At 61.9% G+C, this 115,343-nt stretch carries 101 protein-coding genes and 1 pseudogene (2 of these 102 only partly in view); 41 read left to right on the top strand and 61 right to left on the bottom strand.

Annotated elements, in window-relative coordinates; translation table 11 throughout:
• The 5 genes from RA302_RS27835 to RA302_RS27815 form a co-directional block, all read right to left on the bottom strand.
• Positions 1-260, bottom strand: the 5' end (the start) of a protein-coding gene (locus RA302_RS27835; RefSeq protein WP_230587535.1) for a cellulase family glycosylhydrolase. It extends 1,096 nt beyond the left edge of the window; 260 of the gene's 1,356 nt are visible here — the first part of the coding sequence; it begins with the start codon at positions 258-260; its stop codon lies beyond the left edge, outside the window.
• Positions 261-455: 195 nt separating this feature from the next.
• Positions 456-2,579: a phospholipase C, phosphocholine-specific gene (locus tag RA302_RS27830; RefSeq protein WP_030536193.1), complete on the bottom strand. Its 2,124-nt coding sequence runs from the start codon at positions 2,577-2,579 to the stop codon at positions 456-458.
• A gap of 104 nt (positions 2,580-2,683) precedes the next feature.
• The gene (locus RA302_RS27825; RefSeq protein ID WP_230587533.1) at positions 2,684-4,429 is read right to left on the bottom strand and encodes an Ig-like domain-containing protein; all 1,746 of its coding nucleotides are present in this window, start codon (positions 4,427-4,429) and stop codon (positions 2,684-2,686) included.
• A gap of 29 nt (positions 4,430-4,458) precedes the next feature.
• Entirely contained in the window at positions 4,459-5,601 is a 1,143-nt protein-coding gene (locus tag RA302_RS27820) for an Ig-like domain-containing protein (protein WP_030536192.1), read from the bottom strand.
• Between the two features lie 269 nt (positions 5,602-5,870).
• Positions 5,871-7,808 carry an O-acetyl-ADP-ribose deacetylase gene (locus RA302_RS27815; RefSeq protein WP_030536191.1) on the bottom strand — a complete coding sequence of 646 codons (1,938 nt, stop codon included), beginning with the start codon at positions 7,806-7,808 and terminating at the stop codon, positions 5,871-5,873.
• A 78-nt stretch (positions 7,809-7,886) separates the two neighbouring features.
• Between RA302_RS27815 and RA302_RS27810 the strand changes: the two genes are divergently transcribed.
• From RA302_RS27810 to RA302_RS27800, 3 genes are all read left to right on the top strand, one after another.
• Positions 7,887-8,567 (top strand): NUDIX hydrolase, encoded by a 681-nt coding sequence (locus RA302_RS27810; RefSeq protein WP_030536190.1) that lies wholly within the window; start codon positions 7,887-7,889, stop codon positions 8,565-8,567.
• Between the two features lie 61 nt (positions 8,568-8,628).
• The gene (locus tag RA302_RS27805; protein ID WP_030536189.1) at positions 8,629-9,753 is read left to right on the top strand and encodes a dihydrodipicolinate reductase; all 1,125 of its coding nucleotides are present in this window, start codon (positions 8,629-8,631) and stop codon (positions 9,751-9,753) included.
• Complete coding sequence (locus RA302_RS27800; protein ID WP_003943220.1) at positions 9,750-10,229, top strand: carboxymuconolactone decarboxylase family protein; 480 nt, start codon at positions 9,750-9,752, stop codon at positions 10,227-10,229. Before RA302_RS27805 ends, RA302_RS27800 begins: the two co-directional genes overlap by 4 nt.
• Before the next feature lies 1 nt (position 10,230).
• Here the strand turns inward: RA302_RS27800 and RA302_RS27795 are convergent, their stop codons facing one another.
• From RA302_RS27795 to RA302_RS27770, 6 genes are read right to left on the bottom strand one after another with little or no spacing between them, the layout of a single operon-like run.
• Positions 10,231-11,019 carry an SDR family NAD(P)-dependent oxidoreductase gene (locus tag RA302_RS27795; protein WP_030536188.1) on the bottom strand — a complete coding sequence of 263 codons (789 nt, stop codon included), beginning with the start codon at positions 11,017-11,019 and terminating at the stop codon, positions 10,231-10,233.
• Positions 11,009-12,754, bottom strand: coding sequence for a hypothetical protein (locus RA302_RS27790; protein ID WP_030536187.1), 1,746 nt, complete (start codon positions 12,752-12,754; stop codon positions 11,009-11,011). Before RA302_RS27790 ends, RA302_RS27795 begins: the two co-directional genes overlap by 11 nt.
• Positions 12,751-14,412, bottom strand: a complete 1,662-nt coding sequence (locus RA302_RS27785; protein WP_007730286.1) for a class I adenylate-forming enzyme family protein — start codon at positions 14,410-14,412, stop codon at positions 12,751-12,753. Before RA302_RS27785 ends, RA302_RS27790 begins: the two co-directional genes overlap by 4 nt.
• Before the next feature lie 19 nt (positions 14,413-14,431).
• Positions 14,432-15,472 carry an NAD(P)-dependent alcohol dehydrogenase gene (locus RA302_RS27780; RefSeq protein ID WP_030536186.1) on the bottom strand — a complete coding sequence of 347 codons (1,041 nt, stop codon included), beginning with the start codon at positions 15,470-15,472 and terminating at the stop codon, positions 14,432-14,434.
• The gene (locus RA302_RS27775) at positions 15,469-16,623 is read right to left on the bottom strand and encodes an EstA family serine hydrolase (RefSeq protein WP_030536185.1); all 1,155 of its coding nucleotides are present in this window, start codon (positions 16,621-16,623) and stop codon (positions 15,469-15,471) included. Before RA302_RS27775 ends, RA302_RS27780 begins: the two co-directional genes overlap by 4 nt.
• Positions 16,620-18,008: an NAD(P)-binding domain-containing protein gene (locus tag RA302_RS27770; protein WP_176742032.1), complete on the bottom strand. Its 1,389-nt coding sequence runs from the start codon at positions 18,006-18,008 to the stop codon at positions 16,620-16,622. The genes RA302_RS27775 and RA302_RS27770 overlap by 4 nt, the downstream gene beginning before the upstream one ends.
• Positions 18,009-18,175: 167 nt before the next feature.
• Between RA302_RS27770 and RA302_RS27765 the strand changes: the two genes are divergently transcribed.
• Positions 18,176-18,832, top strand: a complete 657-nt coding sequence (locus RA302_RS27765; RefSeq protein ID WP_030536183.1) for a TetR/AcrR family transcriptional regulator — start codon at positions 18,176-18,178, stop codon at positions 18,830-18,832.
• Positions 18,833-18,835: 3 nt separating this feature from the next.
• Here RA302_RS27765 and RA302_RS27760 read toward each other — a convergent pair whose 3' ends face one another.
• From RA302_RS27760 to RA302_RS27750, 3 genes are all read right to left on the bottom strand, one after another.
• Positions 18,836-19,408 (bottom strand): TetR/AcrR family transcriptional regulator, encoded by a 573-nt coding sequence (locus RA302_RS27760; protein ID WP_007730294.1) that lies wholly within the window; start codon positions 19,406-19,408, stop codon positions 18,836-18,838.
• 36 nt (positions 19,409-19,444) lie between these two features.
• Entirely contained in the window at positions 19,445-20,542 is a 1,098-nt protein-coding gene (locus RA302_RS27755) for an agmatine deiminase family protein (RefSeq protein WP_037126300.1), read from the bottom strand.
• Between the two features lie 175 nt (positions 20,543-20,717).
• On the bottom strand, positions 20,718-22,301 hold the full coding sequence (locus RA302_RS27750; RefSeq protein ID WP_030536181.1) for a helix-turn-helix domain-containing protein: 1,584 nt from the start codon (positions 22,299-22,301) through the stop codon (positions 20,718-20,720).
• Between the two features lie 172 nt (positions 22,302-22,473).
• Here RA302_RS27750 and RA302_RS27745 point away from each other — a divergent pair, with 172 nt between their 5' ends.
• The gene (locus RA302_RS27745) at positions 22,474-23,304 is read left to right on the top strand and encodes a siderophore-interacting protein (protein WP_030536180.1); all 831 of its coding nucleotides are present in this window, start codon (positions 22,474-22,476) and stop codon (positions 23,302-23,304) included.
• 54 nt (positions 23,305-23,358) lie between these two features.
• Complete coding sequence (locus tag RA302_RS27740; RefSeq protein WP_030536179.1) at positions 23,359-24,444, top strand: ABC transporter substrate-binding protein; 1,086 nt, start codon at positions 23,359-23,361, stop codon at positions 24,442-24,444.
• Positions 24,445-24,540: 96 nt separating this feature from the next.
• On the opposite strand, the gene RA302_RS27735 is transcribed toward RA302_RS27740, so the two are convergent.
• A complete protein-coding gene (locus tag RA302_RS27735; protein WP_003943006.1) occupies positions 24,541-24,921 on the bottom strand; it encodes a hypothetical protein in 381 nt (126 codons plus the stop codon).
• Positions 24,922-25,575: 654 nt separating this feature from the next.
• Here RA302_RS27735 and RA302_RS27730 point away from each other — a divergent pair.
• Together RA302_RS27730 and RA302_RS27725 are read left to right on the top strand one after the other, a co-directional pair.
• Positions 25,576-26,733 (top strand): acetyl-CoA C-acetyltransferase, encoded by a 1,158-nt coding sequence (locus RA302_RS27730; RefSeq protein WP_030536178.1) that lies wholly within the window; start codon positions 25,576-25,578, stop codon positions 26,731-26,733.
• A gap of 102 nt (positions 26,734-26,835) precedes the next feature.
• Positions 26,836-27,423, top strand: a complete 588-nt coding sequence (locus RA302_RS27725; RefSeq protein WP_037126297.1) for a sugar O-acetyltransferase — start codon at positions 26,836-26,838, stop codon at positions 27,421-27,423.
• A gap of 11 nt (positions 27,424-27,434) precedes the next feature.
• On the opposite strand, the gene RA302_RS27720 is transcribed toward RA302_RS27725, so the two are convergent.
• From RA302_RS27720 to RA302_RS27675, 10 genes are all read right to left on the bottom strand, one after another.
• Positions 27,435-28,982, bottom strand: a complete 1,548-nt coding sequence (locus tag RA302_RS27720) for an ABC transporter ATP-binding protein (RefSeq protein ID WP_030536176.1) — start codon at positions 28,980-28,982, stop codon at positions 27,435-27,437.
• Positions 28,982-30,613, bottom strand: a complete 1,632-nt coding sequence (locus tag RA302_RS27715) for an ABC transporter ATP-binding protein (RefSeq protein ID WP_030536175.1) — start codon at positions 30,611-30,613, stop codon at positions 28,982-28,984. The genes RA302_RS27720 and RA302_RS27715 overlap by 1 nt, the downstream gene beginning before the upstream one ends.
• A gap of 129 nt (positions 30,614-30,742) precedes the next feature.
• A complete protein-coding gene (locus tag RA302_RS27710; RefSeq protein ID WP_030536174.1) occupies positions 30,743-31,636 on the bottom strand; it encodes a hypothetical protein in 894 nt (297 codons plus the stop codon).
• 46 nt (positions 31,637-31,682) lie between these two features.
• The gene (locus RA302_RS27705; RefSeq protein ID WP_030536173.1) at positions 31,683-33,455 is read right to left on the bottom strand and encodes a sulfite reductase subunit alpha; all 1,773 of its coding nucleotides are present in this window, start codon (positions 33,453-33,455) and stop codon (positions 31,683-31,685) included.
• 31 nt (positions 33,456-33,486) lie between these two features.
• On the bottom strand, positions 33,487-38,955 hold the full coding sequence (locus tag RA302_RS27700; RefSeq protein WP_030536172.1) for a glutamate synthase-related protein: 5,469 nt from the start codon (positions 38,953-38,955) through the stop codon (positions 33,487-33,489).
• 182 nt (positions 38,956-39,137) lie between these two features.
• Entirely contained in the window at positions 39,138-40,181 is a 1,044-nt protein-coding gene (locus RA302_RS27695) for a ParB/Srx family N-terminal domain-containing protein (RefSeq protein ID WP_030536171.1), read from the bottom strand.
• 183 nt (positions 40,182-40,364) lie between these two features.
• Entirely contained in the window at positions 40,365-41,225 is an 861-nt protein-coding gene (locus RA302_RS27690) for a 3-hydroxyacyl-CoA dehydrogenase (RefSeq protein WP_030536170.1), read from the bottom strand.
• A gap of 15 nt (positions 41,226-41,240) precedes the next feature.
• The gene (locus RA302_RS27685; RefSeq protein ID WP_030536169.1) at positions 41,241-41,855 is read right to left on the bottom strand and encodes a TetR/AcrR family transcriptional regulator; all 615 of its coding nucleotides are present in this window, start codon (positions 41,853-41,855) and stop codon (positions 41,241-41,243) included.
• Positions 41,856-41,939: 84 nt separating this feature from the next.
• Positions 41,940-42,536 carry a hypothetical protein gene (locus tag RA302_RS27680; protein ID WP_007730333.1) on the bottom strand — a complete coding sequence of 199 codons (597 nt, stop codon included), beginning with the start codon at positions 42,534-42,536 and terminating at the stop codon, positions 41,940-41,942.
• Between the two features lie 4 nt (positions 42,537-42,540).
• The gene (locus RA302_RS27675) at positions 42,541-42,999 is read right to left on the bottom strand and encodes a hypothetical protein (protein ID WP_003942982.1); all 459 of its coding nucleotides are present in this window, start codon (positions 42,997-42,999) and stop codon (positions 42,541-42,543) included.
• 101 nt (positions 43,000-43,100) lie between these two features.
• On the opposite strand from RA302_RS27675, the gene pip reads away from it, so the two are divergent.
• On the top strand, positions 43,101-44,060 hold the full coding sequence (gene pip / locus RA302_RS27670; protein ID WP_007730337.1) for a prolyl aminopeptidase: 960 nt from the start codon (positions 43,101-43,103) through the stop codon (positions 44,058-44,060).
• Here pip and RA302_RS27665 read toward each other — a convergent pair.
• Positions 44,048-44,650, bottom strand: coding sequence for a TetR/AcrR family transcriptional regulator (locus RA302_RS27665; protein ID WP_051720834.1), 603 nt, complete (start codon positions 44,648-44,650; stop codon positions 44,048-44,050). The two genes, pip and RA302_RS27665, sit on opposite strands and share 13 nt — an antisense overlap.
• Before the next feature lie 106 nt (positions 44,651-44,756).
• Here RA302_RS27665 and RA302_RS27660 point away from each other — a divergent pair, with 106 nt between their 5' ends.
• Entirely contained in the window at positions 44,757-45,836 is a 1,080-nt protein-coding gene (locus RA302_RS27660; RefSeq protein WP_030536167.1) for an alpha/beta fold hydrolase, read from the top strand.
• Here the strand turns inward: RA302_RS27660 and RA302_RS27655 are convergent.
• Entirely contained in the window at positions 45,807-46,928 is a 1,122-nt protein-coding gene (locus tag RA302_RS27655) for an endonuclease/exonuclease/phosphatase family protein (RefSeq protein WP_030536166.1), read from the bottom strand. The genes RA302_RS27660 and RA302_RS27655 overlap by 30 nt on opposite strands.
• Before the next feature lie 132 nt (positions 46,929-47,060).
• Here RA302_RS27655 and RA302_RS27650 point away from each other — a divergent pair, with 132 nt between their 5' ends.
• Entirely contained in the window at positions 47,061-48,353 is a 1,293-nt protein-coding gene (locus tag RA302_RS27650; protein WP_007730351.1) for an MFS transporter, read from the top strand.
• Here RA302_RS27650 and RA302_RS27645 read toward each other — a convergent pair.
• Positions 48,328-49,341: an ABC transporter substrate-binding protein gene (locus RA302_RS27645; protein ID WP_230587531.1), complete on the bottom strand. Its 1,014-nt coding sequence runs from the start codon at positions 49,339-49,341 to the stop codon at positions 48,328-48,330. The two genes, RA302_RS27650 and RA302_RS27645, sit on opposite strands and share 26 nt — an antisense overlap.
• Positions 49,342-49,429: 88 nt before the next feature.
• Between RA302_RS27645 and RA302_RS27640 the strand changes: the two genes are divergently transcribed.
• A complete protein-coding gene (locus RA302_RS27640; RefSeq protein WP_030536164.1) occupies positions 49,430-50,257 on the top strand; it encodes a transglutaminase domain-containing protein in 828 nt (275 codons plus the stop codon).
• A 12-nt stretch (positions 50,258-50,269) separates the two neighbouring features.
• Positions 50,270-51,040, top strand: coding sequence for a 2-phosphosulfolactate phosphatase (locus RA302_RS27635; protein WP_080712725.1), 771 nt, complete (start codon positions 50,270-50,272; stop codon positions 51,038-51,040).
• Here RA302_RS27635 and RA302_RS27630 read toward each other — a convergent pair.
• From RA302_RS27630 to RA302_RS27615, 4 genes and pseudogenes are all read right to left on the bottom strand, one after another.
• Positions 51,036-51,809 (bottom strand): annotated as a pseudogene (locus RA302_RS27630) (ABC transporter permease); the annotation flags it as partial. The gene RA302_RS27635 and the pseudogene RA302_RS27630 sit on opposite strands and share 5 nt — an antisense overlap.
• Positions 51,806-52,747 (bottom strand): daunorubicin resistance protein DrrA family ABC transporter ATP-binding protein, encoded by a 942-nt coding sequence (locus RA302_RS27625; RefSeq protein WP_007730361.1) that lies wholly within the window; start codon positions 52,745-52,747, stop codon positions 51,806-51,808. The pseudogene RA302_RS27630 and the gene RA302_RS27625, both read right to left, overlap by 4 nt.
• Positions 52,748-52,761: 14 nt before the next feature.
• Positions 52,762-53,637: a DUF4097 family beta strand repeat-containing protein gene (locus RA302_RS27620; protein WP_030536162.1), complete on the bottom strand. Its 876-nt coding sequence runs from the start codon at positions 53,635-53,637 to the stop codon at positions 52,762-52,764.
• A gap of 65 nt (positions 53,638-53,702) precedes the next feature.
• Positions 53,703-54,218 (bottom strand): toxin-antitoxin system HicB family antitoxin, encoded by a 516-nt coding sequence (locus RA302_RS27615; RefSeq protein WP_007730367.1) that lies wholly within the window; start codon positions 54,216-54,218, stop codon positions 53,703-53,705.
• Positions 54,219-54,349: 131 nt separating this feature from the next.
• On the opposite strand from RA302_RS27615, the gene RA302_RS27610 reads away from it, so the two are divergent.
• Positions 54,350-54,946, top strand: coding sequence for a CHAP domain-containing protein (locus tag RA302_RS27610; protein ID WP_030536161.1), 597 nt, complete (start codon positions 54,350-54,352; stop codon positions 54,944-54,946).
• Here the strand turns inward: RA302_RS27610 and RA302_RS27605 are convergent.
• Entirely contained in the window at positions 54,937-55,707 is a 771-nt protein-coding gene (locus RA302_RS27605; protein ID WP_003943026.1) for an acyl-ACP thioesterase domain-containing protein, read from the bottom strand. The genes RA302_RS27610 and RA302_RS27605 overlap by 10 nt on opposite strands.
• 124 nt (positions 55,708-55,831) lie before the next feature.
• Between RA302_RS27605 and RA302_RS27600 the strand changes: the two genes are divergently transcribed.
• Complete coding sequence (locus RA302_RS27600) at positions 55,832-56,176, top strand: metalloregulator ArsR/SmtB family transcription factor (protein ID WP_063315505.1); 345 nt, start codon at positions 55,832-55,834, stop codon at positions 56,174-56,176.
• On the top strand, positions 56,176-56,847 hold the full coding sequence (locus RA302_RS27595) for a cation transporter (protein WP_230587528.1): 672 nt from the start codon (positions 56,176-56,178) through the stop codon (positions 56,845-56,847). The genes RA302_RS27600 and RA302_RS27595 overlap by 1 nt, the downstream gene beginning before the upstream one ends.
• Before the next feature lie 54 nt (positions 56,848-56,901).
• Here the strand turns inward: RA302_RS27595 and RA302_RS27590 are convergent, their stop codons facing one another.
• Positions 56,902-57,375 (bottom strand): SRPBCC family protein, encoded by a 474-nt coding sequence (locus RA302_RS27590; RefSeq protein ID WP_051720836.1) that lies wholly within the window; start codon positions 57,373-57,375, stop codon positions 56,902-56,904.
• A 145-nt stretch (positions 57,376-57,520) separates the two neighbouring features.
• Between RA302_RS27590 and RA302_RS27585 the strand changes: the two genes are divergently transcribed.
• Entirely contained in the window at positions 57,521-57,937 is a 417-nt protein-coding gene (locus RA302_RS27585) for a hypothetical protein (protein ID WP_003943077.1), read from the top strand.
• 95 nt (positions 57,938-58,032) lie between these two features.
• Here the strand turns inward: RA302_RS27585 and RA302_RS27580 are convergent, their stop codons facing one another.
• The gene (locus tag RA302_RS27580) at positions 58,033-58,245 is read right to left on the bottom strand and encodes a hypothetical protein (RefSeq protein WP_003943015.1); all 213 of its coding nucleotides are present in this window, start codon (positions 58,243-58,245) and stop codon (positions 58,033-58,035) included.
• 258 nt (positions 58,246-58,503) lie between these two features.
• Here RA302_RS27580 and RA302_RS27575 point away from each other — a divergent pair, with 258 nt between their 5' ends.
• Genes RA302_RS27575 through RA302_RS27565 form a run of 3 tightly spaced genes read left to right on the top strand, consistent with a single transcriptional unit; the run spans position 58,504 to position 61,589 of the window.
• Positions 58,504-59,163 carry a GAP family protein gene (locus RA302_RS27575; protein WP_007730384.1) on the top strand — a complete coding sequence of 220 codons (660 nt, stop codon included), beginning with the start codon at positions 58,504-58,506 and terminating at the stop codon, positions 59,161-59,163.
• 15 nt (positions 59,164-59,178) lie between these two features.
• Positions 59,179-59,892, top strand: coding sequence for a GAP family protein (locus RA302_RS27570; protein ID WP_030536156.1), 714 nt, complete (start codon positions 59,179-59,181; stop codon positions 59,890-59,892).
• Positions 59,889-61,589, top strand: coding sequence for a SulP family inorganic anion transporter (locus RA302_RS27565; RefSeq protein WP_030536155.1), 1,701 nt, complete (start codon positions 59,889-59,891; stop codon positions 61,587-61,589). Before RA302_RS27570 ends, RA302_RS27565 begins: the two co-directional genes overlap by 4 nt.
• Here the strand turns inward: RA302_RS27565 and RA302_RS27560 are convergent.
• From RA302_RS27560 to RA302_RS27540, 5 genes are all read right to left on the bottom strand, one after another.
• A complete protein-coding gene (locus RA302_RS27560) occupies positions 61,581-62,402 on the bottom strand; it encodes a hypothetical protein (RefSeq protein ID WP_003942972.1) in 822 nt (273 codons plus the stop codon). The genes RA302_RS27565 and RA302_RS27560 overlap by 9 nt on opposite strands.
• Before the next feature lie 14 nt (positions 62,403-62,416).
• Positions 62,417-65,116: a LuxR C-terminal-related transcriptional regulator gene (locus RA302_RS27555; protein ID WP_030536154.1), complete on the bottom strand. Its 2,700-nt coding sequence runs from the start codon at positions 65,114-65,116 to the stop codon at positions 62,417-62,419.
• Between the two features lie 175 nt (positions 65,117-65,291).
• Entirely contained in the window at positions 65,292-66,254 is a 963-nt protein-coding gene (locus RA302_RS27550) for an asparaginase (RefSeq protein ID WP_030536153.1), read from the bottom strand.
• Positions 66,255-66,269: 15 nt separating this feature from the next.
• On the bottom strand, positions 66,270-67,715 hold the full coding sequence (locus RA302_RS27545; RefSeq protein WP_030536152.1) for an amino acid permease: 1,446 nt from the start codon (positions 67,713-67,715) through the stop codon (positions 66,270-66,272).
• Positions 67,715-69,154: an aspartate ammonia-lyase gene (locus tag RA302_RS27540; RefSeq protein ID WP_030536151.1), complete on the bottom strand. Its 1,440-nt coding sequence runs from the start codon at positions 69,152-69,154 to the stop codon at positions 67,715-67,717. The genes RA302_RS27545 and RA302_RS27540 overlap by 1 nt, the downstream gene beginning before the upstream one ends.
• Positions 69,155-69,370: 216 nt before the next feature.
• On the opposite strand from RA302_RS27540, the gene RA302_RS27535 reads away from it, so the two are divergent.
• Both RA302_RS27535 and RA302_RS27530 read left to right on the top strand, forming a co-directional pair.
• Complete coding sequence (locus tag RA302_RS27535; RefSeq protein WP_030536150.1) at positions 69,371-70,081, top strand: FadR/GntR family transcriptional regulator; 711 nt, start codon at positions 69,371-69,373, stop codon at positions 70,079-70,081.
• Between the two features lie 50 nt (positions 70,082-70,131).
• Positions 70,132-70,839, top strand: coding sequence for an ankyrin repeat domain-containing protein (locus RA302_RS27530; RefSeq protein ID WP_037126258.1), 708 nt, complete (start codon positions 70,132-70,134; stop codon positions 70,837-70,839).
• On the opposite strand, the gene RA302_RS27525 is transcribed toward RA302_RS27530, so the two are convergent.
• A complete protein-coding gene (locus RA302_RS27525; RefSeq protein WP_230587526.1) occupies positions 70,824-71,840 on the bottom strand; it encodes a helix-turn-helix domain-containing protein in 1,017 nt (338 codons plus the stop codon). The genes RA302_RS27530 and RA302_RS27525 overlap by 16 nt on opposite strands.
• 99 nt (positions 71,841-71,939) lie before the next feature.
• Here RA302_RS27525 and RA302_RS27520 point away from each other — a divergent pair, with 99 nt between their 5' ends.
• Positions 71,940-72,746 carry an alpha/beta hydrolase gene (locus tag RA302_RS27520; protein ID WP_030536147.1) on the top strand — a complete coding sequence of 269 codons (807 nt, stop codon included), beginning with the start codon at positions 71,940-71,942 and terminating at the stop codon, positions 72,744-72,746.
• A gap of 30 nt (positions 72,747-72,776) precedes the next feature.
• Here RA302_RS27520 and RA302_RS27515 read toward each other — a convergent pair whose 3' ends face one another.
• The 4 genes from RA302_RS27515 to RA302_RS27500 form a co-directional block, all read right to left on the bottom strand.
• Complete coding sequence (locus RA302_RS27515; protein ID WP_030536146.1) at positions 72,777-73,967, bottom strand: lipid-transfer protein; 1,191 nt, start codon at positions 73,965-73,967, stop codon at positions 72,777-72,779.
• Positions 73,964-74,440 carry an OB-fold domain-containing protein gene (locus RA302_RS27510; protein WP_037126255.1) on the bottom strand — a complete coding sequence of 159 codons (477 nt, stop codon included), beginning with the start codon at positions 74,438-74,440 and terminating at the stop codon, positions 73,964-73,966. The genes RA302_RS27515 and RA302_RS27510 overlap by 4 nt, the downstream gene beginning before the upstream one ends.
• A 212-nt stretch (positions 74,441-74,652) precedes the next feature.
• Entirely contained in the window at positions 74,653-76,380 is a 1,728-nt protein-coding gene (locus RA302_RS27505) for an FAD-dependent oxidoreductase (RefSeq protein ID WP_030536144.1), read from the bottom strand.
• Positions 76,381-76,413: 33 nt separating this feature from the next.
• Positions 76,414-77,421: a diiron oxygenase gene (locus RA302_RS27500; RefSeq protein WP_003943163.1), complete on the bottom strand. Its 1,008-nt coding sequence runs from the start codon at positions 77,419-77,421 to the stop codon at positions 76,414-76,416.
• A 217-nt stretch (positions 77,422-77,638) separates the two neighbouring features.
• On the opposite strand from RA302_RS27500, the gene RA302_RS27495 reads away from it, so the two are divergent.
• Positions 77,639-78,541 (top strand): SDR family oxidoreductase, encoded by a 903-nt coding sequence (locus tag RA302_RS27495; RefSeq protein ID WP_003943031.1) that lies wholly within the window; start codon positions 77,639-77,641, stop codon positions 78,539-78,541.
• Between the two features lie 96 nt (positions 78,542-78,637).
• Here the strand turns inward: RA302_RS27495 and RA302_RS27490 are convergent, their stop codons facing one another.
• The gene (locus RA302_RS27490) at positions 78,638-79,876 is read right to left on the bottom strand and encodes an HNH endonuclease signature motif containing protein (protein ID WP_030536142.1); all 1,239 of its coding nucleotides are present in this window, start codon (positions 79,874-79,876) and stop codon (positions 78,638-78,640) included.
• Between the two features lie 1,103 nt (positions 79,877-80,979).
• Between RA302_RS27490 and RA302_RS27485 the strand changes: the two genes are divergently transcribed.
• Positions 80,980-81,603, top strand: coding sequence for a hypothetical protein (locus RA302_RS27485; protein WP_030536141.1), 624 nt, complete (start codon positions 80,980-80,982; stop codon positions 81,601-81,603).
• 669 nt (positions 81,604-82,272) lie between these two features.
• Here the strand turns inward: RA302_RS27485 and lanKC are convergent.
• Complete coding sequence (gene lanKC / locus RA302_RS27480) at positions 82,273-84,855, bottom strand: class III lanthionine synthetase LanKC (RefSeq protein ID WP_030536139.1); 2,583 nt, start codon at positions 84,853-84,855, stop codon at positions 82,273-82,275.
• A 368-nt stretch (positions 84,856-85,223) separates the two neighbouring features.
• Here lanKC and RA302_RS27475 point away from each other — a divergent pair, with 368 nt between their 5' ends.
• Genes RA302_RS27475 through RA302_RS27465 form a run of 3 tightly spaced genes read left to right on the top strand, consistent with a single transcriptional unit; the run spans position 85,224 to position 87,847 of the window.
• Positions 85,224-86,417, top strand: a complete 1,194-nt coding sequence (locus RA302_RS27475; RefSeq protein WP_030536138.1) for an acetyl-CoA C-acyltransferase — start codon at positions 85,224-85,226, stop codon at positions 86,415-86,417.
• Positions 86,418-86,445: 28 nt separating this feature from the next.
• On the top strand, positions 86,446-87,207 hold the full coding sequence (locus RA302_RS27470) for a 3-hydroxyacyl-CoA dehydrogenase (RefSeq protein ID WP_003942978.1): 762 nt from the start codon (positions 86,446-86,448) through the stop codon (positions 87,205-87,207).
• A gap of 13 nt (positions 87,208-87,220) precedes the next feature.
• Entirely contained in the window at positions 87,221-87,847 is a 627-nt protein-coding gene (locus RA302_RS27465) for a TetR/AcrR family transcriptional regulator (RefSeq protein WP_051720833.1), read from the top strand.
• An 86-nt stretch (positions 87,848-87,933) separates the two neighbouring features.
• On the opposite strand, the gene RA302_RS27460 is transcribed toward RA302_RS27465, so the two are convergent.
• Together RA302_RS27460 and RA302_RS27455 are read right to left on the bottom strand one after the other, a co-directional pair.
• Positions 87,934-89,556 (bottom strand): long-chain fatty acid--CoA ligase, encoded by a 1,623-nt coding sequence (locus RA302_RS27460; RefSeq protein WP_003943212.1) that lies wholly within the window; start codon positions 89,554-89,556, stop codon positions 87,934-87,936.
• A 101-nt stretch (positions 89,557-89,657) separates the two neighbouring features.
• On the bottom strand, positions 89,658-91,343 hold the full coding sequence (locus RA302_RS27455; RefSeq protein ID WP_030536136.1) for a dihydroxyacetone kinase family protein: 1,686 nt from the start codon (positions 91,341-91,343) through the stop codon (positions 89,658-89,660).
• A 54-nt stretch (positions 91,344-91,397) separates the two neighbouring features.
• On the opposite strand from RA302_RS27455, the gene RA302_RS27450 reads away from it, so the two are divergent.
• On the top strand, positions 91,398-92,261 hold the full coding sequence (locus RA302_RS27450; protein WP_030536135.1) for a patatin-like phospholipase family protein: 864 nt from the start codon (positions 91,398-91,400) through the stop codon (positions 92,259-92,261).
• Complete coding sequence (locus RA302_RS27445) at positions 92,258-93,112, top strand: LLM class flavin-dependent oxidoreductase (RefSeq protein ID WP_030536134.1); 855 nt, start codon at positions 92,258-92,260, stop codon at positions 93,110-93,112. The genes RA302_RS27450 and RA302_RS27445 overlap by 4 nt, the downstream gene beginning before the upstream one ends.
• Before the next feature lies 1 nt (position 93,113).
• On the opposite strand, the gene RA302_RS27440 is transcribed toward RA302_RS27445, so the two are convergent.
• Positions 93,114-94,124, bottom strand: a complete 1,011-nt coding sequence (locus RA302_RS27440; protein ID WP_007730456.1) for a GntG family PLP-dependent aldolase — start codon at positions 94,122-94,124, stop codon at positions 93,114-93,116.
• Between the two features lie 335 nt (positions 94,125-94,459).
• On the opposite strand from RA302_RS27440, the gene RA302_RS27435 reads away from it, so the two are divergent.
• Entirely contained in the window at positions 94,460-94,990 is a 531-nt protein-coding gene (locus RA302_RS27435; RefSeq protein WP_030536133.1) for an HNH endonuclease, read from the top strand.
• A 19-nt stretch (positions 94,991-95,009) separates the two neighbouring features.
• Positions 95,010-95,267, top strand: coding sequence for a WhiB family transcriptional regulator (locus RA302_RS27430; RefSeq protein WP_003943196.1), 258 nt, complete (start codon positions 95,010-95,012; stop codon positions 95,265-95,267).
• 4 nt (positions 95,268-95,271) lie between these two features.
• Here the strand turns inward: RA302_RS27430 and RA302_RS27425 are convergent, their stop codons facing one another.
• The 7 genes from RA302_RS27425 to RA302_RS27395 form a co-directional block, all read right to left on the bottom strand.
• The gene (locus tag RA302_RS27425; protein ID WP_030536132.1) at positions 95,272-96,693 is read right to left on the bottom strand and encodes a DUF2252 domain-containing protein; all 1,422 of its coding nucleotides are present in this window, start codon (positions 96,691-96,693) and stop codon (positions 95,272-95,274) included.
• An 80-nt stretch (positions 96,694-96,773) separates the two neighbouring features.
• On the bottom strand, positions 96,774-97,097 hold the full coding sequence (locus RA302_RS27420) for a DUF6292 family protein (protein WP_003942947.1): 324 nt from the start codon (positions 97,095-97,097) through the stop codon (positions 96,774-96,776).
• Positions 97,098-97,166: 69 nt separating this feature from the next.
• Positions 97,167-98,447, bottom strand: a complete 1,281-nt coding sequence (locus RA302_RS27415) for an NAD(P)/FAD-dependent oxidoreductase (RefSeq protein WP_030536131.1) — start codon at positions 98,445-98,447, stop codon at positions 97,167-97,169.
• 45 nt (positions 98,448-98,492) lie between these two features.
• A complete protein-coding gene (locus tag RA302_RS27410) occupies positions 98,493-99,044 on the bottom strand; it encodes an acyl-CoA thioesterase (RefSeq protein ID WP_042451572.1) in 552 nt (183 codons plus the stop codon).
• 56 nt (positions 99,045-99,100) lie between these two features.
• Positions 99,101-99,904 carry a class I SAM-dependent methyltransferase gene (locus RA302_RS27405; RefSeq protein ID WP_030536129.1) on the bottom strand — a complete coding sequence of 268 codons (804 nt, stop codon included), beginning with the start codon at positions 99,902-99,904 and terminating at the stop codon, positions 99,101-99,103.
• The gene (locus tag RA302_RS27400) at positions 99,901-100,557 is read right to left on the bottom strand and encodes a FadR/GntR family transcriptional regulator (protein WP_030536128.1); all 657 of its coding nucleotides are present in this window, start codon (positions 100,555-100,557) and stop codon (positions 99,901-99,903) included. Before RA302_RS27400 ends, RA302_RS27405 begins: the two co-directional genes overlap by 4 nt.
• A gap of 78 nt (positions 100,558-100,635) precedes the next feature.
• Positions 100,636-101,538, bottom strand: a complete 903-nt coding sequence (locus RA302_RS27395) for an Lrp/AsnC family transcriptional regulator (protein ID WP_007730473.1) — start codon at positions 101,536-101,538, stop codon at positions 100,636-100,638.
• Positions 101,539-101,762: 224 nt separating this feature from the next.
• Between RA302_RS27395 and RA302_RS27390 the strand changes: the two genes are divergently transcribed.
• Both RA302_RS27390 and RA302_RS27385 read left to right on the top strand, forming a co-directional pair.
• Positions 101,763-103,478, top strand: coding sequence for an amidohydrolase (locus RA302_RS27390; RefSeq protein WP_030536127.1), 1,716 nt, complete (start codon positions 101,763-101,765; stop codon positions 103,476-103,478).
• Positions 103,478-104,812: an MFS transporter gene (locus tag RA302_RS27385; RefSeq protein ID WP_003942898.1), complete on the top strand. Its 1,335-nt coding sequence runs from the start codon at positions 103,478-103,480 to the stop codon at positions 104,810-104,812. Before RA302_RS27390 ends, RA302_RS27385 begins: the two co-directional genes overlap by 1 nt.
• Before the next feature lie 112 nt (positions 104,813-104,924).
• Here RA302_RS27385 and RA302_RS27380 read toward each other — a convergent pair whose 3' ends face one another.
• From RA302_RS27380 to RA302_RS27370, 3 genes are all read right to left on the bottom strand, one after another.
• Positions 104,925-105,290, bottom strand: a complete 366-nt coding sequence (locus RA302_RS27380) for a hypothetical protein (protein WP_007730475.1) — start codon at positions 105,288-105,290, stop codon at positions 104,925-104,927.
• 336 nt (positions 105,291-105,626) lie between these two features.
• On the bottom strand, positions 105,627-106,493 hold the full coding sequence (locus tag RA302_RS27375; protein WP_030536126.1) for an alpha/beta fold hydrolase: 867 nt from the start codon (positions 106,491-106,493) through the stop codon (positions 105,627-105,629).
• Positions 106,494-106,583: 90 nt separating this feature from the next.
• Complete coding sequence (locus RA302_RS27370) at positions 106,584-107,630, bottom strand: LacI family DNA-binding transcriptional regulator (RefSeq protein ID WP_030536125.1); 1,047 nt, start codon at positions 107,628-107,630, stop codon at positions 106,584-106,586.
• A 248-nt stretch (positions 107,631-107,878) separates the two neighbouring features.
• On the opposite strand from RA302_RS27370, the gene RA302_RS27365 reads away from it, so the two are divergent.
• The 5 genes from RA302_RS27365 (at position 107,879) to RA302_RS27345 (ending at position 113,102) form a co-directional block, all read left to right on the top strand.
• Complete coding sequence (locus RA302_RS27365) at positions 107,879-109,333, top strand: APC family permease (protein WP_007730482.1); 1,455 nt, start codon at positions 107,879-107,881, stop codon at positions 109,331-109,333.
• On the top strand, positions 109,330-110,934 hold the full coding sequence (locus RA302_RS27360; RefSeq protein ID WP_007730498.1) for a N,N-dimethylformamidase beta subunit family domain-containing protein: 1,605 nt from the start codon (positions 109,330-109,332) through the stop codon (positions 110,932-110,934). Before RA302_RS27365 ends, RA302_RS27360 begins: the two co-directional genes overlap by 4 nt.
• A 1-nt stretch (position 110,935) precedes the next feature.
• Positions 110,936-111,298 carry a cupin domain-containing protein gene (locus tag RA302_RS27355; RefSeq protein ID WP_007730501.1) on the top strand — a complete coding sequence of 121 codons (363 nt, stop codon included), beginning with the start codon at positions 110,936-110,938 and terminating at the stop codon, positions 111,296-111,298.
• Positions 111,295-112,740, top strand: coding sequence for an aminobutyraldehyde dehydrogenase (locus RA302_RS27350; protein WP_051720832.1), 1,446 nt, complete (start codon positions 111,295-111,297; stop codon positions 112,738-112,740). The genes RA302_RS27355 and RA302_RS27350 overlap by 4 nt, the downstream gene beginning before the upstream one ends.
• A 227-nt stretch (positions 112,741-112,967) precedes the next feature.
• Positions 112,968-113,102, top strand: a complete 135-nt coding sequence (locus RA302_RS27345; RefSeq protein ID WP_003942853.1) for a hypothetical protein — start codon at positions 112,968-112,970, stop codon at positions 113,100-113,102.
• Between the two features lie 14 nt (positions 113,103-113,116).
• Here the strand turns inward: RA302_RS27345 and RA302_RS27340 are convergent, their stop codons facing one another.
• Positions 113,117-113,770, bottom strand: a complete 654-nt coding sequence (locus RA302_RS27340) for a nucleoside/nucleotide kinase family protein (protein ID WP_007730507.1) — start codon at positions 113,768-113,770, stop codon at positions 113,117-113,119.
• Between the two features lie 124 nt (positions 113,771-113,894).
• Between RA302_RS27340 and RA302_RS27335 the strand changes: the two genes are divergently transcribed.
• Both RA302_RS27335 and RA302_RS27330 read left to right on the top strand, forming a co-directional pair.
• On the top strand, positions 113,895-114,488 hold the full coding sequence (locus RA302_RS27335; protein ID WP_007730510.1) for a TetR/AcrR family transcriptional regulator: 594 nt from the start codon (positions 113,895-113,897) through the stop codon (positions 114,486-114,488).
• A gap of 45 nt (positions 114,489-114,533) precedes the next feature.
• Positions 114,534-115,343 carry the 5' portion of a crotonase/enoyl-CoA hydratase family protein gene (locus RA302_RS27330; RefSeq protein ID WP_223304467.1) on the top strand. It continues 69 nt past the right edge of the window, so only the first 810 of its 879 coding nucleotides appear in the window; the start codon lies at positions 114,534-114,536; the stop codon falls past the right edge of the window.

Below are 115,343 nucleotides of genomic sequence, written 5' to 3'. Positions count from 1 at the left end.
CCGCGCTCGGCGTACCAGCTGACCCGGTCCTCGACGCGGTCCAGATATTCCTGGTCGTACTGTCCCGGCGCTGGCTCCACCGAACGCCAGGAGATCAAGAAACGCACGAAATTTGTTCCCATGTCGGCATGTTCGCGCTCGAGATCGGCTTCGGTGAACTTCGGCATGCCGTCGGGTGCGCTCTTTGCGCTCGACGCCGTGTTGAACCCTCGCAGGATCAGGGAGCGCCCGGCGTCGTCGGTCAGGTACGACGGTGGCACCGACGTGCCATCGGCGCTCCCCCACCGTGGGCAGGCTGCCCTGAGCCGCGGCAATTCCGCCGCCCAGTATCAGTGAGCCCGCGACTATCAGTGCTGAGAGCGGGATACGACGCACGGAAACTCCTTCTGGGTGTGTGGATGGATTGACTTGTCCGAATGGGGATTCGGCCCTGGGCTTGAACGCTCGGTGTCGATTCACGTCGGTTGGCTTACACTGGTCCGCCCGTTTTCGATGTGTCCGACGAGCACGCGCTTGAATTCAGGATCTTCGTCGACCGTCACGGTGGCCTGATACCAGCCGTCCACCGACGCCACTGCCCACCGGCCGCGTGCGCCGGCAGCGAGCTTCCGTCGGTCTCCGTCGACGTCGACGGAGAGTGCACGACTTCCGGAATTGTTCGCGGTCAGTACAAGCGCGCGCGTCCCTGCGTCGATGGTTGTCGAGACGTCGAGCGAGGCTGCCGCACTGTCTGTAGCTCCACTGAACTCGCGCCTGAAACCATTGGGACCCAACAGGGTCAGGCTGTAGACGCGATCACTGAGCGCAACGGTGTCATCGACCTCGCCCAGGAGGTCGTAATGCCGTGGCTCGTCGAACTCACCTGCGTACGGGTACAAGGCCAGGTGAGTTGATGCGGCACCGGCATTGACCAGATGGACCGTCAACGAGTCGGTTTCCGGGTTCACCGTCGTGTAGGCGTCGGGCTGATAGGGAAGGGCCCGTGCTGGTCGAGTGCCGCTTTCCTGCAGGGGCATTCTCTGTTCGGTGGGTGGGGTCGGTGTCCACCGTGGTTCCAGAGGCGGAGTGGGCTGCGGGCGCGCCAAAGTCGGTCGGCTACGCGGGTTGGCGAAGTCGAACGCCGACGTCAGGTCGCCACTCACCGTGCGTCGCCATGGGTCGATTTCCGGCTGCGTGATTCCGAACCGCTTTTCCAGGAACTGCGTGACGGACGTGTGGTCGAACACTTGTGAACAAACGAAACCGCCAACAGTCCACGGCGAGATGATCGTCATCGGCACCCGCGGGCCGAGACCAAGCGGCTGATTGCCGACCCATTCGGCTTCGACCGAGCGCGGCGGTCGAGGTGGCGGTACATGGTCGAAGTACCCGTCGTTCTCGTCGAAGTTGACGATCACGGCCGTCTTCGCCCACAGATCCGGATCGGACGCGATGGCGTCGAGTACTTGATAGAGCAGTGTTGCGCTCGCCGCAGGTGACGAACCCGATGGATGCTCCGAATCCACCTCGGACGGAACGAGATAACTGACTTGCGGCAGTCGGCCCGACTCGACGTCCTTCCTGAACTCGGCGGCCAGTGTGCCGGGCCGGGATCGGTACAGTGCGCGATCGTAGAGTTGGCGATCAGCAGGCGACAGTTGGTCTGCAGCATTCTCGAGGGCCAGTGCCGCTGCGTCCTGGACCGGCGCCGGCATCGACGGCAGGGCGAGATAGAACCCGGCCAAGGTCTGGATTTCGTAGGGGAGCAGGCTTGGCCGACCAAGCAGCCCTGCCGCCACTTTCTTGAAGGCAGTGAAGTATTCGAGGTTGTTGTCTCCGAAGTTGTCCCACTCTTGGTAGGTCTTCCAGGAAATGCCGGCGGACTGCAACCGCTCGGGAACCGTCGTCCATCCGTAGCCGGCGTGCCAGGGGTTGTAGGCCGCATTGGTTACAGCTCTTCCCTCGGGGCCGGGCGGATCCGAAGGCAGGACCGACTCGGTCGGATTAGGCGAAAGTGGCTCGTATCCGGTGTATCCAGAGACCCAATAGTTCCGGTTGGGGCTCGTCGATGTCGGTACGGAGCAGTGGTAGGCGTCGCAGATCGTGAACGCGTCCGCCAGTTCGTAATGGAACGGGATGTCTTGCCGGTCGTAGTACGCCATTGTCGTACTGGTTTTTGCCGCGATCCAACCGTCGTGCCAGCCGTCGGCGAGTGCGGCATGTCCGCCCGCCCAGCTGTGGTCGAGTCCGGTCACGTTCTGGGTGTCCATGCGTTGTGCCGCAGCGGAATCGCGGATGGGGAAGGGGAGCACAGGACCGGTAGGACCGGGTTGTTCGAAGACGCTGTAGCCGCTGCGTAGACGCAACGCATTCGGATCACCGAAGCCGCGAACACCCCTCAGCGCGCCGTAGTAGTGGTCGAAAGATCGGTTCTCCTGCATGACGAGGACTACATGCTCGATCGAATCGAGCCCGCCGGAGTTTGCGGGTGTCGCCAGTACACGTTGAAGCGACGGCGGCAGAAGGGAAGTAGCGGCGACTGCAGTTGCACCGACCCCGGCGGCGAGAAACGACCGTCGAGAAAGAGAATTCCTGGACACTTGTGCTCCATCGATAAATCAATCAGTTCTATGACCACGGCCGCGACATGCTGCTGCCGCTGCTCCGAATCGGTGCAGCGGCAACAGTGTCGAGAAGAATTCGATCAGGAACCGAAGAGACCGCCCAGTGAACCGAGGCTGCCCGAACCGCCGTTCCCGCCGTCGTCAGGCGCAGCAGAAACCTTGACGACGGATTCGTCCGACGCGGACTGTGTGAATCCACTTCGCCCGGCGTATGACGCCTTGATCCGATGATCGCCCGTCGATGCGAAAGTGTGCGTCAGTCGCGCCACTCCATCGACTCCGACGACAACGGGCTGTCCGATGGGTTGGTCGCCGTCGTAGAACTGAACCGAGCCCCCGCCGGGGTTGGGGGTGACCGTCGCCGACAGTTCTGCCGCGACATTCTGCTTGGTCGTCGCGGGAGCTGCCAGTGAGGTCGAGGTGGTGACATCGGACGGTGCGGGATCAGACACGGTGACCGTTTGAGCGGGTGCCATCGACGGCATGAATCCTGTTGCACCGGAGTAGTAGGCCGAGACGGCATGAGATCCAGCCGAGGTGAAGGCATGTTCCAGAGTGGCTTTGCCGTCAGTGCCCACCGGGACCGGAGCGCCGATATCTGCAGCGCCGTCCTTGAACTGGAGAGTGCCACCGGTGGGTGTCGGCGTGACCTGCGCCCTCAGCGACACCGAAACGCCCGTCTTAGCATCGGTGGGAACGTTCACGGCCGTGTCGGTCTGCTTGACGACAGGTGCGGCAGTCACCGTGACCATTGCCTCGGTCGAGTTGGAACTCTGGAATCCGTTGACGCCCTGGAACGTTGCGGAGACCCGCGCGGTTCCGGCGGTGAAGAAGGTATGCGGTAGCCGGGCAGTGCCGTCGGCACCGGGCGTGACCGGTGTACCGACGTCGGCGCCGTCCACCCTGAACTGCACGTTTCCGTTGACCGGGGCCGGATCCACCTTTGCGACAAGCTCGGTCGGTGTGCTGGCTTGGATCGAGCCGGGCATCTGGATTGTGGTGGTTGTCGGTTGGCTGACGTAGATGGTGGTCAGGGCCTGCCCGCCGGCGTTGAGGCCGGAGTTCCTGTTGTCCCGCGGGGAGCAGTTGTAGCGCTCCCAGTAGTTGACTCCGAAGACGTCCTTTTCGCGCTGGACGAATGTGAGCGCATTTCGGTCGTCGTCGTAGTTGGCGGATCCCGGATCGGAAACTCGCAGTGAAGGCTTGATCTCGCTACCGGCCGCACCGGCTTTGACTGTGACGTCGACTGCGGGGAGTCGGAACTTGGTGTTGGCACCGACGATGATGCCGTCACTCGATCGAACTGCGGAGGACGGACCGTTTCCGATGGTCCGATTCGATCCGGAGATACGCAGGTGCGTACCGGATGCCGATGGATTACCGCCGTCGTCGATCCGTGTGACTGTCGGAGTGGCACTGTCGGATCCGAGGCCGTACGCACTGTCCGCCACAAGCTGGGAACTCACGAATTCGACGCCGGACGGGATGTCGAAGTCGTACTTGATCCGGGCCCAATGTACGACTCCACGGCTGGCATGACCGCCGCTGTTTGCCTTCATCTCGTTCGGCTGCACGCGGTAGGTGACGGTCTCACCTGGTGCCGCGGTGGTCGGCGCGGTGATGGTGACTCCCGAGCCGAGTGTCTCGTTGAACGTGATCGGGCTTGCCACACCGTCCATCTCGCGCACATGGCATGCAGTTGTGAAGGCCACGCTCTTGGTCTCGGGGGCAGCCGAGGCGATCCCGCCGCCGACGATGGAGAACAAGCCGCCGGCCAGTACCGAGACGGTTGCAATCGCAGAGCCGCGTAGGAGTTTCGAGTTCATCGTCGAATCCTGGTTTCTGTTCACAGTTTTCACGACCCGAATCCGGGGGTACCAAGGCTGCCGAGGCTACCGGTGCCAGGCTCGGGCTCGGACGGTTCGACGACGTTGATCGTCACGGCGCCCGACATCGACTCCATGAAACCGGCCGATCCCGTGTAGTACGCCGTGATGTTGTGGTCGCCCGCTGTTGTCATCGTGCGGTTGGCCTTCGCGACGCCGTTGACGACGGCCACCGGAGCGCCGAGGTCGACCCCTCCGTCACGGAACTGCACTGTTCCTCCCGACGGCCACGGAGTGACCGTTGCCGTCAGTTCCACGGAGTCACCGACGACGGCCTTACCGGGTGCGTCGATTCGCGTCTGTGTCTGAGCGAGGCTGGAGTCGACGTTGATCACGGCGAGCGGCCGGCCGCCGGCGTTCAATCCGGCCGAACGATTGTCGCGTGGTGAGCAATTGGTGGTCAGCCAGTATTTGACGCCGCCGAGCAGGGTCTCCTGCTGCAGGAAGGTCAGGTAGTTGGCGGCACTGTCGTAGGAACCCGAGTTGGAGTCGGACACGCGCAGCATGGGCTTGATCTGGGTGCCGACAGCCCCTGACGTGACGGTGACGTCGACTGCCGGGAGCTGGAACGTCTTTCCTCCACCGACCTCGATTCCGCCGCCGCCGTTGTCGTCGGTGTTGGGTCCGTTGCCCGCCGTGATGTTGTTGCCGGAGATACGAAGATGCGTCCCATTCGGATCGGGTGAACCGGCATCGTTCACCCGCGTGATCGTCGGGGCGACCCCACCCAGATTCGAGCTGGTGCCGGCCACGATCTGCGCCCCCACGTAGGAGGTGCCTGCAGGGATGTCGAAATCGAACTTGAGACGCGTCCAGTTCACGACGGACCTGAGGTCGTAACCGTCCTTGGGGACCGTCATCGGCTTGGGCGCGAGGCGGTATGTGAAGGTGGAGTTCGGCGGGACCACGGCCGGCGCACTGATCGTGACGCCGGAATCACGCGTCTCGTTGTGCGTGATCGGTCCGGGGAACTGCCACCCGTGGCACGATGCCGTGAACGGAAGGTCCACATCAGCGGCGGACGAGACTCCGGCTCCGCCGATCACGAGGGCAACGCATCCGGTCAACGACGCGGCCACCCCCACTCCTCGGCGCATCAACGTCGACACCATTCACATTCTCCTTGAGTAGCGCTCGACAAGATCGAGCTCTCGGCTTGAAGCCGGGTCCGGGAACCGGCCTCGAGCTGACAGAGAATCGAATACGTCTCGTCGTTTGCTCACTACCAGCTCAAACCCTGGAGAGGAGTAGAACACAGAGCGAGCCGCAAAATATGCGATTCGGACAAATTGTTGGACAAACGTCCAACCGGTGAAATTTCTCCACTTCTCCGACCGCTCTGCACTGCCTTAACGTGGCGTGAAGTGGGCCCGGTAAACGGTCAGGCGATCGCGCGGCGCATCAGGTCTGCCGTCTCCTTGTTGAATGCCACCAGTGTGACCGTCTCGACCTCGGTCTTCGCCGTGCGAATCGCTGAAACGGCCTGTCGGACGGCATCTTCCTTCGGCCAGCCGTAGACCCCTGCCGAGATCAACGGAAAGGCGACGGTACGGGCGCCGATCGAGTCGGCCACGGCGAGGCTGCGGGTGTACGCCGACCGAAGCAGACCGGATCGGTCCTCGGAGCGCGAATACCTCGGGCCGACGGTGTGAATCACGGCCTTGGCGTGCAGCTTTCCGGCGGTGGTGGCTACTGCCGCACCCACCGGCAGGCCGTCGGGAAGGCTGGTGTTGCGCAATACCTCGCAAGCCTTCAGGATCTCCGGTCCCCCGGCACGGTGGATCGCGCCGTCGACACCGCCGCCGCCGAGGAGCCTGGAGTTGGCCGCATTGACGATGGCGTCGACGGTCAGCGTCGTGATGTCACCTTCGACGACTGTAATAGCGGGCATGGATCCTCCTGTGTATCCGACGGCTGTGTGTCCGACGGACGCGTTTCCGACTGCCGTGTTCCAGAGTTCACGCTTCGGGCGAGCCCACGGCGTAGCCGAGCGTACGTCGTAGGGATCACGTCCGATCAACATCGAGTATCGCGCTGCAACCGACGGCGTGCGACTGTGCGCCTGAACGCAATGGAGGAGTACGCGCTTTCCCTCGGCCCGCAACGCCTGGACGGTGCGCGCTGCGTCGTCGAGAACGAACTCGAGGTTGGCGTTGGAATCGTGACCGTCGTCGACCAACCAGAACTCGACGTGATCAGGGGCGACCTGTCGTGTTCCCATGCGGCACAGGCTGACCACGGCGTCGTAGTCTGCAGTGGACACCGCATCGACGCCGCCGAGCATGACGCCGTCGTCGTGCGGGTGCGTCGTCAGGTGGTGGGTTCCGCGAAACCTCGAGTAGTCGAGTTCTGCCGTCGACGGCCATCCGTTCTTGTCGTCGGTACCGCCGCGAGCAGTCTTTATTGCCAGGCGAATCAGATCGGAGGAACGGTATCCCGGCCAGCCATGCATGATTCGGCGCCAACGGGCGGGAACCGCCGACGCTCCCCAGCGGGCGCCGAGGAGGCCACCCGCGATGGCCGCCGTCGTGTCGGTGTCCCCGCCGGCTCTTACTGCCGCTTCCAATGCGTACTGGAGGTGGCGAGCATCGCCATTGTCCGTGGAAGTGATTGCCCACCAAGCAGTCTGAAGTGCATGCACCACCCAACCGTTCTTGGAGAAGTCCTGCGGGTTCCCGGTTTCGGCCTGATCGAGCAGCGGGCCCCAGTATTCGGCGACGTCCTGATCGGCAACGGAGAGGAAGCCGCGAACACCGTCGAAGTTGCCGGAGACAACGGCATGGCGGATGGCATGGGTCCACAACTCGCACGCCTGTCCGGCACGCGGGTCGTCGTGCGTGAGTGAACTGATCCGGTGCGCTGCCGACCTGGCACCTTCTGCATCGTCCAAGTAGGAGAGGGCGACGGGAGCAGTCCGCATGAGCGAGCCGTTGCCGGCTTTGCGGCCGCTGATCGCCCGCGCACGATCCGCCATCGCCGCTGCGCTTTCGGAGCGGACGGACAACACTGCTCGCGTCTGGTTGCCGATGTCCGCGGGCTTCGAGTCGTACCACCGGATGAACTGTGCTGCAATGGCATCGAGACCGTCAGAGCTTCCGATGTCGATTCCGGTCGCGGCCACCTCGGCGATCGCAACTGCCATCGAGGTGTCGTCGGTCCATTCTCCCGGCGCCCAGTCGAACGGGCCGCCACCGATCATGTCGATCGTGACCTCGGCCTTCGGGTAGGTGAATTCGTAGCCGGCGCCGAGCGCGTCTCCTGCTGCGGTGCCGAGCAGAACGCCGGCCGCTCGATCGGACTGCTGTGCGGTGAGTTTCATAGCCACCTCTTCGGTTCGCGATGATCGTTTGATCAACTTTGCGCTAACCATAGATCATGTTTGAGATAACATGCAAGGGTGAATAAATGGACAGGCACGAGCGGCAAGGGATTGACGGACTATCCGCGTCCGTCTGTGGCAGTGGACGTCGCGGTGCTGACGTACAGCGGTGGATCTCTGAAAGTTCTGGTGGTTCTGCACCGTCTCGGTGCGCTGGCGCTACCGGGAACATTTCTGCACGAACGCGAATTGCTCACGGCCGCAGCCGATCGTGCCCTGTCGGTCAAGGCAGAGTTGGCCCAGACGAGCTTCCACCAGTTGGCGATCTTCGACCGACCGGACCGCGACGACCGTGGATGGGTTTTGTCGGTCGCACACACGGCTTGCCTACCGGAATCGGCACTGCCCGATTCGGCGCTTCTCGTCGATGTGTACGACGACGAGGCAGTGAGCGGACTCGCATTCGATCACGCCGACATGGTGCGACTCGCGGTCACGGACCTACGCACGAGGTATGCGTCGTACGTGGATCCGGACGGATTGTCGGGCGGGACGTTCACCGTCGCCGAACTTCGGGGACTCTACGAGGTGATCTTCGATCGTCCGTTCCAGAAGGACAGCTTCCGCCGGCAGGTGTTCGACGCGCTCGAAAGTACCGGCGAGATGAGCAGACCAGGTAACGGCCGACCCGCCGAGACGTACCGGAGGCGGGGTGACGGCGCACTGACTGCGCAGGCAATGGCATTTTTGACCGGATGAAGTGAAACGAATTCTTGCAGTTCTGCTGACCTGACGCGCTGAGCTGGGTAATGTCCGATTGATGGGTGCAGTTTCGAATGAAGCCGAGTCCAAGATTCCGACTGTCGTGTGGGGTACCGGCAACGTCGGGCGTGCATCGATTCGCGCTGTGACAGCCAATCCGGCCCTCGAACTTGTCGGCGTCATCGTTGCGAACCCCGAGAAGGTCGGGCGAGACGCCGGTGACCTCGCCGATCTGGGAGTGCACCTGGGCGTCGCGGCTACCGACGACGCCGATGCCGTGCTCGCAGCGTCTCCCGGCGCGGTGGTCTACGCGGCGTCCGGCGACATTCGGCCCGACGACGCGGTTGCCGACATCACGCGGGCACTGGCCGCCGGAGCTGTGGTGGTCACGCCGTCCGTATATGCGCTGTACGACCCGAAATCTGCGCCTCCCGAACTTCGTGATCCCGTCGAAGCTGCTGCCAAGGCGGGCGGCGGCGCTCTGTTCGTCTCCGGTATCGACCCAGGCTGGGGCAACGACATCCTGCCGATTCTCGTCAGCGGGCTCGCGGGGACAATCGACCAGATCCGGTGTCAGGAAATCTTCGACTACACGACCTACGAACAGCCGGATTCTGTCCGCTACCTGATCGGGATGGGTCAGCCGATGGACTACGAACCTCCCATGGTCGCGCCGACCGTACCCACCATGGTCTGGGGCGGGCAGATTCGGCTCATCGCCCGGGCACTCGGGGTGGAACTCGACGAGATCCGCGAGACCTTGCTGCGCCGCCCGCTCGAGGAAACCGTGTCGACCGAACATATGGGGGAGTTCGCGGCCGGCACCCAAGGCGCACTGCGATTCGAGGTTCAGGGAATCGTCGGCGGGGAACCACTGATCGTGATCGAACACGTCACGCGTATTCATCCGTCCTGTGCCCGCGACTGGCCGCTCCCGCCCGACGGCGGCGACGGCGCGCACAAGGTGATCGTCGAAGGACGACCACGAATCGAGATCAACGTCGAAGCCACCGATGAAGGTGGAAATCGCGCGGCCGGTGGAAATGCCACGGCCGTAGGACGTCTCGTCAACGCAATTCCCTGGCTACGTCAGGCTGAACCCGGTCTCTACGACGCGCTGGACGTTCCGCTCACACCCGGCGTCGGCAAGCTCGGTGCCCGAAACTCGGAGGTACTCACATGAATATCGACATACCCGAAGGCAAGAATCCGATCGGCTACGTGTGGGGAGAGATGGTCCCCGGCATCGGACCCGCGGCCGCCGGGTTCTCCCAAAAGGTCTACACGGACGGCACTCTCGGACTCCGCGAGTTCGAGGCGGCCAGGCTTCGGATCGCTCAGATCAACGGGTGCATCTTCTGTCAGGACTGGCGCACCGAGCGTGACGGCGAGACTGTGGAGTCGACGTTCGATCAGTCTGTCACCGACTGGCGCACCACCGATGCCTTCGACGACAGGACGCGCCTCGCTGCCGAATACGCCGAGAGATACGCCCTCGACCACCACGGACTCGACGACGAGTTCTGGGAACGCATGACCGCTCACTATTCCCAGCGAGAAATCGTCGAGTTGAGCATGTGCCTCGGATCGTGGTTGGCCTTCGGCCGGCTCAACCACGTCCTCGGCCTCGATACTCAATGTGTGTTGCCCGGTAACTGAACTAGTTGCCCAGCGTCGTCAGATCCGGGTAGTTCGAGACCTCCCAGCCGCCGTCGACGACCAGACTGGTTCCGGTGATGTACGAGGCGTCGTCGCTGGCGAGATAGAGGCAGGGGCCCGCGATCTCGTCGGGAGTTGCCGCTCGGGACATGGGGATTCGGCTGAGAAACATGTCGCGGGCGGGTTCGTAGTTCATGACCGGCGCGACCAGTGGCGTGTCGACCAGGCCGGGTAGAACGGCATTGACCCGGATCCCCGACGCAGCCAGTTCGATCGCGGCATTCTTGCTGAACATCTCGACTCCGGCTTTGCCTGTCGCGTATGCGCTCCCGTAGGGGCTCGGCACGTGCGCGTTCAATGAGGACACGTTGACTATCGCACCACCGCGACCGTGCTCTCGGATATGCCGCGCTTCATGTTTGGTGCAGAGGAAGACGCCCTTCTGCACCAGGTCGATGGTGAAGTCCCAGTCGGCCTCGTCGAGGTCGACGATCTGCCCCACCCTCGACGCACCGGCAACGTTGAAAGCCAGATCGATACCGCCGAATTCCGCCGCCGCCGCGGCAAGGGCCTCGGCAACATCGGATTCCTTGGTGACGTCAGTGGGAACGGCGAGGAAGGCCCCGCCGTGCTGGGAGGCTATCTCTTTCAAACCCTCTGCAGCGATGTCGATTCCAGCTACCTGTGCGCCTTCGTCGATAAGCCTTAGTGCGATGGCTGCACCGATACCTGATGCTGCTCCAGTGACGACTGCTGTTTTCCCGGCAAATCTGGACGTGTTAATGGGCACCTGCTTTCAAGAACTTTCCGGTTCGGCGGTTGCCGAGAACGGGTGCTGCTTCTCCGTCGCCGAAGACGTACTCGCCGCCGACGAACACTGCGGTGACGGTCTGGTCGTTGCGATTGACCATGCGGGAGAGGTTGTCGTACTCCACAACCGGGCTTTCCGCGTACGCGTCGAGCGAATCGTCGAGATGAGCGGGATCGATCACAACCAGGTCGGCGCGATCACCTAATCGAAGGTGCCCGGCATCGATGTCGTACCACTCGGCGAGTTCACCGGTGAGACGATGCACCGCTGCCTCGACGGTCATGAACGGACGGCCGACCTTTTGGGCATCGTAGACACGTCGTAGTAGGCGTAAGCCGAAGTTGTAGAACGCCATGTTGCGCAAATGCGCTCCGGCGTCGGAGAACCCGAGTTGGACGCCATTGTCCTGGGCGAACTTGTCCAAAACCTCCGGCCGGTGGTTCGAGATGGTTGTGCGCCAACGCACTTTCGTGCCGTGTTCGAGGACCAGATCCAGGAATGCATCGACAGGGTGGAGGCCGCCACGTTCGACGCCGACCTGCCCGAAGCTCTTGCCGACCAGGGATTCGTCGGGGCAGGAGACGATCTCGGCGTCGAAGAAATCGCGATGCCAAACTTTGACACCGAACTTCTGGTCGTAGTCCTTGCGGAATTGTCGACGGTAATCCTCGCTCTGCATGAGGACGTTGCGTTCCATCTCGTCGGTCAGATGCAGTGCTGCAGCGCCAGATCCGAACTCCTCGAAGACAACCAGGTCGATGCCGTCGGCATATACCTCGAAGGGAACTGGCAGGTGCTGCCAGCGCAGGTCGCCGCCGAGTTGATTGACCAAGTGTGCCAGTGGGCCGAGTATCACCACGGCCAACTTGTTGGACTTGATGTCGGCCGCCGAAAGCATGCTCGTCTTGAGTCGCTTACGCCAGATACCCGCGCTGGAGAACGCCATCGCTCCGGTACTCATCGGGTTGGAGAGGTCAGGTCCGGCCTGAAATACCCGTCCCCGACGGCGCAGGATCGCATTGAGTCGGCGTCGTTCTTTCGTGGTTGCATACGTCGACGGCAGCGTGCGTGAGCGGCAGGTCTCGCCGTCGAGTTTGTCGAACAACAATTGCTGACTGGACATCCCGACGAATCCTGCGTCGAGAGCTTCGGTCAACTGTGCTTCCATCGACGCGAGTTCGGCGTCTGTGGGATGGACGTCCTTCCTGGTAGCACGATCCAGTCCCATCTCGGCGGCCCGCATATCGGAGTGTCCGATGAAGGCTGCAACGTTGGGACCTAGCGGAAGCGCCTCTAGTGCAGCAACATACTCGCTCGCAGAGTTCCAGGTCTTGGCACGGTTGAGTGCGTCGACGACGTGCTTACGCGGAATTGCCTCTACTCTGCCGAAGAGATCACCCGCGTCGGAGGGGCTGGCGTGAATGGTGGACAGGGAACACGATCCGACAAAGATCGACGTGACCCCGTGTCTGAGCGATTCGCTCAGTGCCGGGCCTTCGAGGATCTCGACGTCGTAGTGGGTGTGGATGTCCACGATGCCCGGGATCACCCACTTGCGTCTCGCGTCGATGACACGGGGACAGTCGGTTTCGTCGAGTGGATCGAGGGAGATGGCAGTAACCAACCCATCGCGGATACCCAGATTGCGGACAGCTGGTTTGGCCCCGGTGCCGTCGAACCACAGACCGTTGTTGATCACGGCGTCGTAGGTCATGAGAGAACCACCTTTGCACGTATCGTTTTTCCGGTTGCATTGCGGGGCAGAGGAGTTGTGCTCAGTTTCCACTTCACCGGCACCTTGAAGTAAGCCAGTCGTTCGGCGACGTAGTCGCGTAGTTCTTCTTCGCCGGCGGCTCCCTCACTCCGCAAAACGACGACGGCTGCAACTTCTTGGCCGAGGTCTGCCGAATCAATGCCGATCACAGCGCATTCGAGTACGGCGGGATGCTCGTCGATGGTCTGCTCGATTTCGAGAGGGTAGACGTTCTCGCCGCCGCGCAGGATCAGATCGGACCGGCGACCCGTCAGACGGAGCCGGCCGTCCTCGAACACTCCGAAGTCGCCGGTTCGGAGCCATCGATCAGGACCGATAGCGGCTGCAGTCGCGGTCTCGTCGTTCCAGTACCCCAACATCACATAGGCGCTGCGCGCACAGATCTCACCTTCCTCGCCGTCGGGGACTGCAACACCGAAGGGGTCGCGCACCTCCACGCTCACCCCGATGATCGGCCGGCCGAGAGTTCCGGGGAACGCGGCAAGTTCCGGTGGTGTGGCAACTGAAATGCCGGTGGAGGATTCGGTGAGCCCGTAGCTGTCGACCAAGGTGTGCTGCGCAAAAGGCAGTCGTGCGCGCAGTCGGTCCTGCAAGGCCGGAGATGACGGCGCAGACGCGAGCGCAAAGGCGCTCAGTGAGGTCAGGTCGTACTTCTCGAGACTGCCGTACTCGAGGAGACGGGTTGCCATGGTGGGGACCACCGCCCAGTTTGTGACCTTCTCGCGTTCGACGAGGGAAAGGACTTCGTCGACGTCGAAGGCGCCCTGATGGATGACCACCGCTCCGCCCGTCGCGAGTCGTGGGATCGCCAGGTTATGCAGGCTTGCAATGTGAAACAGCGGCGCGGTCAGCAGATACCGCAAGTCACTCGGTCGGCCGTCGCTGGGTTTGCCGGTGAACGCCGCAGCGAGGCGATCGCTGTAGCGGTGGTAGTCGATGACGGCCAACACGTTTCGGTGACTGTGAACAGCCCCCTTGGGGCGGCCACTGGTTCCGCTCGTGTACAGGATGACGGCCGGATCGTCCTCGTTGACGGAAGTACGGGGCAGTGTCGATCCCGAATACTTCTCCATCAAGGTAGGTAGATCTTCTTCCATCGTGAGTACGGGAACATCGGTGTTCAGTTCGGAAAGAATCTGCGCGCGTTTGGCGTCGGCGATCACCACTGTGGGGGTGGTGTGATCGATGCCGTACGCCACCTCGCGGGCCACCCACCACGAGTTGAATCCGACGGCGATGGCACCGAGGGACTGAGCCGCCCAGAAGGTCATCACCCATTCCGGCGTATTGGCAGCAAGTATGCCGACCCGATCACCCTTGCGGACGCCGTACCGCTCGCGGAGCGCCGTCGCCAATGCTGCTACGGCCTCGCCGTGCTCGAGGTAGCTGAAGCGTCGGTCCTTGGTCACCAGATAGTCGCGTGATCCGTAGTCGAAGGATGCAGCGAGCACGTCGCCGAGTGCCTTGTCACGGTTCTTCATGACGGGCATCGAACTGCCCAGTACATCCTCGACTTGCATCTCGAAAGGACCACCGGGGCCGGTCAGCCCGGCCATGACGGACGCGATGAATGCTTGTGTATCAGCGGAAGTAGTCACGTGAAGTGCCTTTCGAAGATTAGGGTACGAGCACTGCGCGTCCGGTGACCTTGCCGTGTTCGAGACGGTCGAGTGCGTCGCGGGCATCAGCGAGGTCGAAGCGGGCTACTTCTACCGTTACCAGACCGGCCTGTGCCAGGGCGATGGAATCGACGAGGTCGTTTCTGGTGCCGCCGTACGACTTCCGGATCGATGCGCCCCACGGCCAGCCTGGTCCGCCGGCAGCTTCGGCAGTGATTCCGGGGTTTCCGCCTCCGAGACCTACCATGCGATACGCGCCGTTCGGCGCAACCGCTTGAACGGACATCTGTGCAGTTGCGTCGATACCGACGAAGTCGAAGATGACTTCTGCGCCTCTGGCCGATGTGAGGTCGAGGATGTGCTGCGCGGTGTCCGGTCCCGATTCGAGCGTGATGTCGGCGCCGCAACGTTTGGCGAGATCGAGTTGATCCTGTCCGACATCGACGGCGATGATGCGCACGGCACTGATTGCGCGAAGTATCTGTACTGCAACGTGACCGAGTCCGCCGACGCCGATCACGACGGCGGTGGCACCGGGCTGGAGATGTTCGCGGGCACCGCGAATGGCGTGGTAGCTCGTCAGTGCCGCATCGGCGAGAGGTGCGGCCTGCAGGAAGTCGAGGTCTCCGATGGGTACGAATGAGCGAGCCGGGATCTTGACGTACTCGGCCATCCCGCCTTCGGGACCAAGCCCGGGGCAGGGCGGCATCGCGGTGCGTCCAGCGGCGAGGCACATATTCTCGTTGCCGCTCATGCATTCTCGGCACTGTCCACATGACCAACAGAGGTAGACGACGCCACGCTCTCCGACGGAACGGCCGTCGACGCCACTCCCGACGGCTTCGATCGTTCCGGCAATTTCGTGGCCGATAGTCAGCGGTTCTTCGCGCATCTTGTACGGAAAGTGCAGGAGATGGAGATCGGAGTGGCAGATTCCAGCTGCGCCCACCCGAATCAGTAGTTCCGACGGGCCGATCTCCGGGACCGGCACGTCGTTGATTTCCAGGAGCCCGGGCCCCATGAGCTGGGCTGCCTTCATGAGCTGACCTCGCTGACCTCGGAGTTGTATGCGGCGCTCAGGTACGCGTTGCTGCGGTCGGATCCGATCAGGCCCGGTGCCATCTTGTTCATGACGTAGGCGAAGGTCATCCGTCGGTCCAGATCGTTGACCAGCATCGAGCCGCCGATACCTGCCCACCAGCAGGTGCGCCCGTCGGGAATCAGTGGCGCGGTAACCGGATGTGGCAGTCCGTAGCCGATGCCGAACTTGAGTGGTGTCATGATCCCGAGATCGATACCGTCGGCTTGGATCTCGAAGATCAGGTCGATGGTGCTCTGCGAGAGCAGCTTCCGGCCGTCGAGCACACCACCGTTCGAGATCAGGGATTGGACCCGAGCGATAGAACGTGCGTTGCCGTGGCCGTTGACTGCGCCGATCTCGGCTTCCCGCCAGGGTGCGGTGTTGACCTCGGGGTAGTCGAGCAGTGGGCAGGTCAGGGTCTTGATGAAGATGCTGTCCTGGTCGAGCGTGGACAGGTCGAACTCCAACGCGGGCGGCGGAACCATGGTGGCGATTCGACCGAAATGCTCTGCGGACGTGCCGATATGGAAGTCGGCTCCCAGTGGACCGGAAAGCTCTTCGGCAAAGAACCTGCCGAGAGTTCGCCCGTCGATGCGACGAATGACCTCACCGACGAGATGGCCGTAGTTGATCGCGTGATAGCCCGACGCCGTACCCGGGGTCCACCAAGGCTTCTGGGTAGCGAGGCGAGCGGTGGACGCCTCGAGGTCGTAGATGTCCGTCAGTTCGATCGGGCGCTCCCAACCGGAGACGCCAGACGTATGCGACAGGAGGTGGCGAACTTCGATGTCTTCCTTACCGTTTGCCGCAAATTCGGGCCAGTAGTGAGCAACTTTCTGGTACACGTCCAATTGGCCGCGTTCGACCAGCAGGAGCGCACACAGGGCCGTCATGGTCTTGGTGATGGAGAACGTGTTGACGATGGTGTCGCTGCCCCATAGAGTGGTACGGGATTCGTCGGCGTACCCGCCCCAGAGATCGACCACGGATTCTCCGGCGACGGTGATGGCAACAGAGCCGCCGAGTTCTTCACCGGATTCGAGTTGAGCCTCGAAGGCGGTGCGGACGGCGTCGAACTCGTTGTCGCAGTGACCGTTCACCAGACTCATGCGCGATCCGCCTTCTCGAGTTCGTGTGCTGCTGCACGCGCGGCAACAGGTAGCTTGTTTCCGGAGGCCGCAGCACGCTTGGTGCCCTTGGCGATTTCCTTGTTCATGTTGCGGACGTAGGGATCGAACTCGAGCTGAATCGTGTGGCGTGGTGACTTGTAATAGGGGGCGAGGAAGTACGCCTCGTCGGCTTTGGTGATCTCCTGCATCTCGTTCGCGGACGGCAGTTGGTATTTACCGGTGAGGTAGGCCGCGACGAGCTTGCTCTGCTGCTCGGCGAAGTTGACGAGCGTCGGCATGGGCTGCGCGAGTCCCATGAAGAAGAGGTTGTCGATTCCGGGCTTCATCATTCGTTTGAACAGTGGGAATCGGTTGTCCTTGTCCGGCAGCAGATTCGGATCACTGAAGAAGGGGAAGCTGATGTTGTAGCCGGTGGCGCAGATGACCACGTCGACGTCCTCGGCGGTGCCGTCCGCGAAGTGAACCTGCTTTCCGTCGAGTTTGGTGATGGCAGGCTTGAAGGTTATGTCGCCTGACCCGGCGCGTCCGAGGAACTCGCCGCTGGCCGACGGGTGGGCCTCGAAGGGGCGGTGGTCCGGCTTCGGCAGACCGTAGCCTTCCATCGTTCCCAGATTCTTGCCGAGGAATCGACGACTCAGGAACAGTCGTAGACCACGCGGCATCCAGGGCGGGGTGATCAGTTTGTCGCCGGGTACACCGCCGAGATATTTCGGCAGTACCCAGACTCCACGGCGAGCCGACACGATGAGCTTGTCGGCGAGGTATCTCTGGCCCAGTTCGGAGGCAATATCCAAGCCGGAGTTGCCCATTCCGACCACGACTACCTTTTTGCCGCGCATGTCGACCGGGTCGAACGGGTCGTTGTAGCTGTGGCTGTGCATGAGGACCCCGTCGAACTCACCGGGGTAGTCCGGGATGTTGGGATCCCAATGATGTCCGTTGCAGACCATCAGGACGTCGTAGGTGCGAACTTCGCCGTCCGAGCGCGTGATGGTCCACAGCCAGTCTGTATCACGTTCTGCTGCAACAACACTGGTGTTGAAGATGATCGACTCACGCAGTCCGAAGTGCTCGACGTAGTCCTTGAAGTACTGGAAGAGTTCGGAGTGGTGCGGGAAGTCGGGAAGGTCAGCGGAGACCGGGAAGTCCTCGAATGCCAAGCGCCACTTCGACGTGTCGATATGCAGGCTCTGGTAGCAGGCCGACATCCCGTTGGGATTCTTGTAGTACCAGTTTCCGCCGACCTCGTCGGACGCTTCGTAGCAGTCGAAGGGTATTCCGAATTCCTTCATTCGCTTGGCCGTCGTGATTCCGGTAGGCCCGGCGCCGATGATGCACACGCTCGGCAAGGGGGAGGGGCTCATACGCCATCGCTTTCTGTTCTGTCTCGGGCGTGCGAGAAGAAGAATCGAATCCCGAGAAGTGACTTGAGTCATAGTGCGCCACTCGCTGACATTGTGTCAATGAATGACGCAATGTTTTTTGGTGACGGCGAGTCGGTGATTTGCCAGGAGGTTGAAATGCGAGCAAGGTGGGCGACGTGAGCACGACTACGGACGGCCCGAAGAACAGGCGGGGAACACTTCGCGACGAGCAGAAACGCGCGACGCGGGCCAAACTCGTGGACGCCGCACGCACTCTGTTCGAGGAGCGGGGATACGCGGCCGTGACGGTCGATGACATCGCCTCGGTCGTCGGATGCAGTCGAGCCACGTTCTACGTGCATTTCGCCAGCAAGGTGGAGATGCTCAAGACGATCGGCGCGGCCGGGATGGCGGCGAGTGCGTTCGCTTTCTACATCGATCTCGATCGGGTTCTCGACACGAACTCTCGCGTGGAATTCACGGCTTGGCTGGAGCGTGCCTTCGACTGGTTCGACGAGAACAAACGCCTGCTGCCGGCCTGGGACGAGGCCGTGGCACTCGAACCGGAGTTCCGCGAGACAGCGCGAGACGGTATGACCCAACTACCGAATGCCATGCCCAAGTACCTGGGCCGTTGGCCGGCGGAACAGCACGACGAGGCACGGTTGCGCGTCGAACTGCTCGTGAGTCAGTTGGAGCGATTCTTCACACGCTGGGCCGTGCAGGGGACAATCGATGTGACGCGGATTCAGGCCGCCGAAGTTCTGACCGACATCTGGTTCCCGGCTCTGTCTCCGCAATCGAAGGGCGTCGGCGAGCGGTAGAGGCTAGCTCGGATCGATCTCCACACTGATCGCGCCGGTGAGCAGTTCTCTGGCTCGTTCGATGGGGATCGAGCCGCTCAGCCAGCGCTCACTCAAACCCTCGACCAGGGCGGTGAGTCGCTCGGCGGCGTCGGCCGGGCTTGCCTTCGGGTCAGCGAGTCCGGCGTCCTGCGCTTGGCGGATCAAAGATTCGACGTCGTCTGCCCACTCTTGCGTCGTGGTGCGTAGCGGTTCGCGCAGTTCGTCGGCGAAGACTGCGCTTGCTCGGAGTTCACCCCAGGCGATGCTGTTCTCTCGAATCTTCGGGGCATTCTGAAACTCCAGCAGGAGCATCTGCTCGAGCTGCGCACGAGGGTCTGTCTCCGTGAAGGCGCTTTCGGTGTACAGCGCGGCGCGATCGTTGATGTGATCGAGGGCCCGGCGCAGCACACCTGCACGGTTCTGGAAGTGGTAGTAGATGAGTGCCGTCGACACTCCGGCCTCGGCAGCGAGCGTCTCCACCCTCAGCCCGCGTACGCCGTGTTGGGCAATGACGCGGACTGCTGCTTCCAAGATTTGCGTTTGGCGGTTCGACACGAGTCCGAATTCTACGAGGGTGGTCGGGACAGGTTTCTAGTCCGCGGGTTCCTGCTGGGTGGTGCAGTGAATGCCGCCACCACCCGCGGCGATGGCGTCGATGTTGATCTGCACGACACGGCGGTCGGGGAAGAGGCGCTCCAATTCACTTCTGGCGGCCTGGTCGGCCTCGGGGTCACCGAACTCGGGTGCGATGACCGCCCCATTGCATACGTAGAAGTTGATATATCCGGCTGCGAAATCGTCCGATTCGAAGTCGGGCCTGATCGCGACCGGCGCCTCGAGGACCACCACTTCCAGCTTCCGTCCCCGTGCGTCGGTCGCGTTCTGGAGAATCTCGAGGTGACGTGCGGTCACGTCGTGGTCGAACGACTCCGGGTCTGTGTCGAGGCCTGCGACCACGACACCTGGGCGTGCGAAACGGGCGTAGAAGTCCGTGTGGCCGTCCGTGATGTCCTTGCCGGCGATTCCCGGTAGCCAGATGATCTTGTCGAGACCGAGCAGGGGGCCGAGTTCGGCTTCGACGTCCGACTTCGACCATCCCGGGTTGCGGTTGTTGTTGAGTACACAGCTTTCGGTGATGATGGCTGTGCCTTCGCCGTCGACCTCGATGCCGCCGCCTTCGAGGATCAGGTCGGTAGGCAATGATTCGACTCCCGCGCGGGCGGCAACGAAAGCTGCGACCTGGCCGTCCTGATCAAAATCCTGCTTCTCGCCCCAACCGTTGAAGTTGAAATCGATACCCGCTTTGGTCCCGTTGCCTTTCACGAATACAGGGCCGGTGTCGCGCATCCAGAGGTCGTCGAGAGGCGCGGCGATCAGTTCGACCGATGGGCCGACGAGGGAGCGAGCCAAGTCCAGTTCCTCGGAACGAACAAGCATCGAGACGGGCTCGAACTGCGCGATGGTCTGCGCGATCGTCGCGAGGTTGCGCTGGACCTCGGGCAGGAGGGCTGCTCCCCAGATCGCTTCGCTGGCACCGAACGCCATCCAGGTGCGCTTGTGCGGATCCCCCTCTTCCGGCATCACCCACTCGCGAAGATCGTTGCTGCCATCGCTCCCGCGCGAGGCTGAGTCGGAATCGCCGCAACCTGCCAAAAAGAGGCCACTGAGCGCAGCGGCGCCTGCCTGAATGAACCGACGTCTTTGCGTTGCGGTGACTCCTTGTGCTGTGTGCGTGCGCGCCCGGTCCGCGTCCTGCTTGCATGGAGCGTAAACCTTGACTGAAAATTTAGTCAAGGAAGTAGTGCCAGTTTGAGACCGTTTCGGCGGGCGACACGACGGATCGAAGGACTCATCTGTCGGAAGGTCACGAGTCGATGAGTCCTTCGACCGTTCCCCGCCATCCGCGGCGCTGGTAGTCCCGGGGCGACATGCCGTGGGCACCGATGAAGACCTTGGTGAATCCGGACGCGTGCGCGTAGCCGAGTCGACGGGCGGTCTCTCCGGCCGAGAAGCCCTCCTCGAGATAAGCGCGGGCGAGGGTCATCCGCAACTGACCGCGCCAGCGCGGGAAGCTCTGGCCGGTGGCCGCTACGAAGCGTTTGTGGAGCAGGCCCTCGTCGACGCCGAGTCGAGCGCTCCACTCCGGCAGCGTGCGCGAATCGGTGGGGTCCGCGCGGAGTGCGGTAAGGATCGTTTCGACAGGATCGGTTCGGCCGCCGGGTGTCCGCGTCGCCGCGCTGTTTCGGATCAGCCTCGAGATCCTCGCTGGGTCATGGATCTCGGGGCGCAGAAGGGTGTAATTCGCAACGACCGTGTGCAACAGATACGCCTCCGCTTCGCGCGCGAAGTGCAGCACTCGTGGCGGCGGTGCAGTGACGGGAGAGTCGCCAGGCTGGGATCCGAGCGGAAGTAGAAGCGAACCCTCCGCGATCTCGACGCTGTTGCGTACTCCCGCGGGAAGCCACATCGCGTCGCCCCGCCTCAGATTCCAGGTTCGGTCGCCGAAAGTGACCCGGGCGGAGCCTCGGTAGATCCAGACGACGACGTGAAAGTTGTTGACCCTGGCCCACGTTCCGCTTGCGGGAATCGTCGGCGGTATCGGCGCCGAGCCTGAGTGGGCGCCTTCCTCGGACAAGAGTGCGACGCTCTGTGCCAAGGTCTCGTTCTCATGGATCGGCGCTGAGCCTTGGTTTGCACGTGTGTAGTCACTGGGTGTCACACCGGTGTGTTCACGGAAGGCGCGGGTGAATCCCGCGGGCGTCGCGAATCCGACCTGCCCACCCGTCCATCCGATTTCGCGGCCGGAGTTCAGGTATGCGATTGCTGCCGCGATCCGGGCCGAGGTGCGCCAACGCGCGAAAGGCAACCCCGTCTCCTCCGTGAATCGGCGCTGCAGGGTGCGGACGCCGATCTTGAGTTGCCGGGCGAACTGGGAAAGCTCCGTGTCGTCGGCTGGCGTCCGTAGAAGCGTGCGAGCGATCTCGAGGGTCTCGGCCGAGCGTGGCAAATTCGGTGGGGCGTACGACACCGAAGCGTCGGCGTCGTTGGAATGGGCCCCCGCGACAAGCTCGAGTAGTCCGGCCCCCACAGTCGCCCCACCGCGCAGAAATCCCAAGTTGTGCGCGAACTGGTGGACGAGCCAGTCCTGCCAGGCTGCCGGGATCTCGAAATCGATAATCCGGTTCAACGTGGGCGGCAGGTCGGCAGCGGGCATCGGAATGGGAAACGCGACCGCTCCCGGGTCGACTCGGATGCTGTAGGCGATTCCCGCGGGCACCCAGGTTGCCGCCCCAGCGGTCACGCTGCGGGTGCGGTCGCCAATCTGTAGTTCCGCGTGTCCGGTGTGTACCCAGAAGAGCAGTGGCTCACGTGCATTCGCGATCAAGGAGAGTCGGGACGCGGGGATCTCGGGGACTTCGCCCGCGGAGAACACCAACCGTGGTCCCACGTATGCCCTCCCGATTCAGATGCTTTCTCACGCAGCCACCGATGAGTGTAAGAAGTCGGCACGCACGGATAACCGTAACCGATTAGGGCAGGCTAGCTTTATTCAATGGCCCTCCCGCCGTGATCGAGCGTGGGTCGAACCCCCCGTCTGTGCGCTTCCGAGGAGTCTTTCCGTGCCCCGAAACACCCGTCCGACAACGGCGTACTCAGTCACCTTGCGTGAACTCGAGGTACGTCGGGTGACAGACGTGACGCCGGGCATGCGGAGAGTGACGCTCACCGGAGCGCAGCTCGACACCTTCACAAACCCCGACGGCTTTGCCGAGCCCGCCTTCGTCAGCACCGGCTTCGACGACGACCTCCGATTGTTGTTCGCCTATCCTGGCGAAACCGATCCGGTCTTGCCGGTGATAGTCGACGGCACTGTGACTTTCGCAGCGGGACGCCGTCCACTTGCCCGCGCGTACACCGTGCGCCGTTACGATCCGCGAACAAGGGAACTCGACGTTGATTTCGTCGTTCACGGCGGTGGAGTTGCTACCACCTGGGCGCGCGACGCCGGCCCGGGCGACCGAATGCACATCGCGGGTCCCTCTGTATCGCAGGGACTCCCGGAAGATTGCGAGTATCTGCTCGTCGTCGGTGACGAGACGGCGCTACCTGCGATCGCACGTCTGCTCGAGGAATTGCCTGCCGATGCCAGGGGGCATGTGTTCGTCGAAATTGCGGACTCGGCTCACATTCAATCGGTGCGCGAGTTGCCCGGGGTGAGTGTCACGTGGTTGCCACGCGAGGGGGCGGAGCCCGGCACTACTTCTTTGTTGCTCGACGCGGTCAGTGCAGTCGAATGGCCTGACGGACGCGTATTCGCTTGGCTTGCAGGCGAACAGGCGACGATTCGCTCGCTTCGGCGTCATTTGATTCGTGATCGAGGAACTGCGAAGACCGACATCGATTTCACCGGCTACTGGAAACGCAGCGACACAGTGCGCACAGATTCCTGACCCGGCTCCATCGCTCGGTAAGACCGAAGCGCTCGATAACACCGAAAGGCAGAAATGACAGTCCTGCGCACCAGACGATCACGGATCATCGGACTGATCGGGGCCGCGCTCGCCGCAGCGCTCCTTGTGTCCGGGTGCTCGGCCTCGGCCGAAAACTCGAAAACGGCGTCCACTCCCGGTTCGGAGGGGAACGCCCTTCCCGCTGCGGAAGGAACGACTACTTACCCGCTGACCCTGGAATCGCCATATGGTACAAGTATTCTCGAGAAGCGCCCGGAGCGGGTTGCCGCAATCGTCCCCAATGCCGTCGACACGGAAATGCTCCTCGCGCTCGGCGTCAAACCCGTTCTCTCCTCGTCGATGGTCAAGGAGTCGGCTTCCCAGTCGTACTTGCTGCCTTACGGCGCAGAGGATCTCGACACCTTCGAGTTCGCGATGGGCGGCACACTTCCCGTCGAAGCGATCGCCGCGAGCGAACCTGACCTCATCGTCGCCGTCGGCTGGGCCGACGGCCTGGGTGGTTTGTCGATGGGCGATTACTACGAACGTTTGTCCTCCATCGCACCGGTGGTGACGAGCCCCGACACGAAGTCGCGGATGCTCGTGCCGTGGAAGGAATCGATCCGCGTACTCGGCGAGACACTCGACCTCTCGAAGGCAGCCGAAAAGATCGTGGCGGACCATGATCGGTATTTTGCGAAGGTGCGTCAGGAGAACCCTGAACTCACTGGCCTGACCGCAACCTGGGCGATCTTCTACGGAACCGGCAATGGGCTGCAGTACCTTTCAGCGCCCGATTCGGCTCCGGCAACTTTCTTGGGCGAGCTCGGTTTTGCCGAGAACCCGCGTGCACAGGAGTTCGTCACCCAAAGCACTGTCGGCGAGGAACTTCTCGAGAACATCGATGCGGACTTCCTGCTGATCGGCCGCAGTGCCGCCGGCAGCGAGGAGGATTTCGACAAGCTGACCGGCGGGAAGCTCTTCCAAGCGCTGGGAGCGGTGTCCTCCGGTCGTTGGGTCGCTCTGCCTCCTCGCACCGCCGACGGTGGCGACGTTCTGTGGGCAATCACGAGCGGTGGCCCGATCGGAACGATGTGGGCGGCTGAACATATCGTGCCGCTCATCAGCGCGAAGCTGTAGGCGTACAACTGGAGAACGGAAAGTCCTCACCCGTCGCCACACGATTGTGTGGCGACGGGTCGTTCGTACAGCAGGTGTCCCGGGTTTGAGGGTTGCCTATGGGACGAAGAAGGTTGCGAAACCCGGGGTGACAGGTCCGGCGGCAGGCAATATGGCGACGGCAACTTGCCCGGCTCCAGTCTGCAGGGTTGCCTCTCCCGGGGTTCCTTGGTTGTCGCCAGAAAGCCGACCGGTGCCGGAGGCTCCTGTCGAGAGGTTCATCCAGCGCACTTCCGTCGAAAGCATGCAACCCCACCGCTCGTCTTTGGCGCCGGTGATCGTCACCGTGCCAGGTTGTTCGCCGACTACCGCCACACAGTGGACAGGGGGTGCGTCGAAGCTGCCGTTTGGGTTCCCGAACGGCGCCGGGTTGATTTGGAACGGAACGGTGACCGCAGCGGAGGCAACGGCTGCGGGCGCGAGAACCGATACGGCCACTATGGATACGCAGGCAGATAGTCGGCGTACGAGATTCGTCACGGTAACCTCCGGTAATCGAAGACGGTGTGGTGCCCATGCTCTACCCGGAGCGCAATTACCGCAAGGGGATCCAGTTTTCGAGCCAGCGGCGGTTCATGAATCGCTGAGTGCGTGACCGTTTGTAGAATCGTTGTCCTGCAACGCGTATCGGTATACGAAGCCTGTATTGGGCGGTGAATAGCCCAATCGTGCTGGGCTCCACCGAAAGTACTAACTTTCCAGCCATCGGCCAGCCGGCTTGCGGTGTAGCTCGACAAAGCTGGTGTTGTTCGCAAGGCGGGCTGAACGATTTCTCAGGGAAGGCAATGGATATGGATGATGCGCTCGTTCCGCTCGAAGATGCACTCCCGCAGCTGTTCTCGCATCTTTCGCGGTTTCACGCTGGCGTGAGGAGTCTGCGGCGTGGGCAGCCAAGCCGCGTTTGGGGGTCGAGCCTCTAACTGTCGAATGATTGCGACAGCAGTGGATTTCGTTGGATAGAAGTGCGGAGACCAATCCTGTGGTGGTGGCTGCGGGTCTCGAAATCACGTTTCATCTACCAAACAAATGCTTGATCGCTAGAGTGTGTGCGACATCGAAAGCCCGACAAAGTTCGATTTCGAAGGAGTTCGTATGGTTGCACCTCAGGCTTATGTCGTCGATGCGCTCCGCACTCCGGTGGGTAAACGGCACGGCTCGCTCGCAGGAGAGCACCCAGCGGACATGGGGGCCCACGTGATCACATCGATTCTCGACCGCACTCGACTGGACCCGATGGCCGTCGACGATGTGATCTTCGGTTGTGTCGACGCTATCGGGCCGCAATCGGGCAACATTGCCCGCACTGCCTGGCTTTCAGCAGGCCTACCGTTGGACATCCCAGGAACGACAGTCGACAGACAATGCGGATCTTCACAGCAAGCCGTCCACTTCGCAGCGCAAGCGGTCATGAGCGGGACCCAAGATGTGGTGCTTGTCGGCGGTGTGCAGAACATGTCCTCGATTCCTATCTCGGCGGCGATGCGTGCCGGCAACGAGTACGGATTCGACACGCCCTTCAGCAAGTCCCGGGGGTGGGCAGCACGATTCGGCGAGGCCGAAATCTCACAGTTCGTCGGCGCCGACCTGATTGCCAAGAAATGGGGTATCAGCCGTGAAGACATGGAGGAGTGGGCACTGCAATCGCATCAGCGTGCCCGTGCTGCCATCACAGACGGCCGATTCGAGCGTGAGACAGTGTCATTGGGCCAATGCGTCGTTGACGAATGCCCACGAGAGACATCCATGGAGCAGATGGCTGCACTGCCCGCATTGAGGGATGGCTCGTTGCTGACGGCTGCTGTGGCTTCGCAGATCTGTGACGGCGCATCAGCGGCCCTGATTGTCTCCGAGAAGGCGCTCGAGGTTCATGGATTGAAGCCACGTGCGCGCATTCATCATATGAGCGTGCGCGGCGACGATCCGATGCTGCAGCTCTCGGCGCCGATACCCGCGACGAAGTATGCACTGGCGAAATCCGGCATGGCGATCGGCCAGATGGATACCGTAGAAATGAACGAGGCATTCGCTTCGGTAGTTCTGAGCTGGTTGATCGAGACGGGTGCAGATCCCTCCCGGGTCAATCCCAACGGTGGTGGAATCGCATTGGGCCACCCTCTTGGGGCCACTGGCACCAAGTTGTTCGCCACGATGTTGCACGAGTTGGACCGCATTGATGGACGGTACGGACTCCAAACCATGTGTGAGGGTGGCGGGACCGCGAACGTCACCATCATCGAGCGGCTGAGCTGAGCTCGAGAAATTGGGCGGCATGGAAGACCTTCTGTTGTAGCGCTTTGTCGGGTGCAACGCGCCCAACAGGGGTGCCGTGGCGCGGTGTGCGACGATCCGAGTGTGGGAGAACAGGCGGATCGTCTTGCTCGTGGTGAGTGGTATCTCGATGATGACGAGCTGAGGCAGCGGCGGCTGGAGTGTTGGCGTCGACTCGACTCGTTCAATGGGGCTGCGGCGGACGACGACGCTGTCCGCTCACGGGCTCTCGCCAGCCTTTTTGGTGAGGTAGGTGACGGAGCTTTGGTGGTGCCGCGGTTCCAATGCAGCTACGGACACAACATTCGGCTCGGAGCCAACGCATTCGTCAACGCGAACGGGTTCTTCATGGATGATGCGCTGATCACGATCGGCGCGGACGTGAGGATCGGGCCTGGAGCCCAGCTGATGACAGCGTTGCACCCTGTCGATGATCATCGACGGCGCCGCGAGGGATGGGAGCGGGCTGCTCCGATCGTCATCGGTGAGAACACGTGGCTCGGCGCCTCAGTCACTGTCGGTGCAGGAGTTTCGATCGGTCACAACGCCGTGATCGGCGCGGGAAGTGTGGTCTTGCATGACATTCCTGATCACGTCGTTGCTGCTGGATCGCCGGCAAGGGTTATCCGTCGGACACCTGCCGAAGTTGAGGGACTGCAACGCGAGCACTAGGGCATGCGATGTCAGAGGGTGATCGTGCGGGTGGGCTCCCAGATGGCGGGGTCGCGGTGGGTGACGACGAAGACGGTGGCCGCCAATTCCCGCACGGCGCCGGCGATACGGCGCTCGGTGGCCTCGTCGAGGGCCGAGGTGGCTTCGTCGAGAACCAGGACGGGAGCGTCTTTGAGGAAGGCGCGAGCGATCGCCACCCGCTGACGTTCGCCACCGGAGAGAGCGGCACCCTGGTGTCCGATGTCCTGATGAATGCCGAGCGTCGAGCGGTCGAGAACGGCGCCGAGGGCAGCGCGCCTGGCGGCGTCCTCGATCTCGGTTTCGGTAGCGCCCGGTCTCCCCAGTCCGATGTTCTCGCCGAGGGTGCCCGAGAACACGAGTGGGTCCTGCGGCACGTAGCCGATATGTGCCGCCAGAGCGTCGTAGGGCAAGTCGCGCAATGAAACTCCGCCCAGAGTGACGCTGCCTTCGTCCGGGTCGTCGAAGCGCATGAGCAGCCCGAGAAGGGTGCTCTTCCCCGTACCTGAGCGCCCTGCGACGAGAACACGCTCCCCGGCGGGGATCTCCGCGTTGATACCGCGCAGAACCGGAGCGTGGTCCACTCCTACGACCTTGATGCCAGTTCCAACAGGGCGCGCGGCGTCCTGGGACGCGGGCTCGGGTAGTGCGGGAGCCGAAGTCGCGGCCCGATAATCGCGAACCGTTGCACGCAGTTCATTGACTCCGATTCCGGCCAGAGCGAGTTCGTCGAGCGGCGCAGCGGCGCGAGCGGTGAGGATGACGAGCGCGAGAGCGGCTGCGGGATCGTCGAATCCGGTGGCGGCGAGGAAAATCACTGCACCTGCCAGCGGCACAATGGTGGCGATCGCCGAGATGAATGTCGCTGGTGCCGCGGCGAGATTTGTCCGTGCAAGCGCGGCTTCCTGATTCCGCCAGCTTCGCTCGATTCGTTCGACGGAACGTGTGGGACCGGCTGCCGTACGCAGTAATTCGAGGTGGTCGGTGAGCTCGAGCGTCGACTGAGTTGCTGCGAGCTCGGCTTCGTGTCGACGCTCGTCCGCTCGGCTGAGCGCACGTTGGGCCAGCGTCTGAGCGACGAGCGACACGGCGAGCAGTCCACCGACGAGCAGCATGACACCTGGCCCCGCGACGACCGCGATCCCAGGAAGCAGGAGCAGCGGGATCAGCGGTGCAACCAGGAAGGTCTGAAGTTGGTGCGCGGGAACACTCATCAGCGACGGGATTCCGCGCCCGGCGACGGTGGCGAGCAGTGCCCGGTTGTCGTCGGTGAACCAGGACAGTTTCGCACGGGCGAAGGCATCGCCGAGAGCGTCGTAGAGATCGCCGACGAGTCGAGCCCCGGTGAAGTAACCGCCCCGCGAGACCAGGACGGTCACGAAGAGAGCAATGGTGGCCGTGGCCAGGACGAGAACCGGCGACCGGTGATCAGCGATCGAGAGCGCGAGGGTGGTGTACGCGATCGCTTCGAGGACAGCGACGGACACCCAACCGAGTCCGATGGTGATCAAGCGTCGTCGGACTGCATTGGCGCTGTTCATTATTCGGCTCCAGTCAGGGCTGCATTGTGCGACGCGGCGTCGTTCACGTTTCGACCGCCGAGGTCGAGTCGATCGTCGGCATCGTCTGCAAGAGCGGGGTCGTGGGTGACGATCACGACCGTCTTTCCTTCGTCGTGCGCGAGGTACCGCAATTCTTTCAGCAGTTCTGCCGCTGTCCGATCGTCGAGTGCACTGGTCGGCTCGTCGAGCAGCAGTACTGCTGCGGGCGAGAGGAACACCCGAGCGATCCCGACTCGCTGACGTTCTCCGCCGGAGAGTGAAGCTGCGTGGGCGTCGAGGCTGACGTCGATCTGTGCCCGGCGTAGTGCGGCGGTGTATTCCGCGTCCGTTGCATCGGGGGCGGCCAGCGCGATGTTCTCGCGCACCGTGGCAGGTAACACGTCTGCGCCCTGGGGTGTGAGCAGAACGGACGGTGGCCGCAGGTTCTCGTCGATCGCGGTGATGCTACGACCTGCGTAGCGGACGGTACCCAGTTCCGGGATCTCGAAGCCGGCCAATGCTTTCAGGAGCGTCGACTTGCCCGCTCCACTCGGTCCCGTGATCGCAGTGATCGCGGCTGGGCGGAATGCATGCGTGACGCCGTCGACGACTCTGCGGTCCGTGATCGTGACAGTCAGGTCGACGATCTCCAGGTGGTCGGAGGGACTCGCCGCCGGAACGGTGAGTGCTTCACCGGCAGGGAGAGTGGGTTCGTTCAGGGCAGTGGCGAGCCGGACCGCAGCAGAGCGTCCAGCCGCGACGTAGTCGAGGCCGTGCCCGAGTCGCAGGGCCGGTGTCACGATTGCGAGGCTGAAGAGAATGGTGGCGGCCAACGTCGTTGCATCCCAGTGAAATCCGACGGCATAGGCGATCGCGAACGTCGCTGTCGCCTGCATGAGGGCAACGGCGACGGCCGCAGGGGTAGCCACGAGTCGAACGCGCTCCTGCATTCCCCGGGTGAACCGTGCTGTCGATTCTGCATAGTCGGCGGCAGCGCCGGTCTGCGCGCCGTAGATCCGGCAGACGCGGATGCCGCGGGCATAGTCGTCCACGGCAGTCACGATGTCGCCCATGACATCTGCACTTTCGGCGCTGTGCCGAGCGGCCATTCGGGGGATCACGACCAGGTAGAACAGAGCTGCCACGATGCCGGGAGCCAGAGCGAGAAGCGCCACGGGGCCGGCTGAGGCAACCAACGCCGCGATCGTGACCGCGGGGACCACGATGAGTGTGGCGAACTCGGCCGGTAGGTGCGCAGTCATATGGTGCAGCGCCGAGATGTCGTCCGAAACGAGCCTCCTCAGCGCGTCTCCGCTGTAGCGGGACAGCGTGCTTGCCGGTAGGCGAACGAGGTGGGCTGCGAGTTGGCGGCGAACCCTTGCCTCGAAAAGCGATTCCGCGTGGTGCGAGAGCCACGACGATGTGGCAGCGAGCGCGACGCCCACGAGCCATAGCGCACATGCCCACCCGGCCCAGCTCATCGACGGTTCACCGATGAGTTGCACGACGCACCAGAGCGCCCCGAGCATCGCGACCCCCGACGCTGCGGCCGCGACGACCCCGGCAGCCAATGCAGGCAGCGCCGGGCGCAAGGCCGGGACCAGCGACGGTTCGACGAGAGGGCGGGGCATGGATAACTCCTTGAATCAGCGTCAGAGTGCAGGCACGACAAATGACCGAGACCTAAGGTTAGGGGTCGATGGCTCCATGTGGTTATCGCCGTACGCCGATTTCTTACACTTGCCCAGCATCCGTCGGTGTCAGGATGCGGCCGAGATGGAACTCATGACGTCTTCCCACACGCCCATGACTGCGGGTTCGGTTGGACCCGTTTGGGTGAAGACTGCCACGCATTTGCGGCGGAAGTCGTACATCTCGATCGAGCTGGTCAGGCCGTGAACGCCGTGGGTGCGGGTCAGCCAGCACTCCGAGACACCATTCAGGTCGATCATCGTCCGGCAGGTGTCCGAGGCTAGAGTCAATGTCCCGCCGAACATGGCTGCGGCGTCGAGGTCACCACGGTGGATCTGCAGGCATCCGTTCCCGGCGACGACGGTCGTGACGGGCAGTTGGTGGTAGGACAGGTGCTCCATCCCGGCAGCCATGAGGTGAGGATCGACTCGCCGGTAACCGAGGGCGCCCAGAGCGACCAGGCCGCTACGACGTTCGCTGCCGCCGTCCGCGAGGATGAAGTCGAGCTGTGTCAGCTGATCGGCTTCGGCCCAGAATGCGGGCGTATTCGATGTCTGGATGGGAGGGCTTGTTTCCCTCGCAGTGCTCGGCGCAGTTCGCATCGCTTCGAAGGCGAGACGATCCGAGGCCGGGGTCAAATACGTGGTGTGTGAACTTGATCCGTGGATGTCGAACATGCGGAGCGTCGGCGGTAGGTGCTGCTCTGCGTCAGTGGTCACCACCGAGCCGAGGGAGGCAACGTTCAAACGTAGAGCGACGAGCCCGGGCGCGCAGACCAACGGATCGCCGGGAACTGTCGGAACGGAGTACTTGCCCGAGTCGTTGACAGCCACCGGGCCTGCGACGGTGATTGCTACCGTGTCGTCCAAGAGCGGCAACATTTTGCCGACTACGTCAGGTGCGGTGTCGATCAGTCCACCACGGAACCCCGGACGCGCAAGCAGTGCGTCCAGGTCCGACATGCGTGCCAAAGCTGCGCAACGACATTCGCCACGGTGCGGGCACATCTCAGTAGACATCCCTTAGGTACCGCTTCGATCGTTTGAGGTTGTTGACGTAATCCTCGGCGGCGTCCGCATCCAACCCACCGTGCTCGGCGACGACCTCGTGCAATGCGTCGTCGACGTCCTTTGCCATCCGAGTGGCGTCGCCGCAGACGTACACGTGCGCACCGTTTTCGAGCCAGTCGAACAAGTCTCGGCCCTGCTCGCGCATACGAGTCTGGACGTAGATCTTCTCGGACTGATCGCGCGAGAAGGCCAGATCGAGGCGAGTCAGGACACCGTCACGGGTCAGCCCGTTCAACTCGTCCTCGTAGATGAAGTCGCTCGACTGATGCTGATCGCCGAAGAAGAGCCAATTCTGCCCCGACGCGTTGCGCGCGCGACGCTCGTGCAGGAAAGCGCGGAAGGGTGCGATACCGGTGCCGGGTCCGATCATCACGACGGGAGTAGTGTCATCGGCAGGTAGGCGGAACGAATTGTTCTTGGAGACAAAAACTCCGACCCGATCTCCCTCGCCGACGCGGTCCGCCAGGTACGTCGAGCAGACGCCGCCGCGGTCCCGCTCGCCCGAGCGGTAGCGCACACTCGCTACCGTCAGATGCACGGTGCCGTCGTGGGCCAGCGGGCTGGAGGAGATCGAATAGACCCGATGTTGCAGCGGGCGCAGAAGTGCAAGCAGATCTTCGGGATTCAATCGAATGCTGTTGTCCAACTGCAGGAGATCGAGAACGTCCTTGCCCCACAGCCACGCATCGAGCGCTTCCCGATCTTCCGTGTCGAGAATGTGCTGCAGTTCGGCGTCGCCGCTGCGTCGGGCGATGTCTTCGATCAAATCGCGCGAGGGAATCGAGATCTCGTAGTCGCTGGTCAACACCTGGTCCAACGGTGCGGACGAGCCGTCTTTCGCGGTAACCACGTAATCGCCGCTGACACCGAGCTGATGGATGATCGCCTCGACGAGGGCGGGGTCGTTGATCGGGCGGATGCCCAATCCATCTCCGGCCTCGTAGTCCAGACCGTCCTCGCCGAGCGCAAAGGTGAAGTGGCGGACTTCCTTGGCTGAGTCCTCGCCGGACAACAGCCGGTTGGCGAGGACGGTTGCAGGATAGGGGTTCTTGCGAGTCCACTGGGACTTGGTCTTCGTCTGAGCGGGCGCAACCGGCGAGGCAGCGGCCCCCGCATCACCGTCGACACCGGCCACCGCAGCGACGGCCCGAACGATCCACTCGGCCGCCGGATCCTCGTAGTCGACGTCGCAATCGGTGCGGTCGACAACCCGGGTCCCGCCGAGCGCTTCGAAGCGGGCGTCGATGTTCTTTCCCGACTGGCAGTACCCGTCGTAGCTGGTGTCACCGAGTGCGAGTACTCCGAAGTAGAGACCCTCCAGCCGGGGCGCACTCTCGGATTCGACTGCATCCCAGAACAGCTGCGCGTTGTCGGGCATCTCGCCCTCGCCGTAGGTGGAGGTGATGACGAGCACCCGGCGCATGGCGGAAAGTGCATTGATATCCACGGTGTCCAGACTCGCGACAAGTGGTTCGAGACCGTGGGCACGAGCAGCTGCGGCCGCGTCTTCGGCCACGGACTCCGCGTTGCCGGTCTGGCTTCCGTAGAGGATGTGCACTGCTGCGCCGGCAGTTCTCTCCACTGTCGCTGTTGCAGAACCGGTTTGACCGGGCATGACAGTTCGTGAGTGTAGACCGGCCAGGAATCCGGAAAGCCACGCGCGTTGGTCGCCGTTGAACGGTGCGTATTCGGGGATGTACGGGATTTCCATTTTGAAGCTCACCTACGTTCGGGGGAGGAGGTCAGGACACCAGGTCGGGGATCGTGCGCGAAGCGAACAGTTCGTCGAAGTTCGGCAGTGATCCGAGCTTGTCCCGATTCTTGTTGTCTTGAAACAGAATCCACCCGTACGTCGCCGGGCTGTCCATGGCCAACACGTTGCGCAGGCTCAGCGCCTGTTTGTAGTCGTCGACGCGCTTGGCTGCAATCAACGCAGCCAACTGTTCGTCGTCGTAGCCGGCGAGAATCTCTTTCGAGTACTTGACCAAGTGCTGGACGAGGGCGAAGTCCTCGGTCAGCACCAGGTTTCGGGCCGCCTTCTGCACTGCTGGATCGTCGGGTCCGGACGCACCCGGCGTGCGGGCGGCGGCGAGTTGTTGTGCGAAGTGAAGCACGGTGTACGCACTGAGCAGCGCATACATCGTCGCGGTATCGGTCTCGCCATAGGCGGGGACTGCTCCGTTCAGTGCGGGGCGCCCATCGCGCACTGCGAGTTTGAACGTGCGAACCTGACGTGCTGCGATGGCGGACGCCAATTCTTCGAGAAGCTCTTTGTGCGACTTCGCAGCCAGGATTGCATCGCTGTCCTGGTAAAGCATCAATGCCTTGGGCATGGCGTAGACGAACGAGTGCTGTTCGACTTCCCAGTTCTCGAGTAGTCGGGTTCCGAGCGCGGATCCCGTTGCTTCCACATGCAGTTCGAGCAGGAGTTGTACCGCGTGGTTGTGGACGGCGGCCAGAGGATCGGTCGCAGCGGTGATCGAACCCAGCAGTACGGAATCGGTACTTGCTCGCAGTGCCAGTTCGCCGCGAGGGTCGTACTGGTAGAAGAACCCGCCGCTCATGCCGTTGCCGACACCCTTGCCGAACTCGCCGAGATTCACGACAGCACCGTTGGTCATGTACTCGCCGGCGAAGTCTCCGACACCTTCTACGACAGCACTGGCGCCGGAGTTACGAACTGCGAAGCGATCGCCTGCTTCACCTTCGACGAACACTCGTCCACCGGTGGCGCCGAAGAGTGCGAAGTTGCCGATCAACACGTTTCCACCGGCGTCACTGGAGCCGCCGCCTGGGCTGCGCACGGCAATCACGCCGCCGCTCATGCTCTTTCCTACGCCGTCGTTACATGTCCCGGTGTGTTCCAGGTGCATGCCGTCGTTGCAGAATGCGCCGAACGACAGGCCCGCAGATCCGGTCGTCAGGACGCGCACGCTGCCCGGCGCCAGATACCGTCGCCCGCGCTCGTCGGTCAGTACTCCCGGAGCGAGAAGCCCGGCCGCTCCGTAGTTGAGTTCACGTTCGAGGTCGATCGCCAACTGACCACCGACGCTCTTGTTCCGGTTACCCAGGTGCAGTGCACCTTCGGCGAATTCAGGTCCGGACACGGCGACCGAGGCCTCGCCACGGTTGAAGAACACCGTGCGAACCTCGTCCATGATCTTCTCGTCGAGCGCGTACTCACGTTCGAGGTACACAGGATTGTCGATGGTGATGTTCGGAGCGGTCTCGAACATCGCGTCCAGTTTCAGATTGCCGACAATAGACGGGTGATCGAGCAGATGCAGGAGATCCGTTCGACCCCGCGCTTCCTGAAGGGACCGCATTCCCAGATTCGCGAGCAGTTCCCGAGTTTCGTGAGCGATGTTGAGAAGGTACTGCGCCATCGCGCGGGGATCGCCGTCGAACAGTTCCGGGTTGGTGGTCAGACCGGCGGGGCACTTGATGTTGCAGTTCTTGGCCATGACGCAGCCCATCATCATCAGCGCCGACGTACCGAACTCGAAGCTGTCTGCGCCGAGTAGGGCGGAAGTGATGATGTCGCTGCCGGTCTGATGCGCGCCCGAGCATCGCAGAACGACTTTCTGGCGAAGGCCGTTGGCACACAGAGCTTGATGGACCTCGGCGATACCGACCTCGGCCGCACGGCCCGCGTACTTGAGGCTGGTCACCGAAGCGGCGCCGGTGCCACCGGTATTTCCGGCGACGTTGATGACGTCGGCGCCGGCCTTGGCGACACCGACGGCGATGGTGCCGATTCCTTCCGAGGACACCAACTTCACGATCACCCGAATGCGAGCTGCCTTGCAGTCGTGGATGAGCTGAGCGAGGTCCTCGATGGAGTACGTGTCGTGGTGAGGCGGCGGCGAAACCAGTTCGACGCCGGGCGTTCCGCCGCGGGCGGCAGCGATGTCGACGGTGACCTTGGCGGCCGGAAGCTGCCCGCCCTCACCGGGTTTTGCGCCTTGGCCGAGTTTGATCTCGATCTCTTCGAGCATCGGATCGGCGAGGTAGCCCGCCCAGATTCCGAAGCGTCCGGATGCAAACTGCTTGATGCGCGATGCACGAATCGTGTTGTAGCGCGAAAGGTGTTCGCCGCCTTCGCCGCTGTTGGACATCGCACCGACCATGTTCGTGCCGTGCGCGACGGCTTCGTGCGCCGGAGCGTTCAGTGCGCCATGGCTCATGGCACCCGACGCTAACTTCGGGGTGATGTCGCTTGCACTCTGTACCTCGGAGAGAGGTACACCTGCCGGTGCGACCCTCAGCTTGGAAAGGAACTCTGCCGCAATACCGGTTGCATTCAGCACCAGATCCGGGTCGGTGGCCTCGATGGTGACGTCGTCGGCAAAGGCGACGGAAAGAGCATCGCCGAGTGCTACCACCCGAGCGGTGTCGTCGGCCAGTGGACCGTCCAGGCTAAGTGTGTACCGGCCGTCCGCGGCAGATTCACACCGGATTCCACGCATCACGATCGTCTTATTGCCGCGCACCGAGAATCGGCAGATCTGGTCGGTGAACTCGGCTGTCGTCACCGCAAATGTGACATCACCGGGCACGGAGATGACATCGCGCAACGCGGCGGGACGACTCGATCGTTCCGCAGCCATCACAGTGGAAAAGTCCCGGTACCCGGCGGTGATGTCGAAGTCGTCGATCTGCTCGGTGGCCAACCGGTCGAAGCTCGTCGCCCGGTATGCCCCGGCGTCGAGGCGGAAGGCATCGTCGAGCCGTCCGAGCGGCAGTAGACGTAGAGCCTCGAATTGTTCTGTTCCGGAGGGACTGTCGAACGCGATCTTCTCTTCGGTGAGTTCGACGTACTTACGGACCGCGGTGGTACCGAACGAATGCCCTGCGCCGTCTGCACGCTCCTTGAACAGGCCGAGCAGTGGCAGATCCTTCTCGCCCCCGACTGCGCTCGCACGCTCGTGCCACTGCTTCGAGGTCACCGCGACGGTGTCGAAACCGACGCCACCCACCGGTGACTTCATGTTGGGGAACCACTGGCGCAGAACAGGGTCGGACGTATCGAGGAAGTTGGGTTCGAAAAATTCTCCGCCGATGTAGCTCTCGACGGTGCACAGACCGACGCGTCCCATCGTCTTCATCAGGGACTTCTCGGCGGCCTTCGCGAAGCGTCGGAACGCGGCATCCGGGTCAGCGGCGAACTTCTCCTCGGCTCGCAACTGAACGGACAGCGGGTAGACGGCGGAAGCGCCGAAACCGAGTGCGGCCGCAACGTGGTGTGAGGACTCGATCTGGCCGCTCTCCACGATGAGAGAGACGCGCAATCGCAGGCCCGCGTCGATGAGGCGTTGGTTCAATGCTCCGACGACCATGATCGCGGGAAGTGTTGCGCGCTCGTGAGATACGTGGCGGTCGGTCAGGACTGCGATTCCGCCCTGTTCGGCCGCGAAGGCTACAACAGCGTCGCCGAGCGCGGTCATCGCGTCGACCATTGCCTGCGCGTCACCCTCGGCGGGGTAGAGCATTTCGAAGCGGCGGTGCGGAGTGTGGTTCTGTTCGCGGATCTTGAGCATGTCCAGGTGCCCGAGGATCGGCGAGGCGATGACGATCTGCTTGCCCTGTCCGGGGGACATCTTCGCACCCAATGCGACCCGGAGGGTCATACCGTCCGCTTCACGGATGCTGTCGAGCGGAGGGTTGGTGACCTGGGCGAATCGCTGTGAAAAGTAACGTGCCACACCGCCTTCGCGGTCGCTGAATGCGTTGATGGCGTTGCCGTAACCCATGGCGGAGACCTTTTCGGCTCCGTGCGTGAGCATCGGATCCATCAGGAATTTGAAACTTTCCTGATCCAGGGAGTACGCCATGTAGCGCTGATGTATCTCGAAGGTGCCATTGTAACGGGTCGGGGAGCTGACTTTCTCCGCTGGCACGGCGGGAATGTCTTCGATCAGGATTCGCGATTGCTCCAGCAACGACTGGTAGTCGCGCTGAGCGGCAATCTTTTCCAGAGCTTCGCGGGCAGCGTAGGTATGGCGATCGCGATGATCGAAGTACAACATTCCGCCGGCCTCGACGCGGCCACGGTGAATCACCGTCTCGGGTGCGAACGCGATCTGTCCGGCTTCGGAGAATGCGCACACGTAGTCGTGTGTCTCGATCGTGCGTAGTGGACGCAGACCGAGGCGATCCAGGCGCGCACCGATGATGGTGCCGTCGCCGAACACCAGCGCTGCCGGTCCGTCGTTCTTCTCCTCGTACAGCGAGAAGTACTCGAACATCGCACGCACTGCGGGGGAGAGAGTGGTGTCGTTTTCCCAGGCCGGCGGCATCATCGAGACCACAGCCGTCACCAGGTCGACACTGTCCTCGATGACGCGTGCTTCCAGGGTCTGATCGAGTCGGCAACTGTCGGACTGGCCGGGCGGACGGACGATCGCACGTCGTTTTGCACTGGCGACAGCAGCTTCGGAGAGCCGATTCTTCTTGTCCGTGTTCAGTTCTCCGTTGTGAGCCATGAACCGGAACGGCTGCGCCATCGTGGGATGCGGGTCCGTGTTGGTCGAGAACCGCGTATGGAAGTACATCGTGTGCACGGCGTGATCGGGGTCGACCAGGTCGCGGAAGTACGGGATCACTTCGTCGGAGTTCAAGCGACCCTTGAGAACCTGAGTTCGCGCGCTGAGCGAGAGTGGGTACAACCCGCGTAGTGCAGGGGTGTTGTACGCGATGACTTCGATGGCGAGCAGAGCTTCGTGTACGAGGCGATCGACTACCGCAGGCTCGGGACGCGGAGTGGGGACCTCGAAAATCCACTGCCGGATCGGAAGCTGATGCGCGATGGCTGCCGGCCGAATCGCCGAGTTGTCGACCGGGACGTCGCGCACTGCGAGAGTGCTGAAACCGCGATCGAGAAGTTCACGTTCGACCAGGGCGGCAGCGCGAGCGTGCTGGGCGTCGTCGTCCGGAAGGAAGAAGTTGCCGACGCAGAAGCGTCCGGCGCGAAGGTCGGAGCGCCCGGTTACCTTGCGGAAGAACCGGAGGGAGAGGTTCACCGAGACGCCGCCGCCGTCGCCGACGCCCTCGGAGGACATACCGCCGCGGTGCGGAACCGAGCAGAGCGCTTCGCGGCCCTTGATCAGGACATCGTGGGTCTGCACGCCGTCCTTGCGCGTGATGAACCCGACCCCGCAACTGCTCTTGTCATCTGCGGGGTCGTACAAACCGACGATGGACGTGCTCACTGCAGCAACCTTCTCCCTGTCCTGGTTGCCCGGAGATTGTTCGACCGGGCAGATACGACGGCATGTATTCCGTCAGGGCAGGGCGTCGCTGCTTCGATGAAGCGGCACCCGAATGGGATCAGACTACTGAGTAGAGGCTTACCTTAGTCAAGTCTACTTGGTGTGACTTGGATCTGAGCAGGTCAGAGGGTTGCTTTGTAGGCAAGTGCGTAGGCGATCTTGCCCGGCTTGTCGTCTGTGTACGGCTTGGACAGCTTTGCGAACTCGCCCTTGGACTCGGCTTTGCCGTCGTTCCAGGCCGACAGGACGCCAAGATCGGTGGCAGTGAATCCGCTGTCGACGACGGCATCGCCCGTCAACGCTGTCTGTGCTTTGGTCACCGACTTCACGGTGCCCAGGTAGCTGGAGAGATCATCGCGATTCCAGTTGGTGGGGTCGACGGGCGCGGTGTCGCGGACCCAGGCGCCCCAGTAGAACTCCTGGAACGGAATCGTGCCTGCGGCGAATCCGATGTCGCGGGAGAAGTACATCAAGCTGCGGTACTTGTCGTCGGCGAAGTTGGCCAGGCCGACGCTCTTCGGCAGAGCCTGGACCGGTACCTGGTTTCCGTCGACGTCACGCGACCAGACCCACTTGTTCTTTTCCATCTCGGTCCAGAAGGCGCCTTCACTCAGGCCACTGAGGTTGCCGAGAACCCGCAGTCGCACGTGCAGGTCGGGGCCTCCGTCGGCCGTCTCGATGAAGGACGTGAGGGTGTGGTGACCGTCGGTCAGGTAGAGATCGCCGCGGGGTCCGACGACCACGGTCTTCATGGGCGCGATGCTCTCGGCGGTTTCCTGACCCACTGGAATCTGGCAGGTGAAGGACGACGGGTCCTTCAGCGTCGACGCCGCAGTAGCGGTCGCGGCCTGGATCTGACCGTTAGCCTCACACCAGTCGTCGAACTTCTTGTTGATCGTGTCTTTTCCGAGCGTGTATCGCCCGAGCTTGTAGTACACCTCGTCGTAGCCGAGTGACGGTTGTGTCGCGTGAACGTCGCCGATGCGCACGTCCAGGAGATCACCTTCCTTGGCGCACAGGTACTCCGATCCGCCGGCGGAGCCTGAGAACGAACCGGTGGAGATTCCGCCACACGCGAGGGGAGCGGCGACAGCGGGAGTGCTGACCAATGTTCCGGCGCCGAGCAGTGCCAGTGTTGTGAGTGCCGAGATGGCGGAACGACGCATGTGGGGATCTCTCCTGATGATGGGTTCGCACGTGAAGAAGCTTGCGTCACAATCGCTCAGGGTGTTTCGGACTTACTGACAACAGACATCCGCGCGGTGGCTACCACGTGAATTCACGTCGTAACCACCGCGCGGTGAGCCGGTTGGTTGATCAGCCCTACAGTTGATCAGCCTTGCAGTTGATCAGCCCTTGTAGTTGTAGAAGCCCTCGCCGACAGCAACGCCGAGCTTGCCCTCGTCGATGTAGTTCTTCTTGATGTAGTCGGCGAATTCGCGCTGCTTCTCGCCGCCCTGGGAGGAGATGTTGTAGACGGTGGTCAACCCGACGACGTCCATGATCTGGAAGGGGCCGAACGGGGCTCCGGTGCCGATACGCCACGTCTTGTCGACCATGTCGGGATCGGCGATGCCGTCGATCAGCAGGTCGGAGGCCGCGTTGAGGAGCGGGACCAGGAGCGAGTTGAGTACGTAGCCCGCCTTCTCCTTCTTGAGTTCGATCGGCACCATGCCGATGTTCTTCGCGAACTCGACGACCTCGCGGTACACGGCGGGGTCGGTGGACTCGGTGCCCATGACCTCGGCAGTGTTGTTGACCCACACGTGATTTGCGAAGTGCAGTGCGAGGAACTTCTCGGGGCGGCCGGTGAACTCCTTGAGATCGCTCGGCAGCAGCGTCGAGGAGTTGGTAGCGAACACCGTGTGCTCAGGAGCAACCGTGGCAAGCTTCTCGTAGGTGTCGCGCTTGATGGCGATGTCCTCGGGAATTGCCTCGATGACCAGGTCGGCCTTGGCGACGGCTTCGCCTAGATCGTACGAGTACGTAATACGTTGCAGCGCTTCGTCAGCCTTGCCTTCCTTGGCACCCTCGACGTTCTCGGCCTTGTAGGCCGCGGCCAACGAGTCGAACCGAGCCTTGGCCTTTTCGATGACCTCGGCGTTGATGTCGTACGCGACGACGTCGAAGCCGTGATAGGCGGTCTGATAGGCGATCTGTGAGCCGAGAACTCCGGTACCCAGAACGGTGATCTGCTTCAGTTCAGTCATTTTCGATCCTCAATCCTATTCGGTGGGTAGTCCGGCAAGCGTCAATCGGACTTGTGCGGCAACGATGTTCGTGAGTTCGTCAGCCGTGATCCGGTCCAATGCCGCGCGGGCTATTTCGAAGTGCAGCACGTTGGAAATCGTTCGCGCTGCAGTGGTGGTTCGGGTGGTGTGGTTGGGGTGTGCCTCGTGCAAGATTTGCGCAATCCGCGTTTGCAGGCGCTGCGAGAGTTCCAGGCCTTCGGCCCGGAAACACTCGCTGGGCTCACCGAACAACACCTCGCGTTGGTAGATGCCGGTGTTCTCGTCGTTTCGGCGACTTGCGATCAGCAGGGGTGAAACCAGCTCGAGCACACGATCTTCTGTGCCGGTCGACTTGGCTTCACGCTCTTCTCCCAATTCGATCTGCTTGCGGTATTCCGCGTTGTACACCATGAGCAGCAACTCGGCTTTGCTTGCGGCGTAACGAAAGAGAGTGCCGCCGGCTACATCGGCGCGGTCGGCAATTTCTTGAGTTGTGACTGCGCTGTAGCCCTTTTCCGCGAACAGTTCGGCAGCGGCGTCGAAGATGCGTGTCTGCTTCTCGAGTTTGTTGCGTTCGCGACGGCCCAGCTCTTGGTCCGGCTTCGTCATCCCGCTCACCTCGTTCCATTTCGGATCACGCTCATAAATGAGTCTACTCCGAAATATCGGGAGGGTGGAGTCTCCTCCGTCACATCACCGCAGTCCGCTGACCCAACCGGCGAACACGTCGGAGAACACGTCCGCTTCGCACGCATGCGCCGATTCGGGATAGGCGCACTCTGGGTATCCGGCGACGACGGCGGCAAGTTCGACGTTGCAACACTGCGCCAAGAGGCCACGCAGGAGATCCGCAACCGACCAACCCGCGACGGATACCGCAGGGATTCCCTCTTCCTCGTACACCTTCACCAGATCGGCGTGCCTCCAGGACAATTCCTCGGCCACCAGTGCATCAGGGTTGAAAGACATGGCGCGGTCGAGTGATCCGCGCAGAAGTGAGTGCGGATCGTCCTCGCCGCGAAGCCTGGTCGCGAGGTCCGCCGGCGCCTTCTGCATGACGAACATCCAAGGTTTGCCGTCGGGAAAGACTCCACCGAAGCCTGCCACGTTGAACGGTAGGTGGCTACTGAGAAAATCGGTCTCCACATCGACGTGTTGATCGTCGCCCAGATGAATGAAGTGGCCGGAGGCAATCTCCTCGCCCATTGCCGGCTCAGCCCATGTGTTGTTCCACAGATCGGTCATCCGACTGCCTTCGGGAAAATCGAGAACCTCGAAGAGAAAACCCATGTCTCTACAACTCCCCGTCGAAGTGGGTGGTTACTCCACCGGTCAGTCGAGAAACCGTCTGCGCCGAGGTCGCGAGGACGACTCGGCTTGTCTCGAAGGTCATCTCGTCGCGTTCGGTGTCCTCCGATTCGGGATCTTCGGCGAGTGAGAAGTCGAGTTCCACCTCTCGATCGGTGCTGGAACAGACCGAGATCATCAGCCCGAGTCGTTCGTCGGTGAACGCCGGAAGCGATTTCTCGGGATGGAAGTCTGCGGCCGCGTGAAAGAAGAACGCCGCCAGCCGTTCGACGAATCCGTCGTCCGTATGTCGGCTGAGATACTGATTGAAGCGGTCGGGGCTGAGCAGCCCGACGTCGAAAACGAGTGTGGGTACGTCGGATTCGAAGACAGTGGCGGGAACCGCATGACTGCGAAGGAAGACTGCGGCGCCGCCGTATCCCGGCAACCTGAACCCATCACGCATCTGGTGTACTCCCGTCGCAGTGGTGTCCTGTCCACGCTAGGCCATTGCTCGGCCGCGTGCTGCCTACTCGAGTAGGCAGCTTGATGGAAGAATCACCGCCTATGACTGCTGTCCTGTACCCGCCCGTCGAACCGTACGAGTCCGGTCTGTTGGAAGTGGCGGATGGTCAGAGTCTGTACTGGGAGACAGTCGGCAATCCGGCGGGCATTCCGGTTCTCTACCTCCACGGCGGTCCCGGTTCGGGATGCACTGTCGGCGCCAGGCGTTTCTTCGATCCCGAAGTCTTTCGCGCAGTTCTGTTCGATCAGCGAGGCTGTGGGCGCAGTCTTCCGCTAGCGAGCAGTCCGGACGTCGATCTGACCGTGAACACCACGGCGCACATTGTGGAAGACATCGAGCGTCTTCGTGAGCATCTCGGTATCGAGCGATGGATCGTGACGGGACTTTCCTGGGGCGTGAGTTTGGGTCTGGTGTACGCGCAGGCGTTTCCCGCGCGGGTGCAAGCGATGGCCCTGGGCGCGATCACCGGCGGGACGAGGGTCGAAATCGAGTGGATCACCCGTGCCATGGGCCGGGTATTTCCGCGTGAATGGGAAGAGTTCGTGGCGCCGTTGCCGGTGGACGAGCGTGACGGAAACCTTCCCGCGGCGTACGCGCGACTGCTTGCCGATCCGGATCCTGTTGTGCGCGAGAATGCCGCGTTGCAGTGGTGCCGTTGGGAAGACGTGCACGTGTCGCTGATGCCGGGGTGGACTCCGAGTGTTCGATACCAGAATCCGGACTTCCGCCGGGTGATGACCAGGCTGGTTACGCATTACTGGGGTAACGACTGCTTCCTGGCGCCGAATCAGATATTGGACGGAATGGACCGTCTCGCTGAGATTCCCGCGATTCTCGTGCACGGACGGTATGACATTTCCGGGCCACTCGACACTGCCTGGGCGATCCACCGGCGTTGGCCGGGTAGTGAGTTGGTGGTACTCGACGGCGCCGGGCATGGCGGCAGCGGATTCAACGAGGCAATCGTGGAAGCGCTGAATTCACTGGCTCATTCGGCCTGATCGAGTGCCCCGGCACGGGCCGCAGCCAGCGCGCCGGCAGCAGCACGATCGGCAACCGACTGGTCGACGGGTAGATCGGCGACCAGCAGGCGATAGTAGATGGGTGCGGCGACGGCCGCCAGAAGATCAGCGGCCGAGACCTTCTCGGAGATCTCCCCGCGCTCGACTGCTCGGCGGACGACGATGTCTGCCAGTTCGTAACGTGCGGAATAGAACTCGCGCTTGAGTCTCGCGACCTCGGGCGTGCGGACCGCGTCGGAGAACAGTGCAGCCACCAACGCGCCGCCCGACTCGCTGGTCACCAGTGCGACTATCGATCTGGCCATCTCGCGCAGGTCGGATTCGATGTAACCGGTATCCGGGATGGGGACGGTGGTTGCCGATACCTCGATCGCCGCGTCGGCCACCAACTGGGACAGCGTGCTCCACCGCCGGTAGATCGTGGTCTTGTGGACTCCGGAGCGGGCGGCTATGTCCTCGATAGTCATCGCCGCGAATCCGCGTTCGGACAATTCGGCCGCCGTGGCTGCCAGGACGGCCTCGCGCACCCTGGCACTACGCCCTCCGGGCCGTTGTGGTGTCGAAGTCATGAGCCAACCTTATCGCAACAAGGTGTTGTGTTAGCTGGAGGCACGTGGTTCACTGAGCTAATGCAACTGATCGTTGCATTAGAGATGAATTGAGGGGTGTTTTCCCATGTCATACGAATTTCCTGTCGATCACCGAGGCCTCTTCGAAGAGCGCACAGGACAGTTTCTGAGCTTCGGGCTCCCCGTCTCGGATCTCGAGGAACTGCGCGCGTCCATCCACTCGACCTGGGCCGACGCGCCGGGTGGTTGGTCGTACGAGTGGTCGGCGTTGGCAGCAAAGTACTCCGCGGCCGGCAATCATTCACTCGCGGCGATGATCTACGGAATCGCCAAGTTCCCCGTCCTGGCCAACGATTCGCGGCGCCGGGCCCTGCAGAATCAGGTGGACGAATACGTCAAGGCAGCACCGGGATTCGGGCTCGAGTTCGAGCGTCGAATCCTGTCCCTGCCCTACCGAAACGGCGAGATCGAGCTACCGGTACACATTCTCTCCGTGGACGGAAGGTACGAAGACGCACCCGCCCTGTTGCTCAGCGGCGGCGTCGACGGCTGGAAGATGGACATGCATCCGTTGGTCAGTGCGTTCGCGAAGAACGCCGGAGTGACTGTTGTCGCTTTCGACCAGCCGGGAACTGGTGAATCACCGGTTCCTCTCGACGCTTTCGGTGACGAGGTGATCGACGGACTGGTGGCGACGGCTCGCGCCCTCGGCAATGGCCAGGTGGCACACCTGGGAGTCTCCTTCGGTGGCAACTTCGCCGTGCGGTCGGGGTTGACCGGCGCCGTCGATGCGGTGATCAACATCGGCGCCCCGGTCAAGGGCGCGTTCGAGACCGCGAACGCGGAGCGCCTGGTCTACGGCATGGGTGACATCGTCGGAAACGCACTGGGTTTCGATGCACCGGCAACCAAAGAGGCGCTGGTACAGGGTCTGCGTGCTTTCGATCGCAGTGTCTTGATGACCGCCGACGACGGCCGGACCCCGATGCTTGTGGTCAACGGGGCCGACGACGTTCACATCCCGCTCTCCGACACCACTCTCTTCGAGGAGCGCCCGAACACGCAGGTACACGTCATCCCGGATGCGGGGCACTGCGCAGTGACCAAGCTGCCCGAGTTGACGCCGATGATGATCGAGTGGCTACGAGATGCCCTGTCAGGAACCGCTCCACGAACCGGTCGATGATCCGCCGCCGAGGCTGGCAAAACGATACGTCGCAAGAACGGCCTTGTGATCGGTCGGCCACGGCGTCGGTGAAGCGATGAAGTTGTCCTGGGAGTTCTCCTCCACTCTTTTGTTGTGCACGATCGTCTTTCGCGGGCCGATGATCCCGACGGATCCCAGCTTCAGGTCGGAAGCGCGGTCGGCGAAGATGTAGTCGATCCGATCGCGTTCGTCTGCCTCGGGTGCCCAGGTGAGCTGTGAGGTGTCGACGTCGGGATTGTCGGACGGCCAGGTGAAGCCCGGGTGTGTGGCCGGGTTCGGGTACTTACTGCGGTAAGCGTCGACGAATCCGGCTTGGTCGAGCAGGCGGGTGGATTCCCAAGGAACGACTACACCGTTGTGGTCGAACAGATTTCGCGTGCCGTCGGTCCAATCCAGGGCCGACGGTTCGTTGAAATCGCCACCGAGGATGACGGATCTGCCCTTGGCCCGTTCTTTTGCCGCATCGTCGACGAACGTCGAAATTGCCTTGGGTCGTCCCGAATTGATGTTCACGCGCTGAACCGTCTCGGGGTCCGTGACCGGACCGGACGGCATCTTGTTCCAGCCGAACTCGGAGAACTCTCCGGGCTTGGGAACACCCGCGCCGTATCCGCGCGGTAGATACGTCGCGTAGGACGTGTAGGCCAGATGTGCCGAGTAAGCAGCGATTTGTTTGCCGTCGACCGTCACGACTGCCTTGATCATCGAGTTCAGGTCGGCTGTTTCCTCGATCGGAAACTTGGAGAGAATCCCCACGTCGGAGGACGCTGCTCCGTAGAAGGTGGTTCCTGATTTGGTCAGCATGTCGGCCAATGCAGTTGTCGCAGTGCCGGCTTCCGACAGGAGAACTATCGACGCCTGTGTCGAGATGATCATGTCGGCGATCAGCTGCAGGCCACCGTTGATCTTGGTTCCGCCGTGCCAGGTGTTGAGGGAGAGCACTTTGATCTCCTGCGCGGGGCTCGCCCCCGCGACGGAGGTATTGGCACCCAATGTAAATGCGCTCGCGGTGACTGTGCCCGCGGCTACCGCCATCGCCTTGACCATCTGGCGGCGCGTCAATCCATTCATCAAATCCCGGCTCTCGTTGTCGTGTGCTCGAACCCCCGGAAGATGATTACCATCGCTACCTAAACGGACAGTTAACCAATTGTAAAATGGCAGATTTCCACAGAACGCCGTGCGGGCAATAGTCTTCTGATCGTGGTACTCAGTGAGCGTTTCCCCGGTAACAAGACCTTCGCGAAGGTTCGTGTCCTGCCGCCGGTGGTGAAGCTGCTCCTCCTCTCGATGGTGCTGTTCAACATCGGGTTCTATCTGGTTGTCCCCTTTCTGGCGGTGCACCTTTCGGAGGACCTCGGATTTGCGGCCTGGATTGTCGGCCTCGTCCTCGGATTGCGGATGTTCAGTCAGCAGGGCATGTTCTTCATCGGTGGAAGCCTCGCCGACAGGTTCGGCAAGCGTCCGATCATCCTGCTGGGCATAGCCGTTCGTGTAGTCGGTTTTCTGATGCTCGGTCTGGCAGAAAGCATGAGCGCCGTGATCGTCGGCGTGCTCCTGGTCGGCTTTGCTGCCGCGCTCTTCGCGCCCGCAGTGGAGTCGGCCAACGCGGAGTACGGACGCGAACTCGAGTCCGCCGGAGTTATGCGTCGTACCGATTTGTTTGCAGTGGAACAGATGTGCAGCCGCCTGGGAACAGTGATCGGTCCGGCGCTGGGAGCTGCTCTGTTGATGTTTCCGTTCTCGTGGACGGCGTCGAGCGCCGCGTTGCTCTTTGCGATCATGTGGGTCGGGTTCTTCATCTGGTTCCCCCGACCGGGCGATGCCCACGACGGCCCGGTGTCGACCTATACGCTGCGCGATGTCTGGCGAAGCGTCCTGACCAACAACAACTTTCTGCTCTTCGCGACACTCTGCAGTTTTCAGCTGGTTGCGTACAGCCAGCTGTACCTGATGCTTCCGGAACAGCTCGAGCGCGGAATCGGTTCGCAGTCGGCGCTGGGATGGTTCTACGTGGGCGCGGCGGTGTTGGTGATCGTCGGGCAGGGACCGACGGTCGCGGTTGCCCACCGCATCGGGCATCGGCGCGCGATCACCTTCGGGCTTGTGCTCATTTCGGTGTCGTTCCTGGTTCCGCTGGTCACCGGCGTCGACTCCGCAGCTTCGGCGTCGACGCAGATAGTCGGTCTGGCGGTGTGGATCGGGCTGCTGCACCTGGGACAGATGTTGATGGTGCCGCCGATGCGAGACACCATCGCGATCCTCGGTCGTGAAAGCAACCTCGGAGCGCACTTCGGCATGCTCAACACGATCGGCGGTCTGCTCGCGCTCCTGGGAACCGTGGGAGTCGGATTCGTGTACGACCTCGTCGACAACGGCCACGCAGCGCCGGCGTCACCATGGGTGATCGTTGCGCTCTGCGTGGCCGTGTCGGCTGTGGTGTTGTGGGTGTGGTCAGGCCGAACGAAAGTTATCGACCAGCGATCGTCTGATTGATCTTTGCGACGAAATCTTCCAGCACAAACGGAATGGTGAGTGGGTTCGGCATGGACACCGCGTCACTGACGATGGGGTCCAAGCTGATCAGGCCTCCGGTCTCGACCACGTTCAGATTGGTGAACGCCGGCTGCGACTCCATCTCGGCGCGAGCCTTCTCGTAGTTGTCGAAGAGCAGGTAGTCGCACTCGAGGAGGTCGTAGTTCTCGGCGGAGATCTCGTAGTTCAGCTTGCCCGCGAACCGATCCTTCAGTGCGGCAGGCGCCGTGAATCCCAATTGCGTGAGCAGCTGAGCCCGCGCTGCCTCGGGGCTGAACGCTCGCAGATTTCCGTCGCTCCAGCGAATGACGAGAGCTGCTGTCTTGCCTTCGAACTGGGGGTTCTCCGCGCGGGTGCGAACGATGAGGTCTTCGACTTCCTGGACCTCCTTCTGTGCCTGCGCGGGAACGCCAACAGCCGTACCGATGCGGGTCGTGACTTCCTGCCAGGGCAGAACCCAATCCGTCTGATCGGCGGCGTGCAGCACCGTCGGCGCGATGGCGCTGAGCTGCTTGTACAGATCCTCGTCGATCGCGTTGTTGACGGCGATGATCAGGTCAGGCGCTGCAGCCACGATCGTTTCGATGTCGAAATCGGTGGTGGCGTTGGCCAATGGCGTCGGCTCGGTGCCCTGGACTGCAGAGTCGGCCCAGACGCCGATTCCGTCGTCGGTCGATCCCTTCCACACCGGGACCAGGACGGGCGTCAGCCCGAGGGAAAGCAAAACGTCCGCGTCGCCGATACCGACCGCTGCGATGCGGCTGGGTGCCTGCTCGATGGTGGTGGAGCCGAACTTGTGGTCGATCGTCACCGGGAAGGCGTTGACCTCGGCGTGAGCACCTTCGGTGCCGGGAGTGGATTCGTCTTTCGCACTGTCGCCGCAGGCAGCAAGGGCGAAACCGGCTGCTGTTGCGAAGGTGACGGACAGCATGGCACGGCGGCTCAACATAGGGTTCACGGCAACCTCGGGTTTCATGGTTATGGGACCCTAACCATAGTGGAGTTGCTGCGTCGGCAGTGTTTGTTAACCTCCGCCCATGACGGCGGTTCTCGACTACACATCAGCAGGACCGTTCACCCGCATCGACGGGGTGGACATGCTCGCCCTCGAGTCGCTCCCCACCGACCCCATGCAAATATGCCGGGTAGTGCCGTACCTGGTGGTCCAACCCACCGATGCACGGTCGCTGAATCTGCCCACCGACCGATTCGACGAAAACCAGATCCGGCCGGCAAGCGTTCTGCTTCAACGCCTGCTTGCGCTCGATCCGGCACCGGTGACCTCCGCCCGAGAACCCGACAAGCGGCTCGTCGGAACCTGTCGGCACTTTGCTGTTTTGAGTTGTGCGTTTCTGCGCTATCGCGGAATTGCCGCTCGCGTCCGCTGTGGTTTTGCCACCTACTTTCAACCGGGACAGGGCGTGGACCACTGGATCACCGAGTACTGGGACGACGCCGGCAAGCGGTGGATCCGCATCGATTCGGAGATCCTCGGACAAAACGTCCTTCCTCACGCCCATAACCTGCAGCCGGGAGAATTCCTCAGTGGTGGTGAGGCGTGGCTGGCGTATCGACGCGGCGTGATCGACGGGTCCCAGTTCGGGGTGTACGGCACCGAGAACTGGGGGCCTGCCGAGATCCGCGGCAACGCAGTGAAGGATCTTGCCGCGATGAACAAGGTCGAAACTCTGCCGTGGGACGAGTGGGGTCGTATGACGGACGCCTACGACGGAAAGACAGGCGCCGACTACGACCTACTGTTGGACGATGTCGCCGCGGTGTGCGCCGCCGACGATCCCGTTGCCGTGCGAGCACTGTACGAGCACGATGACTTGCGCGTGCCGGACAAGCTGATTCGTTTCTGAGATGCTGGTGCGATGAATCCGGAGCATCGCCAACTCGATTACGGACTTCGATTCGACTGGGGGTTGCGCGGCGCCGAAGCGATTGCTGCCGGCGTCGATGTGGCAGTGGTGGTAGACGTTCTCTCGTTCACGACGACGCTGAGCGTTGCCGCCGACGCGGGAATCGACGTACTTCCCTTTTCCTGGAATGACGAGAGTGCGGTCGACTACGCGCGTGATGCCGATGCGGTTCTGGCTGTACGGCGGAGTGTGGCCAGAGAGGGTCAGATCAGTCTGTCTCCCAAGACGATTCGCGAGACCGAGGCGCCAAGTCGGCTGGTGCTGCCGTCTCCGAACGGGTCGACTATCGCGTTTGCGTTGGCGTCCGAGGTTGCGGTGTGTGTCGGCGCTTCCTTGAGGAACGCTTATGCCGTCGCGGATTGGATTGTGCACGAACATGGTCCGGGATCGCGGGTTGCGATAGTCGCATCCGGGGAGAAGTGGCCCGGTGGAGAGTTGCGCCCGGCGGTGGAGGATCTGTGGGGCGCCGGTGCAGTTGTCACGGCGCTGACCGCTGCTGGTTGGGACGGCCACGTATCGCCCGAGGCTCGGATGGCGGCGGATGCGTGGGCGGCGGTGGCGGATTCGTACGAGGACCGCCTGCGGGACTGTGCCTCAGGACGTGAGTTGATCGCCATGGGGTTTCCACACGACGTCGCCATCGCCTCGGAACTCGACGACAGCGACACCGTACCTGTTCTCGAAGATCGTGTGTTTCGAGGTCAGCGCACCGGGCGTCGTTGAACAAACTCCGTGCCCAGAGGTAGGAGAGGAAGGTGATTGCGACGCACCATCCGATCGCGAGTATCGCGTTGTTTCCGATGGCTTCGCCGAGAAGAAGTCCTCGAAGAGTCTCGATGATCGGAGTGAACGGCTGATACTCGGCGAACCATCGCAACACGGTCGGCATCGAGTCGGTGGGGACAAAGCCGCTTCCCAGGAACGGCAAGAGGATCAACACCATTGGAAGGTTGCTGGCCGTCTCGACACTCTTGCTGACGAGGCCGAAGGCGACCGACAACCAGATCATGGCGATGGAGACCAGGACGAGGAGTGCAAACGTCGCGGCCCACTCCACGAAGCCTGCAGTGGGCCGGAAGCCGACGGCTATCGCTACGGCGATGACGACAACGAGGCTCACGATCGTCTGAAGGAGGCTGCCGAGAACGTGACCGGTCAGGACGGACGTGCGCGTGATCGCCATCGTTCGGAATCGTGCAATGATCCCGGCGGTCATATCGGTTGCGACGGAGATGGCAGTACCTTGTGCCGCTGATGCCACGGTCATCAGAATGATCGCCGGTGCAACGTAATTGACGTACTCGGCTCGACCGCCACCGCCGGGGCCGAGGCCGTTCCCGAGCGTTCCGCCGAGCACGTAGACGAACAGCAGTAGGAAAACGACTGGCATTCCGACGAGCATCACCGTCATCGACGGATATCGAAGGATGTGTCGAATACTGCGACGCAGCATGGTTTTCGAGTCCTGATAGGCAAGCGTCATGGTGGTCATCGCGCGTCGGTCCTTTCGGTGGCGGTCAGAGTCAGGAACACGTCGTCCAGGTCGGGTGTGTGCACGGAGAGTTCCTTGACGTCGATCGAGTGAGCGTCGAGTTGGTCGAGAAGAGAGCGCAGCGAGCGGACACCCCCGTCGCTGGGGACCTGGAGGACATAGGCGGCATCGTCACGTGATGATTCGTCGAAAACAGCTGCAGCAGAATCGAGCTGATCTCGGTCGAAGAAGTGAAGACGAATGTGGCCGCCGGGGATGTGCCGTTTGAGTTCCGCTGCCGTACCTTGGGCGACGATCCGTCCCTGATCGAGGACGGCGATGTGGTCGGCCAGTTGATCAGCTTCCTCGAGGTACTGGGTCGTGAGGAAGATGGTGACACCGCCCTCGACCAACTCCCGGATGATCTGCCACATGGTGCGTCGACTCCGGGGGTCGAGACCGGTGGTGGGTTCGTCCAGGAAGATGATCTCCGGCCGCCCGATCAACGTCATTGCCAGGTCGAGCCGTCGACGCATGCCGCCCGAGTAGGTCGACGCCAGCTTGTCCGCGGAGTCGATCAGATCGAACTTCTTCAGGAGTTCTTCAGTGCGCGTTCGACGTTCGTCCTTGCCGAGATGGTGCAGGTCGGCCATGAGGAGAAGGTTTTCCTCACCGGACAGATAGTCGTCGACCGCTGAGAACTGCCCGGTGACGCCGATGCGCGAACGCACCGCGTCGGGATCGTCGGAAGGGTTGTACCCGGCGATGCGGATGTTGCCGCCGTCTGCCGGAACGAGGGTCGAGAGAATTTCCACGATGGTGGTCTTGCCGGCGCCGTTGGGGCCGAGGAGCGCAAAGACGGTTCCGCGGTCGACGGAGATGTCGATTCCGTCCAGTACCGTCTTGTCGTCGTAGGCCTTCTTCAGGCCCGTCGCGGTGATGGCTGGTTTACGGGACATCAGCGTTCCTTTCGCTAGATCTTCTTGTTGGATTCTTCTCGAGGCTCCGAACGTCGAATGACGATGTCGCCGTAGCTGGTGTGCGCCCGGACGTCTACCCGGCGTTCAGTGGAAGCCGGACCGTGCGTGGCATTCATCTGGTTGTCGACGCGGCCGAAGGACGTATGAGCGTCGAATCGTGCGGCGGTTCCGGATCGAACGCCGATATGGATTCGCCCGGCGGCCGTCTTTGCGGATACGACTCCACTCTCGATGGCCTCGAAGCGGATGTCGCCGTTGGCGGTTGCGGCGCTCGCATCGGATTCGGCGTGCTCCACGGCGACACTGCCGTTGGCGGTCTTCGCCTTCAGTGCGCCGGTGATCGTGCCGATGTTGATGTCGCCGTTGGAGTTCTTGACCTCCGCGTTGCCGTCGACGCGGCCGATGCGGATGCTTCCGGACCCGGTGCTCGTGTCGATGTCACCGGCCACGTGCTCGACGATGATCGCGCCGGCCCCGGTGCTGACGTTGAGCGGCCCGGTGGTTTCCAGTGTGCAATCGCCCGCGGAAACCTTCACCCGTGTTCGTCCGAGAGTGCCTTCGCTACGGAGGCTGGCAACTGCAGCAGTGCCTTCGAGTTCCGAGCCGGAGGGAAGCTGAACGGAGATGTCCACAGATCCTGTCTTCCCGAAGATGCCGAGGCCGCGCTGTTTCGGAGTCTTGATCTGCAGCCGGCCACCTGCGAATTCGACGCGCGTTTGTTCGGCGACTCGAACGTCGACCTCGCGAGACGAGTTGCTGGGCAACACTTCCACGACAGTGTCGTTGCGGCTGCTCGCCGTGATCCGGATGTGTCCGACTGCCACGTCGAAGTTCAAGGTGATGGGGTCAGGTGTGCTGAATGTAGGCATGGTGATACTCCCGATGAGGTTGTCTCGGTTGATGAAAGAGGGTGGTGCGAAAGATGAAGCCGGTGTCAGTGCACCCAGCCGCTGAAGCTTTCGGAACCTTGGGACGTGCGCTGTCTCGGAGTGCTTCTGTTCGCGCCGCCTTCCAGAGCCGTTGCAGCCGAGCGAACCAGCCACGCGTTGACGGAGATGCCGGCTTCCCGGGCCGCCGCCTCGATCCGGTCTTTGAGGTCTTGCCCCAGCCGCAGGTTGATTCGAGTCATCGAGGCGTCGTCGGACTCCGTGACGGGGCGCGGTGCCGGAGTCGGGTCCTCTTCGACAGGGGCTGGAACCGGTTCACTGATGGCTGGTGCCACCACGAATTCGGGTTCGCGTCCCCGCAGACGCAGGTCCACCGAACCCGGGGCGAGGTCACGCGTGATCTCGGCGGCTGCCGCAGACAATGCGTCGAGAAGGGTGAGTCGCACTGCTGATTCCAGCGGTGCGGTCAAACGATCGGCGAGTGCCTTTGCGTCTTCTCCGCCTGCTTCGGCCGCCACCGCGAGTTCGTGGCGAAGGTTGTCTACGTACGGTGTCAAGTCCATGGCATCACTATGGCACCACTTTGGTGCCACCGCAATAGTTTGGTGGCACATTCGTGTGAATTTGGTGAGAATTGCCAGGTCATCGGGGTGGTTGGCGATTCGGTCCGCGGCAGGCTGGCACACTCGTAAGGGTGAGTCCTGCCGAATCGAACCGCCGACGCCGCATCGTGCTCTGGATTGCCGGGGTGCTCGGCGTCGTGATCGTGGTTGGGGTGGTGGTCGTCGCGATCGCACCATCGCGGTACCTGCCCTGGGACACGGCTGAGTTCCCGGCGGTGGACGCGAGTGCGCTCACGTCTGATCAAGGTCGGGTGCTCGAGCTACTGCAATCCGAGCATGAGCAGGACCGTCCGGGCACCTTCTATTCCGACGGCATCGACGAAGAGTGGTGCGCCGACTTTGTCAGCTGGATCATGAGGGAAGCGGGTCGACCGTTGTCCAACCCGAACTCCGGAAGTTGGCGCATCCCGGGGGTGTACACCTTGCAGGAGTATTACCAAGGGATCGGCGCGTACGCCGAGAACGGCAGCGGGTACACCCCGAACGTGGGTGATGTGGTGATCTACGACAGTTCGAGATGGGTCGGTCAGCACACCAACATCGTTGTGGCAGTGGACGGCAACTCTGCGATCACGGTTGGCGGCAACGAGTTCGGCAAGGTGCGGGTTCATGATCTGGACTGGCAATCCGACTCTGCCGTCGTGGGATTCGGAAAACTTCACCCCTGATCGTTGCTCTTCGGAGACAAGGCGAACCACCGCGCCGACGCACGTGCCTCGTCGCCTGCGTCGATGTGCAGCGTGTTCGTGCCGGTTCGCACGCTCACCTGCTCACCTCTCTTGATGGGCTGGGTGTACTCGAGGATCGCGCGAAAGGGCCCGCTTCGTAATCTGTCGGGCAGCGCATCTTCCACGGGCTGCCAGTAGATTGCGTTGTTCACGTGATCGAAGGGGTCGAAATCGCTCGAGCGCAACGGGAACGGCGTATCCGCTGACGGCGTCGTGTCCGGGGTCGGGTCGATCCACCGACGCCAGTGAAGATGCTGGTCCACGGCCGTCGATGCCAGGGCGGCGGTGAACTTCTCACTGATGGATGCCGGCATTCCCGTCTTCGGGTCGATGTTGATCCAGAACGCCTCGGTTTCGATCAACCCGCCGCCATCGGATCTGATGCGAACTCGCATCGAACACCACTTGTTCGACAGGCCTGAACACCAGCGCTGCAGGTGAACTCGATCCGGCCAGACGACCGGTTCGAGTACATCGATCACCGTTCTTCGTACCATCCACAGCGGGTGTGTATCCATGGCGCCGCGGTCGACGAGATTGTCGAAGCCCGCGTCTTGGAGGTAGCGCGCGATCGCGTCGAGGCGCAGTTGTTTGTCGGTGTGGATGTCACCCGTACGCACCGGCCACGAGGCCTGGAAGATGCTTCCGGTTGTTGGTAGTTCGGCCATCGCTACGTGGTCGTCGACTTTTGTACGGTTCATCGGATGTGGGCTCCCGGTGTTCGCCTGGTTGGGTGGCTTCACGCTTGCGTTACCCGATGGTGGGATCTTGAACCATCGGAGTTCATCGTTTTCTGAATCCAGTTTTCGATGTACTGTCGCACGTATGGATATCGCGGGCGTAGATGTGGTGACCAACGTGGCGGTGCTTGCGAGGTTCGGGCATGCACTGTCCGACGAGACTCGGACACGGATACTGCTCGAACTGAAGACCGCGCCCCGGTATCCGTCCGACCTCGCTGAAACACTGGCTGTGACCAGGCAGAAGCTGTCCAATCATCTGGCTTGCCTGCGCGGTTGCGGCTTGGTGGTGGCCGTCCCGGAAGGGCGCCGGACCAGATACGAACTCGCCGATGTACATATCGGTCGGGCCCTCGACGACCTGCTCGGGGTCGTACTCGCGGTGGATCCGTCGTACTGCCCGGACAGCGAATCAGAGGGGTGCTGCTGATGGTTGCGCCCGTTGACGGTGTCGGGCTCTCGACTGACCGGCGTGCGCTCTTGTCGAGAAGAATTCGCATCTTCGTGGCGATCACGATCAGCTACAACGTCGTCGAAGCGATCATCGCGCTGGCGGAGGGCACACGGGTGTCGTCCGCAGCACTGTTCGGTTTCGGCCTCGATTCGGTGATCGAAGTGTCCTCGGCGGCAGCGGTTGCCTGGCAGTTCTCGGCGCCGGATCCGACGAGCCGTGAGAAGACGGCACTGCGAGTGATCGCATTCTCGTTCTTCGGGCTCGCTGCGTACGTCTCGTTCGACGCGATTCGGTCGCTGTTCGGTCTGGGGGAAGCTCAGCACACGAGCGTCGGAATACTCTTGGCTGCGGTGAGTTTGGCGATCATGCCGGCCCTGTCCTATGCGCAACGCCGAGCCGGTCGGGAGTTGGGTTCGCTGTCGGCGGTCGCGGATTCGAAGCAGACGCTGCTCTGCACTTACCTCTCTGCTGTCTTGTTGGTCGGTTTGCTGCTCAACTCGCTGCTCGGCTGGTCGTGGGCGGATCCGATTGCGGCACTGGTCATCGCCGTCATCGCGGTGAAAGAAGGCATCAACGCGTGGAAGGGTGATCCGTGCTGCCCGGTTGTGGCTGTGCCCGAGAGCGGTGACGAGTGCGACTGCTGCTGAGTGAACACAGGTTTTGTCGAGTGAGCACTCCCTGCGGTGCGTCAGAGCGGGTGTTCACTCGATGAAAGGCGTGCCGACTTCTGCGCGGCCCTTGATGTGCGCGGCGCGTTGCTCGAGAAGGCGCCGCAGATACGGTCCGACAGCCAACCTCAGTGCCAGGTGTCCGAGCACTCCGAAGGGGGCCGTAGCCGTGAAGCGGTCATGCATCCGCGTCCACCCACCCGGCTGAACGTCGAAGACGTGCTCGTGCCGCATTGCGGCAAACGGGCCGCGGACCTGCTCGTCTGTGAACGAGTACGGACGGTTGTACTGCGTGATCCGGCTTGTCATCGAGAATCTCCACCCGAGATGCCGAGCAGTGAACGACACCTCGTCGCCCTCTCCCAGCGTCGATCTACCCGTACTCGTGACTGCCACCTCATCTGTTGCGCGGAGCGAGGCCGAGTGTTCGTCCATGTCGAGTTCGAGATCGAAGATCACCGCCGGTGGAGCATAGATATCGGTGATCACGACTACGGTGTGTTGCACAGTGCCAGTCTGCCAACATTGGTTTGCGATCCCGGCAAACGGGTACGGGTCGGTGACCTGCGGTTCATCCGCGACGGGTGATGTTTTCGCCTTCCAGCCCCTCGAGACTGAGTAAGGGAAGTGCATTCTGTCGAAAGGAACGCTGATGACTGCTCCACCGCGGGAACCCGCGAATCACCCTGTCCGGCAGGGTTTCGCGGTAGGTACGACGTTTGCAGCAGCAATTCTGCTGCTCACCGCAGGCATTGTCGCTCTGCTTCAGGGCATCGCGGCCGTTGCCGACAACAATCTGTTTGTCGTGGGTATCAACTACACGTACAAGTTCGACATCACGACGTGGGGTTGGATCCACATCATCTTGGGCATCATCGGGATCGTGGTGGCCCTCGGCCTCTTCACCGGTGCAGTGTGGGCCAGGGCGGCGGCAATCGTCATTGCGTCGCTCTCGATCATCGCCAACTTCTTGTGGATGCCGTATTACCCACTGTGGTCGATCCTGGTCATCGCGCTCGATGTCGTTGTGATCTGGGCGGTCGCGACCTGGGACAGGGACAGAGTCTAGGCACCGAACAACCCGAGAGCAGTTGGTCCCGACCGAGTCGACTCGGTCGGGACCATCGCTCGTGCGTGGGACATTTCGACAGGGTGTGGCTCGGATCAGTCTGGGAGTCGACGCATTTCGGCGACGGTCAGGCCGAGGGAATCGAGACGGGCCATGATGCTCCGCATAGCCGTGTGGTCCGCGACGGGTCCGTACAAACTGGTGAACCCGCCGGCGGCACTGGCGACACTGAGTTCAGGAAATGCGGCCTTGACGCGGTCCGACACTTCGCCGTCGATGAGGAATTGATACCGAGTGGGAGCATTCATCAGTATCCGCTCCATTTCGTAGGGCCATGAGGTTCGAGAAGGCAGCGCTCCGAGCCTCGAAATCGCATGTCGTCAAGTGCAATCGGCGTCGCTGCCCGATCCAGGACTCCGCATCCGTGGGATCCAGTCTTACTCCCGTACGCGCTCGGGGCGTCATCCCCTACGGGTGAATGTCGTCGCGGGTCCGTTCATCCCTTTTGTGTGAGGCTCCGTAGAGTCGCCACCCCTAGTGTCGACCGGGAGAGAGAAGAGGTCGGCATGGGATCTGTCATCGGGGATCTGTTACCCCTCGCGGTCGGCGTTGCGGTATCGCCGATCCCGATCATCGCGGCAATCTTGATGTTGTTGTCCAAGCGTGCCGGCAGCACGAGCGTCGGGTTCGCGCTGGGCTGGATACTGGGAATCGTCGTCGCCACCGTGATCTTCGTGCTTCTGTCCAGCAAGCTCGGTGACTCCGAAGGTGATCCGTCAGCGACAGTGTCGTGGATCAAGCTGGCGTTGGGTGTATTGCTTCTTGCGTTCGGAGTCAAGCAATGGCGCGGACGCGGAGGCGAGCACGAAACCCCGAAGTGGATGCACGCCATCGATGACATGACCGCTGTCAAAGGCCTCGGCTTGGGCTTCGCTCTGGCTGCGATCAATCCGAAGAATCTGATGATGTGTATCGCGGCCGGAATCTCGATCGGATCCGCGTCATTGGGCTCCGGAGAAGTTGTTGTCGCCATTCTGGTTTTCACGATCATCGCGGCCTGCACAGTGTGCGTGCCCGTGATCGGCTACCTCGTTGCCGCGGAGCGACTGCGTGGTCCGCTGGCCAAGCTGAAGGTGTGGTTGCAGGAAAACAACGCCACGGTGATGAGTGTGTTGATCCTGGTTATCGGTGTTGTTCTCATCGGCAAGGGCATCGGCGGTCTCTGACAACTGGAGGTAGTTATGGGATCGCTGCTACTGCAACAGATCCCGCTGGCGCTCGGGATCATCATGAGCCCGCTGGCGGTTGTCGCCGTTGTGGCCGTACTGTTTTCCGAACGAGCGCGTATCAACAGCATTGCGTACCTGATCGGGTGGTATCTCGGAATAGTTGTCGCGCTGGCCGGTTCGTACGTCATCTTGACCGCACTCCAGGTTCATCAGCGCACACACCTTCCGCTGTGGGTGCCCATCATCCATCTCGTTCTCGGGGCAACTCTGCTGGCGGGTGCCTGGTTCGTCTACTCACGCAGTCGTCGCGGGGTTCAGGCGATGGCGGCTGCAGTTGCCCCTGGCGACGTTGTGGCTGCGGCCCCTCAGCTGCCGAAGATGCTGCAATCGGTTGAGCACTTCCAACCAATGCGATCCGGTGTGCTCGGTTTCGCGCTGTTCGTTCTCAACCCCATCGACATGTCGTGTGCCATCGCAGCAGCGATGAACCTTCGTCTCAGCACCGTGGCACCGACGTCGCAGATCGTCTCGGCCGTGATCTTCTCGTTGGTGTCCGTGACCTCGGTCGCGGTACCTGTTGCCCTCCTGCTGATCAAGAAGGACGAGGCAACCGAACCGCTGCTGAAGATCCGCACCTGGATAGCCACCAACACGCACTTGCTGAACGTCGGGCTCCTCGTCCTGATCGCGGCGATGCAGATCAGTAAAGGGGTGCAAGGACTATGAGTGCTCCGCACACGCGGACCTGGTGGGTCTTCGGATCGTTGTCCGACTATCAACGCGCTTGGCTTCGCCCCGACATCATTGCGGGCCTTACGGTGTGGGCTGTCCTTGTTCCGGAAGCGCTCGCGTACGCCACCATCGCCGGAGTTCCGCCGGTGGTCGGGCTTTATGCTGCGGTTCCGTCATTGATTCTGTATGCAGCAGCCGGCAGTTCGCGCCATCTGATCGTCGGGCCGATGTCGGCGACCGTAGCGTTGTCCGCGGTGATGATTGCGCCATTGGCTTCAGGAAACGACGGCCGATTCATCGCGCTGTCGGCGGCATTGGCGATCGTGACCGGGCTCGTCGGACTGCTCGCAGGATTCATGCGCCTCGGATTCATCGCGTCCTTCATCTCCGAGCCGGTTCTCAAGGGATTCATCGTCGGTCTGGCGCTCACGATCATCATCGGTCAAGTACCCAAACTCCTGGGCGTGGACAAGGGGGAGGGAAACTTCTTCGTCCAGACGTGGACAGTGGTGAAGGAACTGGGTGAGGTCGACCTACCGACCGTGATCATCGGATTGCTCAGCCTGGCAATGGTCCTGGGCGTCAAGCGATGGCTTCCGCTCGTACCGGGTTCGCTCCTCGTCGTGCTGCTGGGCATTACCGCAGTAGCGTCGTTCGGCCTCGACGATCGTGGCATCGACATTGTCGGACACATCGACTCGGGCCTGCCGTCGATGGGTCTGCCGAGTGGTGTGGGAGCCGAGGACTACCTCGACCTGGTCGGACCGGCGGTCGGCGTTCTGCTCATCGGTTTCGCCGAAGGTCTTGGCGCTGCAAAGACATACGCGGCCAAGGCCGGCTACACCATCGACGCCAATCGTGAACTGGCAGGACTGGGTGCGGCCAATCTCGGATCGGGTCTCTGCTCGGGAATCGTGGTCAACGGCAGCCTGTCGAAGACCGCCGTCAACGGAGGAGCGGGCGCCAAATCTCAGGTCAGCGGACTGGTGGTCGCGGCACTGACGCTGGTGACACTGCTGTTTCTCACCGGCCTGTTCGAGAAGTTGCCAGAGGCGACGCTCTCGGCTGTGGTCATCGCAGCAGTGATCGAACTGGTCGATTTCTCCTCTCTCGCAGCGCTGTACCGGGTGTGGACGACGAGGTTGGGCAGTATCTACGGGCACGCTGCCCGGGCCGATTTCGCCGCGGCGATCGCGGCGATGTTCGGGGTTCTCCTCTTCGACACGTTGCCCGGTCTGATCATCGGAATCGCCGTCTCGATGTTGCTGCTCCTGTATCGAGTCTCCAAACCGCACGTAGCTGCTCTGGCCAAGGACGGCACGCGCTGGGTCGACATCAGTGGGCATCCTGATCTGAAGACACTCGACGGCGTCGTAGTGGTCAGGGTCGAAGCGGGGATGTTCTTCGCCAATGCCGATCACGTGCGTGATCAGATCACCGGTCTGGTGACCGCCGGCACCACCATGGTCGTTCTCGACGCCGAGACGTCACCGTTCATCGACGTCAGCGCTGCGCAGATGTTGGCTCAGCTTCGAGATTCGTTGGCACGCAGGAATGTGAGCTTCCGAGTGGCACGCGACATCGGGCAGTTCCGCGACGTTCTGTCCGGTGCCGACCAGGGCGCGCTGAAGGTCGACGTCTATCCGACCGTCTCGCAAGCGCTTGCAGGTCGAGACAACACCTCAGCGTGATGTCCGTAGCCAGATTCCCAGGGGACCGGAATCTTTGGCCACTGATCCGACGATCGACGACGCGACAACCACGATGGCCGAGAAGATGAACAGCCAGCCGATGACGGTGAACATCACGCCCAGAAGACCGAACTCGTCCTGCGACGTCTTTGTCATTCGGGGGAGGAAAAGAGTGCCGGCCACGTGCAGTCCGGTCAGGCCCGTCGCGGTGAGCAATCCTGACCCGACGCACATTCGAGTGGTCATGCGATTGGCCGTCAGCAGCATGGGCACGGCTGTCCACACGAGTGCCCACACGACGTAGACCGCTGTGAATTCCAGGACTCTGCCCACTCCCGGAACACCATTCAGTTCACGGCACAGGGCCGCACCGACCACCGACGCGGCCACGACGCACACTACCGCGAACCACCGCCACGCCTGACGGAGTGTCGCCGTCGGCACGCTCCAGATCCGTCCGTACATCCGGCCGAGAGCGCGAGCGTAGGACGTGGAACTGATCAGCAGCATGAGCAAGCCGACAATCCCGAATGCTGCCGCGGTAGAGGTACTGGTCAATACGGTGTCGGGGAGTTGGACGCCGAGGTCGTCTTTGGCGGCATCAGCCAACGGCTTCAGCTTCTCCAAGGTCGACGCTGCAATCATGACCGGGAGCAATGACGTAAAGGCCTGGGCCGCCAAAGTCATGGCGCTGTCCACGAGCCCGACTTCGAAGACCCCGATGGTTGCATCAGTCGCCAACCGTCGACTGGGTGTACGTCTCGCCCACACGGTCAATCGATCGCGCGTATCGGAATACAGCTTCGGGGGCATGGAAGCAGTCTTGCTCAGATGAGTCCGCCGCGTCGCGCAGCCTTGAGCGCGTCGCGTCGGTTGCTCACTTCCAACTTGCGATAGATCCCGCGAAGATGCGTCTTGATGGTGTTGACGGAAAGGAACAGCGTGTCGGCAATGGACTCGGTGGTGTCTCCGGAAGCCAGTTCACGGAGCACGGTGTATTCGCCTGGCGTGAGGATCGGTGCACTCACCAATTCTTGTGGGCGAATGCGGCTACGTACCTGTTCGGCAAATGCTTCCTGATCGCCGAAATGTCCACTGAACTCGTCGAACACCGGCCGCAGGGATGCGCCGTAGTCGAGGAAGGGGCGTAGCAGGCTACCGGCTTCCGCGGCGCGCAGCGCTTTGTGGAGGGAGCGAAACGACTTGCGCTCGTGACCTGTTGCAGCGTGGATCCCGGCTTCGAGTGTCCAGGCGTAGACGTGATGTGTGAGCAACGGGATTTCGGAGGACCCGAGAGCTTCGGAAACTTCGACGAGTGCTTCCGCGAACTTGTTGGACGAGAAGGCGACGGCACCCCGTGCGAGATGTATCTCCGACGTTTCTCCGAATTGATCGGCTGCGTCACGCACGAGTCTCGCTGCCCATTCCACCTCGCCGACGGAAAGGCATGCGTGGACGACGGGTGGTAGAAGAGCCAAGGTCGCGAACGCGAAGGTACGTAATTCGATCGCGCTGAGCATCGCGTCGCGGACATCGGCGGCGGTCGAGCGTCGGTCGGTCGAGCCGTTGAGACTGTGAAGGCCGAAGGTTACGACGGAGTGCCACCCGAACACCGGCGCGCTGGCGCCGAGAACGTCTGTGCTCCGGTAGTTTCCGATTGTCGGGATGCGGTACGGGAGTTCGCTCGAAGCGCAGAGATATGTGGCAAAGGCGGCCACCGACGCGGACAACTCGTACTCCGCAGTCGTCGTGATGCGATGTTCGACCGCGTAGTCGAGAGCGTAGACGGAGTGAGCCCTCATCGCCCCGATGTCTCCGCTGAGAGAAGCTACGTAGCCCAGTCCGGTCAGCGACTTCAAGACGAATCGCGCCCTGCCCCGTATTGTCCCGAGTGCGACGGCTTGAGTGTATTCGACAGTCGCCCTGTCGAACTCACGTCGCAGTAAGTGTGCCGTCGCCAATTCCATGTGTGCGTAGGCTTCGATGTCGGAGTGGGTGCTTTTCTGGCGCTGCTCCAGACGTGCCGCCAGCGGCTCGTTGTCGGAAGTCGCCGTAACGCAGGAGATTTCCAGGCTCATCGCCAGGAACAATGGATCTTCTGCAATCGGTGGATGAGTTGCCTCGAGAAGATCGAGGCACGTGGTCGCCGAGGTCACGTCACCGGAGTGGAGGGCGGCCGCCGCCAGCACCAGTCGGGTGATCGGGGATTCCGAGACCTGCGTCGACACGGATTCCAGGACTCGCACGACGTCCCCGCAGTGCCCGTCGAGTACGAGGCCCAGCCCGCAGCGTTCGAGAAACGCGAGAATGCGGCATGGGTCTCCGATCGACACCTCGAGTTCGAGCGCCTCGAGTTCGAAGTGATTGCTTTCGAACCAGCTTGCTGCTCGCAGGTGTACGCGGTTTCTCTCGACGTGATCGACGCGACGGAACTCTGCCCGAAGGTGCTCGCGCAAGAGAGGGTGATAGCTGAACCACGTTGTGTGGTCGGCGGAATCGGTACGGGTCACGGGGAAGTTGAACTGAATCAGCGAGTCGATCTCGGATAGAGCGTTCGAGTCCGTCAGAGTTTCCGCCAGTTGGGCGGAGAAAGAATCGACCACCGATGTTCGCAACATGAACGAGGTGACATGTTCGGGCAAGGACGTCAGTACCTCGTCGACGAGAAAGTCGGCGATCGGGCGGGGTGTGTGCGTGAACTCGTTCAGTGCATCGCCGATGTCACTGCGGCCGGCCAGAAACGCGGCGGTCAGGCGAACGACGGCGCCCCACCCCTTGGTGAAGTTCTCGACGATTGCGAGTTCGTCGTCGCGCAGCGTGATGTCGTACTCGCCGAATATCGCGGTGATCTCGGAGCGATCGAAAGCGAGATCGGTGGATGCAAAGCGGGTGAGTCGGCCGTCGAGAGCCAGACGATGCCACGTGAGCGGTGGTTCGTAGCGGGCGGCAACGATAATCGACAGGTTGCCCGGGGTCTGTGTGAGTATCCGATCGAGGAGACCGATCGACATCGGATCGTGGAGGGTGTGAACGTCGTCGAGGATCAACGTTGTTCGGCGCTCGTGCGTTTCGAGGGTTTCCGCAAAGTGCGCGAGCCACTGCTCGACGGGCGGCCTGGATCCGGTCTGCACGGGGAGCCTCTGGCCGGCCGCATCGACGGAGGTCGCGATCGCCTCGGCGAGGGATTCACACAGTATCGACACGTTGTTGTCGCGCTCGGCCAACGTCAGCCAGGCCAGCGCAACATCAGGGGAGGCTCGGGAATATTCGCGAGCCCAATCGGCCAGAAGTAGGGTCTTCCCCGCACCGGCCGGAGCCGAGAGCAACCCGACAGGCCCGGGGCCTGAGCCTTTGGTGGCAGTGGATGCGGTGAGTTTGCGGTGCAGGCGCGGACGCGCGACCAGTCCTTTCACGGCAGTTGGCGGGTGAAAACGACCGTTGAGTGCGGCGCCTGGCACGTGCGCTTGCCCGACGCGGTGAGACGCGTCGAGCGTTACTGCAGCGGCATCACGAAATGGGCTGCTCATCCGACTCCTGTTCGACTGGCTGCACTGGACGTGACCGCTGGATCGAAATTTTGAACGAGTTAGATGATGTGAAACTACCCAATTCGGACACCAAATAAGCGTCCAAGTCGAATATTCGGACCAAAGTCCCTGATTTAGCGGAGTGAATTTCGAACAATGAATGGTGTCGCTAGTTCTACCGCCCGAACGGCGGGGTGCGAGCAAACCTCGAATAGCGGTCGAATACCTTTTCCAGGCCCACAAGATCCGGATCTGACAACAAGGCTGCCAGAAGTACACGTGCCTGCCCGGCTCGAAGATCGGTGGAAAATACAGCGCCTGCGGCGATCAAGTCGTGCCCGCCACCACCGCCACCGTAAACCGGGGAGATTGGCCCCGAGGGCACCCGAGTTGTCACGGCTACCGGAATGTGAGCGCCTACGCAGTCTCGTACGGCCTCGACTATCGTCGGATTGGCATTTCCCGAACCGAGTCCGTCGAGAACAAGTCCCTGCGCCCCGGCGTGCACGCAGGCGTCGATCTGTACGCGGTCTGCCCCGGGATACACGGCGATGATGTCGACGCGGGTGTCCGAAATCGGATGCCACGGCAATGGTTCGGGAGTACGCAGCAGGAGCGGATCGATGTGCACGCGGCGGAAGGCATCGAGTGCCGTCGTATCGGACTTTCGCGTACCTGCGGCTGGATGGACCGAACCGCCGAAGGCGATGAGGACACCACGCCCGTGTGACGAGATGTCCAGTCCGGCTGAGATCGCCGCGGCGAGATTCGAACGAGCGTCGGATTCGGGATGGTCGAAAGTGCGCTGCGCGCCGGTGAAGACCACCGGGCGTTGGTCGTCGTGGTGCAGGTCCAACAAGAACGCAGTTTCCTCCATCGTGTCGGTGCCGTGAAGCACGACCACCGAGTCGAGTTCGGGATCTTTCAATTGATCGGCTACGGCGTCGCGAACACGATCCATGTCCGCGAAGGTCATGCTCGAGCTGTCCTTCGACATCACGTCGACGACTCGAAGCTCGATGTCGGTCTGCTCGTTGCCGACCAGATCTGCACCGGTGATTGCGGGCCGGCTGATTCCATGCGCATCCCGGGTGCTGGCGATGGTGCCACCGGTAGTGACAACTGCGACTTTCGACACTGTGGTCCTTTCACGTCAAGCTGCGGGGTGGTGGATGGCCAACTCGCGAATACGATTCCTGGCGGCGTACCAACCAATCATCAAGAGCGGTGCGATGATCGCGATGGATCCGACGGTCCACGTTCCAACAGGGTTGTCGAATGCCATCAACACGATAACGACCGCAAGAAAGACCAGTGTCGCGATCCCGGTGTACGGTGCGCCGAATATGCGGAAGGCAGGGCGAGTGACTTTGCCTTGTTTCGCAAGTTGCCAGAGCCTCAACTGGCACAGCACAATTACCGCCCATGCACTGATGATGCCCAGTGCCGCAAGATTGAGGACTATTTCGAAGGCTTGCGCTGGGACAACAGCATTGAGCCCGACGCCGAACAGGATGACCACGCCGGTGAGTGCGATTCCCCCGTACGGCACTCCGGCTTTGTTCATTCTGGCAGCGAAGGCAGGCGCCGAACCGGCCGTCGCCATCGAATGGAGTATTCGTCCGGTCGAATACAACCCGGCATTGAGGGAAGACAACGCCGCCGTGAGAACGACCAGATTCATGATCGCATCTGCGCCTTGGATGTTGATCGAACCGAAGAATGTGACGAATGGACTTTCACCGGCGTGGTATTCGGTGTACGGGAGCAACAGCGAGAGCAGCAGGACCGACCCCACGTAGAAGACGAGGATCCGAATGATCACTGTGTTGATCGCCTTGGGTATCACCTTCCGGGGATTTTCGGTCTCTCCAGCCGTGGTCCCCACGAGTTCAATTGAAGCGTAGGCGAACACGACGCCCTGAATCACCACGACTGCCGGCAGTATTCCGTTGGGGAACAGCCCACCGTTGTCGGCGATCAGGCTGAATCCGGAGGAATGCCCTTCGATGGGTGTGCCGAAGAGTACGAAATAGACACCGAACCCGAGGAATGCGGTCAAGGCCACGACCTTGATCAACGCGAACCAGAACTCCAACTCTCCGAAGACTTTTACGGACACGAGATTCAGTCCGAGAACCAGCAACACCGCGATCAGAGCGAACATCCACTGATCGATGTGTCCCAGTGGCGCCCAGTACTTTTTGAAGAAGTTCATGTACAACGCCACAGCCGTGACGTCGACCACGGCAGTCATTGCCCAGTTCATCCAGTACAACCAGCCCGCAGCGAAAGCCATCTTTTCGCCGAAGAATTCGCGTGCGTAGGAAACGAAGGATCCGGAAGTCGGTCGGTGCATCACCAGTTCGCCGAGCGCCCTCAGGATCAGGAACGCGAAGAATCCGCACAGCGCGTACACGAGAACCAAGGCCGGGCCCGCCTGTTGTAGTCGCCCTCCCGCCCCCATGAAAAGGCCGGTTCCGATCGCGCCACCGATCGCGATCATCTGAATTTGTCTGGGGCCGAGCGCCTTCTGATATCCGAGATCCTCCTCAGTGGCAACTTCGGCGCGGCCTGTCTCTTCCCGTTCGACGGTCATCAAACCTCCTCCGCAACAGCGGTGGCATGAGGCTTCTCCCCCGAAACGCGGAGATTGGCGAGATGTTCGGGGCTGAGCAACCGATCGAGTTCCTCGCGGTCGAGCAGGCCGGCTTCGATTACGAGATCGGCGACGCGACGCCCGGAAATCAACGCCTCCTGGGCGATCCGAGTGGACGCGGTATATCCGATGTAGGGGTTGAGCGCGGTGACGAGGCCGATGGAGTCTTCGACTCGGGCGCGCAGCAGTTCAGTGTTAGCCGTGATGCCGAGTACGCACCGGTCCGCCAAAATGCGGCAAGCCGCACCGAGGTGTCGCATTCCTTCGGACAGTGAGTGCACGATGATCGGCTCGAAAGCGTTGAGTTGGAGCTGACCGGATTCCGCAGCCATCGTGATCGTCACGTCGTTGCCGATGACTTCGTACGCGACCTGATTGAGGACTTCGGGAATGACAGGATTGACCTTGCCCGGCATGATCGACGAACCTGCCTGCACCGGTGGAAGATTGATCTCGTTCAATCCGGCTCGCGGGCCCGAAGAGAGCAGCCGGAGATCGTTGCACACCTTGGACAACTTCACAGCGACCCGCTTGAGGACGCCGGAGAGGTGGACGAACTGGCCCACGTCTTGGGTCGCTTCGACAAGATCCGTTGCCAACACCAGCGGCAGTCCGGTCAGTGCGCCCAGGTCGGAACAGGCCATCTCGGCGTAGCCGGCGGGTGCGTTGAGGCCAGTGCCGATAGCAGTCGCACCGAGGTTGATCTCGTGAACGAGAAGAGCGGCCTCAGCCAGACGCGCCCGATCCTCCTCGATCATGACCGCGTAGGTCCCGAACTCCTGACCCAGGGTCATCGGCACGGCGTCCTGCAGTTGGGTGCGTCCCATCTTCACTGTGTCGGCGAACTGAAGAGATTTGGTCGTGAATGCGTTCTGGAGTGTAAGAAGTGCATCCAGCAGGTCATCGATCGCGAAGATCGTCGAGATATTCACGGCCGTGGGGTAGACGTCGTTGGTCGATTGGCTCAGGTTCACGTGTTCATTGGGGTGAAGCCGTTCGTAGTCGCCGCGCTGGTGGCCGAGGATTTCCAACGCGCGATTGGCGATGACCTCGTTCGCATTCATGTTCGTCGACGTGCCGGCGCCACCCTGGATGACGTCCACCACGAACTGTTCGTGCCACCGCCCGTCCACGATCTCCTTGCATGCCTGTGAGATGGCCTCCGCGCGCGGGCGGTCGAGGATGCCCAGCTTTTCGTTTGCGCTGGCTGCGGCCCACTTGACGTAAGCGATGCCGCGGATCAGATGCGGGTTCGTGGAGATTGTTCGACCAGTGATCGGGAAGTTCTCCATTGCGCGCAAGGTGTGGATACCCCAGTACGAATCGGCTGGAACCTCGCGATCGCCGAGCAGATCGTGTTCTGTTCGCGTTTCGAGCACTTGATCAATTCCTCGTGTCTCTTCGCGCAAGCATCACTCTCCGCGGTGGGTGTATTTCGGGATCGCAGCGCTGACGGTCGAGTTATAGTCCCGCCCTGCTATCGGGCTATCAGGCTGTCTGACAGGTGTAATTGTTACCTCGCTCACTCCGGCACGTCAACCCTTCATCAAGTGCGATGTTTGACGCGGGACTTCGGCAGTCGCAACAATGACGGCATGAACCTGTCAGACAGCTGGGCCACCAGGCGACCCGTCGCCTCGCGGGTGAGTGCTGCCGAGGCGGTTCTCGCCGACCTCCGTGCCGCAATAACCTCCGGCGAACTGGCAGTCGGAGAGCGTCTCCCGTCCGAGGCGTCCCTGGCCGAAAGACACGGGGTCAGTCGATCGGTCATCCGTGAAGCCCTGCGCTCGTGCCATGCCCTCGGGCTCACCGAGACGAAATCCGGGCTCGGCACCTTCGTCGTCAGCGATTCGATAGCGCGAGACCTCGACTTCGGCAGCTACGCGGCCAACGAGTTGGTCGAAGCGCGGCCGCATGTCGAAATTCCGGCCGCAGGATGGGCTGCCCAACGGCACACAGCGGAGGAACTGACGGCCCTCCGCGGACTGGTCCAGCAGATGCGTGACGAGGATGATCCGCTCGTATGGGTCGCACTCGATGCGCAGTTCCACGGACTGATCGCGAAAGCCAGTAGGAATCGGGTCTTCGAGTCGGTAATCGTCGATATTCGTGAAGCGTTGACAAGGCAGTCCGAGACACTCAATCTTGTTGCCGGTCGCCAGGAAAGGTCGAACGAGGAACACGAACGAATAGTCGAAGGAATCGCATCCGGCAGCTACGACCACGCCTCCAGAGCGATGGCCGAACATCTCGACGCCGTTAGGCTGACGCTTGAAACTCTTGTCCAAGAAAGTAATCCGCTGTGACGGCGCTTCCGGGTAGGTCTGCCCTCGTCTGCGTTATCCTCGCGGTATCAGTGACCGGGGCGTTGGCCGGCTGCAGTTCGTCCGACACCCCGGTGACGTCGACGATCGCCGCGTCAGCGACGACAGCGGCAGCTGTATCGATTACGGGCGTAAAGCCGCCATCGACGCCGGAATCCGAACGGGCGCTCTTCGATGCGGTGGACCGCAATGATCCGGCAGCGATCACCGCGGCCCTGGCTTCGGGCGCGAACATCGAAGCTCGCGGCGAGGGCGAACGGACTCCACTCGTCGAGGCCGCCAAGAACGACGCTGTCGCTGCGGCTTCTACGTTGATTCTTGCCGGAGCAGACGTGAACGCGAAGGATTCCATGCAGGATTCGGCCTTCCTGTATTCCGGAGCCGAGGGTTTGAACGAGATTCTGGCGCTCACGCTCGCCCACGGCGCGGACGTCGACAGCGTGAACCGTTACGGCGGTACGGCGCTGATTCCCGCGAGTGAACACGCGCATGTCGAGAGCGTCCGGATGCTGATCGCTGCCGGGGTTCCGGTCAATCACGTCAACGATCCCGGGTGGACGGCGCTACTCGAAGCCGTTGTGTACGGCGATGGTTCGGTGCGCTATATCGACGTGATCACTCAGCTTCTCGACGCGGGGGCAGATCCCTCGATCCGGGATGCATCGGGGAAGACCGCGTTGGACAATGCCGAAAGTCGTGGTCAGTCAGACGTTGTGGCGCTGCTTCAATCGCGGAGCTGACGCCAACGAGTCGGGCTCAGCCCGTAGGCCTGTCGAAAGCGTCGGCTGAAGTGTCCGGCGTCGACAAACCCCGCCCGGTGCGCAACGGTCGCGATCGGCAGATCGACGGTAGCGGGTCGAGCCAGTTCGTCCCGAGCCTTCTGCAGGCGCTGGGTGATGATCCACTGTTCGATCCGAAAGCCGTTGTCCGAGCAGATCTTGTACAGCTGTCGCAGTGAGATGTTGTGGGCTTGAGCAATTCGTGCGGGATTCAGTGTCGGATCGTGAAGGTGTTCACGGATGTATCGACGGATCGAAGTCATGGCAAGGGCCGATCTCGGAGCGGATGCGTCAGGATTCGCATGTGCGATCGAAGCGACCAAAGCACGTGCGAGTTCGATCGAGGCCTCGCCCAATTGTTCGGCGGCAGGATCGGTCTCCAACAGAGCGGCGCTGCGGAACAATTCACGAACGTGCGCGATCATCACGGGGTACAGATTGCTGTGATGAGGCCGGGTAGCTGCGTCCCGCACGGTGTCGATCGGCAGTCCCAGCCGATCCATCGGAACGTAGAGGCACTGGGAAGCGCCCGTTCCCGGCCAGGAGAAATCGTAGGTCGACGTCAGGTCCGTCATCAACAGCTCACCGGCGGGCACTCTGCGTTGTTCGTCGTGCTGATCTAGATGGCCGATCCCGATCTCCTGCAGGGCAATCGCAAGGACGGGCATCGACGCGGACCGGACGTGACGTGGTGTTCGGGTCAACCGCATACCGGTCGACTCGGAGCGGAACAGTGATGCTGCACCGAGGTTCCACACGTTCATTCTCGCGCTCACCCGTTCCGGGTTCTCCAAGTGGATTGCACACGGGACCGAGGCACGACCCATCGCGTCGACAAAGGCGTCCGCGCGTTGGTCAGGCTCCAACACGGAAGTATCCAGGAGCAAAGCCATGCAGCCCTGATACCCCGCGATGCGGACGCTCAACCAGAAGTTGTGCAGTGTGAGCTCAAAAGTCTGCACGGACAGTCACGTCCGTCGCAGCAGGTATTTCTAGGATCGAAACGGGCGTGTCCCGGCCTACCGCAGTTTCTCGCTTTTCGACGAGAGTGAAGGAAACGCATGAAGATCTCACGTGTATTCACCGCAGTTCTGGCGTTACTCATGACAGTCGCGGCTGGAGTGATCTTCGGCTCCGGCGCTGCGGTGGCGAGCCCCAAGCCAACCGTCGTTCTCGTCCACGGCGCTTTTGCCGACGCGACCAGTTGGGACGGCGTTGCCGCCGACCTACGCTCGCGTGGCTATCGCGTCGTGACGCCGGACAATCCTCTACGCGGGCCCGCTTACGACGCGTCCGTGATCGAGAAGACGGTTGCGGACATCGACGGACCTGTCGTGCTCGTCGGACACTCGTACGGCGGCGCGGTGATCACCAATGTTCACGACCCGAAGGTGCAGTCGTTGGTGTACATCGCGGCGTTTGCTCCGGTTCAGGGTGAGCCGGTGCAGATCACGATCGATCCCATCAGGTTTCCTGGCAGCCAATTGCTTCCTCCGGCTCTGGGATTGAAGATCGTCGACGATCCTCACGCGATCGGCGGGAAGAACGCCGACGGCTACGTCACGGACGAGTATTTCCATTCCGTCTTCGCTCAGGATGTTTCCGACGAGACAGCGGCAACGATGTTGGCGCATCAGAAGTCTGCGGCTTTGTGGGCGAACCTCGAGCTCGGCGGGCCACCGTCGTGGGCGAACACACCGAGCTGGTATCTGGTTGCCGGTGAGGATCGCGTGATCCCAGCATCGGCGCAGCGGTTCATGGCAAACCGGATGGGCGCGAACACCAGCGAACTCCCGACCTCGCACGCATCGCTGGTTTCCCGGCCAGGGGCAGTGGCAGACGTGATCGTGGCGGCCGCTCACGGGTGAGTGTGCGACCGCCACGAAAGTAGAACAGGGTCAGGCGGAAACGATTACCGAGGAGCCGTGTCCGAACAGACCTTGGTTGGCGGTGATACCGATGCGGGCGCCTTCGACCTGACGGCCTTCGGCCTGTCCACGAAGCTGCCAAGTGAGCTCGCACACCTGCGCAAGTGCCTGTGCGGGAACGGCTTCGCCGAAGCACGCGAGACCGCCGGACGGATTGACCGGGATGCGGCCTCCGATACTGGTGTCACCCGCACGCAGGAGGTGCTCGGCCTCGCCCCGCTTGCAGAGGGCAAGGTCTTCGATCCAGTCCAGTTCCACGGAGGTAGCGAGGTCGTAGACTTCGGCGACGTCGACGTCCTCGGGAGAGATCCCGGCTTCTTCGTATGCGGCGTAGCCGATGGATTCCTTGAACGTGCGCTCCGGAGCGGGAACGGCGGAGCTGGAATCGGTGGAGAAGTTCGGCATGTCCATGATCGTCTGGGGGAACGTCGGCGTGACCGTCGAAATAGCCTTGATGCGAACAGGTTCCGCGATGCCCATCTTGCGGGCGTATTCCATCGACGTCAGCAAGATTGCGGCGCCGCCGTCGGACGTCGCGCAGATGTCGAGCAGGTGAAGGGGATTGGACACCACGGGGGAGGCCAACACGTTCTCGACGGTGACTTCCTTGCGGTAGCGCGCATTCGGATTGCTCAGCCCGTGCCTGGCGTTCTTGACCTTCACGTTGGCGAAATCCTCCGCGGTGGCGCCGTAGAGGTCGATGCGACGACGCGCGTTGAGCGCGAAGTACGCCGGGTTGGTCATACCCATGAGGCGGAAGCGCAGCCAGTCCGGGTCGTCCCAACGCTCACCGGCGACGGGAGCGAGGAAGCCCTTCGGCGTGGTGTCGGCGCCGACGACCAGGGCAACTTCGCTGAGGCCGGCCAGGATTCGTGCGCGAGCGGTGTCGAGTGCCTGGGCTCCCGTCGCACACGCGGCGTACGACGTGGCGACGCGAGCGCCGTTCCAGCCGAGTGCCTGCGCGAAGGTGGCTCCGGCGACGTATCCGCCGTACCCGTTGCGGACGGTCTCGCCGCCGACGATGAAGTCGACATCCTGCCAATTCACACCCGAATCGGCGAGCGCGGCGCGAGCGGCCGCAACGCCGTATTTCACGAACGACTGCCCCCACTTGCCCCAGGGGTGCATACCGACACCGAGTACTGCGACGTCCTTGCTCATGACTGCAACTCCTGATCAGCTGCGGCGACAGGCTTCCATCGCCACGTCGTACGTACTCCGGTTTCGTCGGTGTACAGCGGCTCGACAACCAATTCGACGGTATTGCCGACCTTGAGATCGTCGACGCCGAATCCGTCGGCCACCTGGCCGAGGATGACGATGCCCTCGGGCAGTTCGACTGCTGCGAGAGCAAAAGGCTCGTACGGATCCGAGCGCGGGATGTACGGCGGCGGGGGCTGGTACTGCGCGTCGGTGTACGACCAGACAGTGCCGCTACGGGAGAGTTCCACATCGTCGAACTCCTCGCTGAAGCAGCTCGGGTTCTTGCAGAACGTCGCCTCACGAGGGAAGGAAATGGTGCCGCAGGATTGGCACTTCGTGCCGATCAGAGCAGGTTCGTCGCCGGTGGTGAACCAACCCTCTACTGCAGGCGTCACACTCCCGTTCGGCGCCGGCGTTGCAGTCTCGCTCATGCAATCCTCATCTGGTTGGCGAGCCTGATCCGGGGGATCGTGGGCCCGCTGTGCCGCTTACTGGAACAGGTTGCAGTATTACACGATTTCGGCCGCTGACGGGCAAAAATTTTCGCTGAGTGGGACGCTGCCGGAACGCAGACGGCCCCGCCGGGCAGACGAGTCTGCAGGCGGGGCCGTGTGCGTGAAAGTAGCTGTTTACCTGTAGCGGATCAGCGAGCGCGAACGGGTCGACCGAATCGACGCGCCGGTTTCACCCGGGCCGCAGCGTCGAGGATGGAGGTGATCTCGACCTGATCCAGAACCTTTTCGCGGACACGGTCGTGCGCAGCGCCGCGTTCCAGTTCCGCCTTGTCGATGGCATGCCAGCCCTCGCGGTCGACGACGTCGGACTGTCGCGCCCGGACCAGACGATCGACTGCGGAGTCGTCGGCGACCGGGTTGGTCAGGCGTCCGTCGTTGAAGTCGTCGACGAGCATCCTGATCGTTTCCTGCGCGCAGGACTTGTTGGTGCCGATGAACCCACTCGGTCCGCGCTTGATCCAACCGGTCGCGTAGACCCCGGTGGCGGGATCACCGTTCGGAGCTTCGAGGACTCGGCCGTTCTCGTTCGGAATGACCGACGCACGCTCGTCGAACGGGACGCCGGGGATGGGCACTCCGCGGTAGCCGATCGAGGTGAGGACCAAGCCGGTATCGATGGTCTCGGTATCGCCGGTTGCTTCGATCTGCACGGTTCCGTTGGCGTCGACAAGAGCGTTGCGAGCGAACTCGATTCCGCTGACCTGATCGTCGCCGGTGATCGAGGTCGGCGTGAGCAGGTAGCGCAACGTGATGCGCTTGTTGCCGACGTCGACGTGATCGCGGTTCTTCAGGGCTTCGAGGAGACGCAACTTCTGCTCGACGGCATGCGGGAGTTCGCCGCGTTTTGCCAGTTCTTCGGTGGCCGAGTCGAGAACCATGTCGTCGGGTCCGACAGAGAGTTCGATGTCCGGCAGTGCCATCAGGCCGGTGAACTCGGGGACCGTGAACGCGGACTGCGCGATTCCGCGTCGACCCACGATGACAACTTCTTCGACGCGACTCTTCCGCAGAGCGGCGAGTGCGTGAGCGGAGATGTCGGTACCGGCCAACTTCTCGGGATCGGCCGTCAGAATGCGAGCGACGTCGAGCGCGACATTTCCGTTTCCGATGATGACCGCGCGGCGATGCGAGAGGTCGAAGACGTCGTCGGCGTGATCGGGGTGGCCGTTGTACCAGGCCACGAAGTCGGTGGCCGAGGCCGTGCCAGGCAGATCAGCGCCCGGAATGCCGAGACCACGGTCGGACGAAGCGCCGACTGCGTAGAGCACCGCATGGTGATTTTCGAGCAGTTCGCTGTGCGAGATGTGCTTGCCGATCTCGACGTTGAGGTAGAACTCGAAACCCTTTTGTGCGGCGATCTTGTCGAACAAGCGAGTGACCTGCTTGGTCTTCTGATGGTCCGGAGCAACGCCGGCGCGAACCAAGCCGTAAGGCACAGGAAGGCGATCGAAGACGTTGACCTGCACGTCAGGCTGAGTCAGTAACTCGTCCGCGGCGTACATCGCCGACGGTCCGGAACCGACGATCGCAACGCGCAACGGCGGTCGGCCCTTGTCGACGTGGGCTGCCGGGATGACCTTGGCGAGAAGCGGCCTGGGTCGCTCTTCCTTGTAGAAGTCCGAATTGATGGACAGGAAGACTCGCTGCGGGTCGGTCAGCTTCGACTCGGGGACGATGGCGTCGACCGGGCAGGCCGAGACGCATGCGCCGCAGTCGACGCAGGCCTGCGGATCGATGTGCAGCATCTCGGCGGTGAGGAAGTCCGGCTCGTCCGGCGTCGGATGGATGCAGTTGACCGGGCAGGCGTAGACGCACGAGGCGTCGCTGCAACAGGACTGCGTGACTACGTGTGGCATGGCGCTATGAGTCCGATCTCGACTGTCCGGGAGCTACGCGGCGGCGTTGTGCGAGCTGCGGTGAGGTTCGCTACGGAAGCGTGATGCGCGGCCGTCCATCTTGCAGGCCTTCCACACCAGGCGCGAGGCACGGTTCATCAGGCCGGTGTCGGTGGCCAGCATGCGGACGTCACCGAAGTAGTTGCGCAGGGTCTGGCGCGACTCGGGCAGATCCCAGAACAGGTCCTTCTTCACGGACTTCGGGATGTCGAACTGCTTCCAGAAGGACTTCGGCGGGATGACGATGGCGTCACAGAGAATGCGCATGACGATCGGGAACAGCAGCGAGAGGACAAACCGGTTCGGGCGTGACATCAGCGGGATGCGGCGGCTCAGAAGCTTGTGCGCGAACGAGATATGACGCGCTTCCTCGGCTACGTGGATGGCCATGACCGACTGCATGATCGGGTGGATCTGGCCGCCGGCGCGCAGGATGCTCTTCTGAATGTGGTCGATGGGCTCTTCACCGGCGAGGACACCGACGAAGAACAGTTCGGGGAACGGACCCGCAGCGAGGGGGATGAAGGGTGCAAGCATCTTCATCGGACGGCTCATCCCGGGAGCGTCGGCACCGATGCGGTTGACCATCTCCTGGAACATCATCGTGTGGTTGCACTCTTCGACCGACTCGTGCGTGCAGTAGCGCGCCTCGGCCGAATCGTTGGGCAGTGAGAAGACGTACTGCATCATGCCGCGGATCAGGATGTTCTCGAATTGGAGACCGACCTTCGCGACATTGGCCTGGCGCCACATGCCGATTTCGATCTGCCTGGCCTCGGACTGCGACTGGTACCACGGGTGTGCGCCCAGCGGGTCAGTCTCGGCCGGGAGGATCCAGCGGCGATCGTTCGGGACGACGGCAAACTCGGGGGAGTCCCAGTCGATGTCGAGGTACGGGTCGAAGTGCTTGTGCACCGAGCCCTCGGACAGGAGTCGAAGCGTCTCGTTGTACGAGTCGTCGGATGCTTCTCCGCGCTTGTCGAGCGGCGATGTGAGCGTCATGGCGTCTCCTCTTCGTTTCGGTCACCGCTGGTATTTCTCGCGGTGTTCGGTGGAATCGAGGGCCGGTTGTGTGATCGCTGGCACTCGGTCTGGATTTAATGTAACCCGAGGTATCAGGAAAAGCTAGTGGCAGATACTCCTGAATCCCGACGAATTCTTGACACGGCCGAAACGGCGCCATAACTTACTTTTGAGTAATTTCCGCGGTGCGTCCGAAGTGGGCTGTTCAGGGACGGGTTCGCACCGAATCGCACGCGAAGATCGAACCGAGGCCGACGTGATCAGATCGATTCTCAGCAATCTTGCATTGAGTCCGCCGACGCGTCTGCGCTCCCTTGTTCCGTCACGCGGCGTCACGCTCTCCGACAAGACGATCGTTCTGACAGGAGCTTCCTCGGGGATAGGTGAGGCGACAGCTCATCTCTTGGCTCGTCGGGGAGCCGAGATGATCCTGGTCGCGCGCGGTGAGGAAAACCTCGAACACGTACGGGACGAGATTCACCGCAGGGGAGGATGGGCACACATCGTGCCTGCGGACCTCTCCCGCGGTGAAGCCGTTGACGAACTCGCGGAGACGATCGCGGATCGATTCGGGTCGGTCGACATCCTCGTCAACAATGCGGGTCGCTCGATCCGGCGTACCGCGTTGGATTCGGTCGACCGATTCCATGACTACGAGCGCACCATGGCGCTGAACTACTTCGGGCCGACAAGACTGACGTTGCGGCTACTGCCCGCGATGCTCGAGGCGAAGTCCGGACACATCATCAACGTCGGAACCTGGGGAGTCACTGCGGGCGTGATGCCGAGGTTCAGTGCCTATCACGCGTCGAAGTCTGCTCTCAGTGCATTCGGCCGAAGCCTCGGCGCGGAATGTCACGGCACCGGTGTCGATGTCACCACAGTGCAATTCCCACTCATACGAACACCGATGATCGCGCCGACGGCGGATTACGTGAGCCAACCGGCGCTGACGGCCGATCAAGCTGCATCGTGGATCTTGAGGGCGATCAATACGCGTCCCGTCGAGCTGTATCCGCGGTACGCGGGGCTGTTACGAGCGATTGACGTTGTATCCCCTTCTGCCACTGACGCTCTCGTGCGAAGGGCTGGGATCTGAGGGGCTGGGATTTGAGGGGTTGGGATCTGACCAGAAACGTGCACCAGCACCGGGGCATGGTTCGTCCCCGGTGCTGATGTATTCGATTGTCGCGATTCACGCCGCTGTGGGTGGGCTGTTCCCGCCGATCGGCTGTTGATACGGATCGATCGACATCGGTGGATAGAACACCGTTTTCCGATCCGGTCCGATCTCCACCCGCCATTCGGTGTGGTGCATCGTCCGGTGGTGATGACCGCACAACAAGATCAGGTTGTCGAGATCTGTTGGGCCACCATCGTTCCAGTGAACAATATGATGGGCATCGCACCACCCCGGCGGTGTCCCGCACCCCGGAAACGCGCACCCACCATCACGAACCGCAAGAGCCCGCCGCTGCGGAACTGTCGCCGTTCTCGCTTCCTTGCCGCAGTCGAGCGGAACACCATTCTCATCCAACAAAATCCGGGTGACCGTGCAGTCGCAGGCCAACATCCGTGCGGTGTCGATACTGATGGGGCCCACCCAATCCGTCCACGCGAAACCCAGTTCTTCGGTGGACGGCAAGAGGTCTTTCAACGCTTGCAGGTCCGTCATGTCTTTTGCCGACGCAGTCACCGTGATGTGCGGTTTCACCCCGCCCTCGATCGGACCCAACCCCGCCCGCTCGTACCGGCGCAACAATTCGCAGAACCCGTCCGCACGCCGTAATGCAGGCGTGCGTGTGTCCTTCACGCCGTCTTTTTCCGGTGTCGGAGCCGACAGACTCGACAGCAACGTGATCAGACGGGCCCCGTTCACCGCATCCAGATCACCCTTCACGGTCACCCGCCCGTACAAACCTTTCGACGCGTAGAACTCGTTACGCTCGGAATCCTCGCCGACCGGAACGCCGTCCTCACGCTTGCCGTACTGCTTCTCGATCCGCCGGATCGCCGCCCGCACCGCATCACAATCCGCAATGTTCTGCGACGCCAACCCCAACAGAATCCCGCGAGCCCTGTCCACATCCGCCAGGGTCATGTTCTTGGGCGGATGCTGACAAAACGACGCCACCTGCCGCGCCTTCAACGCATCAACGTCACCACGATGAAACGCATCCGCGACAACCGGTTCGAGCATCAACAACCGCGCCAGACTGACCAACAGACTGCACTCACCGATCTCCAGATTCGTCGAACCATGCAACCACTGCGCGATCGCCCGAAAACCCTTCCCGCCAAGAACCTCACGGGAAAACATCTCCACGATCAGCAACACCATCCGCGACTGCAACTCGTGCCGGGCGCGCACCAGATCGAGAACCTCACCCTTGAGGTCCTCGCCATCCAGCTGCCACGCTCCCCGACTGTCCATGCCGAAAGTTTAATCGAACAAAGTTTCGAACACAAGAGAATGTTGGATCGAAAATTGCTGCTATCAAATCGATTTCGACATTTCGGACATTCGGTTATAGGCGGGTCGCCGACGTAGTCCACGTGCGCCGACGAGTGCGAGCGCCACCATCAATCCGGAGCTCAACAGCATCACGTCGGAATTGTCTGAGCCCCAGCACATTGTGTAATCGGCGTCGATCATGTTGCCGCCTGTCCCCGGCAAGCGTATGGGTCCAGCCGAGCACCAGGCCCAGGCGTGTAATCGCCAGCGTGATGGGAACGAAGACCACCAGGACCGCAAGAAATACCCTCGAACACGGCCGGTGGATTCGCGAAGATCGACGAGTAGTGGAAGCGCCGGATGCGACGGACACCGATTTGTTACTCATCGGTCTGGTGTCGAGTGCGCATCTGCAGTCCCGAGCCAGAACCAATCTTCAGCGCTTCCGGCGGCCGAACAATACGCCGACAGCCGAGATCATGATCAGCGTCACAAGAACGACGACGATGTACGACCTGTCCGCGGCCGGTGCCACCGTTTCGCTTTCTTTGGTCACTGCATCAGTGAATGTACAGCTCATGCCGGGAGGGAACCATCCCCAGAAGTCTGTAATTCCTGCCGCTACCCTCTCAGCCCGGCTGGGAAGGAGATAATTGAATCGTGATGGGATTCCATAGTGATCAATGCACCAGCTGGGCTGATGTTGGAGGCGCAAAGAAAATGCGTCCAACAAATAGACCAAGGTTAGTGCGATCAGCGATATTGCTAAAGACGCTTGGCTTGCTCGTAATAATCGAATCTTCACGACCCGCCCGCAACAGTCACGTCATCATGAGGTGACGATGGTATTGGTTGCTGCGATCCACCGAATCCAGCCGTGCTCAAAATTGACCTGTCGACTTTGGGAGTCGCCGAACTCTCCTGACATCGGTAGTTAAAATCGACCATCCTCGCAGCCCTGCCTCCCATAGTCAGCAAAGATAGCACCGTGGACACTTTCTCCGTGCCGAGAAACAATCGATCGTGAGATCGGGGAAGTGGTTACTGCTAGTCCGCGACAAACAGCTCGCTATTCTCATCGAATGGATCAGGCAGTGTCGAACTCGCAGGCAACGAGAAGGTCCGGTGCTCTTCGTTGGGTTGCTTTGGTAAACGCACTTATCGCAGCGTCGGCTTCGGCGATGTATGTCGCAGCGAAATGCCATCTCACCTGGCCCGAACCTGCGGATAGTGCACTCTCGATCGCCGGTGCGGTCGTTCTCTGGGTCCTCACGGCGAGTGTTGCAATCGTGCTGCTCGGAGTGTGCTGGTGGCAGCGACGCCGATGGTCGTGGTCCGATGTCGCTGTTCCGGTTCTCGTGGTGATCGCACTCGGGATCGCGGCCGCGGGGCAGCCACATTTCGATCAGTATCGGGCAGACTTCGAAACCGTTGCACAGCAACTACTTCAAGAACCTGACGATCCCTATTCCGATGGGTATCATCGTGATCTACGAATCGGCAGATTCGATATCTCCTATGCCAACGTCAGCAGTGAAGGCCACGTCTATTTCTATGACGCACGAGATGGTTTGGACATCTTGGACAATCCCGGCTGGGTGTACGCACCCGATGGTGTGTCCGACAAGACCTTCAATCAGCTCCGGCTGGAAGACATCGGGGGCGGATGGTACCGGTTCCCTCATCTTGTCGTTGACAGCTATTGAAACTCAAACCACCAGACACTCCGCTCGAAGTCTCGGGCGAATGTGGTGACGCCGACCAGCATTCCTGAGGCGAACGGTAGTAGGAGTACGAAAAGCGCCGTGAAGGTCAAGGCGGCGTCGGAGCGGCAACTGCCACCTCCGTCGTACCAGCGTGAGCAGATGTCGCCGAAGTCCCAACTCTCGCCCGAACGCTGAACGAACCAACCTGAAATCGCCGTTGTCAGGATCAGAAGGAATATCACCACCGATGACCATACGATCTGCCCTCGGCATTGCCGCCAGGTCGCGCACATCATCGGCGAATGCAGCTCGGTGAAGTGTGTATGCGTCTCATGATGAAACAATACTGTCCGTTTGACGATTCGCACTGATTGCGAAAGCCGATACCCCGGACTTGCTCCGAGGTATCGGCCTGAGGTCAGAGGCAGAAGAAACTGAGCGAACTGATTGCCGCGTTCTGCTCGAGTTGGCCTGCGTCTCCGACGTTGCCGGCGGCGACTGACAGATCTTGAAGGGAGAGAATAGCGTCCATTGTCATTTCCTTTGTTGATCGGCATGTTTACCGATGGATTTGATCGATCGAATTGTCTTGCGGTGCTGATTCCATTTCAGATTTTTGGCCTGATGCTTCTGTGCTCCAATCTTCCGGGGTGATAACTTTCCGAACAACTAGGCGATGTGGCAGTTCGACGCGCACATCAGTGGAAACGACTGTCGGGCAGTTGCCGATCGGGTATATCGGAGCAACGCCAGTATTCCTGCAGATCCGGTTGCCCAGTCTGTCGAGAGTCTCAGGTTCTGTTCACCTGGAAAGTGCAGGCCTCCTGCGTGATTGAGGCTGTGCAAGCCCAGAAGCTGAAACTGCTGTGCAAGCGTCTGTTCACAATCGGCGCCGGCGTATGGAGTCTTGGAGAGTTCGCTGAGAAACAGAATCAGCCCGGCTCGCCCGTTGAGTAGTCCGGCTTGGGCAGTGAATTCGACTGTGGCGGCGCGGGATATCGCACGCACCGCAGCTGCGTAACGCGGTTCGTCGACATGGCGCAGAAGTTGTAGAAGTACCAGGCCCACACCGACAGACCCGGATCCGAGATACGGCATCGTCCGGCGCTCCTCTCTCAGCTGCATCGACCCGTCAGGGCACATCGACATCACAGACAGATCGATGTCGACGAGCTGGCGTGCGTGTTCCAGCGATCGAGGATCACCACTCAGTTCGTAGTGGCGAGTCCAGAACAGTGCTTGTCCGCTCGGTCCCCGCATCAGCCCACCTCGGCCGGCCACTGCCCAAGGTGTTCCGCCGGCGTCGCGGACATGCAAGCGAGCAGCTGAAATTCGTTCGCGCAGAGTCTCGGTCACGACAGCGAGAGTGGGTGACACAGTCGGTCGTGAAACCGATTCCTCGAGTAGGAGGCAACCGATTCCGGAAAGGCCGCTGAAAAGGCTGGAGTCGATGTCGTCGAGTGGGGCTCGACGCAAAGTCTCGACCCACCTGTCGGCTGTCGAATGTCGCCCGTGATGCCGAAAGGTGTGCACCGCACCCGCGAGCCCGTCGAAGAAACCGAACTGTGGTTGCGTATCCGAATCAACTTGATGTTCAGTCCATTCCAGAACTGTCTCCAAGGTGTCGGTGGGAAGATCATCGGCGAGTAGGTTTCCGCACGAGCCGTGAGCAATGCCGTAACCGTTCACTTCGAACTGGGCGATGTCACCGGGAAAGAGTCGATCAGGGCGGGAGAGATCAAGCGAGGCGAGGATGCCGCAGCGCAATAGAGCGGCCGCCCGTTGCAGGTTTTCCCCGGGCGACGTGTCCCAACGATGCGGGCGATTCTCCGGCTCCGGCGCCTGTACGTCGAGCATCGAATAGAGCGAGGCACCGAAGGCACGAGGAAGATCGAATCGAGACACCGCATAGTCGATGAGTTCGGGAATCTTGTTGCAATCGAGAGGGAGCAATGTAGTAAGTGGGACAAAGAGTCCCAGCTCGATGCATCCCAACGAGTATCGATCCGCCGCGATTCCTGTCAACTGTCGAGGTGCTGTGTATCCGGGGGCTCCGGTGGACCGGGGCGGATGCTCGTCGATGTTGTGGGCCATCTCGAAGTCGATGAACCGAATACCGGACGGTGAGCACATGACGTTGCCAGGGTGAAGATCGGCATGAACGATTCCGGCGTTGTGGAAGCTCTCGACTGCGGTAGTCAACTGTTGTGCAATGTCGAGTGCCCAGGTTCTGTATTCCGTTCGGGAACTGAGTGTCTGGTCCGCACGTATCAGTGGGTGACGGAGCGCAACTTCCTGATTCAGGGGAGTGCCGGCAGCGCGCTCGGTGACAAGGAAGTGGTGTCCCTCGCGCTCGAACAAGCTGATCGCAGAAGGTGTGTACGGGTTGTCGGCAAGGTGAGTCAACTTGTCGTACTCGTTACGGATGCGGTCGATTGCGTACCGGCCGTTTGCGTCCGGGGCGGTAAAGGGACGGCCTTCTTTGATGACCAGATCGATGCCGGCGTCGTCGAATGCGGAGTAGATCCCCCCGCTGTTGCTGAAGTGCAGGGCTTCATTGATCGAATAGGGGAATTCGTCATGTGATTTCAGCTTGTCTTGCTGCGCGCGAACGAAGTCCGGGATTTGTACCCAGTCCGGAGTTCTGAAGGAAGTGCCGCGCACATCGGGTTCGAGCGATCCGTCAGGACGCCGAATTGCCGGGACGCGATCGCCGAATGAATCGTAGGTCTGCATGGGCAGATACGCGCCGTACCGTAAGTAGAGCGGTCCCCGGTTCCATCGCACATCGCTGAGGATGTACGGCCCGTCGGCACCGGCGACAAGCTTGTCCAGTTCGGTGATGACACGTTGTGTGGCAACACCATCCGCCGGATAGATCGTGATGAATTTTCCGCTGGAAGTTCGATTGGCCTGCTTGCTGTTGGACAACATGAGGTCTGCTGCCGTCCGAAGAAATTTGAACGGCACATGATTGTGACCGCAATACACGGAAACGGTATCGAGCAGCTCCTGCGCGTTGGCTCGGGTAGCGGAGCAGTGAATCTTCCATCCTTGTTCTGGCAGCAGACCGTCGGGCGGTTGGAAGTAGTTCCACGGTCCACTTTGGGGACCGCGCCGCCAGAGCGACCAATCCACCGACTTCGCGGGGATAAAGTGCTGGTCAGTTGATGTATCTGGTCGGGTGACCGTTCTGATTCGGTCGTAGAAATGCGGGTCGGCACGCGTGAAGGCAACGTATCGCAGGTCCACGCCAAACCTCCCGGTCAGTCCCCCTGCGGTTGTCATCGATTGGTGCCACGCCCCGAATCCCCTGTGGCTTGGATTGCTTGTGGCGGAAGGTTATCCGATTCCGGACATTTCGGGCGAAGATTGAAAACCTATCATTCGAAAGTACTAATGAATGGCGTGGGCCAGGCGAGGTCACTGATCGCCCAGCTTTTAGTCGGCCGCATTTGTTTCGAGTTCGGAGGCCCCCTCTTGACGAGAGGATCAAGTCGGTGGTAGTTCTTTAGCGAGCGCTAAGTCAGGGTGCTCCCTCGATCTCGGTCCGGTACCCGGCGCCACGAAACACGGGTGCCGGACCGCCCCAGCAATGCACGTCCTCGAAGGGAACGAAGATGACCAAGGCAGTGATCGTCGATGTAGTCCGGATCGCGTCCGGCAAGGGAAAGCCGGGCGGAGCACTGTCCGGGACGCACCCTGTCGAACTGATGGCCCACGTTCTGCGTTCCATCACCTCGCGAAACGGCCTCGACCCCGCCCTGGTGGACGACGTGATCGGCGGTTGCGTCGGCCAGGCCGGTGAGCAGGCGCTCAACATCACCCGCAGCGCGGTCCTCTCGGCCGGATTCCCCGAGTCGGTACCCGCCACCACGATTGATCGCCAGTGCGGATCAAGTCAGCAAGCTGCGCACTTTGCGGCGCAGGGCGTGATCGCCGGGGCCTACGACATCGTGATCGCGGCAGGCGTCGAATCCATGAGTCGTGTCCCGATGGGTACCACGACGATGGGGAAGGACGCTTCCGGTCCGGGCGTCGCGGCTCGCTACCCCGAAGGCCTGGTCAACCAGGGAATCTCTGCAGAATTGATCGCCGCCAAGTGGAAGCTTGACCGCGACGCTCTCGACGCATTCTCCGCGCAGTCCCACCAGCGGGCAGCAGAGGCAGCGGCGAAGGGGCTCTTCGACAAGGAGATTCTGCCGATCTCGGTGACCAACGCCGCCGGTGAGACCGTCTCGCATATCGTCGACGAGACGGTTCGCGCGTCTACTACCGCCGAGGGACTCGCCGGTTTGAAGCCGTCGTTCTACTCGGAGAAGTACGCGCAGCGCTTCCCCGAGGCGCAGTGGTCGATCACTCCCGGTAACTCGTCGCCGCTCACCGACGGCGCGTCCGCAGCACTGATCATGAGCGAAGAAATGGCGTCGAAGCTAGGGCTGACGCCGCGAGCTCGTTTCCATTCCTTCTCCGTTGCGGGCGATGACCCGATCTTCATGCTCACCGCACCCATCCCAGCCACCCACAAGGTGCTCGCTCGCGCGGGTCTGAGCATCGACGACATCGACACCTACGAGGTCAACGAAGCCTTCGCTCCCGTTCCACTCGCCTGGGCTCACGAGTTCGGCGCCGACCCGGCAAAGCTCAACCCGTGGGGCGGCGCGATTGCACTCGGCCATGCCCTGGGGTCCTCGGGTACTCGTCTGCTGACCACGATGGTCAACCACCTCGAGGCCACCGGCGGACGCTACGGATTGCAGACCATGTGCGAGGGCGCCGGCATGGCCAACGCCACAATCATCGAACGCATCTGAAACACATAACCTTTCGAAAGGAACTCTCATGATCGTCAACGACAGCGTCGCCGTCGTCACCGGTGGAGCATCCGGCCTCGGCCTGGCTACGACCAAAGCCCTTCTTGCCGACGGTGCCAGCGTCGTCATTATCGACCTTCCGTCGTCCAACGGTGAAGCCATCGCCAAGGAACTTGGCGACCGGGTCCGCTTCGCGGCTGCAGACGTCACCGACGAGGCTGCGGTCACCGCGGCACTCGACGTGGCCGAATCCCTCGGACCCCTGCGCGTGGCAGTCAACTGCGCCGGAATCGGCAACGCAGTCAAGACGGTCAGCAAGAAGGGCGCTTTCCCGCTCGACGCGTTCAAGAAGGTCATCGACGTCAATCTGATCGGCACCTTCAACGTCCTTCGTCTTGCTGCGGAACGTATTTCGAAGACCGAGCCGATCGACGGTGAACGCGGCGTCATCATCAACACCGCTTCGGTCGCAGCGTATGACGGCCAGATCGGGCAGGCTGCGTACTCCGCGTCGAAGGGCGGCGTCGTCGGTATGACGCTTCCCATCGCCCGTGACCTCGCGTCGCTGCTGATCCGCGTCAACACCATTGCACCCGGCTTGTTCAAGACCCCGTTGCTGGCTGGACTGCCCGAAGCAGCCCAGGCGTCGTTGGGTCAGCAGGTGCCTCACCCCTCTCGCCTGGGTGATCCCAGCGAGTACGGCGCGCTTGCTGCGCACATCGTTTCCAACCCCATGCTCAATGGTGAGACGATCCGCCTCGACGGTGCAATCCGTATGGCACCGCGGTAATTTCGGCTATCACATGACTGGCGAGGTGGAGTCGGTGAGCTCGGTGGCAGTGGACTGGAGGTCCTTCCCGCCGCTGGTGATGACCGACATCCTGACGGCTTCGCTCGAGCTGTTCGACGAGAACGGTTACCACGGCACGACGGTGCGCCAGATTGCCAATCGTGTCGGGGTAACCGTTCCCGCGCTCTACTATCACCACGCGAACAAAGAGGCAGTCCTCGTCGCTCTGTTCGAGATCTCGATGAGTGAGCTGAATACCAGAACCGAAGCGGCAGAGGTGGAGGCCGGCGAAAATCCGGTACGACGCTTCGCCTTGGTGGTGGAGGCGATTGTTCTCTATATGACCCACCGGTCGCGGCATGCTGCGTTGGACACCGAGATCCGGCATGTCTCACCGGAAAGTCGAAGTCGGTACGCCGCCAGTCGTAAGCGGCTCGAGTTGCTGATGCGCAGGATCGTCGACGACGGTGTGGCATCGGGAGATTTCGCGGTCACCGATACCGAAGAGACCGTCCGGGCAATACTCGGTATGGCGCAGTCACTGCCGCGTTGGTTCCAGACCGGCGGTCCGATGTCACCGTCGCAATTGGCGGAGAAGTACGTCGACATCGCTTTTCACACGGTCGGCTATCGGCCGTAAAGTGCATCGCTCGTGAACGAAGGTGGGCAACAGGTCGAAAACCTGTTGCCCACCTTCAGTATTCATACTTCGGCATTCACTCGGTGTCAGAGTCGCGTAACTTCGAGTCCGCCCTCGTGGTAGTCGGCGCGAAGGCGTTTCTTGTCGAACTTGCCGACGCTCGTCTTCGGGACTTCCTGGACCACGGCCCAGTTCTCGGGCAGCTGCCACTTGGCAACCTTGTCCGAAAGGTACTGTTGCAGTTCGGACATGGTGGTTTCGGAACCAGCGCGAAGAACAACCGCAACCAACGGGCGCTCGTCCCACTTCTCGTCCGGCACGCCGATGACGGCAGCTTCGGTGACGTCAGGGTGACCCATGACGGCGTTCTCGAGGTCGACCGAGGAGATCCATTCGCCGCCGGACTTGATGATGTCCTTGGAGCGGTCGGACAGGCTCAGGAAGCCGTCGGCCGTGATGGATCCGACGTCACCGGTCTTGAGCCAGCCGTCGTTGAACTTGTCTTCCGCATCGACGCCGTAGTACGACCCGGTGATCCAGGGGCCGCGCACTTCGAGCTCGCCGACGGAAACGCCGTCGTGTGCAACAACTTTGCCGTCGTCGTCGATGAGACGTGCCTCGACGGATGCCGGGAAGCGGCCCTGAGAGTAGCGGTACTTCCACATCGCGTCGCCGGTGACACCGGCCGGCGGGCGGGCGACGGATCCGAGTGGGGAGGTTTCGGTCATGCCCCAGGCGTGCAGGACGGAGACGTTGTGGTCGGCTTCGAATGCGTGCATGAGGGCCGGCGGTACCGCGGACCCACCGATCAGAACCTCGCGCATCGAGGAGATGTCCTGCGGGTTCTGCTCGAGGTAGAGGTGCAGGCCCTGCCAGATGGTGGGGACGGCTGCGGCGAACGTCGGCTTCTCGCTGGCGATGATCGCAGCCAACGGGGCAGGCTGGAGGAAGCGGTCGGGCATGATCAGCGAAGCACCGATCATGAATGCGGCGTAGGGAAGTCCCCACGACATGGCGTGGAACTGAGGCACCACGGCGAGTGCACGATCGCCCTGCGCGAGGTTGGGGCCGTCGCTCATGCAGACCTGCATGGAGTGCAGGTAGATCGAACGGTGGGAGTAGACGACGCCCTTGGGGTCACCCGTGGTGCCGGACGTGTAACACATTGCGGCAGCGCTCAGTTCGTCGACCTCGGGCCAGTCGAACTCGGTGGGCTGATCGGCGATCAAGCCCTCGTAGGTGTGAACCTGCACTCCCTCGGGAGCTTCGAGTCCTGCAGTGGAGGAGCCGGTGACGACGATGTGTTTGACGGTGGTCAGCGACGGAAGCTGCGGAGAGAGAAGCGGAATCAGGGACGGGTCGACGATGATCACGCGGTCCTCGGCGTGATTGGCGACATGGATCAACTGCTCGGGGAACAGACGAATGTTCAGGGTGTGGAGCACAGCGCCCATCGAGGGGATCGCCAGGTACGCCTCGAGGTGCTCGGAGTTGTTCCACATGAACGTGGCGACTCGCTCGTCGCCCTCGACGCCGAGCCCGCGCAGGGCGTGCGCAAGCTGAGCACAGCGCTTGCCGACGTCAGCGTAGGACACACGGCGCGGGCCGGACTCGGTCCACGTGACAACCTCGGAGGCGCCGTGAACGGAGGCACCGTGGCGGAGAAGTTGAGCAATGGAGAGGGGGGCGTCTTGCATGGTGCTCAGCATGGGCTGCTCCTGTGTGGTGTGTGAGACCGGTGCTTTTGCCCACGGGTCGTCACAAACGATGTGCTGTGGCTGCCAGATTAGTCACAGCCCCGAAGTGCTCGCTAGTGACCCACTGCACTGGCGAAGAACCACGCTATGAGTAGCGCTCCCGGATCGACTACTCCGCGAGCGGCTTCGCCCACATAACTTGCACGTCCGCGGTTCGCGAGCATGGTTTCGGTCGACTCCGCCCCGGCCGCTGCGGCTTCCGCTGCGCTCGCCAGCGCAGCATCTCGATCGGCTTCCGAGCTCACGGATCGCTCCAACGACTCGACCGCCGGAACTATCGCGTCGACCATCGTCTTGTCGCCGACGCGTGCGCCGCCGAGCGAGGTGATGTTGTCGAGTCCCGCTCGCGCTGCAGCCGCGATCGCGCCGAGGTCGAGTTCGGAGTCCGCCGAGTCTGCGGCAACGCGGAAGAAATGCCGGAACCAGATGCCGAACAATGCGCCGGAGGTGCCACCGGCGTGGCCGAGGTACGCCTGTGAGACTGCATCGAATATCGTTGCGGTGGAGTACGTGTCACGGATCGCCGAGATGTCGAGTTGATCCAGTGCGGCCACCATGTTGGTCCCGAAATCGCCGTCGCCCGCTCGTCGGTCGAGATCGGTCAGTGCCGGTTCCTGATCCAGTACCTTCTCGGCCCAGTCCGCAATCCAGCTTCCGACGAAGCTGCTTTCGGCGGTGCGTGAGGTGTCGGGTGTGAATGTGGGACCGAAAGATTCGCGCGTGCCCATGCCGGTGTACTCACGCGCTATAGCATTCGGCCAGGCGGGCGCTTTTGTTGGTGCGTCCCATAATTCGAGGATTTCTTTGTCTGTGCGAACAAGGGTGATGGACGCGCCTGCCATGTTCAATGCAGTGACGAAGGTTCCGATCAGTGTCCGCTCGATGTGAATTCCCTGTTCGTCCAGATAATCTCCGAGTTCGGCGAACAGAAGTTGCAACTCCAGCGGGTGGGTGGCGCCGAGACCGTTGACGACGGCGATGACGCGGTCGCCTTCGGCGAGACTCAGGGACTTGATGATCGGGTCCGTCAGCCGCCGCACCAATTCCGGTGCGGGCAGGGCGTCCACGCGTTCTGTGCCGCGTTCGCCGTGGATGCCGATACCGAGTTCCATCTGACCCGCCGGCAAGTCGAACGACGGCTCGTCAGCCCCCGGCAAAGTGCATGGGCGAAGGGCGACGGCCATGCTCCGAGCGGAGTGCGCGACGTGTTGTCCGATCCGGGTCACCTCGGCCAGGTCGTCGCCGCGGGCGGCGGATGCGCCGCAGACCTTCTCCACCACGATGGTTGCCGCAGTACCGCGTCGTCCCGGACCGCTGCCGTCTGCGCGTTCGGTCGCGACGTCGTCGTCGACCAGGACGACGTCCGTATCGATCTTGTCCTCGCGTAGCAACTCTCGGGCGATACCGAAGTTCATCACGTCGCCGGTGTAGTTCTTCACGATGTGAAGGACGCCGCCGCCGGCGTCGGCAGCCTTGGATCCCTCGTGGATCTGAAGTGCATTGGGTGAGCTGAAGACCAATCCGGGGCAGACGGCTGTGAGCATTCCTTCGCCGATGAATCCGGCGTGCATGGGTTCGTGGCCTGAACCGCCGCCGGAGACGAGCGCGACCCGTCCGCGGGGAAGTGGCCTTGCGCGTGTGAGGTACCCAGGGTCGGGATTCCACGCGATGTCGTCGGTGGATGCGATCAACCCACGGAGTGCGTCGGGAACAAATGTCTTTGCGCTGCGCATGAACATCACTTCAGAGTAGGTCTAACGTCGACTTCGGGCACGGATCACGATCGACGAGAGGTGGACGGCGTGAAATTGGGGTTGGTACTTGCCGGTGGCGGCGTTGCGGGAATCGCCTGGGAAACAGGTTTTCTGTTGGGCCTTCAGGACAAATCACCGGACACTGCCGCTGCGCTGCTGACGGCGGACGTGTTGATCGGCACTTCCGCAGGTTCCACGGTGAGCGCTCAGATAGCGAGCGGCGTGACACTGCAAGAACTTTTCGACGCACAAACAGCGGAGGCGACCGGCGAAATCGACCCGAAGGTCGATGTCGAGGTACTCGGTCAGATGTTCGTCGACGCGATCGCAGGATCGCAGGACCGGGCCGAGCAGCTCCGTTTTCTCGGCGAAGCAGCGATGAGAGCCGATACCGTCGAACCTGCCGTGCGTCGCGCGGTCATCGAGGCGAGGCTGCCCAATCGGTTGTGGCCCGACCGGGAGTTGCGCATCCCGGCGATCAACGCACAGACCGGTGAGTTGAGGGTGTTCGGCAACGCTGACGGCGTAGAACTGATCGACGCAGTCGGAGCAAGTTGCGCCGTACCAGGGGTGTGGCCGGTAGTCGTGATCGAGGGCGAGCGGTACATGGACGGCGGAATGGCGAGTGGCTCGAATGTTCATCTGGCTGCCGACTGCGATGTGGTCGTGGTTCTTTCACCCGCAGCCGACCCCGCCCCGAATCTTCTGGGCGGCAGTCTACGAGAGGAAATCGACGTGATGACGCCCTTGCCCGTGCTGCCTGTCTTCGCCGACGACGCCGTCGTCGAAGCGATCGGAACGAACTCGCTTTCACCGACAACCAGGCGCCCCGCAGCCGAACTCGGCCGCGAACAGGGCCGTCGAACCGCCGACGAGATCGCCGCGTTTCTGGTGACGGCATGAGCGCCGCACGGATTGCCGTCGTCGTGCGCCCGGAGCAATCTCCGGAAGATCTGGTTCGACATGCCAGGTATGCAGACGAAGTCGGTATCGACGAGGTCTGGTTGTGGGAAGACTGCTTCTTCGGCGGAGGAATAGCCACTGCTGCAACTGTATTGGCTGAGACCGATCGCGTGGGTGTGGCGATCGGTGTGCTGCCGACCCCGATGCGCAACACCGCGATCACGGCGATGGAGATTTCAGCGCTGGCCAGAGTTCATCCGGATCGACTACGGGTTGGCTTCGGTCACGGCGTTCAGAGTTGGATGCGGCAGATCGGGGCCAAAGCCGAATCGCCGTTGACCCTCCTGCGGGAGCAGTTCGGAGCAGTCGAGCGGCTACTGGGCGGTGAGTCGGTGACGGTGTCCGGTCGATACGTGAATCTCACGGACGTCACGCTGGCGTGGCCACCGGAGACGGTGCCGCAGTTGCTCGTCGGCGCCACGGGGCCAAAGACTTTGGCGCTCAGTGGCGAGTTGGCGCAGGGCACCGTGCTCTCGGGTGGGACGACCCCGGACGGCGTGCGTCGGGCGATCGCTCACATCGGGGCGTCGGATCACGAGGTCGTCGTCTACGTCATCTGTGCTTTCGGTTCCGGCGGTCGTGAGCGCGCCCTTGCCGAGGCCGCAGCGTCCGGTAGCGAGTCGCCGGAGGATGCGATTGCCGTGGGCAACGCGGCCGAAGTCGCGGCAGCAACACGGCGATGGGTTGCAGCAGGTGCAACCACCGTGGTACTCCAACCGACTGTTGACGAGCCGGATGTCCGCGAGTTCATTCGCTTTGTCGCGCAGGAGGTTCAACCCCTGGTGGCGTAGTTCAGAAGGTTACTCTGGACAGAACCGCGTCGATGTCGGCAGTGCTCACGTCGCGATGTGTCACGAACCGAACCTTCCCGGCAACGGTGACCGCGCCGACATCGACAGCGGCGAGCTGAGCAACGGTGACCGACGGATCGGCTGTCGCGGCCAGAACGATGTTGGTGGCAGGTTCGTCGACGGCCCAACCGCGTTCACGAAGCCCCGACGCGAGGCGCTGCGCGTTGTCGTGATCGTCGGAGAGGCGAGCTTGTGAGCGCAACGCGACGATGCCGGCTGCGGCCAGCACTCCGCCCTGACGAACGCCGCCGCCGAGCATCTTGCGGATCCTTCGGGCTTCGGTGATCAATTCGGGTGATGCGGCGAGTATCGAGCCGACCGGCGCACCGAGTCCCTTACTCAGGCACACCTGAACGGTATCGGCGCCGGAAGTCAATTCGGTGGGCGAAACATCGAGTGCAACAGCGGCATTCCAGAGACGGGCGCCGTCGAGGTGAATCTTCAAGCCGCGTGATCGCGCTGCGTCGACCAGCTTCGTCCATTCGGTCGGATTCATGACGGCACCGCCGGCGAAGTTATGAGTGTTCTCGAGACAGAGCAGCGTGGTGTTCAACGCGAAGTACGGGCCGGGGGAGCCCGCCGCCTTCACGACAGTCTCGGGGGTGGGACGTCCGGGTCCGCCGTCGTGCGGCAACGCCATCGGCATTCCCTGGGCGAGCCAGGCAGCGGTGCCCAATTCGGAGCCCAAGACGTGAGAGTGTTCCGGTGCCAGGAACTGATCGCCGCGGTGAAGGTGCAGCATCAGCGCAATCAGGTTGCCCATCGATCCGCTCGGCACCCACAGTGCCGCCGGTAAACCCAGAGTGTGCGCCACCTCTTCCTCGAGCGCCGCCATGGTCGGGTCGTGATCGAGGACGTCGTCACCGACCTCGGCGTCGGCCATCGCCTTCCGCATCTCCGCATCAGGCTTGGTGACGGTGTCCGAGCGTAGGTCGATGTACGACGAAGTCATGGCTCATTCGATCAAGCCGCGTGTTCCGGCGTCAAACCGCGGTATTTCCAGGACGGCTCTTCCGGCCTGATAAATCGATATCGCTGAGGATGCTTTCCGTGTGATGATGAGCGCCGGCAATCGCCGGTGACGAGAACAAGAAGTGGAAGGGGACAGGCATGCGCGACTGGAAGCAAGCGTTGCACCTGCGCGGGCACTCACCCCGCGGTATTTCCCATCCCGCATTCGGGGAACAGAGCGGCGCTGGATATATGCCGTTCCCCATTTCTTGCATTTGCTCCTGACCCGTCTTCGTGTCCAGGAGTTTCACTCCTCGACGCGAACTGAGAACTCTCATGCGGAACCCGAACCGCGCACTTGCTCACAGTTGGATGAACCGCCCCGTCCGGGTACTCAACGCCACGTACGAGTACCTCGGTGAAGTGAGCGCCGATCGTGCGATCGTCCTGATCGCCACCGGCTCCGCGCAGTCCGCCGAAGACGTGATCCCGATATTTCCGGTGCGCTCCAAGCACGTCGAAATCCCACTTCCGAGGACGATCCTGCTCGCCGAGTACGTGTACGTTGCTCACCGGGTGACGGTCACCGATTCCAGTCGGGCCACTTTTGCCGGTGTCTTCGACCGGGACGGTCGTCGATGTGCGTACTGTGCCGCCCGGGCAACGACCATCGACCATGTCCAGCCGCGGAGCCGTAACGGGCCCAACACGTGGGGAAATCTGATGGCGTGCTGCAGTTCCTGCAATCAGCGCAAAGCGGATCGCACACCGGCCGAGGCCGGTATGCGGCTGCTGTGGGAGCCGAAGGCACCTCGGCGCATCGAGAAAGTGCAGCAGGAGATCTGGCGTCGATTGAGTCGGACGTGACGGTCGGAAGGAGTAAGTGATGTGCGCTGACGAAATCTCGAATCTAGCTGAGCTTCTGCCGATCTCGGACGACCGAACCTGGTGGCAGGCGGAATGTCGAGGAGACCCCGAGCCGGACCGCTGGTTTCCCTTTCCGTCCGAGGGATACGACTACGCGACCGACGTGTGCAACAGGTGCCCGATTGCGGAATCGTGTCGCGAATTCGCCTCTGCCACTGGCCAGACCGGAATCTGGGGAGGAGTGAAGTTCGAGCAGGGCAGGATCGTCGCGGCGTGAGGGATCAGATTCCCGGCTCCGCGGCGATCGTACCGGCCGATACCGCCCGGCACAGAGCGTCGTGGTCACGTTCGGTTTGATCGGCGTAGAGCCGAGCAAACCGGGTGAGGGCGGTGTCGACCGTGTCCGAGGTTCCCAGGTAACCGGAAATCAGTGACGCGCCACTGGTTCGTGCGTGTCCCTTGGCCAGTAGGCGACCGCAGATCGCGACATAGTCGGTCAAGGCTGCTGCATCGATATTGTTCAGGTCCACAGAACCTTTCATGTTCCGGAACTGACGGACGTAGTACTGGCGGTCGTCCACGGTGCACCACCCGAGCAGTGGATCACTGACCGTCTGGAGAGCTTGCTGGTATTCCGCGACGCGTCGTCCTTGGTGGTCGTGCCAGGCCGAGTCGCCGTGCACGAAGGGCGCAACTACGGATCGGCGAGCCTGCTTGAGCTGCAAGAAGATGACGTCGTCCGGGATGCTCCCTTCGCACAAGGCCACATAGGCGCGCAGAGCGACACTCCCGACTCCGACAACCCGGTGCGCGACGTCGATGACGTTGTATCCCGAGACGACTCGGCGCCAGTGTGGTGCAAGGGTTTCGAGATACTCGTCCAGACCCTCCAGGAGGAAGTCGGTGTCCTGCGGCGTGAGTCGTGTTGTGAGCGGCGGGTTCTCGACCAACTGGCGCCGTCCGTGATCCTCGACGGTGAACCGCGGCACCGCATGGTCACTCGTACGCCGCCGGGCGCGCTCCGCGGCGCGCCTGATCTCGGCCAGCAACCCAGGATCGGTGACGTGGTCGGTGAGTCCGTCGAGATCGACCCGGTCGAAGGAGCGATCGAACAGCGGACGCTCGGAGAGCTTCGCCAAGTGGAGGCGATACGCGGACACACACGAGGTTGTTGCTGTTTCGCATTGAGCTTCGGTGAGACCGTTCTGCCGACCGGCCACCCAGATGCTCGCAGCCAGCCTTCGTAGATCCCATTCCCAGGGGCCGGGATGTGCTTCGTCGAAATCGTTGAGGTCTATGACAAGTTCGCGTTCCGGAGATCCGTAGAACCCGAAGTTTCCGACGTGCGCATCTCCACAGATGACGGGAGTGATGCCGGTGGACGGCAGCTGCGCCATGTCCTCTGCCATCAATCCGGCGGTACCGCGCAGGAATCCGTATGGCGAAGCGACCATTCGCCCCACACGGATCGGAACCAACCAGTCGAGTCTTCCCTCGTGTGCCGTGTTGACCTGATCGACCGGGTCACGTCGATCGGATGGGGGCGTCCAGTCGCCGAGCGACGATCGCGCCACTCGCTTGCGCAGGCCTTTCCCGATCTTGCGACGCTCACTGCGGGGCGTCTGACGCGCCCGCAAAGTCGCCCTGCCGTCCGGTTCGTTCTCGAGAGCCAGCTGACCGGCAGGCCTGTTCAGCGGGTCCATGTCGGGCTCTCTTTCGTCGGGCGTGCGAAACTCGCGCTCGATCTTATGCCCGCCGGATTGTGCGCCGCGCGACGAGTTCCTTAACTACCCGCCTGGGCAATCAACTCGACAGCGCGGTCGGCGCACAGTTCAGGATCCGGCATTCTCCCGATACCGAGGCATTCGACAACGGCGAACGACGCATCCGGTGTGGTTTCCACGCCGAGCGCCCACCCGAAGTAGTGATTCCAGGCGAGTACGGCTCGGTGGCCACTGTGCTGCGGAATCTCGCTGCCCAGAACGAGTACTGCGTCGAACGCGGGGCCGTCGCACCAGATGACCGATTCGGCGAAGGTGGAGCTGGCGACGGCGACTACGTACCTGTGACAAGTCGATTCACTCGGAATGGCGATGTGTGCACGCATGGTCGCTCCTCCGGCTCGGTTGCGATCGGAGGGTTCCCCGTTGCCGGCGCCGAAAAAACGCTTGTCAGATTACGTCCCGGCCACAGATCTACGACGCAGACGGTGCCTGAGATGTTTTTGTGCTGCCCGCGCGACCGAGCGAGTCGAGAGATACTGTTCGGCCGGTATCAACCGGGAACCGAACAAGTAGAACCTTCGGGCTTCGTCGTGGTCGTGGGTGGCCGCGGAGATGAGCAGACGTTCGATCGCGGTGAACTTTCGCCCACCGGCGTAACCACTCATGTAGTCGATGTGATTCGTCATACTCGCTCTGGCGCTACGGTATTCGGTCAATGCAGCGTTCACGTTCCGATGTGAGTCGAGTGTGTCTGCCGGCGTCTCCGTCAGCATGTGCGCGGTCGCATCGACCAGCATCTGAGCGGTCTCGAGTGCCCACGAGCATCCGATACCCCACAACGGGTCGTTGGTTGCCGCAGCGTCGCCGATGAGTGCGAACCCGTTACCTACGGGTTCGGTGAGGGTTGTGGAGAAGTGTTTGGTACCAACGATCTTTCCGACGATGTGCTCTCGCCGAACAAGCGGAGCGCCGGGTAATGCGTTGGCGTACTCGAGGAAAGCAGTAGACAGGTCGTCAGCGAACGAGCCGAGCTTGTCGAGGGCAGGGAAGACCACCAGCACGCTGATTCCGCCGTCGTTGGGGAGCAGATAGGCGACGTCGGGATCCATGAACCACGACAATGACGTTTCTCCGCCGGGTCGTTCAAGTCCGGAGAGTTGGGCGAAATAGCTGAAACGCCCGTTGGATGCAGTCACGGAGTCACAACGAGCGGATCGTGCGACGGTCGAATCCTTGCCGTCCGCTCCGACGGTCAATCGTGCTTCGACAGTGAAGACCGAACCCTGTTCGGTGCCGTAGACGCCTGCAGTAGTGCCGTTCTCGGTCAGTAGTCCGGAAACGCGATGCCCGAGAAGAAGGTCGACGTTCGGGTAGTCGTTCGCGAGTTGGCGCAGTAGGGGGTCGAGAGTTTCCCTTCGGACGTTGAACCCAGGTGGCGGTGAGTTCTCTGCGGCATCAGGGGTGATCATTCCCCACGGGGTCCAGAATGTCGGAACGGTTTCCACCATTCCCAGGGCGAGCAGTTTTTCCGTGGCGCCGAGTCGTTGCAAGATCGGGGCACCGCACGGTTGCAGGTGGTGAGTGCACAGGACTTTGTGCGCCCGGATGTCGGAGCGAGCGTCGAGAAGCGCTATCCGCAGACCTTGCTGGGCGTACATGATTGCGGCCGCGCATCCCGCGATGCTCGCGCCGACAATCACAACGTCATACTTTTCCCGTGCCTTCGAAGTCACTCGATCAGCTTAATGCATAAGGTTATAACTTAAATATGACTGGATTCAGTCATCGTGTTCGGGCGTTAAGTCCCGAACTGCGGCCCGGATGGACTGTTCACGAAGCTCGTTCTCTCTGCGCAGTTCACGACGCCGACGCCCGGCCTCGAAACGCTGCCTGGCGATTGTTCCGGTCGGCCGGAGTTGGGGTACCTCAGCCGGTTTCCCGTCGCTTCCCATCGCCACCATCGTGAAATAGCAACTATTGGTGTGTCGAGATTTTCCGAGAAGAATGTCTTCGGTTTCGACTCGAATTCCGATTTCCATCGAGGTGCGCCCGGTGTAATTGACGGAAGCGCTGAACGTGACGAGTTCGCCGACATGCACCGGTTCGCGGAACACCACACGATCCACCGACAGGGTCACGACGTAGGTCTGCGCGTATCGACTCGCGCACGCATAGGCAACCTGGTCGAGAAACTTCAGAATCGTTCCGCCGTGCACGTTGCCCGAGAAGTTTGACATGTCCGGCGTCATGAGGACGGACATGGACAAGGTTTGTTTCGATGCTTGCTGCGATGCTTGCTTCAATTCAGGTAGGGAGTTCGATTCAGACATCAAGCGGGCCTCTTCGGTTCGGTGGACGGTGAAGAGACCGTATCCGGCAAAGAGGGTTACCCGCGCGTTCGGAAGAGCGCGGTGTCAGAGTTCGGGACAGTGCCCGTGTGGAGGACGTATTCGCTGGTGGCGACGGGGCCGGCCGCGCTCGACCTGAGACAGGGTGCGAGCGTCGAGCGGAGGTGCGCTGACATCGAAGCCCAATTCCCTGCGCCTCGAACCGCCTCGCGAAAGTTCTTCAACGCCGGCGCCTGGTCGCACAGTTCCTCGACGGGATCCGAACCGGCTGGTAGTTGCCACTCGAGCAGGTGCGAGGCCGAGCTCACCGACTCCAATCCAGCTGCTGCCTTCTCGAATTCGCTCGGGCTCGACCATGTCGTCGGTAGTGGTGTGATGCCATTCCACGCCGAGGCGGCCTCCCTTCGGAGTGCTGCTGCCCACCCGTTCTCCGACCACGTTGCGACACAAATGCTTCCACCCGGGCGGGTCACCCGCATCATCTCTGCGAGGGCGATCGCAGGGTTGGGACAGAAGATGATCCCGAAGATGCTGACACAGGCGTCGGCGCTCGAATCCGACCACGGCAGAGACTGTGCATCGCCGATCGTGAAGGTGGGTTCGGTAGTTCCGGGGCGAGGAATCCAGCGTTCGCGCGCGACCTCCAGCTGGCTGGCGGAGAGGTCGAGTGCGTGGACCGCGATCCCGGACTGGGCCGCCGGGAGCGTAAAGTTCCCCGTTCCGGCGCAGACGTCGTACGCCGTGCTCACGTGCCCGATCGAGCGCAGCGCCTCTGTCGATGCAGGTGAGAGTTGTTCGGCAAGAGGGGAATATGCCGCACCGTTCCAGTTTCCCCGATTCACGACAAGCTCCTTTCGACTGCGTCGATGACCGTATCGAGCGCTGCGCCTGCCGCACGCGCTGCTTCGCCGGGGTTGCGTTCCTCGATGGCAGCGATCAAGGGTCGGTGCTCGTCGACGTGGAAACCTGGACCGACACTGACGGCGGACAGCGAATCCGTCACGGCGGCAAGGACTCCCCGGTAGACGTCGATCAGTGCGGAATTGTGGGACGCCTCGACGATCGAAAGGTGCAAGGCCATGCCGGCTTCGACAGTGAAGCCGCCGACGTGACCGGGGTGGGCATTCCAGGCTGCATGTATCCGCGCGAGATCTTCGGGGGTGTGGCGCTGCGCTGCAAGTCGCGCGGCTTCGACCTCGAGTCCGCGTCGCAGGCTCAGTACGTCGAGAACGTCACCTATGGCGAGCCTGCGCCCGAGTAGTCCTTCGACCGGCGACGCCGCCATGACGTACACGCCGCCACCGTGACGAACGGACAGAACTCCGGCGTGGGCAAGCGCCCGTACCGCTTCGCGCATGGTGTTTCGGGCGACTCCCAATTCTTCGACCAATGCGGTCTCCGGCGGGAGTTTTGATCCGACGGGCCATCGACCGGTCGAGATCGCCTCCTCGATCGCCGCGGCGACGATGTCTACCTTGCGTCCGGAATCGGCCATGTATGTCACCTCGGATAAGTGGGTCAATGACTTGATCGAGGTTAGCGTGCCCGACCAAGTGGGTCAATGACTCGGAAATTACCCGCGTACGTCCAGGCTGCGGGCGTAGTGCTCCTTGAATACCTCGAGATGTGCCCAAGATTCCAAGCCGCTGACACCGTCGATCCCGCGGATTCGTTCGGACAGCGCATGCAGGTCGCTCGAGGAGTTGGCGGCAACCGTCGCGATCACGTCGTATCGTCCGAGGGTCCGGGCGAGGAATTCGATTCCGGGCAGCGACTCGATCTCCGATACCGCGTTGTCGTCCCGTGAGCCCAGATTGACGCCGATGCCCATTGCCAGCGTTCGGCCACCACCTCGCCGCTTGACGACAGCGCCGACGCGCAGTGCCGTGCTCGCGATCAGATGATTGACCCGGTTGCGCACGGCGCTCGGCGACAGTCCGGTGTGTTCGGCCAGCTCGAGAAAGGGCATTCGCCCGTTGCGCTCGAGCAGTTCGATCAACGCGACATCTGTCGAGTCGAGTCGGATATCGGCTTGTAAAGCGGTCTCGGGCATGAAGATTCCCTTGATGACGTCGACGTAGACCAGCGTGCTCACGGATCGAACGCCACGTTGTGAGCGGAGTTCGGCGATGGCACGGTACAGATCGTCGTGACTGGGCACCCGAAGTTCCGCAATCACGTTGTACTGCCCGCTGACTGCCGAGATGTAGACGGCGGCCTCGGATGCGATCAACGCGTCCAGCACCGGGGTCATCGGTCCGGACACTGCGATCGAGACGTGTGCAAGCGCCTTCAGCCCGAGAAGTTCGGGGTGCGCGACGGCCACTACGGACACCGTTCCCGAGTCGAGTAGCGCCTGCACTCTGGTGGACACCGCCGCTCGTGGGGCGTCGACCGCCACGGACAGTTCGCGGTACGTCGCTCGCCCGTTGCGCTGAAGTGCGGCAATGAGCTTGGAATCGAGATCGACCGTCATGGTTGCCCCAACTTTTCCAGAGATTTTTCTGTATGAGCTTCCTATTAGAACAGTCGCATGTGGCCATGGATGATGTGGATAAGTGCAGAAATGCTCGAAAACTCATACAAAAAAGTTGTATACCGCCTGGTCTGAAACTTTGATGCATTGCATAGCTCCAGGTCAGGGCGTAGTTTTCGCTCAACACGCAGTGACCTGCACCACCATCTCGACGAAGGACCACCATGCGCAAGTTGCACACGCACGAAGCCTCGCCTCTCGACGCCACCGGCACGATCTTCACCGGCGCCAAGATCCACACCGTTGACGACAGCACGGTGGGAGCCGAAGCGTTCCTGGTGTTCGGAAACCGCTTTGCAGCGGTGGGAACGCTCGAGGAATGCCGCACGGAGGCGCGTCGGCTGAGCACTCGCACAACCGCGGTGGTCGAACTCGACGGCGCCACCGTCGTCCCCGGCTTCGTCGATCCACATGCACACCCGTTGATGTACGGGCAGATGCTCAGCTGGGTGGACTGTGGGCCGGAGAAGGCACATTCCATCCCCGGAATCATTGCGCTACTTCAGGAAGCGGCGCTCACAGCACCTGCGGGTGTCCCGATTCGTGGTTACGGCTACGAGCACCGCAACCTGATCGAAGGGCGTCACCCGCTCAAGGAAGAGCTCGATCAGGTGGCCACCGATCGCGAGGTCTACCTCATGAACGCGAGCGGTCACGGCGGCGTCGTCAACTCCTTCACTTTCGACAAGCACGGTATCGACGCGAGCACCGAGAATCCGGCCGGTGGCGAGTTCTTCCGAGATGAAGACGGCGAACTCACCGGTGAGCTCTCCGACGCCGCGTGCAACATTCTCACCGGCGTCAACGGAGTGAAGGTCGGCCATCACGGCCCCAACTTCCATCTCGAGGACGAGCCGGAAGAGCACCTTCGCCAGCTGTCGGTCGCTCAGGACAAGTTCCTGGCCGGTGGCGTCACCACCATCGGTGACTGCCAGGTGACCCGGCGTGAATTCGACATGTACCTGCGTCTGGCCGAGCAGGATCAGCTCAAGACCCGCGTCAGCATGTACATGCTCAGCCACCTCCTCGATCACGTCATCGACACGGGAATGCACGGCGCCTTCGGCAATTCGCGGCTCGCGTTCGGGGGCATCAAGTTCTACGCCGACGGCACACTCGGCGGCTGGACCGCATACTTCCCCGACGGCTACGTGGGCGACCCGTGCCGCACCGGGCAGCTCTACCACGAGCCGGCGGACTACTCGGAGCTGATTGCCAAGGCACATTCGGTGGGTCTGCAGACCGCCACGCACGCTCAGTCACCGACCGCCATCGACATGGTGCTCGATGCCATCGAAGCTGCGCAGAAGGCTCACCCCGACGCCGACGCTCGTCACCGCATCGAGCATTGCGGACTCCCGACGGCCGAGCAGATCGCAAGGATGAACCTGGCCGGTGTCTACCCGGTGAACCAGCCACAGCACTACTACAACTGGGGTGAGGGCGTGACCGCTGCGATCGGCACTCCGGGCGAGCGGTTCAACCCGCTCGGCGAGTTCATCGCTGCCGAAGTTCCCGTGACCATCAGCTCCGACGCCCCCGTCGCAGAGCCGAAGCCGCTCGAAGCAATTCAGGCAGCCGTTACTCGTGTGACGCGTCAGGGCCATCAGCTCGGCTCCGATGCACTCCGCATCACCGCCGACCAGGCATTGCAGGCTCATACCCTCAACGGTGCGCGTGCGCTGGGCCGCGAAGCAGAGCTGGGCAGCATCTCGGTCGGCAAGCGGGCCGACTTCGTCATTCTGGGCGCGGATCCCCTCGAGGTTCCGGCCGACGCGATTGCGCAGATCGAGGTCCGAGAGACCTGGATCGACGGCGAACTCGCACATTCAGGTCATAACCACCTATTGTCGAGCACTTCGACCACCGAGGAAAAGTAATGAACCGAGAGCAACAGATCGTGAAGGCCCGCAAGGCGGGATTTGCAGCCTTCGTCGGTACAACTATCGAGTGGTACGACTTCTACGTGTATGCCACGGCAGCCGCCCTGGTGTTCGGTGACATCTTCTTCCCACCCGGAACCGACCGCCTGACCGGCGTTGCGGCGGCGTTCGCGACATACGCCGTCGGTTTCTTCGCTCGCCCGCTCGGCGGAATCGTGTTCGGCCATGTCGGTGACAAGATGGGCCGACGCACCGCATTGGTGGTGACTTTGACGCTGATGGGTGCAGGCACGTTCCTCATCGGCATGTTGCCCACTTACGCGTCGATCGGGTTCTGGGCGCCGTTACTGCTGGTACTGCTCCGCTTCGTCCAGGGCTTTGCCGTCGGCGGCGAATGGGGCGGCGCGGTCCTGATGGCCGTCGAGCATGCACCCGAGGACAAGAAGACCTTCTACGGCGGTTTCGCTCAGCTGGGCAACCCGGCCGGCGCGCTCCTGGCCACAGGTTTCTTCAGCATTCTCTCCACCTTCGGCGACGACGCTCTGCGCGAGTGGGCTTGGCGACTGCCGTTCCTCTGCTCGGCGCTGCTGATTCTCGTCGGCTTGGTCGTTCGCCTGAAGGTCGAAGAGTCCCCGGTTTTCGAATCCGAGGTGAAGTCCGCGGACGTACCGGAAATGCTCCCGCTCAAGTACGCGCTGGTGACCAACTGGCGCCCGATCATCCTGGGCATCGGCATTCTGCCCGTCGCAGTCGGCGGCTACTACCTCGTGACGACCTTCATCACGGCATACGCAACCGACCCCGATGTCGGATTGTCGGAGACGTTGATTCTCAACGCGCTGAGTGTCGCTGCAGTGGTCGAATTGATCGCGACTCTCGGCGTGGCGTGGCTCGGCGACAAGGTGGGACGCGTCCGCGTCGTCATCTGGGGCCTTGCGGCAGTCGCGATTCTCGCAGCGCCGCAGTTCCTGGTGCTGAAGTCCGGATCCGTGTTCCTGATCTTCCTGACCTTCGCTGTCATGCGACTGGTGCTGGCGGCCACGTACGGCCCGATCGCCGCCGTCCTGTCGCAGATGTTCAAGCCGCAGGCCCGCTACACAAGCATTTCGTTGGCGTACCAGGGTGCAGGCGCGATCTTCGGTGGGTTGTCTCCGCTGGTGTCGACGCTGATGTACAAGGCAACCGGCAGCATCTGGCCGGTCATCGCACTGCTGATCGGCATGTGCGTCCTGAGCATCGTCTGCCTGCTCTTCGCTCCGCAGCATGTGGACGAGGCGACAGATACCGACGGTGCTCCGCAGGGCCTGAACAAGGAATCGGCTTCCGCCTGATTGCCGAGAGTCGGCTTCCGCCTGACAACTGAAAACACGACAGCTGGGGCAGTACACGATTTCCGTGTACTGCCCCAGCTGTCGTTTCAGGTCAGTTGTCGTTCAGCGCCGGTTACGCGCCGACGAGATGGCGATGAAAATGATCGCTGCGTCGGTGGGCCTGGCTGAGATTTCTGATCTCACGCAGCCAGAAGTGAGACGCCAGCGTGTTACTGCTTCCGTAACCAGTGCCGGACGTGTCTTCGTCGATCAGGGCGACAAGCGCTTTGATCAGGCTGGTGACCTTGAGGTTGTTGGTCTGAGAATGTCGGAGCAACAGCTCGGCGGCTTCGTCGGTGCTGCAACGGTAGAGGGTGCAGACGATTTCGATACCGCGCTCGCGGATCCGGCCCGAAGTAGTCGGGATCCGTAGACCGTTCGTCGAGTTGCTGTTCGTCTGGTTGTTCGTGTCGTCGGGGTGAATCATGGTGTTGATCAAGGTATTCCTTTAAACCGCAGGGTCTTTGGGCCCGTGCGGTGTGTAGCGCATGTTGATACTGGTGCAGTCGGTACGCGATTGGCGGCGGACTCCGTCGGAGCCTTCGGCCTGGTCAACAATCTGCGGGACTGATGAAAGTGCGTAGTGATCAAAGGCGCGGATTTGCACCGAACTGGAAGTCTGCCCCTGGAACGAATACTGGAACTGTTGTTCCGGGCGAAGCGACCGGCTGCCTGACTGACGGCTGCCCTCTGATAACCCCACCGTACGTCATCGATTGAGTTTCAGCTAATTCTATTTCGAGCGGCTGAGAGCACTGTGGCCCGTATTACCTGCTCAAGAGGCATTTATGTGGCCGATTATTGCTTGCTTGGTGGTAGCCCAGGCGTCGGTCGTCGGGTTGCCGAACTCGCCGTGGCCGACGCCGGGAAGTTCGATCAGATCGACCACGTCGCCTGCTGCTCGGGCGGCACGGGCATAGCGCCGACTCTGTTCGACCGACACGACCTTGTCTCCGAGTCCGTGGATCACCGTGACGGGGAGGCCGGTGGGGAGGTGCTCGATCGGTGATGCGATGCGGTAGCGATCGGGATGATCGGTAGGCATGCCGCCCAGAAGATTTCGAACAAATCGATCTTTGCCCGCGGTTGCGGCGAGCGTCATGTCGAAGACGCCGGCCATGATCGTCGTCGAGCGAACCGGCACCGAGAGGTTTGGTTCCGGGGCGTCTGCACCCTGTTGGGATCGCGATGCGACCCAGGCGGCAAGTTGTCCACCCGCGGAGTAGCCGGCGATGTGTACACGGCTCAAATCCAGTCGCCCGGAGGCCTTTTCCTGAACGATGCCGGCCAGAGCGTTGGTGGCCGTAACGGTATCGGAGAGCGTGGTCGGCCAACCACCCTGACCGCCGACGCGTCTGTATTCGATGTTCCAGACCGCAATTCCGTACGGGGTCAGGGTTTTTGCCCACGCGCCCGCGTATTCGAGATTGCTCTTCTGGGCCCATCCACCGCCGTGAATGAGTACGACGACCGGCAGGTCACCGTCCGATCCTTCTGGAAGATACAGATCGCCGAAAGTGTCTGCGGCCGCGGCGTAGGCGATGCGGACCGGAGCGACGTCGCGGTCGAGGCCGGTCGCACTGCTGACAGATGCGAGGAGGGCGAGTGCACAGACCAGCACTACGGCGAGATACCCGGCCAAGCGGTCGCGGGAGCGGTGCGCGATGACCTGATTCCTCTCGGCAGGCGACGGACGATAATTCGGAAATCAGTCTATCGGTGCCAGGTGAATTTATGGTGTGAGCGAATGGGCCGTGCTCGCTCGCACGCGGAGTTCGCTACGCGTATAGCTCTGAACTGGGGGTTCGTCACCGTTGACCAGAGCCAACAGTGCATCTACGGCCGCTGCCGCCTGTTCTTGGGGGAAGAAGTCGAAGGCAGTGATCGGGGGCTGGGAAACCAGCAGGGCGGGTTCGTCACTGTCCTGTGCAATCAAGACGTCACCCGGAATCGACAGCCCGAGATCGAGGGCCGCTCGCGCCGCTGCCGGGGCGCAACCGAGAATCAACGACAGGATCGCGTCAGGCGGAGTCGAGGAGTCGAGGGCCTCGCGGGTGGCCGCATACGCGGCCCCGATGAGGCCTCCGACGGTGCTGGCGCCCGGAAACGACGTCAATTCCTCGCTGGTGCGTGGTGCCACGCCTCGGGCGCGGCACCACTCGAAGTAAGCGAAAGTCGTTGCGCGGGTCCACTCCGAATGCATTCCGGGAGTGAGGACGAAAATGTCCCTTGCGCCACGTTCGGCGAGGTGGTTCAGAAGAGTCTCCGTGGTGGAGACGAGGTCCGGTGAGGTGGAGTATCCGAACTGCCCGGATTGTCCAGGACCCACTGCGACAGAGGGGATTCCGATCTTCTGCAGAACCTCGACGCGCGGGTCGTCGACCATCGGGTCGACGACCAGTACGCCGTCCATCTCGATGCGCCGCAGTCCGTTCGGATCTTTCATCGACGGCAGTAGGAGGAGTGAGTGATCGGCGTGGAATGCAGCCTGGGTCGCGGCGGTCGCCACGCGCCCGTACCAGTCGAAATTGAGGTACTCGGCCGATGACAGTTGGTCGGGAGCGGGGAGCATCAACCCGAGGGTGGCAGTCCGGCCTGACCTGAGATTCTGGGCCGACCGATTGGCACGGTATCCAAGGCGGTCGGCAACCTCTCGAACCCGAGCGCGAGTGGCCGCGTCGACCCGGCCCTTGCCGTTGAGTGCATAGGAGACCGTGGACACCGCGACGCCGGCGGCGTTGGCGACATCACGAAGCGTCGGCGAAACAGGGGTAGCCACTGCGGATCGTTTCTACTCGTTGGTCGGTTTGTCTCCAGCCTATCGATCAATCGTTTCGGCATGTTGCGTGCACCGGTGAGGGGCACCTCAAAACAAAACGTCGAATCGTTTCAGCGCAGGTATTGACACTGATGAAACGATTCGGCACTCTCTTAGGAACACCGGGCGAACGTCGAGAGAAATTCGGGCGAACCTCGGGAAACCTGACCAGGCAGGCGCATACTTGCCTTAACTCGCGGAGCCTCCCCATGACCGAAAAAACCGACCCTCCCGGTGCAGGAACGCATTCTGAATCCGGTTCTCCCACGTCATCCTCGGGCCTGCGCGCCGGAACTATCAACAGCCGTCATCTGGTCTTCTTCGTCATCGCCGCAGCGGCGCCACTGACGATCCTGGTGGGATTCGCGCCACTGGGCCTGATGGTTTCCGGCGCTGCGCTTCCGGTGGGGTACGTCGTTCCCGGGATCGTCTATCTACTGTTCGCCGTCGGCTTCACGGCGATGAGCAGGCATATCCGCGGCGCGGGCGCGTTCTACGCCTACATCACCGAAGGGCTCGGAAAAACAGTCGGCGCAGGCGCCTCTGTGCTGGCTTACATCGGCTATCTCGGTGGCCAGATCGGATTCGTCGTCGCTTGCGGCATCTTTCTCTCGTCGACGATCGAGTTGTTCTTGGGAGTAACCGTTTCCGTCTACACCTGCGCATTGGCGGTCGCAGTTCTGGTCGTGGTGGTGGGATATCGCAGGGTCGATATCGGCGCGAAGGTGCTGGCCGTTTTGATGGCGCTCGAGCTCGGCGTCCTCGCAGTCTTCTGTGTGGCGGTTCTGTTGAAAGGCGGCCACGAAGGACTGTCGCTCGACAGTTTTTCGCCGTCGACCTTCATGACAGCCGGACTGGCGAGCGTCTTCGTGTTGACCTTCACCTCCTTCGTCGGTTTCGAGCAAACGGCGATCTACAGCGAGGAAGTTGTCGATTCCAAACGCACAGTGTCGCGTGCGACCTACACAGCAGTCACTGTTCTGGCTGTGGTCTACGCATTCTGTGCTTGGGTGATCGTGCAGGCCGTCGGCCCGAGTCGGATGGGCGACCTACTCGGCGGTGACCCGTCCGAGCTGATCTTCGATCTCAACAATGAATTTGCCGGCTCCATGATGACCGACGTGATGCATCTGTTGATCGTCACGAGCTTCTTCGCGGGTTGCCTTGCCCTCCACAATGCTTGCAGTCGCTATCTGCTCACCATGGGGCGCGCGAAAGTCTTTCCTGCCGCGCTTGCACGGGTTTCGCCGACCACTGGAACGCCGAGCGTCGCCGGAATCACACAAGGCGCACTGGTATTCGCGGCAATCGCCGGCTTTGCGCTGACGCCCGCAGACCCGTACACCCAAGTAGTCGTGTGGACGAATACACCAACGATCATCGGTGTGCTGGTGTTGCAGGTTCTCACTTCCGTCGCCGTGCTCAGGTTCTTCTCGCAGGATTCTCGCGGTGAAGGTCTGTGGCAGAGGTTGATTGCACCCTCGCTCGCTGCAGTGGCGTTGATCGTCGCGCTCGGATACCTCTTGATGAACATGAGTGACCTGACCGGGTTGACCACCGCGCAAAACTTCTTGTTGGCAGTGCCATTGCTGTTGGCTTTCGCATTCGGCGTGGGACGCGGGATGCGCGTACGTGAACACTCGGTCGAGGAGTTGTCGGCATGAGCGAATACGCATGGTCGGTCCCCGGAGGGTTGGTCGAACGTCCCGGAATTGTTCCGGGCGCTCCCGAGATATGGGTCTATGCGGACAGGTTCTCGTACTTCGGTGGTGACACCGTCTCGATCCGAGTGCATACCACCGCAGAAGAATACGACCTCGAAATTGTTCGAGACGGCGCCCGGCCGCAACAGGTCGCGCAATACGTCGGTCTGCCGGGCAAGCAGCAGCAGACGCCTGCCGACGCGTACGCAGTGGGCTGCGACTGGTCGGAATCCCTTGCCGTCGAGATAGATCCGAAGTGGACGTCCGGCATGTACTTGGTTCTGGTCCGGATGCTCCACGAAGGGGTGACTATTGAGCGGGAGGGCTTCTTCGTCGTCAAGGCGCGCGAACCCGAGCATGCCGACTTCGTACTCATTCACACCACCAGCACGATGTTGGCCTACAACGACTGGGGTGGGGCAAACCACTACCGAGGTGTTCCGGACGGCTCCGGCGATGTGCCGACACCGATTTCCTCGACGCAGCGTCCCGTCGCGCGGGGGATGTTGCGCAAACCCGAGGGCGCAGCACGCAACATCCACACCGACACACCGGGAATCGGATGGATACCCCGTCACCCGCCGTACGAATGGGCGTGGGTGAACGGCTACTCGCGTCACCATGCGGACGCCTTCTGGGCCACTTACGAGAGGCCGTTCACGGTCTGGGCGGAAGAGCAGGGGTTCCGCGTCCACCACGTGACACAACACGATCTGCATAACGATCCGTCAGCGCTGCATGGATATTCATGCGCAGTTGTCGTCGGTCACGACGAGTACTGGTCCTGGGAGATGCGTGACCGCATAGATGATTTCGTCGAAGAGGGTGGTGGTCTGGCGCGATTCGGCGGGAACTTCCTGTGGCAGGTACGCCTCGAAAACGACGCACAAGTCTGTTACAAGAATCCGTTCGACGATCCGATGCGAGAAGTCGACCCGACCCGGGTGACGACGGCGTGGGATTCGCCCGAGGTTGCCCGACCGGGGGCGTGGACGATGGGATTGACCGGCATGGCCGGTGTCTACAATCGTTACGGTGCAACAACTCCCAGGTCTTCGGGCGGTTTCACGGTATACCGGCCGGATCATTGGGCGTTGAACGGAACCGACCTGTACTACGGAGACAACTTCGGGATCGCCCCGATCTGTGTTGCCGGATTCGAGATGGACGGCGTGGATTTCACGTTCCGGAAGGGCCAGCCGTATGCGACCGGCGTCGACGGCGCTCCCGAGGATCTGGAGATCATCGCGATGGCGCCGGCAGTTTCGGGTTCGCGGGACAAATGGAACGGGAAAGTTCCGATCGGTGCGCCTTTCGCCGAAGTGCAGGGAATCATCGAATGCTTCTATGGCAGTGAGCCTCCAGATCACCTTCGTGATCTCGAATACGGATCGGGAATGGTCGCCTGTCACAAGCGAGGTCTCGGCTCCGTGTTCAACGCAGGTTCCACCGAATGGGTGAACGGGCTGATCCATCACGATCCGTTCACCGAACGAATAACTGCAAACGTACTGAATCTGTTTGCTGCACGAATTTCCAGCTCCAACACGAAGGAAAAATGACATGAGTGTCAACGACATTCGAATGTTCGGGCCAGGGCAGGGGACGCGGTTCATCCCGGAGTGGGGTGACGACGCGAGCCCGAACTGGTCGGAATCCGAATGGAGGTCGTTCGGAGATCCGAACGGGGAATACTTCGGCGGTGGTTGGGAAGGCGAGCCCGGCACGCTCTTGTGCGACCCGTATCCGTACGACGAGGTCTGCATCATGATCAGCGGCCGGGTGGCGCTGATCGACCTCGATGGAAACCGTCGCGAATTCTCCGCTGGGGAAGCATTTTTCGTGCCGCAGTCGTTTCGCGGTACCTGGGAGACGGTTGAGCCGTCGAAGAAGTTCTTCGTCGCGCTCCCCGGATCGCGCTCATGACGGTGGAAACTTCGATGACTGTCGCAGCGTTTGGTCACGTGATCAACGGAACGTGCGAGAGCCCGGCAGGTAGACTTTCCGTGCTGGTCGATCCGGTGACCGACAATGTATACGCCCGTGCTGCCGTCGGTTCCGCCGATGACGTCGACCGAGCCTGCCGTTCGTCCGAGAAGGCTGCGCGGTCCTGGCGCCGGTCCACCCCTGCGCGCCGTCAGGAGTTGCTGCTGGCCCTCGCGGACGCGCTGGAAGCAAACGCGAAATATTTCCTCGAGGTCGAATGCCGCAGTACCGGCAAGCCTCTCAGGCAGGTGCGAGACGACGAGATCCCGCAGTGTGTTGACTTTCTGCGGTACTTCGCGGGTATTGCCCGCTCTCTGCCGGGCGTTGCCGCAATGGAGTACACGGAGGGTGCTACGTCTTATGTCAGACGTGAACCCATTGGCGTGATCGGTGCGATCGCTCCTTGGAACTACCCGTTGATGATGGCGGTCTGGAAGATCGCGCCGGCACTCGCGACGGGAAACACCCTCGTGCTCAAGCCGGCCGAGGAGACGCCGGAAACCGCGGTGATGCTGGGAGTGCTTGCAGCGCAGATCTATCCGCCCGGGGTGTTGAACGTAGTGTGCGGCGATCGCGATACCGGAGCCGCGCTCGTCGCTCATCCGGTTCCTCGGATGATTGCGCTGACGGGATCGACGAGAGCGGGTATTTCGGTCGCAAAGGCCGCGTCGGAAGACGTCAAGCTGTTGCATCTCGAACTCGGAGGCAAGGCACCCGCCGTTGTTTTCGCCGACGCGGACCTCGACGGCGCAGTCGCGGGGATTGTTGCCGGGGCCTTTTACAACAGCGGTCAAGATTGCACCGCTGCGACGAGGATTCTCGTTCAAGAGGAGGTTGCGGAGGAGTTCACCGAGAAGTTGACGGCTGCGGCCGCGGACTTGAGGTTGGGCGGACCGGAATCGGGCGATTGTCTCGGCCCCCTGGTCAGCCGCGCTCACCGTGATCGAGTGGCGGAGTTGGTAGAGAGACGCTCAGAAAATACGAACGTATGTATTGGCGGGGGAAAGCCAGCTGGACCAGGGTTTTTCTATCTGCCGACTGTTATTTCCGGGGTGCAGCAGGAAGATGAGCTGGTCCAGGAAGAGATATTCGGGCCGGTTGTCACCGTACAGTCGTTCTCCACCGAGGCTGAAGCGATCGAACTTGCGAACGGGACCAAGTACGCTCTCGCGTCGAGCGTGTGGACGTCCGACCACGGCACCGCGATGAGGATGACGGCCGAACTGGATTTCGGCTGCGTCTGGGTGGGAGCCCACGGAATGCTCGCCGCTGAGATGCCTCACGGTGGATTCGCCGGGTCGGGTTACGGCAAGGATCTGTCGGAGCTCGCACTGGCGGAGTACACGAGGGCCAAGCACGTCATGCATGTGACGAGCGTCTGACTCCTCGGCAATATCCAACGACGGCCACCTGCCCGCGCTGCGGGACGGTGGCCGTCGTCGTGCCTCGGTGGACCTGCAAGCTGCTGTTTGAATATGTTGCAGTGCAACATGTTTAGAGAGAATTTTCGTTGATTCGGGTCGCGAATGCCGGTAAAGTGACGTGTGCAACATTGCGCACTTCGGCGCACATTCAACCCCACTTTCAATTCTGACTCCAGGAGACTGCCATGGGTTCATCCGACACCGATCTCAAAGCGCTCGACAGCGTTATCACCGTCGCCGGTGCATTGGCGGCGATATTCGGCGGAATCGCCGGAGTTGCCGGGCTGGCCACTTTTCTCGGAACCGGCGGCGGTTCTTAGGTTTTCAGCTGACATCAGTGAGGCTCGGACCGTTCGATTCTGACGATCAGATCCGCGCGTGGCCTGACTGCGCTGATCAACTCGGCGTTCGGCTGATCTACCCGTTTCACCCACTCTGCAGCCGCTTCGGAACTCTTTCCGAAGCGGCTGTGGCGTTTCACCAAGCGCTTCGTCCGAGTTTCCTCCGGAACGTCGAGATACCAGACCTCGTCGAGTGCTGCTCGCACTTCCTGCCATCCACCACTGGGTAGGAGGAGATAGTTCCCCTCGGTGACTATCAGCGGTGTACATGGATCGACAGCCGTTGTGCTGCCTATTGATTCGTCGAACTCGCGATCGAAGACCGGAGCATAGACCGTCGAGTTCGAGGCTCGGAGTCGGCGTAGTAGAGCCGCGTAGCCGTCGACGTCGAAGGTGTCCGGTGCGCCTTTGCGTTCATGCCTGCCGAGTCGGTCGAGTTCCCGATTGGCAAGATGAAAACCGTCCATCTCGACGATGGAGCAACGAGAACCTAATTTCCGCACAATTGCCTGTGACACCGTCGACTTTCCGGCTCCCGGTGCGCCCGTGATGCCGAGGATTCTCCGACCGTCGTCGGTGATCAGGGAAGCAGCGCGTGAAGCAAGTTGGTCGAGCGTCAGCGAGACGGTCGGCGGTGAGGTCGTCACGTGTTGCTCCGATCAGTCCGAAGGGCTGGTGCATCGAGAGTACGCCGGAGGCTTTCGGCCATTGACAGTCTGAATGGACTGTGAAACTGTGATCCATGCCACTCGAGAAGTTGGAGGTGAGACCGTGACCCTGCGCGATGCGCAGCGCGAAGCGACGCGCCACCGGATTCTCGATGCGGCAACGGATTTACTGATAGCGGACGGTTATTCATCTCTGACGGCGCAGTCGGTGCAAACCGCTGCCGGAGTCAGTCGGGGCGCTCTGCTGCACCACTTTCCGAACATGCAGGAGCTCACTGCGGCGTTGGTGTCGAACATCGTCGTACGGAACGAGGTGGCGGTAAGAGCTGCCATGTCTCGGCAGGATTCGTCGGTTGACACGATCGAGAACTCGATCTCCGCTCTGTATTCGGCGTTGACTCAGCCGCCATTTCAAGCGGAACTCGAACTGTGGTCCGCAGCGCGGACGGATCCGGTGTTGGCCGAGGTGCTCCGGGAATCGGAGCGAATCGCCGGACGGGATCTGCGGCGAGTTGTCCACGACGCTTTCGGTCCCGAAATTGTTGCTTCCGAGAACTATTCGCAGATTGCAGATCTGACGGTGCTGATGCTCCGTGGTTTGGCGCTGTCCCGGGCAGTGCAGAAGAGCGACGCGTCTGCGCGTCGTTCGATCAGTCAATGGGCAGGCGTCGTTCGCCTGCTCCTCACCCAGAACTAGCGCAACTCGTTCCGAGCGAGGCGCGCTCTGTCGACAGGACCGATGATGACGGATTTTGCGACCCTGAAGTACGAGACGTCCGGTGGTAAAGCGTATATCACGCTCAACCGTCCCGATCGGCTCAACGCGATCGACGACCGGATGCCGTCGGACATTCGAAACGCGGTGGCAGCAGCCAATGACGACGACGAGGTCCGTGTGATCGTCTTGCAAGGTGCGGGCAAGGCGTTTTGTGCCGGGTACGACCTCAAGAAGTTTGCCGAAGGCGACCTTGACGGAAAGTGGAACCAGGGCCCGGTCTGGGACCCCATCAAGGACTTTCGCGGGATGAAGCAGAACACCGACGACTTCTTTACGCTCTGGCGATCGCTCAAGCCGACGATCTGCAAGGTTCAGGGATATGCGATTGCCGGTGGGAGTGACATCGCGCTGTCCTGCGACATGCTGATCATGGCCGACGACGCTCGCATCGGATACCCGCCTGCGCGTGTGTGGGGTTGCCCGACGACGGCGATGTGGGTGTACCGGCTCGGAGCCCAGCGTGCCAAGCGAATGCTGTTGACGGGAGACACCATTGACGGTGTCACTGCGGCTGACTGGGGATTGGCGCTCGAAGCGGTGCCGGCCGACGAATTGGACTCGGCGGTGGAAGCGTTGGCGGATCGCATCGCCGGTGTTCCGCTCAATCAGTTGGCCATGCAGAAGATGATGATCAACCAGGCGTACGACAACATGGGATTGCAAGGCACCCAGGTACTGGCAACCCTGTTCGACGGAATTACGCGTCACTCCCCGGAGGGGCGCTGGTTCAAGGATTTTGCCGAGCGCGACGGATTCCATGCCGCGGTTCAGTAC

Origin of the sequence: Rhodococcus sp. DN22 (assembly GCF_036669995.1) — a bacterium.
GTDB classification, from domain to species: Bacteria; Actinomycetota; Actinomycetes; order Mycobacteriales; family Mycobacteriaceae; genus Rhodococcus_F; species Rhodococcus_F erythropolis.
Note: the sequence above shows the minus strand (reverse complement) of the source record. Positions and strands in the feature narration are given on the sequence as shown.

Excerpts from the sequence above, each read along its gene's own strand:
- RA302_RS27645 (WP_230587531.1), bottom strand. The coding sequence starts at position 49,341 with ATGTTGAGCCGCCGTGCCATGCTGTCCGTCACCTTCGCAACAGCAGCC.
- RA302_RS27535 (WP_030536150.1), top strand. The coding sequence starts at position 69,371 with ATGAACCTGTCAGACAGCTGGGCCACCAGGCGACCCGTCGCCTCGCGG.
- RA302_RS27460 (WP_003943212.1), bottom strand. The coding sequence starts at position 89,556 with ATGCTGAGCACCATGCAAGACGCCCCCCTCTCCATTGCTCAACTTCTC.
- RA302_RS27365 (WP_007730482.1), top strand. The coding sequence starts at position 107,879 with ATGACCGAAAAAACCGACCCTCCCGGTGCAGGAACGCATTCTGAATCC.
- RA302_RS27790 (WP_030536187.1), bottom strand. The coding sequence starts at position 12,754 with ATGACCTACGACGCCGTGATCAACAACGGTCTGTGGTTCGACGGCACC.
- RA302_RS27600 (WP_063315505.1), top strand. The coding sequence starts at position 55,832 with ATGGATATCGCGGGCGTAGATGTGGTGACCAACGTGGCGGTGCTTGCG.
- RA302_RS27740 (WP_030536179.1), top strand. The coding sequence starts at position 23,359 with ATGACAGTCCTGCGCACCAGACGATCACGGATCATCGGACTGATCGGG.
- RA302_RS27625 (WP_007730361.1), bottom strand. The coding sequence starts at position 52,747 with ATGTCCCGTAAACCAGCCATCACCGCGACGGGCCTGAAGAAGGCCTAC.
- RA302_RS27440 (WP_007730456.1), bottom strand. The coding sequence starts at position 94,124 with ATGACTTCGTCGTACATCGACCTACGCTCGGACACCGTCACCAAGCCT.
- RA302_RS27465 (WP_051720833.1), top strand. The coding sequence starts at position 87,221 with ATGACTGGCGAGGTGGAGTCGGTGAGCTCGGTGGCAGTGGACTGGAGG.
- RA302_RS27570 (WP_030536156.1), top strand. The coding sequence starts at position 59,179 with ATGGGATCGCTGCTACTGCAACAGATCCCGCTGGCGCTCGGGATCATC.
- RA302_RS27500 (WP_003943163.1), bottom strand. The coding sequence starts at position 77,421 with ATGACGCTCACATCGCCGCTCGACAAGCGCGGAGAAGCATCCGACGAC.
- RA302_RS27580 (WP_003943015.1), bottom strand. The coding sequence starts at position 58,245 with ATGAATGCTCCCACTCGGTATCAATTCCTCATCGACGGCGAAGTGTCG.
- RA302_RS27585 (WP_003943077.1), top strand. The coding sequence starts at position 57,521 with ATGACTGCTCCACCGCGGGAACCCGCGAATCACCCTGTCCGGCAGGGT.
- RA302_RS27690 (WP_030536170.1), bottom strand. The coding sequence starts at position 41,225 with ATGACTGAACTGAAGCAGATCACCGTTCTGGGTACCGGAGTTCTCGGC.
- RA302_RS27420 (WP_003942947.1), bottom strand. The coding sequence starts at position 97,097 with ATGCGTGCACACATCGCCATTCCGAGTGAATCGACTTGTCACAGGTAC.
- RA302_RS27800 (WP_003943220.1), top strand. The coding sequence starts at position 9,750 with ATGAATATCGACATACCCGAAGGCAAGAATCCGATCGGCTACGTGTGG.
- RA302_RS27720 (WP_030536176.1), bottom strand. The coding sequence starts at position 28,982 with ATGAACAGCGCCAATGCAGTCCGACGACGCTTGATCACCATCGGACTC.
- RA302_RS27410 (WP_042451572.1), bottom strand. The coding sequence starts at position 99,044 with ATGTCTGAATCGAACTCCCTACCTGAATTGAAGCAAGCATCGCAGCAA.
- RA302_RS27430 (WP_003943196.1), top strand. The coding sequence starts at position 95,010 with ATGTGCGCTGACGAAATCTCGAATCTAGCTGAGCTTCTGCCGATCTCG.
- RA302_RS27605 (WP_003943026.1), bottom strand. The coding sequence starts at position 55,707 with ATGAACCGTACAAAAGTCGACGACCACGTAGCGATGGCCGAACTACCA.
- RA302_RS27520 (WP_030536147.1), top strand. The coding sequence starts at position 71,940 with ATGAAGATCTCACGTGTATTCACCGCAGTTCTGGCGTTACTCATGACA.
- RA302_RS27640 (WP_030536164.1), top strand. The coding sequence starts at position 49,430 with ATGACGGCGGTTCTCGACTACACATCAGCAGGACCGTTCACCCGCATC.
- RA302_RS27350 (WP_051720832.1), top strand. The coding sequence starts at position 111,295 with ATGACGGTGGAAACTTCGATGACTGTCGCAGCGTTTGGTCACGTGATC.
- RA302_RS27545 (WP_030536152.1), bottom strand. The coding sequence starts at position 67,715 with ATGACCGTCGAACGGGAAGAGACAGGCCGCGCCGAAGTTGCCACTGAG.
- RA302_RS27775 (WP_030536185.1), bottom strand. The coding sequence starts at position 16,623 with ATGAGTCTGGTGAACGGTCACTGCGACAACGAGTTCGACGCCGTCCGC.
- RA302_RS27715 (WP_030536175.1), bottom strand. The coding sequence starts at position 30,613 with ATGCCCCGCCCTCTCGTCGAACCGTCGCTGGTCCCGGCCTTGCGCCCG.
- RA302_RS27815 (WP_030536191.1), bottom strand. The coding sequence starts at position 7,808 with ATGAAACTCACCGCACAGCAGTCCGATCGAGCGGCCGGCGTTCTGCTC.
- RA302_RS27360 (WP_007730498.1), top strand. The coding sequence starts at position 109,330 with ATGAGCGAATACGCATGGTCGGTCCCCGGAGGGTTGGTCGAACGTCCC.
- RA302_RS27510 (WP_037126255.1), bottom strand. The coding sequence starts at position 74,440 with ATGAGCGAGACTGCAACGCCGGCGCCGAACGGGAGTGTGACGCCTGCA.
- RA302_RS27400 (WP_030536128.1), bottom strand. The coding sequence starts at position 100,557 with ATGGCCGATTCCGGACGCAAGGTAGACATCGTCGCCGCGGCGATCGAG.
- RA302_RS27565 (WP_030536155.1), top strand. The coding sequence starts at position 59,889 with ATGAGTGCTCCGCACACGCGGACCTGGTGGGTCTTCGGATCGTTGTCC.
- RA302_RS27595 (WP_230587528.1), top strand. The coding sequence starts at position 56,176 with ATGGTTGCGCCCGTTGACGGTGTCGGGCTCTCGACTGACCGGCGTGCG.
- RA302_RS27515 (WP_030536146.1), bottom strand. The coding sequence starts at position 73,967 with ATGAGCAAGGACGTCGCAGTACTCGGTGTCGGTATGCACCCCTGGGGC.
- RA302_RS27680 (WP_007730333.1), bottom strand. The coding sequence starts at position 42,536 with ATGGGTTTTCTCTTCGAGGTTCTCGATTTTCCCGAAGGCAGTCGGATG.
- RA302_RS27675 (WP_003942982.1), bottom strand. The coding sequence starts at position 42,999 with ATGCGTGATGGGTTCAGGTTGCCGGGATACGGCGGCGCCGCAGTCTTC.
- RA302_RS27685 (WP_030536169.1), bottom strand. The coding sequence starts at position 41,855 with ATGACGAAGCCGGACCAAGAGCTGGGCCGTCGCGAACGCAACAAACTC.
- RA302_RS27705 (WP_030536173.1), bottom strand. The coding sequence starts at position 33,455 with ATGGAAATCCCGTACATCCCCGAATACGCACCGTTCAACGGCGACCAA.
- RA302_RS27730 (WP_030536178.1), top strand. The coding sequence starts at position 25,576 with ATGGTTGCACCTCAGGCTTATGTCGTCGATGCGCTCCGCACTCCGGTG.
- RA302_RS27555 (WP_030536154.1), bottom strand. The coding sequence starts at position 65,116 with ATGAGCAGCCCATTTCGTGATGCCGCTGCAGTAACGCTCGACGCGTCT.
- RA302_RS27345 (WP_003942853.1), top strand. The coding sequence starts at position 112,968 with ATGGGTTCATCCGACACCGATCTCAAAGCGCTCGACAGCGTTATCACC.
- RA302_RS27455 (WP_030536136.1), bottom strand. The coding sequence starts at position 91,343 with ATGTTCATGCGCAGCGCAAAGACATTTGTTCCCGACGCACTCCGTGGG.
- RA302_RS27425 (WP_030536132.1), bottom strand. The coding sequence starts at position 96,693 with ATGGACCCGCTGAACAGGCCTGCCGGTCAGCTGGCTCTCGAGAACGAA.
- RA302_RS27390 (WP_030536127.1), top strand. The coding sequence starts at position 101,763 with ATGCGCAAGTTGCACACGCACGAAGCCTCGCCTCTCGACGCCACCGGC.
- RA302_RS27560 (WP_003942972.1), bottom strand. The coding sequence starts at position 62,402 with ATGCCCCCGAAGCTGTATTCCGATACGCGCGATCGATTGACCGTGTGG.
- RA302_RS27635 (WP_080712725.1), top strand. The coding sequence starts at position 50,270 with ATGAATCCGGAGCATCGCCAACTCGATTACGGACTTCGATTCGACTGG.
- pip (WP_007730337.1), top strand. The coding sequence starts at position 43,101 with ATGACTGCTGTCCTGTACCCGCCCGTCGAACCGTACGAGTCCGGTCTG.
- RA302_RS27770 (WP_176742032.1), bottom strand. The coding sequence starts at position 18,008 with ATGAGCCCCTCCCCCTTGCCGAGCGTGTGCATCATCGGCGCCGGGCCT.
- RA302_RS27805 (WP_030536189.1), top strand. The coding sequence starts at position 8,629 with ATGGGTGCAGTTTCGAATGAAGCCGAGTCCAAGATTCCGACTGTCGTG.
- RA302_RS27665 (WP_051720834.1), bottom strand. The coding sequence starts at position 44,650 with ATGACTTCGACACCACAACGGCCCGGAGGGCGTAGTGCCAGGGTGCGC.
- RA302_RS27490 (WP_030536142.1), bottom strand. The coding sequence starts at position 79,876 with ATGGACAGTCGGGGAGCGTGGCAGCTGGATGGCGAGGACCTCAAGGGT.
- RA302_RS27655 (WP_030536166.1), bottom strand. The coding sequence starts at position 46,928 with ATGAATGGATTGACGCGCCGCCAGATGGTCAAGGCGATGGCGGTAGCC.
- RA302_RS27620 (WP_030536162.1), bottom strand. The coding sequence starts at position 53,637 with ATGCCTACATTCAGCACACCTGACCCCATCACCTTGAACTTCGACGTG.
- RA302_RS27825 (WP_230587533.1), bottom strand. The coding sequence starts at position 4,429 with ATGAACTCGAAACTCCTACGCGGCTCTGCGATTGCAACCGTCTCGGTA.
- RA302_RS27385 (WP_003942898.1), top strand. The coding sequence starts at position 103,478 with ATGAACCGAGAGCAACAGATCGTGAAGGCCCGCAAGGCGGGATTTGCA.
- RA302_RS27485 (WP_030536141.1), top strand. The coding sequence starts at position 80,980 with ATGGATCAGGCAGTGTCGAACTCGCAGGCAACGAGAAGGTCCGGTGCT.
- RA302_RS27660 (WP_030536167.1), top strand. The coding sequence starts at position 44,757 with ATGTCATACGAATTTCCTGTCGATCACCGAGGCCTCTTCGAAGAGCGC.
- RA302_RS27820 (WP_030536192.1), bottom strand. The coding sequence starts at position 5,601 with ATGGTGTCGACGTTGATGCGCCGAGGAGTGGGGGTGGCCGCGTCGTTG.
- RA302_RS27615 (WP_007730367.1), bottom strand. The coding sequence starts at position 54,218 with ATGGACTTGACACCGTACGTAGACAACCTTCGCCACGAACTCGCGGTG.
- RA302_RS27710 (WP_030536174.1), bottom strand. The coding sequence starts at position 31,636 with ATGTCGGACCTGGACGCACTGCTTGCGCGTCCGGGGTTCCGTGGTGGA.
- RA302_RS27780 (WP_030536186.1), bottom strand. The coding sequence starts at position 15,472 with ATGAAGGCAGCCCAGCTCATGGGGCCCGGGCTCCTGGAAATCAACGAC.
- RA302_RS27355 (WP_007730501.1), top strand. The coding sequence starts at position 110,936 with ATGAGTGTCAACGACATTCGAATGTTCGGGCCAGGGCAGGGGACGCGG.
- RA302_RS27695 (WP_030536171.1), bottom strand. The coding sequence starts at position 40,181 with ATGCGTCGTTCCGCCATCTCGGCACTCACAACACTGGCACTGCTCGGC.
- RA302_RS27470 (WP_003942978.1), top strand. The coding sequence starts at position 86,446 with ATGATCGTCAACGACAGCGTCGCCGTCGTCACCGGTGGAGCATCCGGC.
- RA302_RS27575 (WP_007730384.1), top strand. The coding sequence starts at position 58,504 with ATGGGATCTGTCATCGGGGATCTGTTACCCCTCGCGGTCGGCGTTGCG.
- RA302_RS27505 (WP_030536144.1), bottom strand. The coding sequence starts at position 76,380 with ATGCCACACGTAGTCACGCAGTCCTGTTGCAGCGACGCCTCGTGCGTC.
- RA302_RS27445 (WP_030536134.1), top strand. The coding sequence starts at position 92,258 with ATGAGCGCCGCACGGATTGCCGTCGTCGTGCGCCCGGAGCAATCTCCG.
- RA302_RS27475 (WP_030536138.1), top strand. The coding sequence starts at position 85,224 with ATGACCAAGGCAGTGATCGTCGATGTAGTCCGGATCGCGTCCGGCAAG.
- RA302_RS27395 (WP_007730473.1), bottom strand. The coding sequence starts at position 101,538 with ATGACGGTCGATCTCGATTCCAAGCTCATTGCCGCACTTCAGCGCAAC.
- RA302_RS27435 (WP_030536133.1), top strand. The coding sequence starts at position 94,460 with ATGCGGAACCCGAACCGCGCACTTGCTCACAGTTGGATGAACCGCCCC.